At 34.2% G+C, this 94,713-nt stretch carries 79 protein-coding genes and 2 tRNA genes (1 of these 81 cut by a window edge); 28 read left to right on the top strand and 53 right to left on the bottom strand.

Annotated features, from left to right (window positions below; translation table 11 throughout):
• From GR162_RS19985 to GR162_RS20030, 10 genes are all read right to left on the bottom strand, one after another.
• A protein-coding gene (locus GR162_RS19985; protein WP_160783571.1) for a hypothetical protein crosses the window boundary here: on the bottom strand, window positions 1–1,577 show its 5' portion. 1,387 nt of this gene lie to the left of the window's left edge; the window shows 1,577 of its 2,964 coding nt (coding positions 1–1,577); its start codon is at window positions 1,575–1,577; its stop codon lies beyond the left edge, outside the window.
• The gene (locus GR162_RS19990) at window positions 1,577–3,769 is read right to left on the bottom strand and encodes a hypothetical protein (RefSeq protein WP_160783572.1); all 2,193 of its coding nucleotides are present in this window, start codon (window positions 3,767–3,769) and stop codon (window positions 1,577–1,579) included. The genes GR162_RS19985 and GR162_RS19990 overlap by 1 nt, the downstream gene beginning before the upstream one ends.
• Window positions 3,770–3,795: 26 nt before the next feature.
• Entirely contained in the window at window positions 3,796–4,296 is a 501-nt protein-coding gene (locus GR162_RS19995; RefSeq protein WP_160783573.1) for a hypothetical protein, read from the bottom strand.
• A gap of 28 nt (window positions 4,297–4,324) precedes the next feature.
• On the bottom strand, window positions 4,325–4,777 hold the full coding sequence (locus GR162_RS20000) for a CHAP domain-containing protein (RefSeq protein ID WP_160783574.1): 453 nt from the start codon (window positions 4,775–4,777) through the stop codon (window positions 4,325–4,327).
• A complete protein-coding gene (locus tag GR162_RS20005; RefSeq protein WP_035644720.1) occupies window positions 4,774–4,995 on the bottom strand; it encodes a methyl-accepting chemotaxis protein in 222 nt (73 codons plus the stop codon). Before GR162_RS20005 ends, GR162_RS20000 begins: the two co-directional genes overlap by 4 nt.
• Window positions 4,996–5,380: 385 nt before the next feature.
• The gene (locus GR162_RS20010) at window positions 5,381–5,626 is read right to left on the bottom strand and encodes a hypothetical protein (protein WP_160783575.1); all 246 of its coding nucleotides are present in this window, start codon (window positions 5,624–5,626) and stop codon (window positions 5,381–5,383) included.
• A 411-nt stretch (window positions 5,627–6,037) separates the two neighbouring features.
• Complete coding sequence (locus GR162_RS20015; protein ID WP_160783576.1) at window positions 6,038–6,238, bottom strand: hypothetical protein; 201 nt, start codon at window positions 6,236–6,238, stop codon at window positions 6,038–6,040.
• 119 nt (window positions 6,239–6,357) lie between these two features.
• On the bottom strand, window positions 6,358–7,071 hold the full coding sequence (locus GR162_RS20020; RefSeq protein WP_160783577.1) for a DUF3164 family protein: 714 nt from the start codon (window positions 7,069–7,071) through the stop codon (window positions 6,358–6,360).
• Between the two features lie 12 nt (window positions 7,072–7,083).
• Entirely contained in the window at window positions 7,084–7,359 is a 276-nt protein-coding gene (locus tag GR162_RS20025; RefSeq protein ID WP_160783578.1) for a hypothetical protein, read from the bottom strand.
• Window positions 7,352–7,489 (bottom strand): hypothetical protein, encoded by a 138-nt coding sequence (locus GR162_RS20030; RefSeq protein ID WP_160783579.1) that lies wholly within the window; start codon window positions 7,487–7,489, stop codon window positions 7,352–7,354. Before GR162_RS20030 ends, GR162_RS20025 begins: the two co-directional genes overlap by 8 nt.
• A 304-nt stretch (window positions 7,490–7,793) precedes the next feature.
• Here GR162_RS20030 and GR162_RS20035 point away from each other — a divergent pair, with 304 nt between their 5' ends.
• Window positions 7,794–8,477 carry a S24 family peptidase gene (locus GR162_RS20035; protein WP_237421407.1) on the top strand — a complete coding sequence of 228 codons (684 nt, stop codon included), beginning with the start codon at window positions 7,794–7,796 and terminating at the stop codon, window positions 8,475–8,477.
• 114 nt (window positions 8,478–8,591) lie between these two features.
• Here GR162_RS20035 and GR162_RS20040 read toward each other — a convergent pair whose 3' ends face one another.
• Entirely contained in the window at window positions 8,592–9,515 is a 924-nt protein-coding gene (locus tag GR162_RS20040) for a helix-turn-helix domain-containing GNAT family N-acetyltransferase (protein WP_160783580.1), read from the bottom strand.
• Between the two features lie 392 nt (window positions 9,516–9,907).
• Here GR162_RS20040 and GR162_RS20045 point away from each other — a divergent pair, with 392 nt between their 5' ends.
• From GR162_RS20045 to GR162_RS20065, 5 genes are all read left to right on the top strand, one after another.
• Entirely contained in the window at window positions 9,908–10,465 is a 558-nt protein-coding gene (locus GR162_RS20045) for an RNA polymerase sigma-70 factor (RefSeq protein WP_160783581.1), read from the top strand.
• Window positions 10,466–10,578: 113 nt separating this feature from the next.
• Entirely contained in the window at window positions 10,579–11,499 is a 921-nt protein-coding gene (locus GR162_RS20050) for a FecR family protein (RefSeq protein ID WP_160783582.1), read from the top strand.
• A 71-nt stretch (window positions 11,500–11,570) separates the two neighbouring features.
• Window positions 11,571–14,939 (top strand): TonB-dependent receptor, encoded by a 3,369-nt coding sequence (locus GR162_RS20055; protein WP_160783583.1) that lies wholly within the window; start codon window positions 11,571–11,573, stop codon window positions 14,937–14,939.
• A 19-nt stretch (window positions 14,940–14,958) separates the two neighbouring features.
• Window positions 14,959–16,494, top strand: a complete 1,536-nt coding sequence (locus tag GR162_RS20060; protein WP_160783584.1) for a RagB/SusD family nutrient uptake outer membrane protein — start codon at window positions 14,959–14,961, stop codon at window positions 16,492–16,494.
• Between the two features lie 368 nt (window positions 16,495–16,862).
• Entirely contained in the window at window positions 16,863–18,680 is a 1,818-nt protein-coding gene (locus GR162_RS20065; protein ID WP_160783585.1) for an alkaline phosphatase, read from the top strand.
• 192 nt (window positions 18,681–18,872) lie between these two features.
• On the opposite strand, the gene GR162_RS20070 is transcribed toward GR162_RS20065, so the two are convergent.
• Window positions 18,873–20,477, bottom strand: a complete 1,605-nt coding sequence (locus tag GR162_RS20070; protein ID WP_160783586.1) for a class I SAM-dependent methyltransferase — start codon at window positions 20,475–20,477, stop codon at window positions 18,873–18,875.
• Window positions 20,478–20,886: 409 nt separating this feature from the next.
• Between GR162_RS20070 and GR162_RS20075 the strand changes: the two genes are divergently transcribed.
• The 9 genes from GR162_RS20075 (at window position 20,887) to GR162_RS20115 (ending at window position 38,634) form a co-directional block, all read left to right on the top strand.
• A complete protein-coding gene (locus GR162_RS20075; RefSeq protein WP_160783587.1) occupies window positions 20,887–22,572 on the top strand; it encodes a phospholipase D-like domain-containing protein in 1,686 nt (561 codons plus the stop codon).
• 394 nt (window positions 22,573–22,966) lie between these two features.
• Complete coding sequence (locus GR162_RS20080) at window positions 22,967–23,977, top strand: LacI family DNA-binding transcriptional regulator (RefSeq protein ID WP_160783588.1); 1,011 nt, start codon at window positions 22,967–22,969, stop codon at window positions 23,975–23,977.
• 246 nt (window positions 23,978–24,223) lie between these two features.
• Window positions 24,224–27,316, top strand: a complete 3,093-nt coding sequence (locus tag GR162_RS20085; protein ID WP_160783589.1) for a SusC/RagA family TonB-linked outer membrane protein — start codon at window positions 24,224–24,226, stop codon at window positions 27,314–27,316.
• Between the two features lie 11 nt (window positions 27,317–27,327).
• Window positions 27,328–28,842, top strand: coding sequence for a SusD/RagB family nutrient-binding outer membrane lipoprotein (locus tag GR162_RS20090; RefSeq protein ID WP_160783590.1), 1,515 nt, complete (start codon window positions 27,328–27,330; stop codon window positions 28,840–28,842).
• Between the two features lie 432 nt (window positions 28,843–29,274).
• Window positions 29,275–31,266, top strand: a complete 1,992-nt coding sequence (locus GR162_RS20095; RefSeq protein ID WP_237421408.1) for a glycoside hydrolase family 2 protein — start codon at window positions 29,275–29,277, stop codon at window positions 31,264–31,266.
• A gap of 344 nt (window positions 31,267–31,610) precedes the next feature.
• Entirely contained in the window at window positions 31,611–33,872 is a 2,262-nt protein-coding gene (locus GR162_RS20100; RefSeq protein WP_160783591.1) for a GH92 family glycosyl hydrolase, read from the top strand.
• A 90-nt stretch (window positions 33,873–33,962) separates the two neighbouring features.
• The gene (locus GR162_RS20105) at window positions 33,963–36,242 is read left to right on the top strand and encodes a GH92 family glycosyl hydrolase (protein WP_160783592.1); all 2,280 of its coding nucleotides are present in this window, start codon (window positions 33,963–33,965) and stop codon (window positions 36,240–36,242) included.
• A 6-nt stretch (window positions 36,243–36,248) separates the two neighbouring features.
• Window positions 36,249–37,712 (top strand): glycoside hydrolase family 125 protein, encoded by a 1,464-nt coding sequence (locus tag GR162_RS20110; RefSeq protein ID WP_160783593.1) that lies wholly within the window; start codon window positions 36,249–36,251, stop codon window positions 37,710–37,712.
• A 22-nt stretch (window positions 37,713–37,734) separates the two neighbouring features.
• Complete coding sequence (locus GR162_RS20115) at window positions 37,735–38,634, top strand: ROK family protein (RefSeq protein ID WP_160783594.1); 900 nt, start codon at window positions 37,735–37,737, stop codon at window positions 38,632–38,634.
• 598 nt (window positions 38,635–39,232) lie between these two features.
• On the opposite strand, the gene GR162_RS20120 is transcribed toward GR162_RS20115, so the two are convergent.
• The 3 genes from GR162_RS20120 to GR162_RS20130 form a co-directional block, all read right to left on the bottom strand.
• A complete protein-coding gene (locus tag GR162_RS20120) occupies window positions 39,233–40,363 on the bottom strand; it encodes a hypothetical protein (protein WP_160783595.1) in 1,131 nt (376 codons plus the stop codon).
• The gene (locus tag GR162_RS20125; protein ID WP_160783596.1) at window positions 40,353–41,399 is read right to left on the bottom strand and encodes a hypothetical protein; all 1,047 of its coding nucleotides are present in this window, start codon (window positions 41,397–41,399) and stop codon (window positions 40,353–40,355) included. The genes GR162_RS20120 and GR162_RS20125 overlap by 11 nt, the downstream gene beginning before the upstream one ends.
• A 94-nt stretch (window positions 41,400–41,493) precedes the next feature.
• On the bottom strand, window positions 41,494–42,285 hold the full coding sequence (locus tag GR162_RS20130) for a hypothetical protein (RefSeq protein ID WP_160783597.1): 792 nt from the start codon (window positions 42,283–42,285) through the stop codon (window positions 41,494–41,496).
• Window positions 42,286–42,690: 405 nt separating this feature from the next.
• On the opposite strand from GR162_RS20130, the gene GR162_RS20135 reads away from it, so the two are divergent.
• On the top strand, window positions 42,691–42,939 hold the full coding sequence (locus GR162_RS20135) for a hypothetical protein (RefSeq protein WP_160783598.1): 249 nt from the start codon (window positions 42,691–42,693) through the stop codon (window positions 42,937–42,939).
• A 275-nt stretch (window positions 42,940–43,214) separates the two neighbouring features.
• On the opposite strand, the gene GR162_RS20140 is transcribed toward GR162_RS20135, so the two are convergent.
• From GR162_RS20140 to GR162_RS20235, 20 genes are all read right to left on the bottom strand, one after another.
• Window positions 43,215–43,299: transfer RNA gene (locus GR162_RS20140), tRNA-Ser, on the bottom strand.
• Between the two features lie 144 nt (window positions 43,300–43,443).
• Window positions 43,444–43,528 (bottom strand) — tRNA-Ser (locus GR162_RS20145).
• A gap of 151 nt (window positions 43,529–43,679) precedes the next feature.
• The gene (locus tag GR162_RS20150; RefSeq protein ID WP_008462012.1) at window positions 43,680–44,078 is read right to left on the bottom strand and encodes an acyl-CoA thioesterase; all 399 of its coding nucleotides are present in this window, start codon (window positions 44,076–44,078) and stop codon (window positions 43,680–43,682) included.
• Window position 44,079: 1 nt separating this feature from the next.
• The gene (gene ribB, locus GR162_RS20155) at window positions 44,080–45,213 is read right to left on the bottom strand and encodes a 3,4-dihydroxy-2-butanone-4-phosphate synthase (RefSeq protein ID WP_160783599.1); all 1,134 of its coding nucleotides are present in this window, start codon (window positions 45,211–45,213) and stop codon (window positions 44,080–44,082) included.
• A 2-nt stretch (window positions 45,214–45,215) separates the two neighbouring features.
• Window positions 45,216–46,670: an LptF/LptG family permease gene (locus tag GR162_RS20160; protein WP_160783600.1), complete on the bottom strand. Its 1,455-nt coding sequence runs from the start codon at window positions 46,668–46,670 to the stop codon at window positions 45,216–45,218.
• An 8-nt stretch (window positions 46,671–46,678) separates the two neighbouring features.
• Window positions 46,679–47,371, bottom strand: coding sequence for an outer membrane lipoprotein carrier protein LolA (locus GR162_RS20165; RefSeq protein ID WP_083219897.1), 693 nt, complete (start codon window positions 47,369–47,371; stop codon window positions 46,679–46,681).
• A 7-nt stretch (window positions 47,372–47,378) separates the two neighbouring features.
• Window positions 47,379–49,838, bottom strand: coding sequence for a DNA translocase FtsK (locus tag GR162_RS20170; protein ID WP_008462022.1), 2,460 nt, complete (start codon window positions 49,836–49,838; stop codon window positions 47,379–47,381).
• Window positions 49,839–49,856: 18 nt separating this feature from the next.
• Window positions 49,857–50,231, bottom strand: coding sequence for a diacylglycerol kinase family protein (locus tag GR162_RS20175; protein WP_008462024.1), 375 nt, complete (start codon window positions 50,229–50,231; stop codon window positions 49,857–49,859).
• A gap of 13 nt (window positions 50,232–50,244) precedes the next feature.
• The gene (gene tpx, locus GR162_RS20180; protein WP_066032495.1) at window positions 50,245–50,742 is read right to left on the bottom strand and encodes a thiol peroxidase; all 498 of its coding nucleotides are present in this window, start codon (window positions 50,740–50,742) and stop codon (window positions 50,245–50,247) included.
• Between the two features lie 702 nt (window positions 50,743–51,444).
• The gene (locus GR162_RS20185; RefSeq protein ID WP_008462029.1) at window positions 51,445–51,702 is read right to left on the bottom strand and encodes a hypothetical protein; all 258 of its coding nucleotides are present in this window, start codon (window positions 51,700–51,702) and stop codon (window positions 51,445–51,447) included.
• A 109-nt stretch (window positions 51,703–51,811) separates the two neighbouring features.
• Entirely contained in the window at window positions 51,812–52,120 is a 309-nt protein-coding gene (locus GR162_RS20190) for a co-chaperone YbbN (RefSeq protein WP_008462030.1), read from the bottom strand.
• Window positions 52,121–52,344: 224 nt separating this feature from the next.
• The gene (locus GR162_RS20195) at window positions 52,345–52,983 is read right to left on the bottom strand and encodes a peroxiredoxin (RefSeq protein WP_008462031.1); all 639 of its coding nucleotides are present in this window, start codon (window positions 52,981–52,983) and stop codon (window positions 52,345–52,347) included.
• Window positions 52,984–53,106: 123 nt separating this feature from the next.
• Window positions 53,107–54,720, bottom strand: a complete 1,614-nt coding sequence (locus tag GR162_RS20200) for a glycoside hydrolase family 3 protein (protein WP_160783601.1) — start codon at window positions 54,718–54,720, stop codon at window positions 53,107–53,109.
• A 2-nt stretch (window positions 54,721–54,722) separates the two neighbouring features.
• Window positions 54,723–55,172, bottom strand: a complete 450-nt coding sequence (locus GR162_RS20205) for a GNAT family N-acetyltransferase (RefSeq protein WP_066032493.1) — start codon at window positions 55,170–55,172, stop codon at window positions 54,723–54,725.
• A 191-nt stretch (window positions 55,173–55,363) separates the two neighbouring features.
• A complete protein-coding gene (locus GR162_RS20210; protein WP_008462036.1) occupies window positions 55,364–55,705 on the bottom strand; it encodes a hypothetical protein in 342 nt (113 codons plus the stop codon).
• Between the two features lie 21 nt (window positions 55,706–55,726).
• Window positions 55,727–57,049: an MFS transporter gene (locus GR162_RS20215; RefSeq protein ID WP_008462038.1), complete on the bottom strand. Its 1,323-nt coding sequence runs from the start codon at window positions 57,047–57,049 to the stop codon at window positions 55,727–55,729.
• Window positions 57,036–58,607 carry a glycoside hydrolase family 10 protein gene (locus GR162_RS20220; protein WP_160783602.1) on the bottom strand — a complete coding sequence of 524 codons (1,572 nt, stop codon included), beginning with the start codon at window positions 58,605–58,607 and terminating at the stop codon, window positions 57,036–57,038. The genes GR162_RS20215 and GR162_RS20220 overlap by 14 nt, the downstream gene beginning before the upstream one ends.
• A 124-nt stretch (window positions 58,608–58,731) precedes the next feature.
• Window positions 58,732–59,940: an anhydro-N-acetylmuramic acid kinase gene (locus GR162_RS20225; protein ID WP_160783603.1), complete on the bottom strand. Its 1,209-nt coding sequence runs from the start codon at window positions 59,938–59,940 to the stop codon at window positions 58,732–58,734.
• 305 nt (window positions 59,941–60,245) lie between these two features.
• Window positions 60,246–60,479, bottom strand: a complete 234-nt coding sequence (locus GR162_RS20230) for a hypothetical protein (protein WP_008462042.1) — start codon at window positions 60,477–60,479, stop codon at window positions 60,246–60,248.
• A gap of 533 nt (window positions 60,480–61,012) precedes the next feature.
• Complete coding sequence (locus GR162_RS20235) at window positions 61,013–61,825, bottom strand: mechanosensitive ion channel family protein (RefSeq protein ID WP_160783604.1); 813 nt, start codon at window positions 61,823–61,825, stop codon at window positions 61,013–61,015.
• A 200-nt stretch (window positions 61,826–62,025) separates the two neighbouring features.
• Here GR162_RS20235 and GR162_RS20240 point away from each other — a divergent pair, with 200 nt between their 5' ends.
• From GR162_RS20240 to GR162_RS20255, 4 genes are all read left to right on the top strand, one after another.
• The gene (locus GR162_RS20240; RefSeq protein ID WP_160783605.1) at window positions 62,026–64,932 is read left to right on the top strand and encodes an FAD-binding and (Fe-S)-binding domain-containing protein; all 2,907 of its coding nucleotides are present in this window, start codon (window positions 62,026–62,028) and stop codon (window positions 64,930–64,932) included.
• Window positions 64,933–64,973: 41 nt separating this feature from the next.
• Window positions 64,974–65,930, top strand: coding sequence for a YARHG domain-containing protein (locus GR162_RS20245; protein WP_160783606.1), 957 nt, complete (start codon window positions 64,974–64,976; stop codon window positions 65,928–65,930).
• A 372-nt stretch (window positions 65,931–66,302) separates the two neighbouring features.
• Complete coding sequence (locus GR162_RS20250) at window positions 66,303–68,237, top strand: amino acid permease (protein ID WP_160783607.1); 1,935 nt, start codon at window positions 66,303–66,305, stop codon at window positions 68,235–68,237.
• A gap of 304 nt (window positions 68,238–68,541) precedes the next feature.
• Window positions 68,542–69,636, top strand: coding sequence for a DUF695 domain-containing protein (locus tag GR162_RS20255; protein ID WP_160783608.1), 1,095 nt, complete (start codon window positions 68,542–68,544; stop codon window positions 69,634–69,636).
• A 174-nt stretch (window positions 69,637–69,810) separates the two neighbouring features.
• On the opposite strand, the gene GR162_RS20260 is transcribed toward GR162_RS20255, so the two are convergent.
• The gene (locus tag GR162_RS20260; protein WP_160783609.1) at window positions 69,811–71,034 is read right to left on the bottom strand and encodes an aminotransferase class I/II-fold pyridoxal phosphate-dependent enzyme; all 1,224 of its coding nucleotides are present in this window, start codon (window positions 71,032–71,034) and stop codon (window positions 69,811–69,813) included.
• Window positions 71,035–71,451: 417 nt separating this feature from the next.
• Between GR162_RS20260 and GR162_RS20265 the strand changes: the two genes are divergently transcribed.
• The 3 genes from GR162_RS20265 (at window position 71,452) to GR162_RS20275 (ending at window position 74,313) form a co-directional block, all read left to right on the top strand.
• Entirely contained in the window at window positions 71,452–71,910 is a 459-nt protein-coding gene (locus tag GR162_RS20265; protein ID WP_053471104.1) for an Lrp/AsnC family transcriptional regulator, read from the top strand.
• Window positions 71,911–72,218: 308 nt separating this feature from the next.
• Complete coding sequence (lpdA, locus tag GR162_RS20270) at window positions 72,219–73,622, top strand: dihydrolipoyl dehydrogenase (RefSeq protein WP_091131106.1); 1,404 nt, start codon at window positions 72,219–72,221, stop codon at window positions 73,620–73,622.
• 148 nt (window positions 73,623–73,770) lie between these two features.
• Window positions 73,771–74,313, top strand: coding sequence for a lipocalin family protein (locus tag GR162_RS20275; RefSeq protein WP_160783610.1), 543 nt, complete (start codon window positions 73,771–73,773; stop codon window positions 74,311–74,313).
• A 63-nt stretch (window positions 74,314–74,376) separates the two neighbouring features.
• On the opposite strand, the gene GR162_RS20280 is transcribed toward GR162_RS20275, so the two are convergent.
• A complete protein-coding gene (locus GR162_RS20280; protein WP_111377787.1) occupies window positions 74,377–74,751 on the bottom strand; it encodes a DoxX family membrane protein in 375 nt (124 codons plus the stop codon).
• A gap of 298 nt (window positions 74,752–75,049) precedes the next feature.
• Between GR162_RS20280 and GR162_RS20285 the strand changes: the two genes are divergently transcribed.
• From GR162_RS20285 to GR162_RS20295, 3 genes are all read left to right on the top strand, one after another.
• Window positions 75,050–76,336 (top strand): anthranilate synthase component I family protein, encoded by a 1,287-nt coding sequence (locus GR162_RS20285; protein ID WP_160783611.1) that lies wholly within the window; start codon window positions 75,050–75,052, stop codon window positions 76,334–76,336.
• Window positions 76,337–76,597: 261 nt separating this feature from the next.
• Window positions 76,598–77,908, top strand: a complete 1,311-nt coding sequence (tilS, locus tag GR162_RS20290; protein ID WP_160783612.1) for a tRNA lysidine(34) synthetase TilS — start codon at window positions 76,598–76,600, stop codon at window positions 77,906–77,908.
• Entirely contained in the window at window positions 77,908–79,989 is a 2,082-nt protein-coding gene (locus tag GR162_RS20295; RefSeq protein WP_160783613.1) for a thioredoxin family protein, read from the top strand. Before tilS ends, GR162_RS20295 begins: the two co-directional genes overlap by 1 nt.
• Window positions 79,990–80,216: 227 nt before the next feature.
• On the opposite strand, the gene GR162_RS20300 is transcribed toward GR162_RS20295, so the two are convergent.
• Window positions 80,217–81,533 (bottom strand): ammonium transporter, encoded by a 1,317-nt coding sequence (locus GR162_RS20300; protein ID WP_160783614.1) that lies wholly within the window; start codon window positions 81,531–81,533, stop codon window positions 80,217–80,219.
• A gap of 316 nt (window positions 81,534–81,849) precedes the next feature.
• On the opposite strand from GR162_RS20300, the gene GR162_RS20305 reads away from it, so the two are divergent.
• Complete coding sequence (locus GR162_RS20305) at window positions 81,850–82,824, top strand: Gfo/Idh/MocA family protein (protein WP_160783615.1); 975 nt, start codon at window positions 81,850–81,852, stop codon at window positions 82,822–82,824.
• Window positions 82,825–82,903: 79 nt separating this feature from the next.
• Entirely contained in the window at window positions 82,904–84,439 is a 1,536-nt protein-coding gene (locus GR162_RS20310; protein ID WP_160783616.1) for a YifB family Mg chelatase-like AAA ATPase, read from the top strand.
• Between the two features lie 48 nt (window positions 84,440–84,487).
• Here the strand turns inward: GR162_RS20310 and GR162_RS20315 are convergent, their stop codons facing one another.
• The 15 genes from GR162_RS20315 to GR162_RS20385 form a co-directional block, all read right to left on the bottom strand.
• On the bottom strand, window positions 84,488–85,357 hold the full coding sequence (locus GR162_RS20315) for an alpha/beta hydrolase (RefSeq protein ID WP_160783617.1): 870 nt from the start codon (window positions 85,355–85,357) through the stop codon (window positions 84,488–84,490).
• A gap of 95 nt (window positions 85,358–85,452) precedes the next feature.
• Window positions 85,453–85,956: an SRPBCC domain-containing protein gene (locus GR162_RS20320; RefSeq protein WP_008462096.1), complete on the bottom strand. Its 504-nt coding sequence runs from the start codon at window positions 85,954–85,956 to the stop codon at window positions 85,453–85,455.
• A 46-nt stretch (window positions 85,957–86,002) separates the two neighbouring features.
• Complete coding sequence (locus GR162_RS20325) at window positions 86,003–86,500, bottom strand: SRPBCC domain-containing protein (RefSeq protein WP_160783618.1); 498 nt, start codon at window positions 86,498–86,500, stop codon at window positions 86,003–86,005.
• Window positions 86,490–86,816 carry a helix-turn-helix transcriptional regulator gene (locus tag GR162_RS20330; protein WP_160783619.1) on the bottom strand — a complete coding sequence of 109 codons (327 nt, stop codon included), beginning with the start codon at window positions 86,814–86,816 and terminating at the stop codon, window positions 86,490–86,492. The genes GR162_RS20325 and GR162_RS20330 overlap by 11 nt, the downstream gene beginning before the upstream one ends.
• Before the next feature lie 158 nt (window positions 86,817–86,974).
• A complete protein-coding gene (locus GR162_RS20335; RefSeq protein WP_160783620.1) occupies window positions 86,975–88,162 on the bottom strand; it encodes a hypothetical protein in 1,188 nt (395 codons plus the stop codon).
• Window positions 88,163–88,269: 107 nt separating this feature from the next.
• The gene (locus GR162_RS20340) at window positions 88,270–88,980 is read right to left on the bottom strand and encodes a M949_RS01915 family surface polysaccharide biosynthesis protein (protein WP_160783621.1); all 711 of its coding nucleotides are present in this window, start codon (window positions 88,978–88,980) and stop codon (window positions 88,270–88,272) included.
• Between the two features lie 19 nt (window positions 88,981–88,999).
• Window positions 89,000–89,467: a DUF1572 domain-containing protein gene (locus GR162_RS20345; protein ID WP_160783622.1), complete on the bottom strand. Its 468-nt coding sequence runs from the start codon at window positions 89,465–89,467 to the stop codon at window positions 89,000–89,002.
• 31 nt (window positions 89,468–89,498) lie between these two features.
• Window positions 89,499–90,056 carry a hypothetical protein gene (locus GR162_RS20350; RefSeq protein ID WP_160783623.1) on the bottom strand — a complete coding sequence of 186 codons (558 nt, stop codon included), beginning with the start codon at window positions 90,054–90,056 and terminating at the stop codon, window positions 89,499–89,501.
• A gap of 237 nt (window positions 90,057–90,293) precedes the next feature.
• Window positions 90,294–90,659 (bottom strand): hypothetical protein, encoded by a 366-nt coding sequence (locus GR162_RS20355; protein ID WP_160783624.1) that lies wholly within the window; start codon window positions 90,657–90,659, stop codon window positions 90,294–90,296.
• Window positions 90,660–90,766: 107 nt separating this feature from the next.
• Window positions 90,767–91,234 (bottom strand): DinB family protein, encoded by a 468-nt coding sequence (locus GR162_RS20360; protein WP_160783625.1) that lies wholly within the window; start codon window positions 91,232–91,234, stop codon window positions 90,767–90,769.
• Between the two features lie 21 nt (window positions 91,235–91,255).
• Complete coding sequence (locus GR162_RS20365; protein ID WP_160783626.1) at window positions 91,256–92,326, bottom strand: acyltransferase; 1,071 nt, start codon at window positions 92,324–92,326, stop codon at window positions 91,256–91,258.
• 59 nt (window positions 92,327–92,385) lie between these two features.
• Window positions 92,386–92,838 carry a hypothetical protein gene (locus GR162_RS20370; protein ID WP_008462111.1) on the bottom strand — a complete coding sequence of 151 codons (453 nt, stop codon included), beginning with the start codon at window positions 92,836–92,838 and terminating at the stop codon, window positions 92,386–92,388.
• Window positions 92,839–92,915: 77 nt separating this feature from the next.
• Window positions 92,916–93,395 (bottom strand): hypothetical protein, encoded by a 480-nt coding sequence (locus GR162_RS20375; RefSeq protein ID WP_160783627.1) that lies wholly within the window; start codon window positions 93,393–93,395, stop codon window positions 92,916–92,918.
• A 123-nt stretch (window positions 93,396–93,518) separates the two neighbouring features.
• Complete coding sequence (locus tag GR162_RS20380; RefSeq protein ID WP_160783628.1) at window positions 93,519–93,914, bottom strand: helix-turn-helix domain-containing protein; 396 nt, start codon at window positions 93,912–93,914, stop codon at window positions 93,519–93,521.
• Between the two features lie 188 nt (window positions 93,915–94,102).
• The gene (locus GR162_RS20385; protein WP_160783629.1) at window positions 94,103–94,417 is read right to left on the bottom strand and encodes a GIY-YIG nuclease family protein; all 315 of its coding nucleotides are present in this window, start codon (window positions 94,415–94,417) and stop codon (window positions 94,103–94,105) included.
• Between the last annotated feature and the right edge of the window lie 296 nt (window positions 94,418–94,713).

The raw sequence follows: 94,713 nt of genomic DNA on the forward strand, positions 1-94,713 counted from the left end.
TATGTGCCATACAATGACGTATAAGTATTAGTATGAAAATTATTTTCTTTTGAAGAGTTTTCTATCGTGTAAGTTGTCTGTTTTTGATGTATTTTTATTTTTTTTCCCTCAAGATCACCTAATATGTAATCAACACCTGTTGTTCTCATATATTGATCTGTAGAGCTACTACTAGAAGCATTATAAACTAATAATGCAGGGGAAGTTTCTGGATTATAGTAAGCAGTTAAGGAACTTGAACTACCATTTTCAGTAATTAGTTTCATATAATACGACTCAGGATATATTCCAAAAACATTAGCTGGTAATGTGTAAGATGGATCAGCATATTTTGGATTGTACGTTGAAGATTTCCATATTTTATATAACAACAGAATAAATTTTTTCCTGTTGTCAGTAGTTTTTAGAAAGCCAACAACATATTCTAAAGGACCTATCGTATATCTACTAATTCTGTCATCATCAATTTTTGAATATAATATTTCGAAGAGAGTTTGTTTAGTATCAAATGTTTTTGTCTGCTTATAAGCATTTGGTACTTGGTAAATTTGTATTTGCATTAATGCGTATAGTAAATCATTCCTCTCTGCTGCAGTTACCGAATTAAAAGTGAAAGATTCTATTATTTTTAAAGCTAATTGCTCTCCATTATTACTTTCTGTCAAATATTGACTAAAACCACTTATGTTTTTTAATAATTCAATTTTATCATTTGTTGGAACAGTAGACAAAGCTTCGGCTGATAAACACCGTGCCAGCCAATAAAATTTTTCTTTGTTGGGAGCTTTTTTAATTAGAATTTGATTAGTATAGAAACCGTTATAGAAATTAGTTAAGTTTCTTAAATAGTCTTCTAAAACCACAACAGTTGGATTTGCAAAAATAGGTTGCGTGCTCCATTCAGATTTTTGACTATTTATATATTGACCAAAATCAGTGTTAGTGTCTAATTCGATTAAATTAAACATTTTTTCTATTGAGTTTATTAGAATACCAATTTTGGCAAATAAAAAAGCCTTTAATTGTTTATCGTTTGTGTCACTAAGTGGAGTTACAAATAATCCAATTTTATGATTATAAAACTGCATGGCAGTATCGCTCAATTGAACATTTACTCCTTCAATAGGATCTGGAACCACTCCGTTTGGAATTTTAATTTGCCAAGTCCCATAATCAACAATTGGAACATTTGGTTGGTATGTCCATTTATATGTTTCAATTTTACAGAAATCAATATATGGTGAAGCAACTTTTAGTTTTTTTACATTTATTTCATCGCCTGCAGTGGCAGGTTTAAAGGTATAGCGATGTTCTTTTAATTGGTAAAGTTTGTTTTTATCAGTAAGGTATTCCAAGAAGAATTGTTCTTCGTAAAACCCACCGACCACATCTTTACTTACTTGACCTACTTGATCTTCTTCTCGAAAATCAGTTACCAATGTCTCTTTGAACTTTTTGGTGACCCCATTTATAACAGTTTCAAACGAATTTAAAAAACCGTATATAGTATATTTTGGATTTATTAAACCAGTTAGTTTAACAACATTTCCAGATTTTAAAATTGCTGCCTGTTCCATTATAAAGATAAATCTAAATCTAACATTAATTCGTTTTTCGGGTTCTCTTTTACATACTCGCTATATCCTTTACTAAAATGATATCTCCTATCAATAGAATAAACAAAAACAGGATTGTCTATTTGTTCTTTCAACTCATTGTCGCCTTCAGCATTTTCAGCCACAACCCCAACTCTATATTTTTGATATTTAATATCTTCAGGAGAAATCAATTCACTTTCATCCTCAAAAAGGTCAATCAAAAACAATCGAGGATTTTTCATATCACTAGAAATCAAACCTTTTATGGTTTCATTTTCGGTTTTGGTTAATCCTAAAATAATTTTGTTGGGTGTAGAGCCATCAAGTGTTTTTAATTCTAGTCCTGTAATAGTTTGTGTACTGTCTGTAAACACTTTTAAATTGTAGTAATAAGGATCAGGCAGCTCGTATGTTTTACTTTTAGTTACTGCACCACTGGCAGAAGCTGTAGTTTTAGTGTCAGGTGTAGTGCTTCCAGTTGCAGAAACAGCATTGTTCATGACATCTATAGCTTCTGTGATATAAGTTACTCGAGCAACAGTAGGTGTTTCTTCAATTCCAGTTTCAATAATATCGTTAACTGTTACTGTTTGTGCAATAGAAATTCCCTGTTGTTTTTTATCATAAAACTCATTGATAAGATTTAGTTTTTCAGAAGTCATTCTGGAATAACTTTGATCAGTGCCTAATTTTAATAAAGGTTGTGCCTTAATTAAATTAAAAACATCATCAAAAAAGTTGGCAACACCATTTACGACTATATGATTTCCGTTTTCGTCTTCTTCTTCACGAATTTTATACGTATTCACTTTTCCCTGATAAATCAAAAGACTTAATGCGGCAATGTTTTTACCTTCAACAGCAGGAGTTGTTAATTGTACTGTAGAGGTTAACTCACTATAATTTCCTTCTTCATCAGGAGGTAATCGTAGTCCGTCAGCATTAATAAAATTGTCTTTTTGTGCATTGGCAACTTTACCAATTTGTCCATAAAAAGCAGTGTTGTTATTGTTGTCGGTTGGAAATTGTAAGTATAGATTATTTGTCGTGACCGTATTGGCCTGTTCTTGATTGTTAATTAAAACAGGCCATCCAGAAGTGCTATAAGTTACGGCTGTCATAGGGACTTCATTGGTTGCCGTATCTTTCAGCAATCCTGTTTTTAGGTTTTCAGAGCCTTCACCAATTTTATAGTTTTTGTAAAAATCGTAACTGCGTGTACGATCGCTTTGAATATAGACATACCAATTGTTTTTGGTTGAAAAATTAGTTAGCAAATCACTAAAAATAGCAGTCCCTTTTTTCTCCGTTTTTTCTCCAAATGCTGTTGCTGTAACAATTCCATTTTCAGCATGAGAGCCATAAAAAGCAGCAATATCAATAAATTGAGTGCTTTGCTCACGCACTAGTTTTTGTTTAAAGGGAGTGTCACCAGTTACTGTAATCTCTGCGAAAGGTTTGCGGGCATAGGCTAAATCGAAAGCAAACTCATGAGCATCGTCAATTTTGTAATCGCCGTAATTTAGAACAACATCAATTCCGCATACTCCTCCAGCAAAATTTCCTAATGATTTTCCAATGTCGATAAGAGGCAATTCGAAATCGTCTTTTTCGTCAAAAGTATCGCCGGCTGCAACAAATTTTGATTCTTTGAAAAAGAAGTCAGAAAGCGGGATTGCTAAGGTTCCATTAGTGGCATCATCCTCTTTTTCTTTCTCATAGCCAATAAATTTAGCGGTGAAAGGAGGAACGTCAATAGGTGTAATTGTTTCGCCTTCTTTTTTTACACGCCCTTCATGAAAAGCGTTGAAATCGATGTTTATCTTGTCAATAAAATCAGAATACGATCCTTCATTCTTCTTAACTAAAGGCTCTGCATCATCAGTAAAAAAGTCACTTTTTTGCAAACCTCTGTAAATGAAATATTTGATGTTTAGTCCAGGAAAAGGCTGGTTGTAAGGACGAAGAATTAGATTCACTTTATCAGGATTGCCAGTTTGAGGCTGAACCAAAACAACTCCTTTGCAGATCGCAAAGGCTTTTTTGGGAACGTCTAAAGTAAATCGAGAAGTGAGGTTGAAAACAGTTTCAGATTGAGGTCCAAAGTCTTGACCTGACAGCTGCGCGGGAAAACCTCCCGACTCTATAAAAAAATGGGATTTTGCGGACATATTTTAAGTATTAGTAATAAAAGTTTTTATTTAAACCATTCAGATTTATAGGTTTTGTACAAGAATCTTCCAATCAGGAAAAGCAGGATAAGTAGTAGCAATCTTCCTAACCAGATTTGGACTTTCTGCCAAAAAGTGAGATAGTTGGTAAACTTGGTAATTGTGATTGTTTTCTCTTGAACATCTTTAACCTGTTTCGATTTCCAATGGGCATAGAGTTCTTGTTCTTTGAGTTCGCAGTCTATGTTGAGTTTGTTGTTCTCAAGACGAACCTTTGGGCTTTTTAATGTACGCCCTGGTTCGGCCTGAATAACATTTTTAAGAATTACTTTTCCGTTAAGGCATTCTAATAATGCATTGTAAGAACTGCTGTCTTTTGAAATTTTAAAGATGGTATCGTGTAAAGTTTCTGTAATGGTTATGGTCTGAATTTTGTTTTCATTTTGTACCGGTTTCGGACTTCGGCATGAAATCATGATCAGGATAATGAAAAGAGAAAAAACAAGATATTTTAGTTTTTTTGTCATAATTAAAATTGGTTTTTAAGTTTTGGTTTTAGAGGCGTAAAAAGCCTTTAACGGTTTTTATGTCACGTTTTCTTCTGGCCACTTTATAGCCTTCGCGTCCGCCAGAATCATTGGTGTTTCCTTCAATGGTATAAATCGTATTTCCGACAATTTTTTCGACAAATCCGGCGTGACCAGTACCGTTATTAAAGTCTAGAATGAAAACATCCCCAGGCTGAGGTGTCTTTTTAATTAAAAGCGGTCTTGAGTTGTATTGATCCAAAACACCTCCCGTTTTCTTTAAAGGATTCTTAGCGTTCATTTGGGCAGCGGCGTTTTGTGTGCACCAATAAATAAAAGCCATGCACCAGGCGTATCCTTTACCAAGTCCGACGCTTCGTAGATAAATTTCGACTTCAGGGCCTGAATTGCTGTTTCTTGGTATTTCTTCGACACCAATCTGTGCCGTTGCGATTTCGATCGTTTTTTGAGCTAGTGTCATGAGCTTTTTCCGTTTAGTTGTTTAAATTTTTGTAGTTCGTCAACCAATTGCTGGTTGATTAGCATGAGTTCTTTATGCTGTATTTCCATTTTTTTTATGGTTTCTGTCGCAGCTGTGAGTCGTGCGGTAATATCGTCTAGAAGATCTCGGTAATATTTTACGGCGCTTACCGCATTGTCAAGTTCGGCTGCACGATCTTCTGCGAGTGATTTTCGCATCGAGAAAAGCCAGGTTATAAAAGCGGCAAAAAATGCCGTAAGAGTGGGGTATAAAAATTGTTCCATTACGTGTTATTGTAAAATTGAATATTGATTAAAGATGTTTTTAAGGAAACCGTTTTCGGGGTTGTTTTTTGCGGAAGCTTGACTAGACTTTTTTCTAGTTTTTTGATGTGGTTGTTTCCTTTTGACATTGCAAAGATTGGGTGAAAAAAGCCCTAAAAAAAATGCGTGCAAGGTTTGCGAACATTTGTATTCTAGGGCTTTACAGAGTTGTAAGGAAAGCGAACAGAAGTCGTTTTAGATGAAGTAAATCACTCATCTTTGCATCACAAAAAGGATGTTTTTGAAGATTAATTAAAGAAGAATTTTTCTTTTAAGTTGATTACGAAGACCTTCCTTGATTGATCATAAGTTCTTCGATTTTTTTTAGTTCAGAAGTGATAGGTGTACACAGAATTTCGTACAAAGTAGTTCTCGAAATCGGGTAAACCGGGTAAACGTATTTACGCCATACTACGGTAGTTGGAATGTCTTCCGTTTTATGTTTTTGATACAGCTCTTTGATAAGCTTGTAACGCATTAATTTATTTTTTTGAATTCCGAGGCTTCTGTTTGAAGATATAGGCATGAGAGATAATATTTTGAATGATAGAAAAAGAAAAAGAGTAAGAAGAACGAAGGTTGAAAAGTTAATTGTTTGAATACGAATTCGATGACATCATATTTAAGACAGCCAAAACCATTTGATCATTTAATGAATGGTTTTGCTCCTCAATGCCATTTTTATAGTAAACCTCGTTCTGAGGTCTTATTTGTTAAAGATTTTATTTAACAATCTAGGTCAGCAAACCCCGCATGACAATCCTGTTTCCAAAGCCTTTATAGGTTTGGATCCCAATAGAAAGAATGCGTTTTGGCTGTTATTTTATTAGGGCAGAAATCGCCCGTTTTTCCGGTTCCTGGTTCTCTTCAAAAAGAAGAAGAAGCAGGAACCATTTTTTTTACTTGCATGTATCGGCCGTAAGTTAGAAGGTCATTTTTAGCCTTTGTAAGTGGCTGTGGTGTGTTTTTTGAATCTTGGATTTTTAATCACAATATTTTCGTACTGATAAAAAGCCCGCCGTTCTTCGCTGGATAAATCATTAGTGAAATTCCAGTTTCCGAGTCCGTCTTTAAAGATCGTATGTTCGTTTACTTTGTAGCTTTCATGATCTGTAATTGGCTTTATTTTTACGCTCATTTAAGTATTGTTTAAAAGTTGTTTTTAATTTGAAAGAAAACCATTCTCTAAATAAAAATATTGGTTTTAAGTTGGTTGCAATTAATAAAAAAGCAAGAAGCAATGATAAATGGATGGTATTAAGCTGCATGATTTTGTTCGTTTTGGTTAAAGAAATTAAAAGCATATCCTTGTAAAAAATCAACAGAAGACATTGATAATGGAATGTTGGTTCTTACGCCATTTTCATCAATTCGGCATGCCTCAATAAACCAGCTTGAGCGAACAGGTTTAAAAGCAGAAGCAATAATTTCTACACCATCGGTAAATTCTTCATTATTAAACTCTTTTGTTAATTTTTGAAGCTCTAAAACTCTAGAACCTTTTAGATTTCCTTTGGCGTCTTTTTTTAGAAGATTGAAAACAATTTTAACCAACGAAGCAGTTTCTTTACTGGTTGAAAGAGACGAAATATAGTTTTGGACTTTTTCAATTCCAATTGTTACAGTATCATCCCAACCTTCATTAATGCGATAGCCAATTGTAATTTCTTCTTTATCATTAGAAAAGGTATGTGACATTTGTTTTTCTTTAAAACCATAAACCTGATTTTTTAAATCTAGAATAGTTTCAAATAGCCTGAATGTTTCTGTTTTGGCATTTCGCATCATTTCAGATGTTTCGTGTAATCTGGAAAGCGCTTTTGGGATCGTTTCGGCTACCAGTTTTTTGTAGGCATCTCTTTCTTCATTCTTCTTGTTTTCAACTCTCTGAAGCGCTTCTTTTAATTGTTGAGCAGAAAATTGAGTTAAGTCCATCACAGGTTTAAAATGGTTTGCAGTTGTAGTGTTCATAATAATTGGCTTTTAGTAAATTAATATTTCTTCTTTAAATGGATCGGCATAATAAGGTTTGAAATTGTGATATAAAGCAAGTTTCGAAACCTCTTTTATTTTACTTTCAATATTTGGCGAAACAGGACGTGGAGAAGCAGTTTCGTCTTCCAAAATATGCATCAGTTGAAAGCGTTCCTGATTGATGCAGATTCTTTCGCCAGCTGTAAAAGTTTTGGTTCTTTCTGAGCAATATTGAAGTGCCAGGTATAATAATGCGATGCGTTCTTCGATTTGAGTTTTATTCATGATTTTTCTTTAATTGATTTTTTAATTTATTAATGTCAGATTCGATTAAACTCCTTTCGGGGCTATTTGGATTTTCAATCAGCCAATTTTCCAGCTCCCTAATTTTTTCTTTGATTTGATTTGTTTCCATATTTTATAATTTTTGAGTGAGGATTAATGTTTTTTAGTTTTAATGATTAATATTACATTTTAATCGTAGTTTTATTCCTATTAGTCGTAGTGGCTAGTTTTTTACTTTTTTTACTACTTAAAAAGGTTGCAACTTTTTGTTAATCAATATTTTGTTTTTGTATTGTAATTTGTTGTTCGAAAACTTGATTCATTAAATTGTTAAAATTTGTATTGTTTTTAAAATTTATTTTTCTTTACTTTGCAAATATAATGTAAAATAATACATTAAAACAAATTTTTAACGTAAAAAAATACGTCTTTTTATGGGGTCAACTGAAAGAATGCGCGAATACCTTGATTATAAAGGGATAAGTAAATATAAGTTCTGTAATGATTTGGGCTTTTCTAATAAATTTTTAGATAATAGCAGTAATATGGGAACAGATAAAGCATGTAAAATTTTACACTACTATCCAGAAATAAATTCTGAATGGCTTTTAACTGGGAACGGACCTATGATTAAAGAGGATAACACGAGTGTAATGATCATGAAAAATGACAGAAAAACGGCTGATGCTATTCATGTAAACCAAGAGATTCCATTATATGATTTAGAAGCTGTTGCTGGATTAAGAGAGCTATTTAATAGTGGTGAACCTCAAAGAGTTTTGGACACTATAAAAATTCCGAATTTGCCAAAATGTGACGGTGCTATTTCGGTGACAGGAGATAGTATGTATCCTCTTTTAAAATCTGGTGATATTGTTTTGTATAAAGAAACTGAATTCGAGAATATCTTTTTCGGAGAAATGTATCTTTTAAGTGTGAAACTAAATGATTGGGAAGAATACATTACAGTAAAATACGTCCAAAAATCTGATCAAGGTTCTGAATATGTGAAATTGGTAAGTCAGAATTCGCATCATCAGCCAAAAGATATTCATATTTCTAAAATATCTGCTTTAGCGTTAATAAAAGCAAGCATTAGAATTAATACGATGATGTAAATTGCAAATAAAGTTTTTAAACTTTTTTAAAAGGTTTGAAAATAAAATAAGGCTTTAGCCAACGTAAAAGTTTGGCTAAAGCCTTTATATGTTTTTTAGAACTGTTGGTTAAATCTAATTTGAGAGCCTCAAATCATATCGCTCCTCAAAAAACGTTTTTCCCCATTCCTCAACTTCTTCCGATTTTGTCAATTCAAACCCCATCATTTTATACATTTGAAGCGCTTTATCTTGCAAGTTTGTAGTAAGCAGAAAAACGTTTTTGAATTTTTTCTGTTTACAGAAATCTATCGCTTCGGTTAAGAGTTTTTTTCCGATTCCTAATCCTCTAAAAGCAGGATCTAGGAGAAACCATCTCAATTGTGCTTCTTCATTAGGCTGATGTATAATTGCAACACATCCCACAATTTTACTATTGTATTCTGCCATCCAAATTCGATCATTTTCTGGGGAATATTTTTCTAAGAAATCGTAAAAAGTCTTGATTACATATTTTTCAAAATCAGTAGAGAAATGATACTCTTTTCCGTAAATCGCACCATGCAGATGTATAATGTAACCAATATCTCCAGGCGTAATTTCATGACGATAGGTAATATCTTCTCGTGCTATTTTATTTTCCGTAAGCAGATTTCTAACCGTGTTCATCGAATCGACTAAAATTTCTTTTTCAGAATTGTTTAGTTTTTCAATTTTACCCTCAATCTTGTTTTCAGATTTGGTGTTTAAAATAGCCAATAATTCTTTTCCTGTATTAGAAAGTTTAATATTGAAAGCGCGTTTATCTTCTTCTGAAGCAACTCTTTCTATTAAGTTTTCTTTTAAAAAGCGTTTTAAAATTCGGCTTAAATATCCTTTATCAAGATTTAAAATTTCGGTGATTTTCTGAGCTGTTATTATTTTGCTTTCACTGATTTCATATAAGATTCGTATCTCAGTTAAAGAATATTCGCTATCCAAATAATGCTGGCTTAAAATATCTAAATGCGCTGTATAAAATCGATTGAAACTTCTAATTTTTGAAGTTGTAGTATTCATGATTTGAAATTGTATTGTTGAGGTACAAATATATAAAATTAGTTGCTTTTGTCAACTAATTTGAATTTTTATTTTATTCGAAAAGAATTTTGAAGAGATTAAAAACCACTTCGAGGCATTTTCATTAAGTATTTGTTAAGCACTCTTCCGCTTCAAAATTGCTTTTTGTAAGAGAAGAATTGTTAGATGGAACAAAGTTTTTCATTTTTTACTCCAAATACTACAAAGTCTTATTCTACAGCCCAATTCCGATTTTAAATGTTAATAATATGTTTCGTTTCACAGTGGTTTTATTAATGTAAACGTAACCTAATCGACCTACCCTCAGTTTTAATTTTGGAGACATATAAGAGAACCCAATACTTTGTATATGCCAATTTTAAAACCAAATCATGTATAAGAAGTTTACAGACGAAGAACTTGTCGAATTATTAAAATCTGGCAAGGATAAAGCTTTTGATGAACTTTATTTTAGATATAGAGATCTGCTTGTGCGATTCGTGTACCTCCGAATGAAATCTATCGCCATTTCAGAAGAAATTGTGCAGGAAGTTTTTACCTCTATTTGGGAAAGACGCAAAACAATTGTGATTCAGAAAAGTTTTGCCGCCTATATCTATACTTCGGTGCGCTATATGACTTTAGACTATATCAAATCGCACGAAGTTACTGATCAATACATTCAAGAAGTTTTAGAAAAAAATACGGCTTCGCAAACCAGTTATAATGCGATCGAAGATTCTATTTATTATGATGAGTTGCAAAAAGCGGTTGACGAAGCAGCATCATTACTTCCTAAAAAATCAAAAGAGGTTTTTATTCTCAGCCGCGTAAAACAGTACACCAATAAAGAAATCGCCGAAGAATTGAATGTTTCGATCGAAACGGTAAAATATCACATTACATATGCGCTGAAATTTATGCGCACCTATTTGGGCGAATTCAATTAAAAGTAAACTTCAGATTAAGAATCCAGTTTTTTTCTTAACAGAAGCGTAACCTTTTGCGCCTACCTAAAATTACAATTCCCAAGACATACTAGTATAGACATAAAGAAATTATAATGCCTGAAAATTCAAATAACGAAATCAAAAATTTTTTAGAAGGAAAGTATTCCCCGAAAGGACAAGAGATGTGGAATAAATGGTACGACCGTACAGATGATTTTTTTGATAATATGGAAGTGGTTCAATCTGACCGCTCAAAACTGAAAAAAGAATTAAGACAAATAAAGAATACGAATAAAGTTATTTCGCTTACCTACAAAAACTGGGCTGTTGCAGCTTCTTTAGTTTTTCTTATTGGATTATCTGTGTTTTTCTATTCGACAAAAAATGCTGTAGAAAGCAAACAATTTGCAGTAAAACTAGGAGAACATGCTCATATAAAATTAAGCGACGGAACACAAATCTGGCTAAATGCAGGAAGTGTTCTTAAATATCCTACAGCATTTAAAGGAGATACAAGAGAAGTGTATTTAAGTGGTGAAGCTTTTTTTGATGTAGCCAAAGACAAAAAACACCCTTTTATTATTCATACCAATAAAATGGATACCAAAGTTCTCGGAACCAGTTTTAATGTTCAAGCTTATCCTGATCAGACCACGCAAGAAGTTTCAGTTGCAACTGGAAGAGTAAACGTGAAATCGACTGTTACAGAAGAGAATGTGTATGTAACTCCGGGACAGAAAGTGGTTTTTAAATCTCATGACAATAAACTTCAGGCTTTCAAGGATATTCCAGTAAATACCATTTCGTTATGGCGCAAAAATATTATGGTTTTTGAAGAAACGCCTCTGCCAGAAGTTGTAGCCACGATCAACCGTAATTATAATGTTGCGATTGAAGTCAAAAACAAGAATTTAAACGCTTTAAAGATTAGCGCCTATTTTAAAGAACTGCCTGCCGATCAGGTGATTGGGTTGGTGTGCAATATCATCAACGCCGAATACAAAATGGATTCTGGAGTTTACAAAATCGAATAATTTTTTAAACAATAAAAATAAAACTACGTAGCAAACTAATAAACAAAACAATTACACTAAATCTAAAAACTATGAATGAAAAACAAGTGCGGTATGCCAGCATAAGGACAATAGGAACAAAATTATTCCTGTTTATGACTTTGTTTTTTGCTGCCCTAACTGTGAAAGCAGGGAATGTTGACATTAACAAAAGAGTGACTTTAAAAGTTGATAATGAGAGTATAAAAAATATATTTCAAAAAATTGAAAATCAGGTTGATGTGCATTTTATGTATGAAAGCAGCCAAGTAAACGCCAATCAGAAATTAAGCTTAAAATTGAATAACGTAACGCTAGAACAAGCGTTGGATAAAATTTGTGGCAATGTGCTTCGATATGAGATTGTGAGCAACAATATTGTAATCAAGAAGAATCAGAAAGTTGCTTCTGTCGATCAGAATAAAATTATTGTTTCGGGAACTGTTTTTGGCGGAGATGATAATATGCCTTTGCCTGGCGTGGGAATCAAAGATAAAGGTTCTGATGCCGCAACAGCAACAGATTTTGACGGAACATTCAAATTAGAAGTAAACGCTTCAGAAGCGACGCTTATTTTTTCTTATGTGGGTTATATAACACAAGAAGTAAAAGTTACTAGTTCTCAAAATATTACGGTAAAATTAGCTGCCGATGTAAAACAGCTTCAAGAAGTGGTGGTAATGGGTTACGGAAGCGTGAAAAAGAACGAAGTTTTAGGAGCGGTTGGTTCTGTTTCTATGAAAGAAACTTCAAGCAGAACCTACAACAACGCTGCCGAATTATTGCAAGGAACAGTTGCTGGAGTTACCGTAATTAACGATGGCGGTGATCCGACTGCATCGCCAACAATCAACATTCGTGGTATTGGATCTTTAAATGCTGAAACACCTTTAATCGTTTTAGACGGAATCATTTATAGCGGATCATTAAACACTATAAATCCAAATGATATCGCTTCGATAAACGTTCTAAAAGATGCGGCTTCTGCAGCAATTTATGGTGCGAGAGCTTCTGGCGGAGTAATTTTGATCACTTCTAAAAAAGGAGTTTCAGATAAAATTAATGTGAATGTAAACTATCAAGGTGGTTTTCAGAATGTAGCTAAAAAATTAGAGGTTTTAAACGCTGCAGAATATGCTGATGCTATGAATCTTGCGAGAGATAATGCAGGTTTGCCGAGAATTCCTGCTTTTGATCCTGCATTTGAACCAACTGCAAGAACAACAAAAACTAACTGGATGGATGAAATTTTCCGTACAGGAGAAATTCAAGATTTGTCTCTTTCGGTAAACGGGAAAACAGAAAAATCTAATTTCTTTCTTTCTGGAAGTTATAGAAAAAACGAAGGTATTTTGTTAAATACTTACGGAGAACGTTACACAGTAAGAGCAAATTCTTCTTTTAAATTGGCTGATAATTTCACCATCGGAGAAAATATTTCGTACTCCTTAACTGATGGTCAGACTGCTAATACATCAAGCTCATACACAGGAGCCATTCAAGCAGCGATTTTATATCCGCCAAATGCAACGATTTACAGAGAAGATGGATCAGGCCAATTTGGTGGTGTTCCAGAAAAATATGTTGGTTCTTACGGAGACGTTATCAATCCTGTAGCGTACTTAAAAAGATTAGACAATAAAAATCCAATTTCTACCATTTTGATCAATCCGTATGCTGAATGGGAAATTGTTTCTGGATTAAAAGTAAAATCAAACTGGGGTTACACCAGAATTCAAGATAATGCAACAGATTTTACGGTAAAAGTTACCGAGCCAGGAAAGATCTTCGATTTCAACAGATTGACGTTGAAAAACATAACGACTACAGATTTATTAAGTGAGCAGACTATTTCTTATGAGAAATCATTCGGGAAACACAATTTGAAAGCTTTGGCTGGATATACGTATCAAGAAACGAAAAGAGATTTCTACACAGTTGAAGGAACTGGATTTGATAACGAAGATCCATCACAGCGTTATTTATTGAATGCAAAATTAATTCAGCAGACAGCAGCAGGAAGATCAGACGAAATTATTTCTTCTTATGTGGGAAGAATTAATTACGACTTCAATCAGAAATACTTAATCTCAGGAATTGTCCGTCGTGACGGAACTTCAAAATTATTAGAAAATAATCGCTGGAAAGTATATCCTTCAGTTTCTGCAGGTTGGTTAATTTCTCAAGAAAATTTCATGAAAGGAATGGAGCCCATCATTAGCAACTTAAAGCTTCGCGCAAGCTGGGGACAAATTGGAAACTTAGGAAACCTTGGCCCATACCAATTTAGTGTGCCTTTGGTACAAACTCAGGCTTTAATTGGAGCAGTTCCGTCCATCAATTATGGTTATGCTGAAAGCGAATTGTCAAACCCGAATTTAAAATGGGAAAGTTCTGAGCAGACCAATATCGGTTTAGATTTTACAATGTTAAATAATACTTTGGTAGGATCTGTTGATGCTTATGTAAAGAAAAACAAAGACATGTTGGTTCGTGACCAATTGCCTGGAGTTTCTGGAACGCCACAAGGAAGAATCGTTAACTCTGGAGATGTTGAAAACAAAGGAATCGAGGTGAGTTTAACGTACCAAAAAACTCGCGGAGAATTTAAATTTGATGTTACCGCAAACGCTGGATTCTTAAGCAATAGAATTGTTTCTATTAAAGATGATTTAAATTCATTAGAGCCTCTTGGTTTAAGCAGAGTTCGTAGTTTGCCATTAGCCAATATTTACCAAGTTGGAAGCCCAGTTGGAGCTTTCTACGGATATGCTACTGATGGATTATTCCAAAGCAATGATGAGGTGAAAGCCTATGTAAACAAAAATGGTGCAATGTATCAGCCGAATGCGGTCGCTGGAGATATTAAATTTAAAGATGAAAACGGCGACGGTGTAATAAATAATAGCGATAGAGTAGTTTTAGGAAGTCCTTTTCCTAAAACAACGTATAGCTTAAATGCCAATTTCAAGTACAAAGGATTTGATATGAATATCTTTTTCACTGGAGCTACAGGAAATAGCGTTTTCAATGCGGTAAAATATACAGGATTAAATGCTTCTTTCCCTGGTTACAACTTGTTGGCAGATTCTAAAGATGCTTGGTCGCCAACGAATACCAACACCAATGTTCCAATTCTTTCGTCAACAGATAATAATAACAATTTCGGTCGTATTTCTGATTTGTATATTGAAGATGCTTCTTTCTTAAGATTGAAAAACGTTTCTATCGGTTACACTGTAAAAGAAAGCTGGCTGAATGGAAAAGCAAAATTGAGATTCTTCATCTCGGGACAAAACTTATTTACGATTACCAATTATTCTGGTATGGATCCTGAAGTCGGACTTAAAAACTTCGGAATGGATTTAGGACGTTATCCGCTTTCTCGTATTTACATGACAGGTGTTAACGCAACTTTTTAAAAAATAAAAAACAATTAAAATGAAAAAAATAAGTCTTTTATTATTGAGTTTTGTGCTTTTGGTAAGCACTTCGGCTTGCGAAAGCGAACTTGATGTTGTGCCGCAAGGAGCTCCTTCGAGCGGGAATTTCTGGAAAACGCCAGCAGATGCAAAAGCAGGAGTAAATGCAATTTATGCTTTGTATTCTGATGATAATATGTACGGTCGTGGTTTCTTTTGGCTCAATAATGCCAGCGATGATATTGGAACAAAACCAAGGCAAAATGCAGAAAGAATTAAAAATTTTATTGTAGACGGATCTGAGTCGGATACTAAAGATATTTGGAGAATTCACTACGAAATTATGAAGCGTTGTAACGACGTTATTCGTAATATTCCAAATATTGCTTTGGATGAAAAAACAAGAAACGGAATGTTGGGAGAAGCTTATTTTAATCACGCTGTAATGCATTTAGAATTGGCCTATCATTACGGAGATGATCGTGCAGGAATTCCGATTCAAGACAGAGAAAACCCGACAAATGTATATGTGCCTCGCGCTAAAAACGTTGCTGAAAATTACGCTTACATTGAAGCCGATTTAATCAAAGCAGCCGATTTATTGCCTTATTTTGATCAGCTTACACCAGACAATCGCGGGCGCGCTCACAAAACTGCGGCTTGGGCATATTTAGTACGTACGTATTTGTATGCAAAAGATTGGGACAATGCCATTAAATATGCCAATATGATTGTGGCTAGCGGAAAACACAAATTATTGGACAATTTTGAAGACGTATTCAAAATCAGTAACAATTGGTCTTCAGAGTATATCTGGTCTGTAACTTCAAGTGCAGAAAATACTTCTTTAGGTTCTATTTTTCCTGGAGTTTGTTTAGAAGATAAAGGTTGGGGAGTTTACAACGGCTGGGGAAATTTTTATCCGACAAAAGAATTATTTGATGCTTATGATCCAAACGACAAAAGACGCAGTGCTACGATTTTACAAAAAGGAGACAAATTTGTTTACTTCGGAGAAACTGTAACTTTTAATGAAGGAAGTCATGTTGTAAGTTCAAGTAACAGAACGGGTTATCAGTTTAAAAAATATATGGAGCCTTTCAGTTATCCAAAAACAACTTCTGGCGGAGTGGATATTCGTTACGTAAATGCGAACGGAGACAAACCTTCAACAGCTTTAAATGTGCCTCTTTTGCGTTATGCAGATGTCATTTTGATGTTAGCGGAAGCGAAATTAATGAAAGGTCAAAATGCAGATGCAGAAATCAATATGATCCGTCACCGTGCAGGTCTTGCTGATATTTCTGGCGCAACAATGGTCGATTTGAAAAGAGAAAGGAGATGCGAACTAGCAGGCGAGTGGACAGATCGTCATTTTGACTTAGTGCGTTGGGGAGATGCAAAAGAAGCTTACGCAAAACCATTGCACCATTATAACGGAAGCGTAATATATCCTGCCCGTAATTTTAATCCTGCTATTCACCACGTTTGGCCAATTCCGCCAGATGAAATCGCAGTGAGCAAAGGAGCTTTGACACAAAACCAAGGCTGGTAATACATAATTTTGTTGTGTTTTTTTAGTTTTTTACGCTGCAGTCTTAGTCAGGAGACTGCAGTTGTAAAAAAAGTTTGTCACTCCGAGGAATGATGAGCAGCACCCAGTCACACAATCTTGTCATTTCGACGAAGGAGAAATCTTCGTAAGAAACTCGACAAAGATTGGAGATTTAGATTGTGGAGTTTCTTGTGAAGATTTCTCTCTTCGTTCGAAATGACAAGATTACTTTTTACTATGTGAATTTAAACAAGTAAAACGCCTTACGCATAAAGAAAAGCTATGTTTCTATGTGTTTTAAAAAAAAATAGCATAAACCAAATTCTGATAAAGTCACCTACAGCTTTAAAAGAATAAAATCATTTTCGATGAAAAAAATAATCACCCTTTTTTGTCTTCAATTTTGCCTATTCGCGCAAGCGCAAGAATACAGTTCGTCTAACATTCATTCTCATAACGATTACGAAAGCAAATTACCATTTTATGGTGCCTATTCTAACGAAACAGGAGTTATAGAAGCCGATGTTTTTTTAGTGAATAACGAATTGTTTGTGGCACATACTTCTAAAGAAATAGCTTCTCACAATACGCTTAAAAGCATTTATTTAGAACCTCTTTCCAACAAATTAAAAACGTTGGAAGGAAAAGCGTATCCGAGCAATAAACCTTTGATTTTAATGATTGATATTAAGTCAGATGCCGATCCGACTTTGAAAACCATTACCCAACAATTAAAGACTTTCCCAGATATCATTTCGAATAAAAACATCAAAGTGGTTATTTCTGGAAATAGACCTTTACCGTCACTATGGGCGGCATATCCAGATTTTATTTATTTTGACGGAAGGCTGAATGAAAATTATACTCTAGATCAATTAGCGAGAGTTGAGATGATCAGTGAAGATTTGCATGAAATCACAGTTTGGAACGGAAAAGGCGTTTTGACACAGCCAGATGCCGAAAAGATTCAGGCCATAATCAAAAAAGTCCATGATCAAAACAAAAAAGTAAGATTCTGGGCTACGCAAGACAACGTGAATACGTACATGACTTTGATGAATTTAAAAGTCGATTTTATCGGAACGGATAAAGTGGCCGAACTGACTCAATTTATCAATAATATCAAAACCACATTTTATCAGAATACCGAATTTCATCAAGCGTATATGCCTAAAAATAATTTCAAAAATAAACGCCCAAAAAATGTTATTCTGCTAATTGGAGACGGAATGGGATTAGCGCAAATCTATTCTGGTTACACGGCAAACAAAGGGCAGTTGAGTTTGTTTAATATTCCAACTCAAGGATTTTCGATCACAAAATCTTCAGACAGTTATATCACAGATTCTGCGGCAGGAGCAACGGCAATGGCTACAGGACATAAAACCAATAACCGTTTTATAAGTGTTGATGAAAACAGAAAACCTCTTGAATTGATTACACAGCAATTGGCAAAGAAAAACTATAAAACGGCCATTATTTCTGCTGGGAATATTACTGATGCGACGCCAGCGGCATTTTATGCGCATCAGCCAGAAAGAAGTTTAAGTGAACCTATTGCGAATGATTTCCTTTCGAGTCCATCTGATATTTTAATTGGAGGAGGACAGAAAGAATTTATTTCCAGAAAGGATGGAAAAGATTTGTCTAAAACCTTAATTGAAAAAGGCTATACTTTCTCGGATAAATTCTCGAGTTTAGATACCATTAAAAACAGCAGATTTGTAGTTTTGGAAGATGCTGCGGTGGTTTCTATGAAAAATGGGAGAGGAGATTTTTTAACGAAATCTTTTGCGAAAGCAACAAACACTTTTTCAAAAACAAAGAATCCGTTTTTTATTATGGCGGAAGGCGCTCAAATAGATTATGGCGGACACCAAAACAATGTAGAATATGTGGTGAGAGAAATGCTTGATTTTGACAAATTGGTTGGTCAAGCAATGGAATTTGCAGATAAAAATCCAGAAACTTTATTAATCGTAACCGCGGATCACGAAACAGGTGGATTATCTCTTATCGATGGAAGCATTGAAAAAGGATATGTTCACGGAAGTTTCAGCACCAACGATCATACGGCAATTCCGGTTCCGGTTTTTGCTTATGGACCAGGATCTGAAAAATTCATGGGCGTGTATCAGAATACAGCGATTTATGACAAGATTATGGAATTGATTGGAGGGAAATAATTTCTTTCTGATATAAAATTCAAATTAAAGGAGCATCTGAAAAGATTGCTCCTTTTTTATGTTTAGGCAAAATATTTCGCTCTTCGAGAGCTTGAAATGTTTCTACAAAAATCCCAGTGAGCGAAATGTATCATTTATCTAGTTCTTACATCTTACATTCCGCATTTCACATTTCACATTTCACATTTTGATCTATTTTCCTTTCAATAAATTAATGCTCACTGTTGCTGTATCTGCATCGGGAAATCTTTTGAAAATCGCTTGATCTGGAAACAATCCTGCTTCTGCCGCAATGGCATTAAAAACATCAATTTCAACAATATATTGGTCCGAAAAACCATGAGTAGCATCATAAGCAGTTGCTGGAGTTCGACCTAAATTATTAGCTGTAAGTTTCGGATTTAAGGTATGAAGTTCAATTAAAAGCAGACCAAATTTACGCACATACGGCGACCATTTTTGTAAATGTTCTAAGAGATTATCTTCAACCAAATTATTGCTAATTCTTTTCCCTCTGTAAGCAAATGCGCCAGTTGAGGTACTGACTCTGTTTGCGTTAGTATGTTTCGGATCTTGCCAAATTCTATTATGATCTAAAAAAGTCCTTACGTTGAGAAGATCTTTCAAGTCAATATTATAATTTTCTTTCAGATCATTTGCCAATAAATCAGGACGTCCGATATCGCCCCAAATTACTTTGGCCCAAATATCAGCATTGATAAGATTGGCTCTCGTGACTTTCAAAGCCGTCTGATTGTAATCGGCACCAACCAGAAATAACGGATATTCGTCGAGCATTTTTCCTCGTAAAGTCTGCCTGTCGATTACTTCAAAAATATGCTGCAGAAAAGCGCCATTTCCGCAACCCATATCTAGAATTCCTTTGGGCTGTTCTTCGATCGGAAGATTAAAAAGCTTGATCAGGATTTCGTCAACCACTTTAAAATAAGTGTCGTGCGCGCCGCCGCTTCCCCAAACATTCATTTCACGATCGACATGAAGTTCGTTTTCGCCTTCAGCTGTTCTTAAAATATCTGGATTGCCAAAAATTAATTCTTCGATTTTAGCAAAAGTGGGCAGATACGAAACGGTGACACCATAAGCACTGGCTCTTTTAGCAAAAAATAAACCTGCTTCTGTAAACTGATAATTGCCATTTTTTTCTAGAAACCAGCCCAGATGAACAAAAAAGTCCAATATTTTTTTAAATTTTTCTGGTGATTTATGAAACTCTTCGGGTCTGAAAGAAGTTTCCATAAAATATTTATGAAACATTCCGTTCATGGCCAGTCGAACAATAGTTGGTCCGATGAGGTAGCCTTCAATATGTTTTAAAATTTGCTCCTGGATACTGTTTTTCAGCGGATCATCTGAAGGTTCAATTCCGTATCTCTTTTTATATTTTTCGAAGATAATATTGAGTTTTTCAAAAGGAACATCTTCAAACAAACGCGGATGAAACTGGATAGACAATTGTAACAAACTCACCACATCTTCATAGAGATAAAACAGCGAAAAAGCGGTTTCCGTTTTCTCATTTACAGAAATGGTAATTACCTGAGTTTTATTATCGATTTCATATTCTAAAAATCCCTGAGAAGCCAAAACTCGCAACGCGACATTGAGATAACCTTCGTTAGCTTTAAAAGTAGCTGTAAGCTCAGATAAGGCAAGTTTTTTTCTGTCTAAAATAAATTCTAAAACCGATTTGTTTTTGAATGCAATCGCAACTGGAGGTGTAACTAATCCGTCAAGATGTCTGAAAATGGAACCTAAAAGCTGTGGTTTATCGTTCATAATACAAAAGAGTGAAGGTTAGTTTAAAAATAGTGATTTTTTTGATTACTCAATGCATGTCAAATTATAGTGTTGAGGTTTTGTTTAAAACAACATCTAAAAAGAGAGAGCTTTATTGGAGTTTGAAATTTAATCTAGATCATAGTGCTTTATGCTAATCTTGAAGCTGCGTTTTTTAATTTTAAAACGCTTGATATTAAATTAATGTTATTAAAAATAAAATGCGTAAAAACACTCATTATCAGTGTTTTGTTGTTTTGTAATTTAGTCCTGCTATTTTGTTTCAGCAAATATTTACTGCAAGCCTTAAATCTGTTTAGATCTTTCCTTATCGTATATGCCTCATTTATGTTTTTTATGTTAAAGTGTTGATTTATAAAAATAATGGTAACCAATAAAAATAAAAAATATGCGTAAAAGAGTAAAACAAAAAAATGGACTAGAAATAACAGCAGTAATTGGAACTTCTGCGATTCTGCTTTCTTTTGACATGGAAAAAAGTCTGACCGACGGGCTTCTAGGATTTGCTATTGAAAGAGAAGATCATACTGAGAACGAAAAATATTATCTTAAAGGTTTTAAGTATTTTGAGGAAACTGCTGGAAACACATTTGAAGGACAACTACATAGTACTTTCGAGCATCCAGTTCAATCATTTCTTTGGGAAGATTTTACTGTTAAATGTGAACATGAGTATTCTTATACAGTAACTCCCGTTTACGGAAAGCCAAAATTTTTGGAATACAGAAAACCTTGTACAATTAGGTTAAAAACACCTACAGAAGATGCGGGAGAGCATTCAATTTATTTTAATAGAGGTGTAGCGGGTAGTTTGGCTTATGCGAGAAGGTTCAAAAATAAAAGGCCTGGTTCTGAGGATATGAGTGAGGAGGAAACTGCAGAAGCGCTAAAATGGCTTTCAAGAGGTCTGGAAGAAGCTTTGTTAAAATTTATTGATAAAGCTAAAGACAGTTCTTATAAGCTTCGTGCTGCTTTTTATGAATTTGAATACTTACCAGTACTCGAAAGATTTAAAGTTGCATGTGAAGAAAAAGGGGTTGACGTAAAAATAATTTATGATTCTAGAGGGGAAGAAGAAGCGAATAATAAAGCAATAAATGAAGCTGGCTTACCTCGAAATGTTATGATTCCACGCAGCGCAGAAGCCTCAAAACGGTTTATTGCACATAATAAATTTATAATTCTGCTCAAAGATGATCGACCTATGGAGGTTTGGACTGGTTCTACAAATATAACTCCAAAAGGAATTTTTGGACAATGTAATGTAGGTCATGTTATACGAAATGAAAATATAGCGAAGCAATATTTTAACTATTGGACAGAGCTTGCTCAAGATCCTTTAAATGATGTGCTTGATAAAAAAACAATTGCTATTCAGCCTGATCTTCTGTATGATAAAATTCCTAAGAAGAGCACTAAAGTTTTTTTTAGTCCGCGTGAAAAGAAAACAATTCTACAGACATATGCAGATTATATGACAGGTTCGAAACAGCTGGTTTGCGGTATGTTTCCTTTTTCTTTTAGTTTGAAAATGAAAGAAGTGATTGTTAGAAAAACAGATAATTTGAAATATGTTATTATCGATAAAAAAGATAAAAATACTAGCCTCGTTACAACAGATTATGATAATGTAATTGTATACGGAACATATCTTAAAGATGGGCTTTATGATTGGCTAGAAGAAACTCACGCTGGTTTTCTGCTAAATTCAAAACCTTCAAATATAGGAACTAACTTTATTCATAATAAAGTGCTATTAATAGATCCACTAGGAGAAGATCCTATTGTGGTAACAGGCTCTGCAAACTTTAGCGACAATTCCATTGCTAATAATGATGAAAATACTTTGATAATAAGAGGAAATAAAGATGTTGCCGATTTATACTTTACAGAATTTGTTAGAATATTCAATCATTATTATGCGAGATATACTGCGGTTAAAATGTCTGAAAACCCTAGTGCAGAAAATCCAATTCATTTAAAAACTGACTCTGCTAAATGGGTGCCATCTTTTTATAATCCGAATGGACTTAAATATAAAAGAAAAAAAATGTTTACGGATATGAAAGTGTAAGACAGCAATTGTCTCTTTCTAGAAATATTTCAAGTAGAAACGCCTTTGGACATTTCATGTTTAGAGGCGTTTGATTTTTAACTAATTTTATTTTTTTCTACAAAAAAGACAGCACTCAATCATCATTTTTTGAACTTTTTTTCGAAAAATAAATCCTCAAAATCATTAAAAATTTCCTCAAAATCCACTTAAATCGACATAAAAACCAGAAAATTGATATTAAAAGTCAGAATGACAATAACTGATCAAAAACCAGTATTTGCTGAATATTTCATTTTATTTTGTAGAAAAAAAAGCGATTTATTGAAAAAAAATTTTACTAAAACGTTTTTGTAAGCTTCACTTGCCTATATTTGCGATGTACTAAAATATTCAACAATACATTTTTTGTCCGATGAAAAAGATTACAATTAGAGATATTGCGAAACAGGCAGAAGTTTCTATTTCTACTGTGTCTTTTGTGATCAACGGAAAGGGCGAAAAAATGGCTATTAGTCCAACGGTAATCAAAAAGGTTCAGGATGTAGCGCAAAAATTGCAATATAAGCCAAGCATGATTGCTAGTAGTTTGAGAACTGGAAAAACAAGATCAATCGGACTTATTGTAGAGGACATATCCAATCAGTTTTTTGCAGATTTGGCCAGAGTTATTGAAGACGAAGCAAAAAATATAGATTACAGAGTTTTTTATTGCAGTACAGGCGATGATAATAACCGTTCTGAAGAATTAGTGCAGAGTCTTTTGCAAGCCAATGTGGAGGGTTTTATTATTACGCCTACTCGAAATTTAGAGAAAACAATCGGACAGCTTTTAAAATTGCAAAAACCTGTTGTTTTGATTGACCGATATTTTGCCAACCAAAAAGTAAGTCACGTTCTCATGGACAATTACGAAGCATCTTATTCGGCAACTAAATTTTTAATCGGGAAAGGAAAAAAGAATATCGCAGTTGTGAATAATGAATCTGGAATGATTCAGATGAAGTTAAGAGAAAAAGGATATGTAGAAGCACTGAAGGAAGAAGGAATCTATGACGAAAAGTATACGCTGCATTTGGATTATCATTCAAGCGAGCAAAGCAGAATTGAAGCCATTGTAAATTTCTTCAAGAAAAATAAGGAGATAGATGCGGTTCTTTTTTCAGCCAACTATCTCGGGCTTGCAGGACTTCAGGCGTTTAGGATTTTGAAATGCAAAATTCCCGAAGATGTTTCCGTCATAAGTTTTGATGATCATGACAGCTTCAAATTGCATACGCCCACAATCTCGGTTATTGCGCAGCCTATTGAAGAAATTGCCGTCAAATCGATACAGCTGCTAATGAGCCAGATGACAAATTTGGAAGATTTCAAAATAGAAAAGGTTCTCAAAAAAGGAACTTTGATCATAAGAGAATCTGTTTAATCAATCCGACATCAAAATTGAAAATTAGAAATTAAAAAAGTGGGACTTTTTTTTAATCATTTCACTAAAACGATTTAGTAAGATTTTTTCTGGATTTTCTTAGACCTTAAAAAACTAAAACAGCTAAGAACTACTTTTTTATTCGAGCTGTAATATTGAAAATAGAGTGCAATTTTTTATTAATTATTTAAAAACAAACAACTTAACAACAAAACAAAATCAAAACCAATAACCAAAAAAACGCTTATGAGACGAATATTAGCAGTGTTAGGAGTGATATTGCTTAGCAGTTTGAGTGCTGCCGCGCAAAATCGATTAATAACCGGTATAGTTACAGATGCAGAGAACAAGGGAATTGTCGGTGCATCAATCGAAGTTCAGGGAAAACCATTTAGTGCTATTTCAGACGCCGAAGGCCGATTTAGAATGAATGTTCCTGAAGGTAAAGTTATCCTTAATGTATCTTCTATGGGGTTTCAGTCACAATCAGTGGCAGTTCAAGAAAAAGATACAAGAGTTGCCGTCACGTTAGTTGAAACGACGCAAGAATTAAAAGATGTTGTTGTAACTTCATTTGGAGTTAAAAAACAAAAGAAAAGTTTAGGTTACGCAGTTGGAGAACTAAAAGGCGAGGATCTGACAAAAAATAAAGAAATTAACTTAGGAAACGCGCTTCAAGGCAAGATTGCCGGAGTAAACGTTTCGGCACCAGTTACAGGGCCTTCAGGTTCAAGCCGTGTGGTAATTCGTGGAGCAACTTCTGCATCAGGACTGAATCAGCCGTTGTATGTGGTAGACGGAATTCCGATCGACAATACGCAACAAGGAAATGCCGGAATGTGGGGAGGTGCTGATAAAGGAGACGGTATGTCATCTTTCAACCCAGACGATATAGCTTCGATGTCGGTTCTTAAAGGTAGTGCCGCTTCTGCTCTTTATGGGTACAGAGGTTCAAATGGTGTTATCTTAATTACAACTAAAAAAGGTAAAAACGGAACTGGAATAGGAGTAGATTTTAGTACAAATTCTTCTTTTAATACACCTGCAAGCCTTTTGAAATGGCAGGATCAATATGGTGCTGGAGCGCCAGATGCCAACGGTGTGCCAACTAGATTTACCAATTTACAGGAACTTAGAGATTCATATTATTTTTCATGGGGAGATAAATATGACGGGACACCGTCTCTTTCTCTTGACGGTAAAACAAGACCTTATCAGCCTTACGGAAAAGATAATGTGGAGAATTTCTACAGAACTGGATATTCTTTCAGCAATACTTTAGCGATTTCTGGCGGAAACGAATCAACAAATTTCAGATTGTCTTTCGGAAATACCAAAGACGAATCGATCATGCCGGAAACTACTTTTGGAAGAAACAACGTGGCTTTAAGCTTAAATTCGGCTCCAAATAAAAGAATCAGCATAGAAAGTAACGCTCAGTACATTTCTGAGAAAAGCCACAACCGTCCTTATTTAAATGACTCGCCAAGAAATCCGTCTTTCCCGACTACTTTCATGACTACAAGTTCAGATATCAGATGGTTAAGCAATCCGTATGACGCAAACGGAGGAGAAGAAGACTTTTTAGGAGCAAACGTATACCATACCAATCCTTATTTTGCTACAAAATCTCCTTTAAATGATGATCTTAGAAAACGTTTTATCGGTTCGGCAAAAGTAAATTATAACATTACAGATAAAATTTATGCTAAAGCTGTTATTGGTATTGACGATGTTAATTATGAGTATACTGAAATTGAGCCAACTGGAATAAATTATAACCCAGGCGGATCTATCGAAAACAGAATCGAAACACGTTCTGAAGTAAACGCTTCTGGTTTCTTGGGTTACAAAGGAGATATTGCTAAAGATATTTCACTAGATGCTTTTATTGGAGCAAACCGTCAGCATAACAGATACAGCGGCATCAAAATGAAAGGAAACAATTTTATCGTTCCATTCAAATATTTCTATGGAAATACTCAGCCTGACAAAACGGAAAAATTATTCTCAGAAAGTGAAGTGAATTCTCTTTTCTATTCTGCAGATATCGGATATAAAGATTTCTTATTCTTGAGTTTAACGGGTCGTGAAGATTGGTTTTCAACACTAGATCCTGCAAACAACAGTACTTTCTATCCTTCTGTAAGTTCAAGTTTTATTTACTCTGAAGTTATCGGTCTTCCTGAATGGATGTCTTATGGTAAGGTTAGAGTAGGTTGGGGTAACGTTGGAGGAGCATTGCCAGAAGCTTATGCTCTAGCATTGACTTACACTACACCAGACGGACAGACAGATTCTTTAGGGCAGCCAATTTTGGGTGTAAACGGAGAAACAATTCCAAATAGAACTTTAAAGCCTTACAACGTAAGCACAATTGAGTTTGGTTTCGAAAACACATTCTTCAATAACAGAGTAAGTACAGATTTGACTTTCTACAGCAAAAAAACTACAAATGATATTACAGATGCTGACGTTTCTCAAGCTTCAGGTTACAGAACAACAAAAATCAATGTTGGAGAAATCTTGAACAAAGGGGTGGAGTTTGCTGTTAATGTAAAAGCGGTTAAAACACCAAGTTTTTCTTGGAACGTAGGTTATAATTTTGCTTATAATGATAGTGAAGTTTTGAATCTTTCTGATAAAATTACGACGAAAACATTAGAAGGAAACAGAGATGGAAGAGCTAATGTAGTGTTAGAAAAAGGACAGCCATTTGGAGTAATTAAAGCATACGACTATTTAAGAGATGCTAATGGAAATATAGTGCTTGGCACCGACGGAAAATTCTTAAGAGGAAATTTAATCATTGCAGGACAAGGTGTTGCGCCAATGTCTATGGGACTTTCTAATGATTTCTCATATAAGAATTTCACACTTTCTGTTTTTGTTGATGCTAAATTTGGAGGAGAGATCTACTCAGCTACAAACCAGTTAGGAACACGCTACGGATTATCTGAAATTACACTTCCAGGCCGTGAAAATGGTGTTCAAGTAAGCGGGACAGATGTTAACGGAAACCCAGTTAATACAACAGTTTCGGCATACAATTACTGGAGAAGCTACAGTGACGTAACATCAAACTTTGTTTACGATGCAGATTTTGTAAAGCTTAGAGCAATTTCATTTGCATACAATTTCCCAAAAGCATACTTGCAAAAAACACCATTCCAGTCTGTTAGTTTAGCATTTTCTGCTCATAATTTATGGACTATTTATGACAAAGTTCCAAACATCGATCCTGAGTCAAATTACTCAAACAGTAATGCTCAAGGTATGGAGAGAGCTTCTATGCCATTGACAAGAAACTATGGTTTTTCACTTAATGTCAAATTCTAATTCTTAAAAAGATGAAAAATAGATATATCAAAATATTTTGTGTCGCAATTGTTGGTGCTTTGACATTAGCTTCATGCGACAAAGGATTCGAAGAAATGAATAAGAATCCAAATGCTTTAACAGATCCAGCTGTAAAATCAATGTTTACGCTTGCTGAGATTTATGTAGACGGACAAGATTTTTCTAACACAAGAGGAAACAATTTATACGCAGCGCAAATCGTGCAGCAGTTTTCTTCGCTAGGAGGACCAGGTTCAAAATACACGTATTCTTCTGAGTATTCTGCCGCTCTTTTTGGTGAGACTTACGGAAAAGGATTAAATCAGATTTTCCAATTATTATCTGTAGTAGAAAATACGCCAGAAAATACCAATATGATTCAGGCATTAAGAATCATGAAAGTTTTCTTGTTCCAAAAATTGACAGATACTTATGGTGAAGTCCCTTATTTTGAAGCAGGAAAAGGATATAACGGAAATGTTTTTTCTCCAAAATATGATACGCAAGAAGCGATTTACAATGATCTTTTAAAAGAATTGGATGAAGCTGGAACTGCACTTGATGCAGGAAAACCATTTGTTGGAAGCGCCGATTTGTACTACCAAAGTGATGTTGCAAGATGGAAAAAACTAGCAAACTCTTTAATGCTGAGAGTTGCAATGCGTTTATCTAAAGTAAATCCGGCAAAAGCAAAAGAATTTGTAGAAAAAGCTTATGCAAAAGGAGTTTTTACTTCAAATGATGACAGTTTGGTTTTAAAACACGATGCAGGTCCTGCAGGTGTTAAAACCAATCCAATTACATCTTCTTGGGTTAGAAACGATTTGAATGGAGGAGAATCTAACATTAAATTCAGTAAAACGTTTATCGATATGTTGAAAAACACAAACGATCCTCGTTTAAGAATTTATGCAAAACTAGAAGCAACAGGAGACAACAATCCGGCAAGTCAGCAAGGTTTGGCAAATGATGCAAAAGAATTTCCAGGAGGAGACAAAAAATTGTTCTCAGACCCAAATACTTCTACAGTATTGCGTTTAGATGCCCCAACACTAATTATGTCTTATGCTGAGGTTCAGTTTATATTGGCTGAAGCGGCTGTAAAAGGGTGGAATGTTGGCGGTTCTGCTCAGACGTATTATGAAAACGGTGTAAGAGCGGCAATGAATATCTTAACCATTTTTGGAGATAAAGTGCCTGCCGTTACGCCAGCAGAATACAACACTTACATCACAACGTATCCGTTTAAATCTGCAGGAACAGAAGCGCAAAAAATCGAACAGATTATCACTCAAAAATGGATTGTATTGTTATTCAACGGTTTTGAAGCATTCTCAGAATACAGAAGAACAGGCTACCCAGTTTTAGTTCCTGTTAATGATCCAACTGGAGAAACACAAGGAACAATTCCGAGAAGATTAATTTATGATCAGTCAGAACTTATCACAAATGAGGCTAATTATAAAGAAGCAATTCAACGTCAAGGTTTAGATTTAATGACCACAAGAATCTGGTGGGATAAATAATTTTTAAATTGGTTGGTTAGTTAAAATAAGTCGGGTACTGAGCATACCCGGCTTATTTTTAAAACAATTTAATTGAGTGATCTTGGAGGAAAGAATTGAAAAAATTATTGTACAGATTTAAATGCTTTTTTTTCGCAGCAAACCAATGGGATTCTGCTGAAAAAGATGGGTTTTATTTTCTGGATTTTAAAATTTTCAAAATAGTATACTTAAAGTTTATTTCAATTATTTGAATTAAAAACAATCCACATCAAAATAAAAGAAAACATAAGGCAGTGGTAAAGAAAATATTTCTAGTTGTATTTTAGAGTTACTAACAAAGAATAAATTTTCAAGAGAAGGAATAGCGCGGTCAGTCTTTCCTTCTCTAAAACTGCCCAATTACTTGCCTTTTTTAGTAATTTTAGAAGGTATTAAAATAGTACTCTGTAAATGAATTATCAAAAACAACTTCATTGGATAATGTCCTTATTTCTGGCTGGTTTTACATCAATTGCCTTTTCGCAGAAAATTGATTTAAAAAACAATTGGAAGTATCGTGAAGAAAAAACACAAAAATGGTATTCGGCTACTGTGCCAGGAGAAATTCATACCGATTTGCTAAACAGCAAATTAATTCCAGATCCATTTTACAGAGACAATGAGAAAAAACTGCAATGGATTGAGCGCAAAAACTGGGAATACAAAACAGTTTTTCAGGTTTCGGCAAATATGTTGAAAAAGAAAAATACAGAATTAGTTTTTGACGGATTAGATACTTATGCATCGATTTATGTAAACGATAAGCTGGTTTTAAAAGCTGATAATATGTTTCGTCAATGGCGTGTTGACGTTAAAAAAGTCTTGAAATCAGGAAATAACGATTTGCGAATCGTATTTCAATCGGCACAAAATGTAGTCGATTCGCTGGCAAAAAAAGATTATCCATTTGTAATTCCAGACAATCCTCGAGCTTATGTACGCAAAGCGCAATACCATTTTGGATGGGATTGGGGACCAAAATTCACCACTTGCGGAATTTGGAAAACGCCAAGATTTGAAGCTTACGACGAAAAAGAACCTGAGAAACCTTATATTTTAAATCGAAAAATTGAATTAATACAAGACAAAGACAGTCTTGGCCGCTCTTTTTATTTTAAGATTGACGGAAAGCCGGTTTATATGAAAGGAGCCAATTATATTCCGTCAGATGCTTTTCTTTCTAGAGTGACCAAAAAAGAATATGAAAAAATAGTCTTATCTGCCAAAGAAGCCAATATGAATATGCTTCGTGTTTGGGGCGGAGGTATTTACGAAGATGATTATTTCTACGATTTATGCGATAAATATGGGATAAATGTCTGGCAGGATTTTATGTTCGCAGGCACAATGGTTCCTGGAGACGATGCTTTTTTTGATAATGTAAAAAAAGAAGTTCAATATCAGGTAAAAAGACTGCGCCATCATCCAAGCATTGTTTTATGGTGCGGAAATAATGAATCTGACGAAGCTTTTAAAAATTGGGGCTGGATGAAAAGTTTCAAAATTTCAAAACAAGATTCAATCCGTTTGTGGAAAGATTACACCCGTTTGTTTCATGACAGTATACCAAAATGGGTAAAAGAAGTTGATGGAAAACGCCCTTATTTAAGTTCTTCGCCATTATATCATTGGTCAAAAGCAAAAAGTGTAACCGAAGGAGACAGCCATTATTGGGGAATTTGGTGGGGATTGGAAGATATTGAAGCCGTTCAGAAAAAGACAGGAAGATTTGTGAGCGAATACGGAATGCTATCATTACCAAATTACGCTTCAATTGAAGGTTTTACTTCACCAGAAGACCGACATTTATATTCTGATATACTCAAAGTACATTTAAAAGCGGGTCAAGGTTTTGAAAAATTAGATTCCTATCTCGGCAGATATTTTATTGATGCTTCGAAAATAAAAAAAATGAATCTAGAAGATTATGCCTATTTGAGTCAATGTCTGCATTATTATTCCATAAAAAATATTGTTGGTATCCATCGTGCTAAATCGCCTTATAATATGGGAACTTTAGTTTGGCAGTTAAATGACTGTTGGCCTGTAGCAAGTTGGAGCATTACAGACTACAATAATCGACAGCCAAAAGCCGCTTGGTATGCTATAAAAGAAGCATACAGAGACGACATAAAACCAGAAACCGATTTTACACATCCGAAAGATTTGGCATTAGAAGACCCAAAAATCAGTTGGGAAATAAAAGGAAATATCGTAGTTGTAAAAGCTCAGAAAATGGCAAAATACGTTTGTATTTCGATGAAAGGCTATAACGGAAAATGGAGCGATAATTATTTTGATCTAAAAGCAGGAGAAGAAAAAACAATTTCGTTTGAAGGGAAAATAGCAAAACCTGAGATTAAGATTTATTCTTTGTTTGAGGTTTTAAAGAAATACGAGTAGAGGTTCAAAGGAACAAAGATGCAAAGGGATAAAGGTTTTCCGTAGAGACGTACTGTAGTGCGTCTTCTTACGAAGATGAGAGTTCATTTTTCATCATAATGTTTTATAAAGTGATCGTAGAGAAGCACTGCAGTGCGTCTAACACAAAGAATTTAAAAATAATTGAATCGCATGTTTAGACAATTTTTTTTAAGAATTAAATAAACAAAGGTTTTCTGTAGAGGCGCACTGCAGTGCGTCTCTTTACGAAGATGAGAGTTCATTATTTTTATCATAAGGTTCATAAATTGACCGTAGAGACGCACTGCAGTGCGTCTAACACACAGATTAAAAAATTAAAATATATGAGAATAGTATTTAGCGGCTTTTTGGCTTTAAGTTTACTTTTTGCCAATCCGATAATTTCACAGCAAAAAAAGACAAACCAAACCGATGTAAAATATACGCAATATGTAGATCCGCTTATTGGTTCGGCGGGACACGGTCACGTATTTGTGGGAGCAAATGTTCCTTTTGGAGCTGTACAGTTGGGACCGGTAAATATTTTTGAAGGCTGGGACTGGTGCAGCGGTTACAATTATGCCAGTAATACGATTTTGGGATTTACACACACGCATTTAAGCGGAACCGGAATTGGGGATTTAAATGATATTCTTGTTTTGCCTGTCAGCGGAAAAGTTGGTTTGACCAAAGGAACAAAAGAAGATATGGTAAAAGGTTACGGCTCGTATTTCTCTCATAAAAACGAAGTGGTAAAACCAGGATACTACAGCGTTTTATTGGATAAATATAAAATCAAAGCCGAATTAACAGCCAGCGAAAGAGTTGGTTTTCATAAATATACTTTTGAAAACACTAATGATTCGCACATTTTAATTGATCTTGCCGACGGAATCGGTTGGGACAGACCCGTAAAAACGTTCATTAAAAAAGTTAGCGAAAATAAAATTGAAGGCTATCGATATTCTGCAGGATGGGCGGCAGATCAGCGTATTTATTTTGCAATGGAATTCTCTGAGCCAATCGCAAACATGATAGTTTATGACAGTACAGCTGTCGTTAAAGGAACTGAAGGAGAAGGCTTAAAAATAAAAGCGGTTTTAGATTTTAAAACCTTAAAAAATAAACAGATTCTGGTAAAAGTCGGAATTTCTCCAGTTAGCACAGAAAATGCATCTGCTAATATAAAAGCTGAAATTCCGAATTGGGATTTTAATGCAGTTGTGAAATTAGCAGATTCAAAATGGAACAAAGAGCTAAATAAAGTTCAGATTAAAGCAGATGAAAAAACAATGAAAGTTTTCTATACTTCATTGTATCACACCATGTTTGCGCCTTCAATTTTTAATGATGCGAATGGAGATTATTTAGGAACTGATAAAAAGGTTTACGAAAAAGCCAATTTTACCAATTACACTACTTTTTCACTTTGGGATACCTACCGCGGACTGCATCCTCTTTATACAATTACACAACCAGAAAAAATCAATGATATTGTAAAATCGTTTTTAGCGATTTATCAACAGCAAGGAAGATTGCCTGTTTGGCATTTAATGGGCAACGAAACCAATACGATGAACGGAAATCATTCGATAGCGGTTATTGCAGATGCGTATTTAAAAGGATATCGAGATTACGATACAGAGTTGGCTTACGAAGCAGTTAAAAAAACGGCAATGCAAACCCGAAACGGAATGGATTATGTTCAGAAACTAGAATATATTCCTGCTGATAAATTATTAGAGTCTGTTGGAAATGCTTTAGAATATGCGATTGATGATTATTGCATCGCTTTAATGGCGAAAGCTTTAAACAAAACAGAAGATTATAATTATTTTTCCAAAAGAGCCAATTTATACAAACAGTATTTTGATAAAGAAACCACTTTTATGCGTGGTAAATTGGCAAATGGCAATTGGAGAACGCCATTTAATCCGCTTTCATCAGCGCACCGTAAAGACGATTATGTAGAAGGAAATGCGTGGCAATACACTTGGTTGGTTCCGCAAGACCCGTACGGTTTAATTGATTTGTTTGGAAGCGAAGATAAATTTATCACAAAACTGGATTCACTTTTCTTGCTGACTGACAAAGTAGAAGGCGAGGATGTTTCGCCAGATATCAGCGGTTTAATAGGCCAATACGCTCACGGAAATGAGCCAAATCATCATATTCCGTATTTGTATGCTTATGTGGGACAGCCTTGGAAAACAGCAAGATTAATTCGAGAAATCGACGAGAAATTCTACTCAACAAAGCCAGACGGATTATGCGGTAACGAAGATTTAGGACAAATGTCGGCTTGGTATGTTTTATCTTCTATGGGATTCTATTCGGTTAATCCAGCAAACGGAATTTATGTTTTAGGAAGTCCATTGGTAAATTCAGCCATTATCCATCACAAAAAAGGTATTTCATTTACAATAAGTGCAATTAATAACAGTGCTTCAAATATTTATATTCAAAAAGTAGAATATAACGGAAAACCCTATACAAAATCATATATCACGCAAGAAATGATTGTGAAAGGCGGAGAGCTGAAATTATATATGGGAAGCAAAACGTCAACGACATTTGGAGTTAAGAAAGAAGATAAACCTTTTTAGTTTTCAGTCACAGGCGCAGTTTACAGTCCTATCTTGGGTATAATATAAAACATTTCACAACTCACAATTCACCATTTACAATTCAGAAATATGAAAATAAAGAGTTTAATTTTTTTAGGAATATTGCAATCTTGCTTTTTTCTAAATGCACAGAATTTAGATCCCGTAGAATATGTAAATCCTCTAATGGGAACACAATCTTTGCATAATCTTTCAAATGGAAATACCTATCCAGCAATTTGCAGACCATGGGGAATGAATTTCTGGACGCCGCAAACGGGAAAAATGGGCGACGGATGGGCGTATACGTATACGGCAGAAAAAATAAGAGGATTTAAGCAGACACATCAGCCATCTCCTTGGATGAATGATTACGGTCAGTTTTCGATTATGCCTGTTACGGGGAAATTGGTTTTCGCTGAAGACGAACGTGCGAGTTGGTTCAGTCATAAAGCAGAAGTTTCAAAACCCTATTATTACAGCGTTTATCTGGCAGATCATGATGTTACGACTGAAATTACAACAACAGAAAGAGCGGCACATTTTCAGATCACATTTCCAGAAAATGAAAAATCTTCTATTGTAATCGATGCATTTGATAAAGGCTCTTATATCAAAATAATTCCGTCAGAGAATAAAATAATAGGTTATACAACACGCAATAGCGGAGGAGTTCCTCAAAACTTTAAGAATTATTTTGTTTTGGTGTTTGATAAAAAGTTTGAAACCAATTCAACTTGGATTGATAAGAGTTTGACTGCTGATAAATTAGAATCAGAAGGAAATCATGTAGGTGCTGTGGTTGGATTTAAAACCAAAAAAGGAGAAAAAGTAAATGTTAGAGTAGCATCTTCTTTTATAAGTCAGGAGCAAGCTGAATTGAATTTAAAAAATGAATTAGGAAAAGCAACTTTTGAAGAAACCGTTGTCCAATCTAAAGCAGAATGGAATAAAGTTTTAGAAAAAATTACTGTAGAAGATACGAATGTAGATCAATTAAAAACCTTTTATTCTTGTTTGTATCGCACCGTTTGTTTTCCTCAAAAACAATATGAAATTGATAAAGATGGGAAAATTGTGCATTACAGTCCGTACAACGGAAAAGTGCTGCAAGGATATATGTATGCAGGAACCGGATTTTGGGATACTTTTCGCGCTTTATACCCTTTATTAAATCTAGTTTATCCTTCTATAAACAAAGAAATGCAGGAAGGATTGATAAACGATTACAAAGAAGGCGGATTTCTTCCTGAATGGTCAAGTCCAGGTTTTAGAAATGTAATGGTGGGAAACAATTCGGCTTCTGTCGTTTCAGATGCTTACATGAAAGGATTGCGAGGGTATGACATTAATACTTTGTACGAAGCCTTACTGCACGGAGCTAATACCGAAGGTCCGCTAGAAGCTGTTGGAAGAAAAGGAGTTCAGTATTACAATACTTTAGGATATGTTCCGTATGATGTAAAAATCAACGAAAATGCAGCGCGAACACTAGAATATGCTTATGATGATTTTGCGATTTGGAAATTGGCAAAAGCATTAAATCGCCCGAAAAAAGAAATTAGTTTGTATGAAAAGCGAATGATGAATTATAAAAAACTTTATAATCCATCCGTAGGGTTAATGAGCGGACGAAATAAAGACGGCAGTTTTCCAGCCAATTTTAATCCGTTCAAATGGGGAGATGCCTTTACAGAAGGAAACAGCTGGCATTACAGCTGGAGCGTTTTTCACGATATTCAAGGTTTGATTGATTTAATGGGAGGAGAGAAGAATTTTACCGCAAAATTAGATGCCGTATTTACAATGCCTCCGGTTTTTGATGATAGTTACTATGGAGCTGTTATTCACGAAATTCGCGAAATGCAGATCATGAACATGGGACAATACGCGCATGGAAATCAGCCAATTCAGCACATGATTTATTTGTACAATTATGCAGGCGAACCTTGGAAAACGCAATATTGGTCAAGAGAAGTTATGAACCGTTTGTACAAACCAACCCCAGATGGTTATTGCGGAGACGAAGATAACGGACAAACTTCTGCATGGTACATTTTCTCAGCCATGGGATTTTATCCAGTTTGTCCAGGAACAGAAGAATATGTTTTGGGAGCGCCTTTGTTTAAGAAAACAACTCTACAGTTAGAAAACGGAAAACAGCTTATTATCAATGCTCCTAATAATTCAGAAACTAATAAATATGTAAACGAATTAAAATGGGATAATGCTCCTCATTCTAAAAATTACATCAACCATTTTGATGTGTTAAAAGGAGGCGAACTAAATTTTGATATGACAAGTTCTCCGAATTTAAAAAGAGGTATAACAAAAGAAGCCTACCCATATTCTTATTCAAATTCAAAATAAAAAGATATGCAGTCACGTAGAAAATTTATAAAAAACGCAGGCATTTTTTCCGCAGGATTATTGGCACTTCAAACAGAAGCTTTCGGATTTAATTCAGATACTTTTCAGTTGCCGCTAAAAGATTTTGTTTCTAAACGACCTCCAGTTGCCGAAAGAAAATTTACGAGTAAAGCCATTGAAGCCGCTATCGTACGCATTAAAAAGCAAATTGCCAATCCTGAATTGGCTTGGATATTTGAAAACTGTTTTCCAAATACATTAGATACCACAGTCGATTTTGAAATTATCGACGGAAAACCAGATACCTACGTAATTACAGGAGATATCGATGCCATGTGGCTGAGAGACAGTACAGCACAGATCTGGCCGTATATTCCGTTTGTAAAAGAAGATCCAAAATTAGCAGAATTGGTAAAAGGAGTAATTAATCGTCAAGCGAAATGTATTCTGCTGGATCCATATGCGAATGCTTTTTATAAAGATTTTACGAAGGAAAGCGAATGGAAAAATGACCTTACCAAAATGCAACCCGGAATTCATGAAAGAAAATGGGAAATTGACAGCTTGTGCTATCCAGTTCGATTAGCGCACGGATATTGGAAAGAAACGGGAGATATTAGTTTGTTTGATGGCAAATGGAAAGAAGCCATGCTTTTGATCCTGCAGACTTTTAAAGAACAGCAGCGAATGGATGGTAAAGGTGGACCGTATAGTTTTCAGCGCCAGACGGCTTGGGCGACAGATGGAGTTCCGTTAGGCGGTTACGGTTATCCAGTAAAACCTTGCGGATTAATCGTTTCGACTTTCCGACCAAGCGACGATTCTACTTTATTCGGTTACCTGATTCCGAGTAATATGTTCGCTATTGAAATATTAGGCTATCTGATTGAAATTTTCTCTCTTCCAGCTTTAAAAGATAATGATTTAGTAGCTAAAGCTACAAAATTAAGAGATGAGGTTCAAAAAGGATTAAAAGAACACGGAATTATCAATCATCCAAAATTCGGAAAAATCATTGCGTTTGAAGTAAATGGATATGGCAGTTTCCATATGATGGACGATGCTAATGTGCCTTCTTTATTATCATTGCCTTATTTAGGCGCTATTGCTCCAAATGATCCATTGTATTTGAACACAAGAAAAGTGGTATTGTCTGAAAATAATCCGTTTTTCTATAAAGGAAAAGCAGGAGAAGGTATCGGAGGTCCACATACAGGAGTTGATACCATCTGGCCGATGAGTATTGTTTTGAGAGCCATTACGAGTGTAGACGAAAATGAAATAAAAGCTTGTATCAGCAATTTGATTAAAACCAATGCAGATACTGGATTTATGCACGAATCGTTCCATAAAGACGATGTCAATAAATTTACCCGTAAATGGTTTGCTTGGGCGAATACATTATTTGGCGAAATGATTGTACATACCAGTATACATTTTCCTCAAATTCTAAAAGATAAAAATATCTAGTACTAAAGCTTAATAATTAAAAATGAATACATCACACGCCATTGGGCTAGATATAGGAGGAACGCATATTACAGCTGCGGTTATTAATAAAACAGAGATGAAAGTGCTTGACTTTTCACTCTGTAAAGAATCCTTCGATTCGAATAGGCCAGTAGACGAGGTTATGAACATTTGGAAAAAAGTAATCAGCACCTCAATTGAAAATTCTAAGATTAAAGACATTACAGGAATTGCTATTTGCATGCCTGGACCATTTGATTATAAAACCGGAATTTGCTGGATTAAAGATCAATCTAAATATGAACACTTTTACGGATTGAATATTAGAGAATTGCTTCTCGAAACTCTTGGTTTTCCTGCAGATTTTCCAGTTCTTTTTGAAAATGATGCGGTTTGCTTTGGAAAAGGAGAAGTTTTCAAACAACAAGAAAACCTTTCTAAAAAAGTAATGGCAGTTACATTAGGAACAGGATTAGGAGCTTGTTTTATTGATAAAGGAACATCTATCAGCTCAGGAAATTCTGTTCCAACTGACGGAGAAATATACAATCTGCCTTATAAAGATGGTATTGCAGAAGATTATGTTTCAGTTAGAGGTCTTTTGTCGCATTATAAATTTTTAAGCAATAAAGATCTTAATAATGGCTTAGAACTTTATAATCTAGCAAAAAACGGAGATCAGCAAGCAATTTTGGTATTTGAAAGAATGGGCGAGGATTTAGCCGAAGTTGTTGTTCCGTGGATTAAAAATTTTGCAGCAGACCATATTATTATTGGCGGAAAAATTGCCAATGCTAGCGATTTGTTTTTGTTTTCATTCAATAAAACAATACATGAATTAGACTTAAAAGTTGAGGTTTCTATTTCGAATGATAATGAAATTGCCGCCTTATTAGGAGCGGTCAGTTTTTTATGCGATTAAAAACAAAAAGGATGAGGTTTTACTCATCCTTTTTTTTATGTCTATGCTAAATATTTAAAGCTTTTAAACGGTGTCTCTATAGTTTTTAAGAGTGACAAAAGAGAAAAATTGTTGGAGATATAGAAATATAAAAAAGCCTTTAAATAAGAGTATTTAAAGGCTTTTGGTTTTTAAAAGTCTCTACTGAAACTTCATCTGGCGGAGAAAGAGGGATTCGAACAAAAATGTTGCATCCCGCTTTTATACTGCATTCCCTAATATTTTCTCGTTATTTTGCCACGATTTTGCCATGAACTTTTTGTGCATTTTTATAAATTTTGAAAAGTTCCGGAGCAAATTATCTGTTTAAATAATGTTATAATTCTTAATTGGTTGAAAGACAAAGTTAAGCATTTATGCGGCGCTCAGACAATTTTTTTTAAAGTATTTTAAATAGTTTGCAATGGAATTCAACAACAATTTATTATTGGTTTTTTAGTAGAGAAATCAATCCCAAAACTTATGTAGCTGAAAAAATAATTAATTATTTTTTAAAATCTGACTTAAGTATTTGTGGCACTTTTGAAGGCAGCTCCAGTTTCAGATTTTCAACAATCTGCTATTTAAAATATTGAATCTTTCGCTCCATTGTAGCTGTTACTTCATTTTTATTCCCTTCTAAATACATCTTACACTTAATCCAGTTTTTATGATTATCGTATTCATATTCATAATATCTGTTTGTTGGCTGATTTATTTCATCTTCACTAATAAAATTGACTTCCACTAAATCGTTATTTTCATTATAGTTGAAAACCATATCATCACTTGGGTAGGGATAAGTTTGTTGGCCTGTAATATGTATTTTTTGAATATAAGTATTGGTAGAGTCGTAAGTATAAATTGCAGTAAGGAATATTCCTAAATAATTACTCCAAGTTATCTTGGAGATTTTGCTTTTGTCATCGTAGTAACATTTAAATTTAGTGTCACAGGCATAATGAAATTTATTGTCTGAATTAGTGTCGCTATACGGGCTTGTGTTCTTTGAATCAAAATTACATTCTGTTAGGTTTCCTTTCGAATCGTATTTATATGTCTTTACTAACAGTAGTTCTTTTTCTGAAGGTGATGTAAATACTTTTTGTTCAGGTTTAGGTTTATAATAAATCTTTTCTTCAATAATTTTATTCCCTTCAGTTTTATATTGATATTGAAACTGCCTTAGATCTCTATATTGATCTTGATATTTATTTAATGCTATACTTGCGCTGTCTAGTTTGGCTATTTTATAATCTCTGTCATTTTTAAATCTAGTTTCAATAGAGAAATTAGTCTGGATTTGTAAATCCAAATCAATGGATAATGGTTTTAAAATGCTTAGATAAGGCAACAAATCTTTTTTTAAAATATAGTCTTTGTCATCATATTCATATTTATATAATTTTCCCACCGGACGATCCTCGTAACCTTTGGTTCTATTAGTAATAGCTTTTTGTGTAATATTTCCTTCTTTATTGAATTCGTAAGAATCATCATTAGCAATATCATTTTCAAATAAAACACGGTATTTTACTAGTGCTGTAATGTTTTGTTTGTAAAAGGAATAAAATGTATTTACGGTCTTCACAGGACCGTTTAAATTTAATGATCTGTTTACTTTTAATTTGTTTTCCTGAGCAATGCAAAGGCTATAGTATATCAATGCAAAACCTACAATAACTTTTTTAACATCTAATTTAATTTCCATAATATGAAATTTTTCTTTTTATACTTTTAATCACCTCGTCCTGCATTGAATTGTATCTAAGTTTACACTTTATCCAATTGTTATGACTATCATACTCATATTCGTAAAAGACTTTTTCTTGTTTATTTAAATAATCATTTACGTATTCACATGCTGTGATATCCGCTTTTTTGTTATAATAAAATTTAGCTTTTTTATATTTGCCATAGCCAAAACCATCCTCATTAAATATTTCAACCTCAGTAATGTAATTCTCGGTAGGATGATATTTATATTTCTGTTCTATATTTGGTTCTTGTTCGACCTGCGGGTTTACAGCCACCATATTAGTCACTTTAATTAAGCGATTTTTAACATCATATTCATAGAGCCATTTTTCATGCGCCCCATCTTTTTCTGTATAATAATTATCGTTCTTGTATTCACCTTCATAAAATAAGCGTTGCTGTACCAAATTGCCTTTAAGATCGTATATGTATTTTTTGGTTTGGTATAGCTGGGTTTCAATTATATTATTAGAATTATCTTTGTCTACAAAATATTCTTTTTCAGCAGTTATTTTACCGTTTTTATCGAAATTATATTTATACGCAAAATCCGAGTCTGAATATTTAAAACAGTTAGACCTCTTTAATGTAATTTTATTCACATTTTGCATATTTAAATTAACCATTCCCGTCCAATCGGGTACTCGATACACCTTTTTACCCAATTCATATTTGAAATTATTTTGAAGATCTTTTGGGGCATATACTATCGAATCGTAAAAATGTCTTGATATCAAACCATATTTGTTAAACTCATACGATTCATATGAGTTTTGGCGTAATATTACTATATCAATGATATCATCTATTTCATATGGAGTGAGATCTTCTTTGTAAAAGGTACGACCATAAATGACTGATTTAACCGAATCATTTAAATTTAAACGATACAAATCTTTATAAATTCCGTTTTGATTGTTGGTCTTCAGCTGTGAAAAACAGGATAACGAAAGGGAAAGAAATAGTAGTAGGATTTTTATTTTATGCATTTTAAGTAATATTTATATTCAAAATGGTTGGTTAATTTATGATGTATTCGGACTTCAAAATAATATTAGACATTTGTATGTATTGCTATAAGAATCAGTCTTTTTGGGTAGCTGACGCCTGTGATAATTGTGCCAAATATTCTTGAATTTTAGAGACTACAGTATTACAATTTTTAATAGCCGACAAATAATTTAGGATTCCAATCATACTGTTTGTGGCATCAACGGTAGTTTCTACTTTTTTTAGGGTATCTGTTTCGTTGCTAACAGTCGTCATTTTTGTATAGGTTTCAACTATAGACGGTTGTGTTCTTCTCAATTCAAGTATTGCGCTATCAAGCTTAGTACCCATAACATGAAATGCCAATCCCATTTTAGTGTAAATATTTTTAACTTCTTCAATATTATTTGCTTTAGCAGCAGCGTCAAATTCGGTTGCTTTCTTTTGCAACGATTGTGAAAGTAATTCAGATTTTTTGACAAAAGCAGTTCCATGAGCTATTAAAGCTTCATATTTTTCCTTTGGATACACTTCGTTAAATGGCGGTTCACTATTTACTTTAGCTTCCGATCCCAGATTTTCGGTAGTACTATTTTTATTTTTTTGAAGTTCAACTGAAATATCATTGAATACTTCAAGCAAATTTTTATCTGTGGAAGTGCTGCTAATATTACTTTCAGTTAAAGTAATACCATTTGGATTAACGTAATAATCGTCTATTATGGTTTGACAGACTTTTTCAATTGATGCTAATGTCTCTAGTTTGGATTTAGTGCTCGGTGTGGTTTTATTTTTTTTTAATGTTCCATTTTGGGCATAATTCACAGTAATACAAAGGAATAGTATGTAGGTAAGTTCTTTTTTACCAACTGGTTTTAATTTCATAAGTATTTTAGTTATCGATAGATTTTTTGGGTTTTCAATTCTATAAATATATACATTATAACATTAGTGTCGACTAGAAAAGAAAATAAGTTCTTTTAAATTATTGTAAATCTGTCTTAATAGTCGTTTTTGAGCGTGACGATTTGAAATGATTATTATGTTCGTAAATCAATATTATGAATATGAATCAGGGTAAATTACTAGACAAAATACCCATAAATGAATTATTTATAAAATCAGATTACAATAATGTCATCAACATAATATTAATCAGCTGGGAGTCGCCTGAAAAACACCGCACATCTTCCCGACGGGGAATCTGCCCGTATTTTCCCTTATGAGCTGGTATACAGAGCGTTTGTCCCGGTGCAGGATTCCGGCCTTCTTTCAAGATATCCCGCTCCAGTGGATATTTTTGAGTTCTTTCTGCAGTCTGGCCGTTTCCTTTCTGTCGGAATCCGGATCGCTTCTCTCATAGTGGGTGAGCTTTCCTTTACGGAAGAGATTTTTTCAGTGCTGGAGGCCGTTTTTGCTGACCCGAAGCTTTGTGGCGGCCAGCCGCACGCTTTTATGCTCGATGCAGGTCTTGACCGCCCAGATTTTAAATTCGGCGCTGTATTTTTTTCTGCTGCTTTTCATGCCTTCAGAAGTTAGGTGCGTTATTCTGTATGGTTCTACCAAGAATAATAACGCACATTTACCAACTTTTAAACCGCTTCAGACAGAATTCGCCTTAATTTTCTGTGGCACTTTTGGAGGGAACTCCAGGAAACCCTTGCCACGATTCTGACACGAAACTTCTGTGCGGTTTTGAAAATATTGAAAATGCACCGAAAAGAAAAAACCCTGCTGATCTCAAGATCTGCAGGGTTTTCCGTGAATTTTAGCCTTTTTTGTAAACTTTGAAAAGTCTCTTTTTAAGCTCTCAGCGGAGAAAGAGGGATTCGAACCCCCGGACCTGTTACAGTCAACAGTTTTCAAGACTGCCGCATTCGACCGCTCTGCCATTTCTCCAGTATGTCGCTATCATTTTCTGATTGCGAGTGCAAAGATAAGTTGTTTTTTGAATTGTGAAAATTTTTTTTGAACTATTTCTAAAAAAAAATACGCTATAAAAAAAGAAAAACCCTTAACAAAGTTAAGGGTTTTAAAAGTCAGCGGAGAAAGAGGGATTCGAACCCCCGGACCTGTTACAGTCAACAGTTTTCAAGACTGCCGCATTCGACCGCTCTGCCATTTCTCCAGTATGTCGCTCTCATTATCTGATTGCGGGTGCAAATATAAGACGGTTTTTCGGTTATAAAAACTTTTTTCGGACTTTTTTTTGAAGTTTTTTAAGATAATTTTCAAGTGTCTAATTATCAGTATTTCCGAAAGTGATATTTTTTAAAAAATTAATCTAAATCGTCTAAAATTGGCGTTGGTTTTTTATGTTCGTCGACGGCAACAAACGAAAAAGTTCCTGAAACTACCGTTTCTCGAAGTTCAGTATACATTTGTTCCATAAAAATATCGACATGAATTTTACAGCTGGTTCTTCCAACGCTATCCACTTTTGCTACTAATTCGATTAAAGTTCCTGCGGGAATTGCTTTTTTGAAATCAATTTGGCCTGTAGAAATCGTAACTACTTTTTTACGGCTAAAACGTGTAGCGCAGATAAAAGCAACTTCATCCATTAAATGAAGAGCAGTTCCACCAAATAAAGTATCGTAATGATTTGTTGTGCTAGGAAAAACGGCTTTAAAAATACGAGTTTCTGATTTTTGAATTCTTTCTTCTACTGTTCCCATATTAGTAATTAACGTATTCTGTAATTTCAAGTCCGTATCCAATCATACCCACTCGTTTTGTTTGCTCTGTGTTCGAAACCAATCTGATTTTAGAAATATCTATATCATGAAGAATTTGAGCTCCGATCCCGTAATCTTTACTGTCAATAATAACTTTAGGAGCTTTTAAAGTTCCGTTAGCTTGCAATGACTTTAGCTCAGAAATTCTGTTTAAAAGGTTAACAGCCGTCATATCTTGATTGATAAAGATAACAGCGCCTTTTCCGTTTTCATTAATCACTTTAAACATATCATCTAACTGCTGTTCAGCATTATTAGTTAAAGTTCCTAATAAATCGTTATTCACTTGAGAAGAGTGTATTCTGGTCAAAATTGGTTCGCCAAGATTCCAAGTTCCTTTCGTTAAAGCGATATGAATTTGTTTGTTTGTTGTTTGTTCGTAAGCTCTTAAACGAAAAGTTCCAAAACGAGTTTCGATGTCGAAATCTTCTTTTTTAACGATTAAGCTATCATGCTGCATTCTATAAGCAACCAAATCTTCAATAGAAACTAATTTCAAGTCAAATTTTTTAGCTACTTTAATCAATTCTGGCAGACGAGACATTGTTCCATCTTCGTTTAAAATTTCGCATATTACCCCTGCAGGTTTAAATCCAGCTAGACGCGCAAAATCAATTGCAGCTTCAGTATGGCCTGTTCTTCTCAAAACTCCACCTTGTTTGGCAATTAAAGGGAAAATATGACCAGGACGAGCTAAATCATGAGGTTTTGTATTTGGGTCAACTAATGACTGAACTGTTTTTGATCTATCAGCAGCAGAAATCCCAGTTGTAACGCCTTGTCCTTTCAAATCAACAGAAACCGTAAAAGCTGTTTCCATATGATCTGTATTGTTGGTTACCATTGCGCGAAGATCCAGTTCCTTGCATCGGCTTTCTGTAAGTGGTGTACAAATTAAACCGCGTCCATGGGTAGCCATAAAGTTGATCATTTCTGGAGTTACTTTTTCGGCAGCAGCCAAAAAATCACCTTCATTTTCACGATCTTCATCATCGACTACAATGATTACTTTACCTTGACGAATATCTTCTATAGCTTCTTCAATGGTATTCAGTTGTATTTTTGTTGTTGACATAATTATTTTTGCTTTTGAGCAGGTAAAAACCGCTCAGAGATTTTCTGAATTAGTTGTGAAATCGGAGTTGTAATCGCATCAAAATTAATTAAACCGTTGTCGTTTGTAGCACGATAGGTTAATAAAATTGCTAGAGGAGAGAGTATAAAAGACGACATCCACGATCCCATAAACGGAGTCATTCCGCCTTCTTGAGATAATCTTTTTCCGAATGTATTGATGAAATGGAAAGTAATAAAGATTAAAACCGCGAATACAATAGGAAGCCCAAGTCCTCCTTTTCTAATAATCGCACCAAGCGGAGCCCCAATAAAGAACATTAGGAAACAGGCAAACGCAATAACAAATTTTTCGTATAACGCATTATAATGTTTGTTGATCTCTCGCTCTTTGTCTTTTAAATCCTTCTGCGTAGTTTCGATAGAATAAATATTGCTGGTAATATTGCTTCCTGCCATTTTTAAAATATCTACTTTATCTTTATTAGAGTAAATAGACAAAACATCGTTTGGAATCGGTTTTTTCTTGATGTCTTTTTGAGAATTTTGAGGGAATTTTTTAATTCCAACTCGCTGATTGATATTTTCAGAAAAAGAAACAATTTCGTTGTCTAAATTTTTGCTCAACGAGTCCAAAGTGTAGCGTAGCTCATTAACATTTAGCATGGCATTTGTTCCTGCAATACTTTCTTTACTATCATCAACTTTGTTTAATTCAGATAAATCAATATTAATAATCTGTGTCTTAAATTTTCCTTTTATAAAAGGCATTTTAGCACGATCCTCATATTTTTTTGGAGTGACATCTTGGTAGTAGTAGCCGTCATTCAAAACTAGTTTTAATATGCTAGATTTCTCGTTACTGACTAATTCACCAGTTTTAGCTTTAATTACGGTTTTATTTTCACCCATATTATTCGCTTTCTCATGGATCGTCACACCAGTTAAATGATTGCCGTTTTCTCCAGATTTTTTGTTTACTTTAATGTTATAAGTCCCAACATCGTTAAATTGACCCTCAGCAATAGCCATAGCTGGCTTGGCTTGAGCAATGTTTTTTCTAAAGTTGACAAACTTGTATTCGGCATACGGAATCACATTGTTGGCAAACCAAAAAGCAACAATACTTAAAATGAAAATAAAAATAATCAATACTCTCATTGCTCTTTGCAAGGAGATTCCCGAAGATTTCATGGCCGCGAATTCATAGTTCTCGGCTAGATTTCCGAAAGTCATGATGGATGCTAATAGAACCGAAAGCGGTAAAACCAACGGAATAATACGCGGCATAGAAAAAAGCAGGAATTTCACGACCAAAATTAAGTCGAGATCTTTTCCTGCTAGTTCTGATATAAATAGCCATACTGTTTGCAGTATGAATATGAAAAATAAGATTACAAATACCGTGGTAAATGTAAGTAAGAATGTTTTTAATAAGTATTTGTCTAGAATTTTCAACCTTCTGATTAATCTAATTTATTGATGTAGTATTTCGGGTATTTACTCGCTACAAAGGTAAATTGATTTTTTGATAATGGCTGATTGGTTTTAAAAGAATTAACGGTTAAAGTTGTTTTTGTTCCGTTTTTTCCAGTTTCAATCAAATTGTAAATGTGTTTTGTCTGAACGTCAATACCTAACAAAATTTCTTTTCTTTGGTCTTTTCCGCTAGTTGGAACTAATTTGATATATTGAATTTTTCTTCCTTTTACATTCTGAACGATGTCCATGTTGTATTTGTAGCCAGAATTGAAGAAAGTAAGCATTTTTGAAGGAGTAATTGCATTATCATCTTTCTCGTTTACTTTAGAAATGGTAACTTCTTCGTCTTCAGGAACGATAGTGTATGTTTTTTGACCGTCAAAGATTTTAGTAACGCCCATGAAATTCAAAACATATTGATTTCCTTTCATAGTTACGTTTCCTTTACTGTCTTGATTGATATTTTCTTTGGCATTATTCAAAGAATATTTAAAATCGATAACAATATTGTCGTAGCTTTTTATTTTAGAAGTTACTTCGTTCAATAAATCTTTCGCTTTTTTATCTTGAGCCTGAATAGAAGTGAAGCTCAAAAGCAAAATAATTGCCATTTGAAAACACTTTTTAGTCATGTTTGTGATAGAATTGTTGTTGATTTCTTGAATTTTTGCTTTCATGATTGGATTAATTTTGTTCATTATTAAAAAATTGATCAAGAGCATTTAAATCTAAGATGTTCACACTACGTGCTTTACTGCCTTCAAATGGACCAACAATACCTGCTGCCTCAAGTTGATCGATCAATCGACCCGCTCTGTTGTATCCTAATTTTAATTTTCGTTGCAATAAAGAAGCAGAACCCTGCTGTGCATTGACAATAATCTCTGCCGCTTCTCTAAATAAAGTATCTCTTTCGGAAATATCTATATCAAGATTGATGCCACTTTCTTCTCCAACAAACTCTGGAAGCAAATAAGCTGTAGCGTATGCCTTTTGTCCTCCAATAAAATCTGTAATTTTTTCCACTTCAGGAGTGTCGATGAAAGCACATTGCACACGAATTACGTCGTTTCCATTGGTGTATAATAAATCTCCACGTCCAATAAGCTGATCGGCTCCCTGAGTATCTAAAATGGTTCTAGAGTCAATTTTCGAAGTTACTCTAAACGCAATTCTGGCAGGGAAATTGGCTTTAATTAAACCTGTAATAACGTTTACAGACGGTCTTTGTGTTGCGATAATCAAGTGAATACCAATAGCACGGGCTAATTGAGCCAAACGAGCAATCGGAACTTCGACTTCTTTTCCTGCAGTCATAATCAAATCGGCGAACTCATCGACAACCAAAACAATGTATGGCAAAAATCGATGTCCAGCTTCTGGATTTAATTTTCTAGACTTAAATTTTTCGTTGTATTCTTTAATATTACGAACCATCGCATCTTTTAGCAAAGAATAACGATTATCCATCTCCACGCAAAGCGAATTTAAAGTGTTCACAACTTTTGCATTATCAGTAATAATAGCATCTTCTGTGTCGGGAAGTTTGGCTAAATAATGTCTTTCAATTTTATTGAAAAGTGTAAGCTCTACTTTTTTCGGATCGACCAAAACAAATTTTACTTCTGCTGGATGCTTTTTGTATAAAAGTGAAGTTAAAACCGCATTTAGTCCGACAGATTTTCCTTGTCCAGTTGCTCCAGCCATCAGTAAGTGAGGCATTTTGGCAAGATCGACAACAAAAGTTTCGTTTGAAATGGTTTTTCCTAATGCAATTGGCAATTCCATTTCTGCTTCTTGGAACTTTGCTGCTCCAATAACACTTTTCATCGAAACCATGGTTGGGTTTTTGTTCGGAACCTCAATACCGATAGTACCTTTTCCTGGAATTGGTGCAATAATACGAATTCCTAGTGCTGATAATGATAAAGCGATATCATCTTCTAAACTCTTAATTTTAGAAATTCTGATTCCTGCTTCTGGCACAATTTCATATAAAGTAACCGATGGTCCAACGGTTGCCTTAATTTGTGCAATTTCAATTTTGTAGTTACGAAGCGTATCTACAATCCTGTTTTTATTTTCTTCTAATTCTTCCTGATTAATTGTAATTCCGCCAGTCGAATATTCTTTTAATAAATCGATGGTCGGGAATTTGTAATTTGATAAATCCAAAGTCGGATCAAATAAACCGAAATCGGCAACTAGACGAGAAGCTAAATTTTCTTCAATAATATCTTCTTCTTCAGCCTTTTCAATTACAAAAGCTTCATCGGGATTAACTAATGGCAGTTCTTGTTTTGGAGTAATTGGTTTTAAAGTTGGATTTAAGTCAATTTCCGAAGGATGAGAGATTGTCGGTTTTAAAGCTTCTTTATTAAGTTCAAATTGAGAATCGACAGTTTTGATGTGGATGTTGTCTAATTCAGGGTCGTTTTCTTCTTGTTTTTCTTCTACAATAGCAAATTCCTCCAAATTATAAGCACTTTCCGGCTGATTTACAGCTGGCTTTAAAGTGTCTAATTCCGATTTAAATTCTTTTTTAGTAGAATCAAAATACGATTGAATTTTTTCTGGAGATAATTTGATTTTGAAAATCAGATAGACGATTAAACCAAAAAGCAGTGTAAGCAAAGTACCTGTTTTCCCGATATAATCTTGAAGGAATAAATTTAATTCATAACCAATTGTTCCTCCTAATTCTGGCGCAGAAGTAGCAAAGAAACCAAATAAGATAGAAACTACTATAATAGCAAAGATATCCCAGAACCAAGTGTTTTTAAGTTTTTGAGTCGAAAGCTCTAGCGCTAAAAACATTCCGGTAAGGAAAAATAAACGTACAAAAATGAAAGAGGCAAGTCCGAAGCCTCTGTAAATAATTAAATCGGCAAGATAAGCCCCGAATTTTCCGAGCCAGTTCTCTGCAACTTCAGTGCGGTCTCCAAGTTGGTCTACAACACTTTGGTCGTTTTGCCATTGTCCATTAACATAAAAAGAAATAAATGCAACTAATAGTGCAATAGAAAAAAGAACCAAAAGACATCCTAAAACAAATTTTTGTTGTTTAGATATTTTAAAAGATCTTTTATTTCCTTCTTGTTTGTCGTTTTTTTTATCTACAGTTTCTTTTTTATTTTTTGCCATTCTTGCGTTTTCCTTTGCCTAAATAAATTTTGGAATATAAATAATCAAGCCTATTGCAATTGCAGTCATTGCGGCAAAAAATACCGCTCCGGCAGCAATATCTTTAATAAATCCGATTCGTTTGCTGTAATCAGGATGAATAAAATCGGCAATTTTTTCAACTGCTGTATTTAATCCTTCGACAGCTAAAACTAAACCGATTGCCAAGGTTTGACAAAGCCATTCGGTTTGTGAAATATGAAAATAAAAGCCTAAAATAGTCACTATGATTCCCAATGAAAATTGAACCATAATGCTGTGTTCAGTCTTAATTAATTTTACAGCGCCGTTAAAAGCATAAGTCATGCTTTTTAAACGGCCTGTAACAAATGTATTATCTTTTTGAAACTCCATTTACAGGAAAATATTATAATGCTGCTAAAGCTGCTTCGTAATTTGGTTCGTTTGCAATCTCTGCTACTTGTTCTGTGTGAACGACTTTTCCGTTAGCATCAACAACAATGATCGCTCTTGAGTGTAGACCTGCTAATGGTCCGTCAACAATCTCTAATCCATTTGCTTTACCAAAAGCACCAGTTTGGAAATCTGATAAGTTTACCACATTTTCTAAGCCTTCAGCACCGCAGAAACGTTTTTGAGCAAAAGGTAAATCTCTAGAAATACATAAAACAGTAGTGTTTTCTAATCCGCTAGCGCTTTCGTTGAATTTTCTAACAGATGCTGCACAAGTTCCTGTATCAACACTTGGGAAAATATTTAAAACTAATTTTTTACCAGCGAAATTGCTTAATGAAGCAACTGATAAATCGTTTTGTACTAATTTGAAGTCAGCTAATTGCGATCCAACAGCTGGTAATTCGCCTGATGTATGAACTGGATTTCCTCCTAATGTGATAGATGCCATGATTTTTGTTTAAAATTAATGAGGCTCAAAAGTAAGGATTAATATTTGAATCTAAAAGTATTTGTTAAGGGTTTAAGGAGAGATTAAGGATGGATTTTGGATAGCCACGAATTCATCAATTTATCTAATAATTTTAGATTTTAGAGAATAGATTTTAGATTTATTATGTCTGTAAGGCTGAGCAAAGTCAAAGTAAAGAAGTGTGTTTAAGTTGAGTATTGCAACTTTTAGTTGCCTCCAGCTTTAGCTGGAGGTTTTATAATTGACTGTAAAGGGCTTTAGCCAAATGCTTAAGTTTGGCTAAAGCCTTTTTAACGCATGTTTGCTTACCTCCAGCTAAAGCTGGAGGCAATTGATTTGTGTTTAATATCTAGATAAATCGAAACGTTTTTGAAACCTTTTATCCGCGAGAGGGATAGGAGCTGGCTACCGAAGTAGCGCGGATAGCCCGACAGCATCCCGATAAAAGGGCGTATATGCGCAAAGTGAGTTAGCCCTTTTATCGGGATGGTGGCTCGCCCAAATTATTTTAAATTTTAGAATGTAGATTTTTGATTTGCTTTACGTGGGCTTCGACTCCGCTCAGCCTGACAAAGATTGCTTGAAAACTGCGACTGAACACTGTAAACTAAAAAAAGCGTCCCTAAATTAGAAACGCTTTCTCAGCTTTGTTTTTTTATTTATTCTTGGGAAGGGGTCGATTTACTTATCGATTGAACCTAAAACACGTTTCATGAACGTATTTAAAGCTTCTTTTTTGTCTGTTCCTTGAGCAACTAATTTTTGTACTTCAAGGGCGCCATACATATTTGAAATCAATTCACCGATTACATCTAATTCTTCGTCTTTTAGAGAAGGAATTTCCGTCATCGCTTCTAGAACTTCGATCGTTTCAATGATATAATCCTGATCGTTTTCTTCGATGAATTGTGTTAAATGCTTAATTACTGGTAATTTCATAGTTTAGACTTCTTAGATTTTTAGACATTCTTAGACTTCTTAGACCTTTTTTAGTTTGTAGACAACTTCTAAGAAGTCTAAAAATCTAAGTTAGTCTAACGATCTAAAATTAAACAATTGCGTTTACAAGATCGATTAAAACTTCTTGTTTGTTAGTTTGCGTTTCGCCCACTAATTGTCCGTTTACGAAAGTTGCAAATGTTGGCAAGTTGCTCACATTAGCTAATTTTCTTGATTCAGGAGAATTTTCTGCATCAACCAAAACAAAAGTGATAGCTTCATTTTCTGTGGCTAATTTTTTGAATTTTGGTTTCATAATACGGCAATTTCCACACCATGATGCTGAATATTGCACTACTACTTTTTCGTTTTTAGCAACTAAATCTGCTAACGTATCTTCGTTTAAGTCGATTAACATAAGTTTTATTTTTAAGACACTAAGTCGCTAAGGTTCTAAGATGCTAAGTTTGCTCTCGAACCGAATAACTTGTGTGGATTTATTTTGATTTTTTTTTAAGTCATTGAGATTCTAAGATCTAAGTTTAATCTTAGAATCTCTTGACTTTTATTGTAGAATTGTATTTAAGATTCAAAAGTTAAGTTTAAAAACTTAGCAACTTAGAACCTTAGTATCTGAGCAGCTTAATTAGCGCTTAAGTATTCAGCAGTGCTTAATCTATCTGCAGTCATAGCTTCTTTACCAGCTTCCCAGTTTGCAGGACAAACTTCACCTTTAGTTTGGATGTGCGTGTAAGCGTCAACCATTCTTAAGTATTCGTTTACGTTACGTCCTAATGGCATATCGTTTACGCTTTCGTGGAAAATTTTTCCAGTCTCGTCAATTAGGTAAGTAGCTCTGTAAGTTACGTTTGAACCTTCGATGATAACTGAATCTGTATCTTCGCTGTAGCTTGTAGATTCGATATCAAGAATACCTAAAATGTTAGCTAAGTTACGGTTTGTATCAGCTAAGATTGGGTAAGTAACACCTTCGATTCCACCATTGTTTTTTGGAGTATTTAACCAAGCAAAGTGAACTTCGTTTGTGTCGCAAGAAGCACCAATTACGATAGTATTTCTTTTTTCGAATTCTGGTAATGCAGCTTGAAAGGCGTGTAATTCAGTTGGACATACAAAAGTAAAATCTTTTGGGTACCAAAATAAAAGTACTTTTTTATTGTTGTTTACTGCTTCTTCAAAAATGTTGATTTTTAAGTTGTCACCCATTTCTGAGATAGCATCTACTGCAATACTTGGGAATTTTTTTCCTACTAAAGACATAATATTCGTTTTACGTTAAAAATTTATTTGGTGCAAAAGTAGGGCATAAGTACAGGTTCTTACAATAAGATGTGATTATAAATATTTATAAGTTGATAAATTTTGACTATTTAATATTTTAACTTATTGAATGTCAATATTTACTGGTAAAACGCCGTTGGAAATATTTTTTTCTAAAAATTGAACTCCTGCTGTTTTTTGAAATTCTTCAAAATCCTGATATGCCTGAATTAATCCTAAAGCTTTTTTCAAGTTAGGAATTAAAGGCAATGCGTATGGATTTCCGAAAACAAAAACAATGCATTTTTTGGTCTGTAATAATTCAGAAAGCAATTCAAAAACTTCATTATTAACTTCGAAATTGTGCAATGGTTTTGCTTTTGGAACAAACAATGAAATTAAAATGGTATCAAAATTTTCTAATTCTTTTTTGATTGTCGAAATATCCGAAGTTTCTAAATTTTCAAAAGCAAATTCTGGTGAAGGTAATTTTGCATTTAAAGTTTTGAAAAATGTGTTCTCGGTATTTTTATATAAGCTCAGTTTGGCTAATTTGCTGTTTTTCTGAGCTTCAAAAGCTAAATCAGAAATTCCGTTATCGATGATTTTAGTAATAGCATTTTGAGCAATTTCAAAATTTAAATTTGATGTTTTTTCGAAGTTCAAGTCGCCTGAAACAGCCGTGTTTCCAGAAAGAATTCCGGCTTTTTCTTTGGCTTTCATAATTCTGTTGTAGCTTTCAAAAATACGGTCTGGCGAAGCATTTTTATAAATCGCTTCAATTCCTTCAGGAACATTTTCGGCGAAACATAAAATATCATTTCCAGCATTAAAAGCTTCCCATTCTAATTGACCTTTGGTTTCATACAATTTAGAAACGCTGTGCATGTTTAAAGCATCAGAAATTACTAAACCATCATAACCTAATTTATCACGTAAGAGACCCTGAATGATTGCTTTTGACAAAGTTGCTGAGATATCTTTTCCGTCATTTAAACTCGGAACCGATAAATGTCCGATCATGATCGAATCGACATTGTTTTCAATTCCTTTAATGAATGGATATAATTCGTTATCTAATAATTCTTCCAAAGTTTGTTTTAAAACAGGCAATCCTAAATGCGAATCGACATTAGTATTTCCGTGTCCAGGGAAGTGTTTTAGACAGCCTAAAACGCCAACTTCTGACATTCCTTTTAAATATTCGATAGCAAAATCGGCTACTTTTTCTTTGTTTTCACCAAAAGAGCGATAACCAATAACGGGATTATTTGGATTATTGTTGATGTCTGCCAAAGGCGATAAATTATACTGAATTCCGGCTGCTTTTAAATCTAAACCGATTTGTTTTCCAACTTCGTATACCAAATTGGCTTTGTTTTCTGGCAAAGCGCCAAGCGTAATCGCATACGGATATTGCGGTGTTTTTTCAATTCGCATGGCCAATCCCCATTCCGCATCAATACTGATTAAAAGTGGAGTAGAAGCGGCTTTTTGATAACGTACGATCAAAGCTTTGATTTTATCATAGCTGTCATCATTAAAAACTACTTTTTTCTTGCTTTCGTAATTGGTTGCAGCACTCGCACGGCTGTGAAAAAAAGTCAGTCCGCCAATATTATGTTCTTTTATAAGGCGTTCGGTTTCTTGAATATTTTCTTCAGTATCATTGATGAATACTGCTGGAAAGAAAAATTGTCCTATTTTTTGTCGTAATGCTTCGGCGGTAATTTTCATTATTATAAAGTCTTTTTCATGCAAACACTATTATCCATTTTCTCGTATGGAGGATAATTAGGAATTATGCTATAATTTAATTTTTGATATAAGTTGATGGCTTCCGGTTGGTTTTTTCCGGTTTCTAAAATCGTATAAGTATAACCGACTTCTTTTGCCCAGATTTCAAGTGCTGCTAAAATGGCAGAAGCGATTCCTTTTTTTCTATGATCTGGACGAACGTACATTCGTTTAATTTCTGTCGTATCTGGTTCTTTTTCGCGAAAAGCGCCGCAGCCAACAGGAATTCCATTTTCATAATACACGATTGTATGTTTTATTTTGTCGGTTTTATTAAACTGATTATAAAACGCATGATCTTCGCCATCTCGAATCGCTAAATCTTGATCTAACAAAACAACCAGATTTATAAAATCGGTATCGTCTGAATTAGTGCGTTTTAAAGTAACCATGTCAAATAAATTTAGGTATCTTGTTTTTTACATTAAGGCATTAAGTTCATAAAGCTATGGCTTAAATTGCTTAACCTATTCGAGGTAAAAGAAAATTAAGCTTAGCGTCTTAGTTTTACTTTATTTTATTCTTTTCAACAAGAAAGTTCATAAAGCTTGGGTTAAATTACTTAATGTCTTAATGGTAAAAATTATTTCAACTTTGCCTTCTTTTGTTTAGCCAATTGTTTTTTAGTTTCAAGCGCTTTTTCCAATCGGTTTTTAAAACGGAAAAGTTTTGGCAATCCTTCCAATCGGTCTTCAATTGTGATGATTTCGTAAACCACAATTGCTTTTTCTAAAACGCGGATTTCATTGTCCAGATCGTTTTCGTTTTTGTAGATTGTTGCTAATCGATCGTAAGGATGATTTCCTTTAAAGCCTTCTGCAACATTTTCTTCATACAACTCAATCGCTTTTTCAAGATTTCCGTTTTTTTCGAACTCTGATCCTTTCAGATTTCGTTCGTTCTGCAAATTCTCATTGATTTCCATAGGTTAAAGTTTGATTTGGGATTAAACTTCTTCTGATTTCTTCCCAAAATCTTTTGGGAATATTAAAAAACGTGATAAAATAAGACCTGGAATTGTAGCTATTAAAACCCATACAAAGAAGTTTTGATAGCCTAAAAATTTCTGAATATAACCGCTTAACATTCCCGGAAGCATCATTCCTAATGCCATAAAACCAGTTGCAAGTGCATAATGTGCTGTTTTTGATTCTCCTTCTGCAACATGTATTAAATACATCATAAAACCTGTAAATCCAAAACCATAACCAAATTGTTCAAGAACAACCGTTATGCAAGTATAAAGATTTAATGGGGAATTTATTTCGAAAAAATATAAATTTATATGAAGATGAAAAAGCTCTTGTGGCTGAAAATGAGCTAAACCAATAAAACCAAGTATAGGAAGGTGCATCGCCAAAAACATTGGAAGCATCCATTTCGTAAGACCGTGTTTAGAGATTGCAATACCTCCTAAAATTCCCCCAACGGTAAGAGCAAAAATTCCCAAAGTGCCATAAATAATTCCAACAGCTTCGGTGTCTAATCCCATTCCGCCCAATTCTCTTTTATCAAGCAAAAACGGACTTAACATTTTTAGCAATTGTGATTCTCCTAATCTGAAAACCAAGATAAAAGTCAGAATTAATCCGATTTGTTTTTTCTTAAAGAAACTGATAAATATAGTTCCGAAGTTTTGATGAGGAGTTTCTTTTTCGGTTTTAACGGCATTGATTTCATTTTTTGGTGTAAAAATGAAATTGTAAGCGGTAATAAATGTCATCAATAAACCAACACAAATCATCGTATAAGACCAAGCTTTTGTATTGTCGCCATATTTATGTTCCAAATATCCTGCAAAAAGTACTACCAAACCATTTCCTGCGAGCATAGAAAGTCTGTAGAAAGTGCTTCTGATTCCGATAAAGAAAGATTGTTTGTCTTCTGGCAAAACCAATAAATAGAAACCGTCAGTCGCAATATCATTCGAAGCCGATGCAAAGGCAGCAACCCAAAATATAGCTAATGACATCATGAAGAAACCGTTTGTGGGAATCGTTAATCCGACCAATAAAAAGGCAATTGAAATTATTAACTGCATCCATAAAAACCATTTTCTCTTGGTTCCGATTAATTCAATAAGCGGGCTCCAAAGCGGTTTTACCACCCAAGGAAGATATAATAAACTGGTATAAACTCCGATGTCTTCATTTGAAATTCCTAAATTTTTGTACATAATTACCGAAACCGAAATAATTATGGCATACGGTAATCCAGATGCAAAATTAAGAAGCGGAATCCAGAACCAAGGTTTGTTATCTGTTTTCATTAGGCTGATTTGGTGTATAGTTTTTAAATGGTTTTTTGAGGTCTATAGCTGTTGGTGTGCTTTCGTTGGCATAATAATCAATAAAAGTTACCGCACAGGCTTTGTAAAGATTTAGTTTGCCGGCGGCAATAGCAAAATTGATTTTGCCGTCAACTTCTTTTATGGTTACTTTTTCAATGATTTTTGTAGCATCGTTAATATCGATTTTCGAAACATGTTCGCCTCCATAAACCACCATATAGCGAACCTTTGTATTTAGCGGACTTTGGAATGTGAAATTATATTTAATGCTGTCTTTACTATATTCCAAAACTTTTGGAGTATCGATAATAACATGTTTTAAATTTGGAACCGCTGCAGGAAGTGCAGGATATTTATATTGATTTTCTTCTAAATGGCGAACCACATCAAAGTTTTTGCCCATAAACCATTTTGAACTGAAATAAGCACTTCCAGAAACATTTTTAAAGGTTCTTAAAAAATCAATCTGATTTGGAATTTCAGTCATATAATTCCAGTTTTTATCGCCGTCAGCTCTAATTTTATATGTAGCATGCCCGATGTAAATGGCTGTGTTATTAGCATTTTCCGACCACCATTTTACCAATTTAGAATAAGAAGCTCTAGTATTGTTCATGCTCCAATACAATTGCGGCAGAATATAATCGATCCATTTTTGATCCATCCAAAGCATCGGATCGGCGTACAAATCATCATAATTTGAAGTAGATTGCGTTTCAGAACCTCTTGGATCTTGATATTTGTTTCGCCAAACCCCAAACGGACTAATTCCGAATTGAACCCAAGGTTTGCTTTCTTTGATTGTATTGGAAATCGCATGCACAAAGTTGCTCACATTCGCACGACGCCAATCGGAGAGGCTTAAACCTGCTCCATATTTTTTGTAAGATGCAGAATCGTTAAAAACTTTTCCTGGAACAGCGTACGGATAAAAATAATCGTCAAAATGAATCGCGTCGATATCATATTTATCAACGACTTCTTTCACCACTTTTGTTAAATGTGCCTGAACTTCAGGCAAAGCAGGATCATAATAATATTTTCCGCCGTATTCAATCATCCATTCTGGATGCTTAAAAAGATCATGATTTGGACTTAGAAGATTTTTATTTAAGTCGAAAGTGGCACGATACGGATTTAACCAAGCGTGAAATTCAAATCCGCGGTTGTGCGCCTGCTCAATCATCCAAGCTAAAGTATCGTAATACGGATTTGGGGCCAAACCTTCTTTTCCAGTCAAGAAGCGTGACCAAGGAGCAAATTCAGATGGATAGATAGCATCACCCACACTTCGAACCTGAACAATTACAGCGTTATAATTTAGTTTTTTGTAGGCTTCTAAAATTTCAAGATAATCAGCTTTTTCTTTTTCTACGTTGTCTGTTGCTGTTTTTGGCCAATCGATATTTACAACCGTTGCAATCCAGACACCTCTAAATTCATTTTTTGGATGCATTGTTTTTTCCTGAGAAACAGATTTCCATCCAAAGAAAAATAAAAATATAATAGAGTATAATAAGTGCTGATTTTTATGCATTTCAATCTTTTTAAACAAAAACCAAAAATAGGCTTAATTTTTTTTCTGCCACAAATTCACGAATTTTATTTTACGCAAAGTATTTAAAAAATAATTCGTGAATTCGTGGCTATTTTTTTTATTTTCAATCTGGGAAAGAAATTTTCCCCATTGTTACTGACGGAATTCCTTTTTGTGAACCAAAATTATAATTGCCGCCAGCAACAGTTTCATTGGCCAAAACGGCAAACAAAACTGCTTCTTTGGCATCGCCTGAAATTCCGAGAATGTCGCTTTTTTCAAATTTACAAGATAATAATTCCTGCAACCACTTCACCATTAACGGATTTCGAGCGCCGCCGCCAGACATATAAACTGTAAACTCTTCGATTGGAGTTTTAGTATTTTCTACAACAAACAAAACCGCTTCGGCAATCGTTTCTGCGCTCAGACGTGTTAAAGTGGCCAGCAAATCTGGTGCCGAAATATTCTGTAATCCTAATTTTACCAAAGCCGAATTCACAAAATCATGATTAAATAATTCCTGACCAATAGTTTTTGGAAAGCTTTTCTGGAAGAAAGCATCGCTTTTTAATTCGTTTAAAAGTTCCTGATTTACAGTGCCGCTTTTTGCGATTTCTGCATCTTTATCGAAGCTTTTTTCAGGGAAAAATTGTTTCGTGAAAATATCAATTAAAGTATTTGCTGTTCCGGTATCGGTTACAAAAACTTCCTCGGCATTTTGTGAAGCGGGCAAATAAGTAAAATTGGCAATTCCGCCCATGTTGAGCATGATTCGGTTTGCTCCTTTTTTGCTGAATAACAAATAATCTCCGTAAACCGCCAAAGGAGCGCCTTCGCCACCCGCAGCAACGTGTTTTTGTCTGAAATCAGAAAGTGTAATAATTCCTGTTTTTACCGCAATATGATCGCCGTCGCCAATTTGCAAAGTAGCATTTGGAAATTTTTCCTGCTGATGTAAAAATTTAGGAGCATGAAGAACTGTTTGTCCGTGCGAAGCAATCAAATCGACTTCTGTTGCGGGAATATTCCATTTAGCAAGACAATCATTAATCATTCCTGCGTGAAGGTTTGCAATCCATTCATTTAATAAAACCAAATGCTGAAAATCGATTGTTTTCTGCGCAAATACTTTTCTGATTTCGGTTTTAATATCGTCGTTGTAATCGATGGTTTCAAATTGTTGTATTTTGACAACCGTATTTCCACCTTCGCCCGAAATTTCGCAAAGAGCCAAATCGAGTCCGTCAAGAGAAGTTCCCGACATTAAACCTAGTATTTTTCGAGTCTCTTTTTGAGCAATTTCATAGAGAGCTTTTATATTTTTATTCATTTCAACTAATCTTAAAAACGCAATTAATTTGGAAACGCTAAAATGGGATTTATTTGCGTATAAATTTAGAAAAAAGAGATTTTATTGTTTCTAATTGGAATAATTAACAAAAAATCAAAAGAGATGGAATATTAATGTTTAAATATGTCGCTCCACTGGAGCTTTTGTGACGACGAATCAAAATGGCTATAAATATTTCGCTTCTCCGAAGCTAGTTTGAAATAACTCGAAAGACCATTACAATTGTTATCTTAATTAATGAAAAAAAACTCGACTTAAGAAATCGAGTTTTTTCTTTTTAAATTCTACTCCAACTCCAAATAAGGATTTAAAGTTTCTGCTAATTCATTGAGCCAATAAAAACTGTCTCTTAATTTGATGATTTCGCTTTGAAATGTTTCATGTTCGCTCAAAACACATAAAGCGAGCGTAAAATTTACCTGCCTTAATGTTTTAGCCATTTCAACAGGATCGATTCTGTCGTTGAAAAAATTCAAAAGCTTGATTTCGGTTTGTTTTGAAATTGTGTTGGTACTCATAATCTTTGTGTTTAGGAAAAGAACCCGCACAGCTAAGGTGTCCTACGCCACAAAGTGCGTTGCAGTTGTTTCCAATACCGCCACCATACCGCACGGGCAAAAGTTTTTTTGATATCATATTTCTTTGTGTTTAGGATTGTAAAGATATCAAAAAATATTTTAAGTAAGAAAAAGATTATATTTTTAAAATGCTTTATTGCACTAAATCATCTCTCCGCAGTAAATATAAAACGATATTTTGAGAAAAGGTAAACTCAGTGAGATTTCCATACAGTTTGTCATTTCGAAGAACGAGAAATCTTCGCAAGTAACCGCAACAGTACGTGCTCAGCATACGAAGATTTCTCCTTCCGTCGAAATGACAAGATTGGGGAAATTTGTTATGTCAATTTTTTGTTTCCATAAGCCTTCGACTCCGCTACAATCGTTTTTTATGTTTTTATGAGCCTTTTTCGATGGATATAAGATCACTCAAGATGACAATTTATTTAGAGAGAAACCTTTGTCACTTTGCAACTTTGGGTCTTTGTACCTTATTTCAACACAAACCCATTCTCCTTCAATTTCTTCAAAACCGCTGCAATAATCTTAGAACGGCATTCAGAATTTTGAATCGTTGATGCAGTTTTAACCCAATAGCGAACATTCAACTGAATAACACCCGCAGCGGCGACATCGGTAATTACGGCGGCATTTTCGTGGTCTTTTTCGGTTACTTCTTCGCTGTTGCCTAGAACTTCTTTTACGAGTTCGATGGCGCGTGTATAATCAGAACCATATTCTAGTCCGACTGTGAAAGTCTGAAGTAGAAAACCTTCGCTGTTGTAATTAATTAAAGTGTTTTTTATAAGAAGGGCGTTCGGAATATAAATGATCTTAGAATCGCTTTTTACTTCGGTATCACGCAGGTTGAGGTTGATTACTTCACCTTTTACGCCGTTACTTTCGATAATATCTCCAATAGAAAACGGACGTTTGAAAGCGAGCAGAATTCCCGCAAGGAAATTTTCTCCAATATCTTTCAGCGCAAAACCAATAACGAAAGCTGAGATTCCAGCGCCAGCAAGCATACTTTGTGCAACGCCTTCGAGACCAATGATTCGGAAAATAAACAAGATTCCGATAATAATTAAAACCGATTTAATTAATCGGGCGATAAAAACTGCCAAAAGGCGATCGTGCATTTTGGCTTTGAGTCGGTTTCCAGCAAAAAGGCCAACACGGCTCGCAATAAACCATGAAATTAAAACGACCAGAATCGCCAGAATAAATTTTGGCGTAAGATCGACAATGCTGTAATAATAGTTTTCTAAGTGTTTAAAGACGTCCTGAACGAAATTTTCCATGATAATAAAGCCGTAAAATGTAAATTCTTAAAATTACGATTTCGATATTGGGAGCGTTTATAGAATTCGACTTTAATTTTATAAAAATGCGAGGCTGAGGTTTAGATAAATTCCCATTTTGTACATTTTAAACTGCTATATCTTTATATTTGTTGTCTCAATTTTTGAGGAATTATTTTAAAGAAAAAGCACCATTTAATATGTTGACCCAATCTCATTTAGAGCAATTAGCCAGCGAACTCGAAGGCACACTTTTATACGATGATCTTCATAAAACACTTTATTCGACAGATGCATCGGTGTATCGGATTCGGCCAAATGCGGTGGCTTTGCCTAAATCTACAGCAGATATCAGCAGGTTAATTCGCTTTGCGGCAGAACATAATATTTCGATTACGCCAAGAACTGCTGGAACTTCATTGGCAGGACAAGCTGTTGGCGACGGACTTGTGGTTGATGTTTCGAAACATTTTACCAAAATATTGGGTTATGATGCCAAGAAAAAAACAGTTACCGTTCAGCCAGGTGTTATTCGCGATGAATTGAATTTATATTTAAAACCTTACGGCGTTTTCTTTGCACCAATTACATCAACATCAAACCGCGCAATGATTGGCGGAATGGTGGGAAATAATTCATCTGGAACAACTTCGATTCGATACGGCGTTACGCGTGACAAAATTGCTGAGGTAAAAGCGATTTTGAGCGACGGAACCGAAGTGGCTTTTGGCGAATTGACTTCAGCGGAATTTATCGAGAAAACCAAAGGCGATTCTTTAGAAAATAAAATTTACAAAAGCGTTTACGACGAACTTTCGGTAAAAGAAAATCAGGAAGAAATTATAAGAGAGTTTCCGAAACCGGAAATTCACAGACGAAATACAGGTTACGCGGTTGATATTCTGCTAAGATCAGAATTGTTTGGCGGAACTGAACCTACAATAAACCTTGGAAAACTGCTTTGCGGAAGCGAAGGTACTTTAGCCTTTACAACCGAAGTAACTTTAAAAGTGGACGATTTACCGCCACCTCACAGTATTATGGTTGTGGCGCATTATCATACGATTCAGGAATCTTTGGAATCTGTTGTCGTGGCAATGAAGCATCATTTGTACACTTGCGAAATGATCGACGACACGATTTTGGATTGTACCAAAACAAATCGCGAACATATTAAAAACCGTTTCTTTTTGGTTGGAGAACCAAAAGCGATTATGCTGTTTGAAGTAGCATCTGATACATTGGAAGATGCCGAAAATCAGGCAAATGCTTTAATTGCCGATTTAGAAAAAAACAATTTTGGTTATGCGCTCGTAAAGATTTATGGTCCCGATATTGAAAAAGCAAACGAATTGCGAAAAGCGGGTCTCGGACTTTTAGGAAGTATTGTGGGCGACGATAAAGCAGCCGATTCTATTGAAGATACAGCGGTAGAATTAAGCGATTTGCCAGCGTATATTGCAGAGTTTTCGGCAATGATGTTGCGCCACGGACAGGAAGCGATTTATTACGCGCATGCTGGTGCGGGAGAATTGCACTTGCGTCCTGTTTTGAATTTGAAGAAAACATCTGACTTAAAATTATTCAGAACCATTGCGACAGAAGTAGCGCATTTGGTGAAAAAATATAGAGGTTCGTTAAGCGGTGAGCACGGCGACGGAATTGTGCGAGGAGAGTTTATTCCGTTTATGATTGGCGATAAAAATTACGAATTGCTGAAAAGGTTAAAATTGGCATTTGACCCGAATTCGGTTTTAAATATCGGGAAGATTGTCAACGCCTTGAAAATGGATGAAAATCATCGTGTAGTTTCGGGTAGAGTAGAACCCGACATTAAAACGTTTCAAGATTTCTCAGACAGTTTGGGAATTTTGCGAGCTGCCGAAAAGTGTAACGGTTCTGGCGATTGTAGAAAAATGCCATCGGCAGGAGGAGCAATGTGTCCGAGTTATCGTGCAACTCGAAATGAAAAAGAAACGACTCGAGCAAGAGCAAATGCATTACGTGAATATTTGACGTATTCTGAAAAAGAAAATAAATTCGACCAGAAAGAATTATACGAAGTTTTTGAGTTATGCGTAAGCTGTAAAGCCTGTGCTAGTGAATGTCCGAGCAATGTTGACGTTGCCACTCTAAAAGCGGAATTTTTATACCAATACCAAAAAGCAAACGGATTTTCGACTAGAAACAAGATTTTTGCTAACAACGCCAAATTGAATAAAATGGGAAGTAAATTCCCGTCGATTACAAATTTTATTTCTAATCAATCTTTGGTTAAAAAAACAATGGGAATTGCACCTGAAAGACAAGTTCCGTTATTAGCGAAAAAGACTTTTAGAAAATGGTATCAAAACAATAAACCTGCAACAACTGATTTTCCTAATGGAAGATTGTATCTGTTTGTAGATGAATTTACCAATTATTACGACGTAAATATTGGAATTGATGCTTTCGAATTATTAACGAAACTGGGTTATCAGGTTTTGGTTGTCGATCATGAAGAAAGTGGAAGAACCTATCTTTCAAAAGGATTTTTAGAAGAAGCGAAAAAGATTGCGAATCATAATGTAAATGTTTTTAAAGATTTGGTTTTAGCCAACGCGCCTTTAATCGGAATTGAACCTTCGGCTATCTTGACTTTTAGAGATGAATATCTTCGTTTGGCCGATGATAAAGAAGCTGCAGAAAAACTATCTAGAAATGCATTTACAATCGAAGAATTTTTCAAAAAAGAAATTATAGACGGTAAAATCACAGCCGATTCTTTTTCAAAAGAAACTAAAGAGATTAAAATTCACGGACATTGCCACCAGAAATCGTTGAGTTCTGTTGAAGCGACTTTTGCCATGTTGAATCTTCCAAAAAATAATACAGTTACGATTTACAATTCCGGCTGTTGCGGTATGGCGGGTTCTTTTGGTTATGAAAAAGAGCATTACCAAGTGAGCATGCAAATGGGTGAGGATACATTATTTCCAAAAGTGCGTGCCACGGCTGAAAATGTAAAAATCGCCGCTGCAGGAACAAGCTGTCGTCATCAAATTTATGATGGTACAAGTCGTGAGGCGCAGCATCCGGTAACTATTTTGAGAAATTGTTTGTTATAATTTTTTTTATAGCATATTTCAAACTACTTAATTAATTAAAAATGAAGTTTTATTTCTATGTAATACTATTTGCTGCTATTTCAGTTAGTGCACAAAATAAATTAGATTGTTCTAAATGTTCTTCTGAAATTATTGATGAAAGCAAACTGAAAAGTGAGGATATTTTTTCTTTAAAATTATTGAAAAATGAGATTTATGCTAGAAAAGGCTATGTGTTTTCTAGTCCAGAATATGCAGAGGTTTTTAAAAAATATAATTGGTACAAACCAGTAAACGATAACAGCAGTATTGTTTTTTCTGATATTGAAGCAAAAAATATTGCTATTCTTAGCCGAAGAATTAGCGAAATGTCAGAATATCTAATCAATGAAAAGAATAGCAAGTACAAAACTTTATCAGCAGAAAAGATTAATCAAAGTTTCACAAAAGAAAAACGTAAAGAACTCGGAATTAATTTTGTTATTTGGAAGGTTTATGATTACAAAGACAAAACAGGCAGCTATTATTTAGTTTTAACAGAAGATAAATATAAAGAAACAGTTAACGGCAATAATTTCAATAATGCGGTGAAAGCATTTAATTTTAAGATTGAAGATGGCCGTTGGATTAAAACTTTTGAAACCAATGACTTTAAGGATAGCCATGAAGACAGTATATGGTTTTGGTCGAAATACATTTATGTAGAAGATTTTGATTCTGATGGAATTATTGATCCAATTATAATTTATGGCACCAGCGGACCTAATTTGTATGATGATGGAAGAATTAAAATTCTCTTGTATTATAAAGGAAAAAAAATAGGAATTCGAATTCAGAATGGAATTCTTGATGACGAGAGGAACTTTACTGTAGACGCTGATTTTTATGCTTTACCAAAGAAAATACAAGAAAAAATTACAGAGCAAATGTCTATGATGGTCGAAAATAACCATTCGATTTTACCTTACGGGTGGCAAAAAAAGATGGCAAAAAAAATGACTTTCATTTCTGAGCAGTAATTAAGAAGGTACAGGAAAGACCTTTTTCTCTCGCTGATTGAGCCAATTTATATTGTTTCACGCAGATTTTGCTGATTTGAGCAGATTCTGCAGATTATTTTTTAAAAATCTAGACAAATTTTTTTATAGCAATCAAAATCTGCATTATATATTATCTGGGAGAAAAAAAATATAGATATAGATTAAAAATCTGTGTTAACCGTGCAATCTGTGGCAAAAAAAAGTTAGTGTCTTAGCGTCTTCGCGGCAAGAAAAAAAATCACAGAAAAACAAAATCGTTTTATATATTTGAAATCAGGATATTTTTTGCATTATTTGCAAAATAAAACCTGAACAACTGAATTAAATTAATTTATAATAGCAAAAACATATATGGCATTTTCAAGTTTATTCCGAAAAAAAACCGTGCAGGATATTCTGAAACAAGTTGCGAAAAATGAGGCAGATGGACATGAAGCCTTAGGGAAGCATCTTACAACCAGAGATTTAACTGCTTTCGGAATCGCTGCAATTGTCGGTGCGGGTATTTTTAGCACTATCGGAAAAGCCAGTGCAGATGGAGGACCAGCCGTAATATTTTTGTTTCTTTTTACCGCTCTTGCCTGTAGCTTTGCAGCTTTTGCTTACGCAGAATTTGCATCTATGGTTCCAGTTTCAGGAAGCGCGTACACTTATTCGTATGTGGCTTTTGGAGAATTAATTGCCTGGATTATCGGTTGGGCTTTGATTATGGAATATGCCGTTGGAAATATAACTGTCGCCATATCGTGGAGTGATTATTTTACCGGGCTTCTCCAGAGTGGCGGAATTCATTTGCCGCAATGGATTCAGATGGATTACTTAACCGCTTCAAACGGATTTAAAGATGCTGAGGCTTTAATGCGAGGCGGGAAAACATTCGAAAACTTAAGTACAGCGTTACAGCAAGCACACACGGCTTGGAAAACAGCGCCAACCATAGGATCGTTTCATTTTGTGACTGATATACCAGCTTTATTCATTATTATTTTGATCACCGCTTTGGTTTATAGAGGAATGAAGGAATCTCGTAACGCCAGTAACTTAATGGTTGTGGTAAAACTTTGCGTAGTGCTTTTGGTTATCGCAGTTGGAATATTTTATGTAGATACAGCAAATTGGAGTCCGTTTGCGCCAAATGGAGTTAGCGGAGTTTTAAAAGGAGTTTCAGCAGTATTCTTCGCTTACATTGGTTTTGATGCGATTTCGACAACAGCAGAAGAATGTAAAAATCCGCAAAGAGATTTACCGCGCGGAATGATGTGGGCTATTATCATTTGTACACTTTTATACATTGCCATTGCTTTGGTTTTGACTGGAATGGTACAATATCACGAATTGAATGTTGGAGATCCTTTAGCATTTGTTTTCGATAAATTAGACTTAAAATGGATGTCGGGAATTATTGCGGTTAGTGCAGTAGTTGCTATGGCGAGCGTTTTATTGGTTTTTCAAATGGGACAGCCTCGTATTTGGATGAGTATGAGCCGTGATGGTTTATTGCCAAAGAAATTCTCAACCGTTCACCCAAAATTCAAAACACCTTCATTTGCTACAATCGTAACAGGATTTGTTGTGGCGATTCCAGCATTATTCTTAAACCTGACAATGGTAACCGATTTATGTAGTATTGGGACTTTGTTTGCTTTTGTATTGGTGTGTGCGGGAGTTTTAGTACTGCAAAACAAACCTGAAATTCCAAGAGGAAAATTCAAAACGCCATATATCAATTCAAAATATATTTTGCCAGTTTTAATGATTGCAGGATTGTATTATGCTTTTGCCTTCAATAATAAAGCGACAATGGCATTTATCAATAACGAGCCGCAGATTTACGACGCAACTTCAATTGTCACTTCTTTAGATAAATCAGAATCTGAGCAGGTTTTTAAATATTTAGAAAGTATTGAGGTAAACAATAAAACTGCCGAAACATCCGATTTAGAACATTTGTTGGGACAATATCAAGACGATGAAGCCAAATATGCTGAGGTGGTAAAAGGTCTTCCAATTGCTGATTCTGCAAAATACGAATCTGGTTTTGGTTTATTCAAACACAAAATTCCAATGTGGATATTCTTATTTGTTTTAGTTGGATTAGCGGTTTGGGCTTTCAGAAAAAATCTGTCTTTAATTCCGCTTTTAGGATTAATCTGCTGTCTGTACATGATGGCTGAATTAAGCGTGTGGAACTGGATTTATTTTACAATCTGGTTGATCATCGGATTACTGATTTACTTTACTTACAGTAGAAAAAATAGTAAGCTGAACTTCGTGGAGAAGTTGTAAGTTAAGAGTTATAAATTATAAGTGAGCCGTTCTGAAATTATTCAAACGGCTTTTTTTATGGAAAAATTATTTGCAAGCAGATTTTAAATGATTGTAGCAGATTTAGTTTTGGATTTTTATCATAAAAAAATCGATATAAATCTGCCTTAATCTCTTTAAATCTGCGTGAAATAAAATTTAAAGTTTAACTCATTCGCAATGAGAACGTTTAAAAATATTCTAATTTTTATACAAATATTCTTAAATTTTAAAAGGACTTTTCCTTAAGTTTGTTTCTCGCAAAATTTAAATTATTTTTTAGTACATGAGTTTTCTCGATAAAATATTGGGCAGAAAAGAAGCTCCAATACAATCTTATAATGATTTCTGGAATTGGTTTTCAGCAAATGAAAAAGCGTTTTTTAAAACCGTTCAAAACGGAGAAAATATACATCAAGGTTTTTTTGATAAACTAGCTCCAAAACTGGATGAAATACACGAGGGAATTTATTTCCTTACGGGAATGTTTGACGATCAGACCGCCGAATTAGTTTTGACGCCAGATGGGGCAATTAGAAACATTTACGCAATTGAAGAATTAGTTGCTGCCGCTCCTAAAATTGACGGCTGGAAATTTACAGCTCTAAAACCAGCTTCAGATATCAATAATATTGGTATTACTTATCAGGATTTTGAATTTAGTAAGGAAAACCTAAAATTTTACCCTCGTGTTCACGAAGATTATCCAGACGAAATAGATTTGGTAATTGTTTATGATCATTTTGTTGAAGAGAAAAAATCTAATATAGCCAATGGAGTTTATATTTTTCTTGATAATTATTTGGGCGAACTGCATTCTGTTACCTTAATTGATAATTTGGTTGTTGCAGGACCAGAACAAACTTCTGAGAAGCTCATACCAATCGAAAAATTAAAAGATTATTTAATTTGGAGAGAAAAAGAATTTGTTGAGAAATACGAAGGAACTCGACATAATACGGAGAATGATAGTTATGCCAATTTTGAGGGTAAAAAGCAAGATGGTTCAATCGTTTTGGCCTTGATTAATACCACAATTATTGAATGGGATAAAAAAGCATCTCATCCTTGGGTTTTTATACTTGGAATTTCTTTTGATGACTGTGACAATGGTGGACTTCCTGATGAAAAAACATACAAGCTGTTAGAGGAAATCGAAGAAGAAATTATCTATAGTTTACCCGATTCTGAAGGCTATTTAAATGTGGGAAGAGAAACGGCAAACCATAAAAGGGAAATCTTTTTTACTTGCAAAGACTTTAGAAAACCATCTAAAAATGCCGATGAATTAATTAAAAAATACAGCGGTGTTTTTGAAATAGGCTACGAAATCTACAAAGATAAATACTGGCAGTCGTTTAGACATTTTGAGGCTAAATAAATTACAAAAATCCGTTTTGAAGTATTTTCAGAACGGATTTTTAATTTTAAAAAAAAATCCGCTTAAAGAAAGATCTCCAGCGGATTCAAACAATCTAATAAAAAATGTGCAAATTTATTTATAGAGTGATGTTTCTTAAATAAAAAAAACTTAGTCCCAATAGTTATCAGGATATCAACTCAGAACTTTAGAATCTTTTAAAACCCCAAGTTCAACCATACAGGCTTTCATCATTTCGTATGTGCGCTGAATATCATTATCCAATCCAATAGAAAAACGAATCAAACCATCTGTTAATCCCATTTCTTTCTGTTCTTCAAGAGGAATTTCACTAGAAGTTGAAGTCCCAGGAGCGCTGAATAATGTTTTGTAAAAACCTAAACTTACTGCCAAATAGCCTAAATTTCTTTCCTGCATTAATTCCATTAGTTCATTGGCTTTTTCCAAAGAACCTACATCAATGGTCAGCATTCCGCCAAAACCATATTCAGGATTAATCATGGTTTTGTACAATTCGTGGCTTGGATGGCTTTTTAATCCTGGATAAACCGTTTTTAAACCGTCTTTCTCAAATTGATCGGCCAAATAATGTGCATTGTGGCTGTGCTGCTTGATTCGGATATGAAGTGTTCGAAGATTTTTCATCACACTTGCAGAACGAAGGCTATCCATTGTTGGGCCTAAAAGCATGCTCGCGCCAGAATTTACATTTTTAAGCGAATTAATAAATTCTTTCGAAGCACAAGTTACACCACCAACTGTATCACTGCTTCCGTTAATGTATTTGGTCAAACTGTGAATCACAATATCAGCACCCAATTTTGCAGGAGAAACTGATAAAGGTGAAAACGTATTGTCAACAACCAATTTTAAATTGTATTTTTTAGCAATTGTAGCCAAACCGCGAATGTCAGCCACTTCCAAAAGCGGATTACTAACCGTTTCACAATACAAAACTTTAGTTTTAGTTGTAATCGCCGCTTCTACAACATCCAATTTTGTAATGTCAACAAAGCTTGTTTCAATTCCGAATCTTGGCGTGAAGTTTTTTAAGAAAGCATAAGTTCCGCCATAAATCGTTCGGCTTGACACGATATGATCGCCCGCACCGCACAATTGCAATATAGTAGGCGTGATCGCTCCCATTCCCGAAGCAGAAACATTGGCTGTTTCTGTTCCTTCCATCGCTGCCAAAGCTTGATCTAAGTATAAATTACTAGGAGATGAATGGCGTGAATACAAATAACAGCCTTCTATATTGCCTTCAAAAGTATCAAACATGGTTTTAGCCGAAAGAAAAGTATAAGTCGAGGAATCAGAAATCGATGGGTTTACACCGCCAAATTCGCCAAAATATTGCAAATCCTGAATTTTATCTGCTGGGTTGAAGTTTTTCATTTTTATGTCATTGCGAGGAACGAAGCGATCTCATCCCTCAAGATTAATTGTTTAAAATTTTATATGCTTCAAGTTTCAGGTTTCAAGTTTTTGGAACGTGAAATTTGGAACGTGAAACTATTTTTTAGGAGCTATTTCCTGCTATCCGTTCCAATCTTTTGTGTCTCGTTAAAAACGAGACACAAAAGGATTTCCACTTCTATCAGGGCTAGGCACTCATTTTCAAAATAAATTCTCGTCAAAGGAAAAAGGAATTAGATAATTAATCAATTACATGTGTGTAAAATAGATTTTAAAACTATAAAAGTGTATTAATTATGATTTTTAATCTAAATTTGAAGCGAAAAACAATATATAATAGATTTTCTTTCAGGCTCAAATAAACCATCAACAATCAACCACAAACTGTTAACTAAAATGACACTAGACGAAATAGATAAAAAACTCCTAGTTTTACTTCAAACCGATAGTAAAAAGACTAACAAAGAATTGTCTTTAAAATTGAATCTTTCAGTAACCGCAGTTTACGAACGAATCAAAAAACTGGAACGTGAAGGCATCATAAAAAACTACGCTGCTTTAGTCGATAAATCCAAAATTGAAAAAGGATTTGTAGTTTTCTGCCATTTAAAATTGATTCAGCATACCAAAGAATTCCTAACTAAATTTGAAAGCGAAGTCATCAAACTCAATGAAGTTTTAGAATGCCATCATGTAAGCGGCGATTACGATTATATTTTAAAAGTTCTGGTAAAAGATATGGAAGCATATCGAGAGTTTTTGGTAACCAAACTGACTTCACTGCAGCATATTGGCAGTACGCAAAGTATGTTTATGATTAGCGAAGTGAAGAATTCTACGGTGATTTCGTTCTGAGATGCTAAGTTGCTAAGGTTCTGAGATTCTAAGGTTTTTTTTATCTCGCAAAGGCGCTAAGTCTCAAAGATTATTATTTAATATTAGACCTTGGATCTCTAGCTAAAGCTGGAGGCAATTCAAAATACTTTGCGACTCTGCGTCTTTGCGAGATAAAAAAAAGAAAACTTTGCGAACCTTTGCGTAAATCTTAGCGCTCTTTGCGGTAAAACTTCGCTACAAAATTTCACACAAAAAACATTGAAAATTAAACTTCAAACAAAACTTTATTCCTTAATTTTGTAACCGCTAAAATAAAAACAAATACTATGAGTTCATTTGACGTAGTCATTATAGGTTCAGGTCCTGGAGGATATGTATCAGCAATTCGTTGCGCACAATTAGGTTTTAAAACTGCAATTGTAGAAAAATATAATTCATTAGGAGGGACTTGCCTTAACGTAGGTTGTATTCCTTCAAAAGCATTATTATCTTCTTCTCATCATTATTCAGAAATTGCTCATTTTGCAGATCACGGAATCGAAGTTTCTGGCGATGTAAAAATCAATTTAGAGAAAATGATCGCGCGCAAGCAAGCTGTTGTAGATCAAACCGTAGGTGGAATCAACTACCTTATGGATAAAAATAAAATTACTGTTTTCAATGGTTTAGGTTCTTTCGTAGATGCAACACACATTGCTATTGCAAAAGCTGATGGAACATCTGAAACTATCGAAGCAAAATATACTGTAATCGCTACAGGTTCAAAACCTTCTTCTTTACCATTCATCAAAATTGATAAAGAAAGAATCATTACTTCTACTGAAGCTTTGGCTTTAAAAGAAGTTCCAAAACACTTAGTTATCATCGGTGGTGGAGTTATCGGAATCGAGCTTGGACAAGTTTATCTTCGTTTAGGTGCTCAGGTTTCTGTGGTTGAATTCATGGATAGAATCATTCCAGGAATGGACGGAGCTCTTTCTAAAGAATTGACAAAAGTGTTGAAAAAACAAGGAATGAAATTCTACGTTTCTCACAAAGTAAAATCAGTTGAAAGAAACGGCGATGCTGTTGTAGTTCAAGCTGAAAACGCAAAAGGAGAAACTATTACTCTTGAAGGAGATTATTCATTAGTTTCTGTTGGTCGTCGTCCTTACACAGACGGCTTAAATGCTGACAAAGCAGGAGTTAAAATTTCAGAAAGAGGACAAGTTGAAGTAAACGATCATTTGCAAACGAATGTTCCAAATATCTATGCAATTGGGGACGTTGTTCGTGGAGCAATGTTAGCGCACAAAGCAGAGGAAGAAGGAGTGATGGTTGCTGAAATTTTAGCTGGTCAAAAACCTCATATCGATTATAACTTGATTCCTGGTGTAGTATACACTTGGCCGGAAGTTGCTGCAGTTGGACAAACTGAGGAGCAATTGAAAGCAGCTGGCGTGAAGTATAAATCAGGAAGTTTCCCATTCAAAGCTTTAGGACGTGCAAGAGCAAGTGCTGACTTAGACGGATTCGTAAAAATCTTGGCTGATGAGAAAACAGATGAGGTTTTAGGAGTTCACATGATTGGTGCCCGTACAGCAGATTTAATTGCTGAAGCGGTTACTGCAATGGAATTCAAAGCTTCTGCTGAAGATATTTCAAGAATGAGCCACGCGCACCCAACTTTTGCTGAAGCAGTGAAAGAAGCTGCATTAGCAGCCACAGAAAATAGAGCTTTACACGTATAATTTACGTTTAAAAATATTTTAAAACCGTCCCGTCAGTTTTGACGGGACGGTTTTTTTGTGATTCATATAATATAATAATCAAAAATAATTTTGTAAATTAGATGTGGATTTTCGATGCTATCTTTATGATTATTAAAAAGATAGGATCATGAAGACTAAATATATAGTTCCAATTTTAATTGGGGCAGGAATTGGATTTGCACTCTACTCTTGTGGAGGCGGAATTCCAAAAAATGCGCAAGCTGTTACAAACTTTGACAGCAATAAATATCTCGGAAAATGGTACGAAATTGCCAGATTGGATTACAAATGGGAAAGAGATCTGGATAATGTAACTGCCGAGTATTCTTTAAATGACGATAAAACAATAAAAGTCGATAATAAGGGCTATAATGTCAAAAAAGACAAGTGGGAACAAAGTGTCGGGAAAGCTAGATTTGTCAAAAAAGACAACATTGGTATGCTGAAAGTCTCATTTTTTGGTCCTTTTTATTCAGGTTACAATGTCGTAGCAATCGATTCTGATTACAAATACGCACTTGTGGCTGGAGAAAGTTTAAAATATATGTGGATACTTTCTAGAGAAAAAACAATTCCAGAAAGTATAAAAGCAGATTTTCTTATCAAAGCTCAGGAAATTGGGTATAATGTTACCGATTTGGTGTGGGTAAAACACGATAAGGCAAATTAAAAATAAAAGTCCGTCAGTATAGTATAATGCTGACGGACTTTTTTATTTCGATTTGAAAAATACTTATGCAGTAAAAACACTTTTGTAATTATCCCAATATCTGTAAATCAAGAATAAGTTTCCTAGGAAAAGAAGCGCTGCAATTGGCAGTCCATCTGGAGTAAGGAAATAATTGATAAACAAAATATTTACCGTAATCGGTAAGATCAAGATGTTTGCTAAAGTTACATAACGCCCAGATACAAATGCAATACCACACAATAACTCGATAGATTTTGCCATTGGCATCAAATACGTCGAGGCCATTAAACCTACATTAAATGCTTTAAAATTTCCTGTAGTTTCAGGCTCAGGCATTAGATGGAAAAAATAACTGATAGAGGCGAACAGCAGCAAAAGGCCAATTAAAACGCGGACAATAATTGTGGCAATTTTCATAATGCTTAGGATTTTTTAAGGTTAAAAAAATTAATTAAGTTATTGGAAGAAATGCAATCTAAAAGCCAAAAGAGAATCATAAAATAATTTTTTTTAAGGCTCTTTTTTAAGGATTCTACAATCAAATTAATACTGTTTTTAGATTAATCTAATTGTATATCAAATATAACGAATTTTTTCTTATAAAATGAATGTCTTTTTAACAGTTTTACAATGTAATTCAAAACATTTGATTATTTTTTTGTTTTCTTCTCATGAAATAATTTTGTCGTAATTTTGACCTTTAAAATTACCATTTTTGAGAGTTTCCATCCATAAAAATATTGCCAATCCGAAACTGTTTAAGGAACAGCTTTTAAGTTGGGCGCAGCAATTTCGCGAAGTCGTTTTTTTAGACAGTAATTCTTATCCGCAGCAATATTCTAGTTTTGACTGTATGTTGGCAGTTGACGCTTTTACGTCTTTAAAAACAGATTATTACAACGCTTTTGAAGATTTAAAACAATATCAGCAAAACACAAAAGACTGGCTTTTTGGATATCTTTCTTATGATTTGAAGAATGATATCGAAAACCTTAAGTCCAATAATTTTGACGGTTTGAACTTTCCCGATTTGTTTTTCTTTCAGCCTAAAAAGGTTTTTATCCTTAAAGGAAATGAACTCGAAATTCAGTATTTAATGCTGTGCGATGATGAGCTTGAAGAAGATTTTAATGAAATAGTTAAAAGTCAAAAGTCGAAAGTCGGAAGTCAGGAAGCGATAATCATACAGCAACGCATTTCGAAAGATTTGTACATTCAAAAAGTAAATAAAATGCTCGAACATATCCATATTGGTGATATGTACGAAGCAAATTTCTGCATGGAATTTTACGCTGAAAATGCTGTTATAAACCCGTTAGAAAAATTCCAAAAACTGAATGGAATCTCTCAGGCGCCTTTTTCTGTCTTCTTTAAAAATTACAAACATTATTTGCTTTCAGCTTCACCAGAACGTTATTTGAAAAAAGAGGGAGATAAGATAATTTCTCAACCCATAAAAGGAACTTCAAAACGTTTTGCTGATTTAGCTGAAGACGAAAAATCAAAAAATATTCTAGCTACTGATGCCAAAGAACGCGCTGAGAATATCATGATAACCGATTTAGTCCGAAACGATTTGTCTCATACTGCACAAAAAGGTTCTGTTGAGGTTGAAGAACTTTGCGGAATCTATTCGTTTCTACAAGTGCATCAGATGATTTCTACGGTAACGTCAAAATTAGATCCTAAATTTTCTGCAGTAGATGTCTTGAAAACAACTTTTCCAATGGGGAGCATGACCGGAGCGCCCAAAATTTCGGTAATGGAAATTGTAGAGAATCTAGAAGAAACCAAAAGAGGATTGTACAGCGGTGCAGTTGGTTATTTCACTCCTGAAGGTGATTTTGATTTTAATGTCGTTATTAGAAGTATTTTATACAATCAGGAAAATAAATATGTTTCTTTTTCGGTTGGAAGCGCCATAACCTCGCTTTCAATTCCAGAAAAAGAATATGAAGAATGTTTGTTGAAGGCAAAGGCAATGCATGAAGTTTTGCAATAAAAAGGTTGCCACGAATTACATAAATTCGCACTAATTTTTTAGCCACAGATTAAAATGATTCTCACAGATTTTAATCCTTTTTAATCCTTTAATCTGTGGCTATTAGTTGAAGAAAATAATTTGTGGGAATTTGCGTAATTTGTGGCAAAAGAAAATATGCCTCATCAGCATAAAAAAATAATTCGTGAATTTGTGGCAGAAAAAAAATGGCTTAACATTTCATTTAAAAATAGATCGAATTTAATTTTTTACTTTTATCAGATGTTTTCAAAATTTCAAAATCATATCGTTTCAAGATTTCCTTTTTTAGCCGAAAAGAAGCTTTTTCTGGCTGTAAGTGGCGGGTTAGACAGTATGGTTTTGTTGCATTTGCTGCATCAATTGCCTTATGAAATTGCTGTTTTGCATTGCAATTTTCAGCTTCGCGGACTAGAAAGTTTTGAAGATCAGGAATTTATTCAGAATTATTGCAATCAAAATAATATTCCAATTTTTACTACTCATTTTGATACAGAAGCTTTCGCTAAAGATTATAAGCTATCAACGCAAGTTGCGGCGAGAGAATTGCGTTACAGCTGGTTTTATGAACTTTTAGATGAAAAAAACTTCGATTACATTCTAACTGCTCATCATGCCGATGATAATTTGGAGACTTTTATCATCAACTTAACCCGAGGAACCGGTTTGGAAGGTTTAACTGGAATTCCCGAACAAAATGATAGAATTATCCGCCCGTTGCTGCCTTTTTCAAGAGAGGAAATCTTGAAATATGCAGAGGAAAATGAAATAGAATGGAGAGAAGACAGCAGTAATGCTTCAACTAAATATCTGCGAAATAAAATCCGCCATAATTTAGTTCCGATTTTAAAAGAAATAAATCCGAGTTTTTTGGATGCCTTTCAGAAAACGCAATCTTTTCTTCACGAATCAAAAGAAATGGTTGAAGATGCATCGATTATTGTTTATCAGCAGGTGGCAAAAGAAGAAGGAGAAGATATTCATTTTGATCTAAATCAGCTAAAAAAACTTCCAAATTATAGATCATATTTGTACCAATGGCTGAAAGAATTTGGTTTTTCGGCGTGGAATGATATTTATGATTTGGTTGAAGGGCAATCTGGCAAACAAGTTCTTTCAGAAGAATTTAGATTGTTAAAAAACAGAGAAACGCTCATTTTAAGTCCGTTTTCTGGAATATCAGAAAAAGACGAATATGAAATTAGTGAAAATGATACAGAAGTTAATTTTCCCTTAAAAATGAGTTTTTGTAACGTAGGTCACACAACATTCGGCTCAAATAAAGTTATATTTGTCGACTCTGATAAAATCCGTTATCCTTTGATTTTGCGTAAATGGAGAGAAGGTGACGTTTTTCAGCCATTTGGGATGCACGGAAAGTCAAAAAAGGTGAGCAAGCTTTTTAAAGATGAAAAGCTTTCTTTGATCGAAAAGGAAAAAACTTGGATTTTATGCTCAGAAAATGAAATAGTCTGGGTAGTCGGAATGAGACAAGACGAACGTTTTAAAATAGAAAAAGCCACAAATAAAATACTAAAAATAGAATTAATATAATGAACTTTACACAAGCCCATCAGTCGATAACTTCGAAAAGTATCTGGAATAAAATAACTGTTTTTTTACTCTTTTTCTTTTTTACATTATCAAGTAACGCTCAAATTTTAGAACCAGTAAAATGGACTTCTAAAATAGAGAAAAAAGGAGATAAGGTTATTCTAATTTTTGATGGAACGATCGAAAAAGACTGGCATATGTATTCTCAGTTTACTCCAGACGGCGGACCGCTTGCTTTGGAAATTTCATTTAAAAATCAAAAAGGAAATTACGAGTTGGTTGGAAAAGCCAAAGAAGGTAAAACAAGAACAGCTTTTAATGATGTTTTTGGTGTAGATGAAACTTTCTTTGAAGGCAAGGCACATATTGAACAAGAAATAAAAATCATAAACCCAAATTTAAAAACGGTTGATGTAGATTTTGATTTTCAGGTTTGTAAAGAAGTTTGCATCAATTCGAGCAAAAAATTCTCGATTGCTGTTCCTTCAACTTTTAAAATGGATGAAGTTCCAGTTGTAGCTGAGGCTAAATTGGACGAAACAAAAGTTACTGGTTTGGCGGTAGATACCGTTAAAAAAGAAGAAGCTGTACAGCCAAAAGCAGAGAAAACAGCAGAAACGACTGCGGCAGAAATTCCAGCACCAGCTCCTTCAAGAAGTTTATGGTCTATCTTTTTTATTGCGTTCTTATCAGGATTTGCAGCATTATTAACACCTTGTGTTTTCCCAATGATTCCAATGACGGTAAGCTTCTTTACCAAACAAAGTAAAAGCCGCGCAAAAGGAATTAGAAATGCCATTATTTATGGACTTTCGATTATTGCTATTTATGTAATTTTAGGCCTTATTGTAACTAAAATATTTGGTGCAGATGCCTTAAATGCATTATCTACAGATGTTTGGTTTAACCTGATTTTCTTTGTGATTTTGGTCATTTTTGCTACTTCATTTTTGGGTGCTTTCGAAATTATGCTTCCAAATTCATGGGCAAACAAAGCCGATCAGCAGGCAGATAAAGGTGGATTAATCGGAATATTGTTTATGGCTTTAGCCTTAGCAATTGTATCATTCTCTTGTACAGGACCAATTGTTGGAACTTTATTGGTTGAGGCGGCTTCAAATGGAGGAATTGCTCCAATTGTCGGAATGTTAGGGTTCTCGTTGGCATTAGCGCTTCCGTTTATGTTATTTGCCATGTTCCCTGGATGGTTAAACTCTTTGCCAAAATCTGGAGGATGGCTAAATACTGTAAAAGTGGTTTTAGGATTTTTAGAATTAGCATTGGCATTCAAATTCTTGTCAAATGCAGATTTGGTTTTACAGTTGCATTTCTTAGAAAGAGAAGTTTTCATCGCCATCTGGATTGCTATTTTTGGAGCTTTAACTTTATATTTATTCGGAAAAATTACATTGCCTCACGATAGTCCAACGAATCATATTTCTGTTGGAAGATTGTATTTAGGTTTATTGACTTTTGTCTTTACAATGTATTTAATTCCTGGACTTTGGGGAGCGCCTTTAAAATTAATCAGTGCATTCCCGCCGCCTCCACAGTATAGCGAAAGTCCGTTTGGTGTTGGAGGTTCAGGAAACGGAGCTGTTTCTGCAGAATCTATAAAAGGTATGCCGCAAGGAGCTGAATTAGGCCCGCATGGAATTATGGTTTTTCATGATTACGAAGATGGATTAGCGTATGCAAAAGAAATCAATAAACCCATTATGCTTGATTTTACAGGTTATGCTTGCGTGAACTGCAGAAAAATGGAAAACAATGTTTGGTCAGATCCTTCAGTTTTGCCAATTCTTAAAAATGATGTAGTTTTAATTTCGCTTTATGTTGATGATAAACGTGAATTGCCAAAAGAAGAGCAATTTACAACCGAAGCAGGAGACAAAATCATCACAGCTGGAGATAAGTGGACAGATTTTATGATTTCTAAATATAAAACAAATACACAGCCTTTGTATGTTATTACCGATTTAAAAGGAAACAATTTAAACAGCACTAAACCAACAATCAGTTATGTGAGTACAGAAGAATATTTGCAATGGCTGAAAGAAGGAATTTCTAATTTTAAGTAAAGAGAGAATAGAATAAAGAGAATAGAGCAAAGAACAAAGAGAATAGATTAGAGTATAGATTATAGAAAATAGATTGGTAATTCAGAAATCTTAATCTGGATCTATTCTCTATATTCTTTTTTCTATAATCTAAAATATAAAAGGGATTTAATTCAAAAGGCAAAAAGCACTCTAAGTCAAATTTAGAGTGCTTTTTTATTTATCAAGCGAAAGTGAAAATTAATTTATTATAAGAATTCTCCGTGTTGAGAGATGTCTAATCCTAGTTCTTCTTTTTCTTCTGTAACTCTTAGTGGAGTGATTTTATTTACGATGAAGAATAAAGCGTAAGAAGCTACAAAAGCAAAGATTGAAACGATAACCAAAGCAGTTAATTGGTTGATGAATAATGTAGGAGTTCCGAAGATTAAACCTTGATTATCTCCAACAGCAGGGTTGATAGCTTTTGAAGCGAAAACACCAGTTAAAAGCATACCTACCATACCACCAACACCGTGACAAGCAAATACGTCAAGAGCATCATCGATTTTTCCTTTAGGGAATTTGCTTACTACAACGTTACTTACAATTGCAGAGAATAAACCAATGAAGATTGCGTGAGGGATACTTACGAAACCAGCAGCAGGAGTAATAGCAACAAGACCTACAACAGCGCCAATACAAGCTCCAAGAGCAGATAATTTATGTCCTAAGATTTTATCAAGGAAAACCCAAGCCATTGCAGCAGCGGCAGCAGCAACAGTAGTGGTTCCTAAAGCTTGAGCAGCAAGACCATTAGCTCCTAAAGCAGATCCAGCGTTGAAACCAAACCATCCGAACCAAAGTAAACCAGTTCCTAACAAGACATAAGTAATTCTAGCAGGATTCACTTTTTGAACTTTTCTTTTTCCTAAGAAGATAGCTCCAGCCAATGCAGCCCATCCAGCGCTCATATGCACTACTGTTCCTCCAGCGAAGTCAAGAACTCCCATTTTAAAGAAAACTCCGTCAGGATGCCATGTCATGTGACATAATGGAGCATATATAAGGATTATGAATAAAACCATGAATAACAAATAAGCCCAGAAACGAATACGTTCTGCAAAAGCACCTGTTATTAAAGCAGGAGTAATGATAGCGAATTTTGCCTGAAATAATGCGAATAAAATAAATGGAATTGTTGGTGCAAGGCTCCAAGCTGTGTTGGTTCCAACTCCTGCAAAGAACAAATTCTCAGATGGGTTTCCGATAATTCCTCCTATTGTTGGTCCAAATGCCAATCCAAAAGCAACAACGGTCCAAAGGATAGTAACAATTACCATTGCCATAAAACTTTGAAGCATAGTACTAATTACGTTCTTCTTACCTACCATACCTCCGTAGAAAAATCCTAATCCAGGTGTCATTAACAATACAAAAGCAGTTGCAACGATCATCCAGGCAGTATCTCCCGTATCAAACTTTACTGCTTCTGCAGGAATTGGGTTGTCTGCAATAATAAAGTTAGAAATAAAGGTTAGTACCAAAATCGTGATAAGAATCACACTTAAAATAATTTTTCGCATAGTTATTTAGTTTTAAAATTTTTTATAAAAGTATAAAATCATTTTATACCCCCTAAAAAAATAGGGTTTAAAGCTTTATTTTTGTTAAATTTAAAATTTAACCCCTATGATTTTGCATGAATTTCTTAAAACAAACTTAAAATTTACAATTTGACAACATTTTTTTTTCACTTATCATCCTTTTTGATAATTTTTAGGGTAATTGATTGCTATTTTTTGTAGGATAATAGATATTTGTTGTTTAAAAAACATCTGTTGCATGTTGTGGTGGATATTTTTTAATCTTTTTAACAATTTTGATGATTATAATATAAGAATGGGAAATAGAAGTATTAAGTGGGGGATAGTAGGATTAGGAAACATTGCAAGCCAATTTGCGTCAGATCTGCTATTGATTGAAAACGCTGAACTGACGGCAGTTGCTTCAAGGGATCTTACTAAAGCTGAGGAATTTGGAGGAAAATTTAATGCTTTAAGAATGTACAATTCATATGATTTGCTTTTTGAAGATTCAGAAGTTGAGATTATTTACATCGCCACTCCTCATAATTCGCATGCCGAATTGTCTATAAAAGCATTAGAAAATGGTAAACATGTACTTTGCGAAAAGCCTATGTCTTTGTCTTATAAAGATGCAGAAAGAATGATAGCGGCATCAAAAAAGCATAATGTGTTTTTTATGGAAGCTTTTTGGACAAGATTTATTCCTTCTGTTCAAGATCTTCTTCAGAAAATTGGCAACGGAATAATTGGAGACGTAAATTATATAAAAGCCGATTTTGCCTTTCACGGAAGTGAAACCGAAAACAAAAGGCTTTTTAATAAAGAACTAGGCGGAGGAGCTTTGTTTGATATTGGAGTTTATCCGTTATTCCTATCTTATATAGTATTAGGAAAACCAAAAGAGATTTTAGCAAAGGCAATCAAACATAAAAACGATATTGATCTGCAGACTTCTATGATATTGCAATACGAAACAGCTCAATCTATTTTGCACGCTTCTATAGTTTCCGAATCTGACATGAAAGCTATTATTTCGGGAACAAAGGGACGAATAGAATTAAATGCTCCGTGGTATGTTGCTGACGGTTATTCCTTATTTATTAATGAAGAAAAAGAAGTTACTTTTACTTTGCCAACTTTAGGAAAAGGATATTCTCATGAAATTATTGAATGCCAGAATTGCATTTTGAATAATGAAATTGAAAGCAAACTTTGGTCGCATCAGAATTGTTTGGATTTGAGCAAAATAGTAGAGGAGATTAAAATTCAAGTTCAGCTGTCTTTTTAGAATTAAATTATTTTGTAATAAAATATTTACATTTAATTATTTTTCATTAGTTTTAAAAACTATTAATGAAAGGATAATTATGTTAGTAAAAGTTTACGGAAGTGCCGTTTTTGGAGTCGAGGCCACAACGATTACAGTTGAGGTACATATGGACAAAGGAATTGGTTATCATTTAGTTGGGCTTCCAGATAATGCAATTAAAGAAAGCAGTTTTAGAATCGCTGCTGCTTTAAAAAATAACGGATTTAGTTTTCCGGGAAAGAAAATTACAGTTAATATGGCGCCTGCCGACCTTCGAAAAGAAGGTTCTTCATACGATTTGACATTAGCTATGGGAATTCTGGTTGGTTCAGATCAGATAAAAGCTCCAGAAATTGAATGCTATATTATTATGGGCGAGCTTTCTCTCGATGGAAGTTTACAGCCTATTCGTGGAGCATTGCCCATAGCAATCAAAGCCAAAGAAGAAGGTTATAAAGGATTTTTTCTTCCTATTCAAAATGTAAAAGAAGCAGCTATTGTGGCGGGTCTGGATGTATACGGAGTTGAAAATTTAAAAGAAATTGTTGATTTTTTTGCTGGCAAAGGAACACTAGAACCCACAGTTATTGATACAAGAGCAGAATTTTATAAAACACTAGATTTTCCAGAGCATGATTTTTCAGACGTGCGCGGACAAGAAAGCATTAAGCGTTGCATGGAAATCGCTGCAGCGGGCGGGCACAATATTATTTTAATTGGTCCGCCAGGAGCTGGTAAAACCATGCTGGCAAAACGAGTTCCGAGTATTTTGCCGCCAATGACTTTGCGAGAAGCTTTGGAAACTACCAAAATTCATAGCGTTGCAGGAAAATTAAAAGAAGTCGGATTAATGAATCAAAGACCATTTAGGAGCCCGCATCATACTATTTCTAATGTGGCTTTGGTTGGTGGCGGAAGTTATCCTCAGCCAGGCGAAATCTCGATGGCGCATAACGGTGTTTTATTTTTAGATGAATTGCCAGAATTTAAACGTGATGTTTTAGAAGTAATGCGTCAGCCTTTAGAAGATCGAGAAGTAACTATTTCTCGTGCTAAGTTTACCATAACCTATCCATCGTCTTTTATGCTGGTGGCAAGTATGAATCCAAGCCCAAGCGGATTTTTTAATGATCCTAGCATGCCGAATACTTCTTCGCCACACGAAATGCAGCGTTATATGAGTAAAATTTCAGGTCCGTTATTAGATAGAATCGATATTCATATAGAAGTTACTCCCGTTCCGTTTGAGAAATTATCAGATGAGCGAAAAGCAGAAAGCAGTGTCGAAATTCGTAAACGAGTTACAGCAGCGCGAGAAATCCAAACCAAACGATTTGAAACCGTTGAAAATGTTCATTACAACGCACAAATGAGCAGTAAGCTGATTCGTGAATTTTGTGTTTTGGACGAACCTTCAAAAGAATTGCTTAAAACAGCTATGGAAAGATTAAATCTTTCTGCCAGAGCTTATGATCGAATTTTGAAAGTTTCTAGAACCATAGCCGATTTAGATCATTCTGAAAATATTGTTTCATCGCACATTGCAGAAGCAATTCAATATAGAAGTTTGGATCGAGAAGGATGGCTGGGGTAAATTATCAATTATCAATTGTCAATTGACAATTGATAATTGTAAAAAATATTATTCTTTACTTTTCGGGTAAAAGAATTTAAAAGAATTAAAAACAGCTGTATGCAGAATCGAACCGTGGTTTTCTTCTGGGAAATAATCAAAATACGTTTTTACGTTTTTGCTTTTAGATCCTTTTAGTTTTTCTGCCAGTAAATTGGCGTCAACTTCCATAACATGCGGAATTGCTGTTGGAGCTAGTCCTTCTTTGCCAACAGCAATATAGATTTCGATTTGCTGATTGAAATTTTCTTTTAGCATTTCAGAATCTAAATCTAGAAGAGAGCCATTGTTCCACCATAAACTCGGACTTACAATAACATATTTATTAAAAAGAGTCGGCTTTTTAAGCAGGATTTCGGTTCCTAATAATCCGCCAAGAGATTGGCCGATGATGGTTTTAGAATCATTTGTTTTGTATTTTTTCTCAATAAAAGGCTGTAATTCTTTTTCAATAAAAGCAATAAACTGATCAGAATGCCCTGTGGTTGGAAAACGAGTTTTGTCTTTTTCAATTGTAGTTGGAAAAGTAAAATCTCTTTTTCTATCAACAGTTGCAATTCCCACCACAATTGATTTTGGAACCTGATTGATCCATTCAAAACTATTAAACTGAACTAGCCCAGAAATATGAATAAAATCTTCATCGGCAGAACCGTCCAATAAGTAAATGACGGGATATTTTGTGTCTTCTGCTGGATTATAACCTTCAGGAAGATAAATGTTTAAAATTCTTTTTTCGTTTAGTTCTTTGGATTGAATTTCATCAATAACTCCCAATACAAAAGGCTTTGAAGTTTCTATGTTTTTGGCTTTATTCTTTTGGCTGAATGCGAAAGTAGAAGAAAAAAGTAAAAAGACCAGAGCAAAAAATTTGTTCATCGATAGTAAAGTAAAAATGTTTTTATAAAACGAAAATACAACTTTAATATCAGTAAATTCTTCTTTTGTTTTGGCCTTTTATATACAATTGAAAATTATTTTGCTTTTTCAGCAAAAATAGCATCTAGACCTTCCATTGCAATGGTAAAACCTTCTTTGAATCCCATTTGAATAATCATTTCCAAGTCAGATAGTTTTTCATGTTTGATGACAACATCTACAAAAGTAGATCCGTCTTTTTCAGAGAAAGTCACATTCCAGTCAGAGCGTGGAAATTCCTTGTTTAAATTGCCTTCGCTGTCGCTAAAAGCATCTAGATATTTAAAATTAGTTTTCGGACTAATTGAAGTAAAATCTGCAATGGCCCAATGTTCTTCGCCTTCTGGCCCGAGCATGGCATACAATCTACGTCCGCCTTCTTTAAAATCCATGCTTTTGGTTTTAGATTTCCACGGAGCAGGAGCCCACCACAAATCCAGAATTTGAGGCTCTGTCCACGCAGACCAAACTTGAGGCAGCGAAGCATTAAATTCGCGTTTTACATTGACAGTATTATTTTCTTTATCAACAGTAAAATTCATTAAAAGATTTGATTTCATTTTTTTTAGATTTTAATTCGTTAATAATAATTCGGTTGAAATAATTTTATTTTTCTGCTAAGATTTTATCCAAACCTTCCATCGCTGATGTAAATCCTTGTTTGAATCCCATTTCGATTATTTTTTCAAGTTCTTCAAAACTGTCTCTTGTAATTACAATATCAACAATGGTAGAATCTCCCTGCTTAGAGAATGAAACATCCCAAAAAGAACTTCCAAAAGCAGAATTTGGATTTCCGTCAGCATCGCAAAAAGTAGAAGTGTATTTAAAATTTGTTTTAGGAGAAATCGAAGTATAATCAAAAGTACTCCAGCCTTGAACACCTTCAGCACCAACCATTGCGTACAATCTTCGTCCGCCTTCTTTAAACTCCATGCTTTTGGTTTCAGATTTTAGCGGAGCTGGAGCCCACCACAAATCCAGAATTTCAGGTTCTGTCCATGCAGACCAAACATTTGATAACGGCGCGTTGAATTCCCGTTTTACATTCACTCTTTTATTTTCCTTGTCTACAGAAAAAATCATTAATAAATCAGTCTTCATTTTCTTTAGATTTTAAGTTTAGTAATACTTGATCCAATTGGCTAAAACGCTGTTCCCAAATTGCTTTAAATTGTTCCAGCCATTGATCAACTTCTTTCATTTTTTCAATTTTGAGCTGATAATAAATTTCTCTGCCCAATTTCTTTTCTTCCAATAAATCACATTCATTTAAGATTTTAATGTGTTTAGAGACGGCCTGTCTTGTAGTTTGAAACTGCTCTGCAATTGCATTTGGTGTTAATGCAGTAGAGGAAATCAAAACTAATATTGCTCTTCTCGTCGGATCGGCAATAGCTTGAAAAATATCTCTTTTCATTTTTCTAAATATAAATTAGCAACTAATCAGTTGCAAATATACGCAACTTTTTGGTTGCGCAATAAAAAAACGCGATTTTTTTTTTAAATGGGTAAGAACCTAAACAAAAAAAGACGCATCAAAAATGCGTCTTTTTCTTTATAAATCCTGTTATATAATTATCGTCTAAATTTATTCTTTACAATGATGTCTTTTAACTTGGCTTTCAAGTCTTCGCCAGTATCATAAACCATTTGTTCGTTGTTCGGAAACGCAACAGCGCGTTTGTCAAAATATGCTAGATAATTATCATCACAAGCACCTCTGTTTCCTTTGTATGTAGAATAAATATTTTCAAAAACGTATTCGCTGCTTATCGGGAAAGTCTGCACCAGCTGATTACTTTTTAAATCTATATAATCGACTTTTGCTGTTACGAGGCAAGACTTAAACTGTCTAAATTCGTAAACCGTGGCACGAAGCGTTTTATAATTATCTACTTTAATTTCTTTACCTAAACTATCTTTTACGGGTCTTCCGCGGCTGTCCAAAAGTGTTTTTACGCCGTCTTTAACTTGTCTTTCCTTCACAAATTCTTTCTCTTTAATTTGTTCTGGCGAAATTGCAATTTGTCTGAAACTCAAAATTAAACTATAATCATAATTCACATTTTTTTGTCTAGTGCTATGATAAACCGTCCATTTATCGTTTAATCCGTAAGTTTTAAAATCCAATAAATCGTCCTGAAGCATTTTTGGAATGACCATTTCGGTTTCGTTTTTAGCGTAAACATCCACAAAATCAGTTCCTTTAAACTGCGCATCATCCATCAGCTTTTTGGTGTTTTTGTAATTTGGATTAATGCTTTCCAGGTACGCAAAATCGTCGTATGCTTTTCTGAAATCTAATTTGTTATTCGATTTTAAAAGCGTAGAAGCGTTTTCATATAAATATTTCGAAAGTGCATTTTTACTGTTTACAATCTCATTCGAGTAATTATCAAACGGAAAATAAGCATTTTTTCCCTGCTTCAATAAAGGCAGAGGCAATAATGGACGAATTTTTTCCTGACGATTATTTAGCTGTAAATAAGTATTATAAATGCGTTCTGTATTGGCAGGATTGTTTTCTTTGTTCAGCATTTCCAAATTTCGAAGATCACGATCTTTGGCTTTTGCAAAAGCTTCTTCCAATAAATAAACATAATCTTGTTTTCCTTTAGAATCTTTTTTGGTGCGAAGCGCTTCAACAGCGCGGTCAATTGCGCCATCATAATTTCCATCGCTAAGCATTAATTGTGTTGTTTTTACTCCGCAAGATGAGAAAGCTAAAAACAATATAGAAAATAGAAAAGTAATTTTTTGCATAGTGTGTTTTTTGAAGGTGTAAATATATCTTTTTTAACTTTCAACAACTATGCCTTTTTCTAATTTATTTGAGGAGCAGGATGGAGATTTTGATGTGTAAGAAAAAATTAATTTTCCCAAGTTTCAATTACATTATCACTCCATAATTTCAGAGCAAAATCTTTAAAGATTTTTGGGCCTTTTTTAAAGTTTTCATCCAGTTTATATTCACCGCCTTCAAATTGTTTTTTGCCGTTGTCATCAATGCCAACTGCGACTTTATTTTCGCCACGCATGGCATATTTTGTATTCCCTTCATACATAATAATCTTCATGTCAGAAGGGCTTACATCGCCATGGCAAACGGTTTTATACATGAGCCAAGTTTCGGCAATTCCATTTTTGTCTAAATCTGTAACTTGAAAAGTGTTTTTGACAAATGAAGCAACAATGTCAACTGGACAATCTGAAATGTAATCGTAAACTTTCCAAGTTTGCTTCACTTCATTGCCTGAAACTATAAAATGATACCCAAATAATTCAGCATCTGAGCCTTCTGTTTCGTGCGTAAATTTTTTGTTGATGTGATAACCAGTTTCTGTAGTAATTACAATATTATCGCCCAATTTATCTTTCCATCTAACAGCATTTTTTACAAAACCTTCGTATTTAATTGAAGCAGGAAATTGAGTTGAATCGATTTTTTCAACCGTTAAGACAAAAGGTTCTTCAGTTGAAGGTTTTCCATTTGAAACGGCAGTTTTTACGTCATCTTTTTTCTCTGGTTTGCAATTTGAAAACAGAACAATAAACAGTAATAAGATCGTGATTTTTTTCATAAAGGGCTTATGTGCAATTTTAATGTGTGAGTTGTTTTTTGATTAATACAATTTGTCCTAAATGATAATAACTATGTTCAATCATAGCTTCGATGTTTCTTTTGTAAGTTCCGTATTTAACATCTACCAAACCTTCATCGAGTTTTTCATCAGACATTTGTTCTACTAGCAAAGCAAATTCTTCTGCATCATTCCAAAATTTAGTTAGAAAATTGTTCCATTGTTCTTGCGAACAAATAGGAGGAAAGTCAAAACTAAATTGATCTTTTATGTCCAATGTTCCGCCTTTAAAAACCTGATTGATTCCATTAATGTAATAATGAACATGCTGAGCCAGAGCTGCAATCGTATTTAAATCCTGAATCGGACTAACTGCAATTTTCCAATCCAGATTTTCAAGCTGATCTTTAAAATTGGTGTTTGCAATCCAAGTTCCGTTTAAAACAACTTCTCTAAAACGATTGGCAATTTCTTCTGTACTTTTCATATTCAAGAATTTAGGAGTTACTATTAAGAGTTTATTCCTGCTGAATCCACTCGTATTTTCCGTTTTTCAGATAAATAATACCGCCTCCGCAGCTTTCTTCGGCGTGAATAAAGATTCCGTCATTTGGCAGTTTTATTTTGTCTTCTTCTGCAACTTGTTCTTCGCCAATAATATCGCCATTTTCATTTACATTGTTAAAGAAAACCTCATTTTTAGGCGCTTTTTCAAATATTCCTGCCCAATCAATTTCGTCAAAACCTTGTCCTAAAATATCATTTCCAAAACCTAAATAATCAGTTCTTTTTCCGTTTCCGTAAGTGATTTTGAAACCGCTTTTTTGGTTGTTTGTGCTTCTAAAGATTTCTACAGTTTCGTCTAGATTATCTCCGTCAAGATCGCATAAAATTTTATTGGTTTTATGTTTTGTGGAAAGTACAATTGTATCTGTTTTTTGTGTTTCTGGCTCTTTCTTTTCATTTACTTCCAATGAATCTTTTGAAGCAATTTTAGGAGTTTCTAATTCTGTTTTTGTTTCTTTTTTACAAGAAATGGCAAGTACAGATAAAAGGAGTAGAGTTCTAATTTTCATATTAGGCTTAGATAAAATTTAAAATGCTAATATAAAAAATTACGTACGAAAATATATAGCTTTATGAATTGTTGAATATTATCCTTTTAAATTATTTTATGAATTGCCTCCAGCTTTAGCTGGAGGTGTTGTGTGTTGAAAAGAAAAGGGCTTTAGCCAAATCAATAAATTTTGGCTAAAGCCCTTTTGAGACTTTTATGACTTTCCAGCTAAAGCTGGAGGCAATTGAAAATATATTTATTTAGATTTTCTGATCTTAACTTGATACACAATCTCCCAAAAAATAATTGAGAAAATAGCATTAGCAAAAATGGCAGTTTTAACCTGATAAGGATCATAATTGACAAACAAATGTAAATTGGTAAACTGTAAAGCCAGAAACATTGCTAAAGCAGCAATTCCGACCGCGCAATGTACATTAAGCAAAGGTTTCCATTTTAAGGCAGTAAAGGCGTAAATAAGATTCAAAATGCCAAAACCAGCTCCTAAAGTTACAAATGCATCTCCTTTAAACTTTTCGTTTAATTCAAGCAAGAGCTGTGTAGAAGTAAGGTATAAAAAGAAAAGAATTGAATAAATGAGGATTCGTACTTGCGGTTTCATTTTGATATTTTTAGGATGATTTTTTTTATACGCGAAGATACTACTAAATGATGAATGCCAGATGAAGTCTATGAACTTCATAGATTAAGATTAACAAACTTTTTTGATTATTTAGTATCAAGTTCAATTTTGAATTTTTCAATTTGTCTTCTATGACGTAAGATATGTACAATTGCATGTTCCATCATTTGTTCAATATCATAAACTTGTCCCCAAGAAGTCGTTATTTTCTTCTCGTTGTTGCATTCTTCCAATTGATTATCGCTAAAATTTTTAAGAACATTTTCAGTGAAAATGAAAAATGCAGTTAGGTCATTTTGATATTCTGAAACAGTCTTTCTATATACAAGATCTGGAATACTATTTTGCTCTCCCAACAATTTTTGAATGTACATGGCATACGCATATCCAGAACGAACTACATGCGCAAGTATCGATTGGACTGATACATCACTGATTGTTGCCGTAATTGCTGTGTCATTAAAAGATGAGATTGTTTTACTTAAATCTAAAATCGCTTTTTCGTATTCATCAAGTAAAGCGCCAATGGCGCCTTGTCTGTATGTTTTGGTCATGTTTTGCAGCGTTATCCAAGTTTATTTTATGGCAAAAGCGTTTCTATTTTGGTTTCCGATTTTTCTTTTAATAAAATTTCTCATAGGTTTTTCAATATATAGATAACTTATTGCCGAAATTAATATTAAAGCTAAAAGGCGCAACATAAAAATGCTGGTATAATCTAAATCTTTATCTAAATGAAGGTATTTTTTCATTCTATAGTCTGAAAAAATAATCCAAACAAAATTTTGATACAAATAAATGCCAAAACTTATTTCTCCTAAAAAAAGAAAGCCTTTGTTGCAAAAAACTTTTGTGATTTTGTCAGTACTTGATGATATGAGTAAGATTAAAGGAATAAAAATTACTGCCATTAGACCATTATGATAATTTAGTCCTATTGGAAATTTTAGAAGAAGTAATAACGCAAGTAAAAAAATGATAATAAATATCAGATAATTTTTTCTGTAAAATTGAAATCTATCAATAAAAAACAAGCCTGCAAGATTGCCTACAAGGAATTCGTTTAAATGCATTATAGGATGATAAAGGATGTCTGAAGTACTATAAATCTTTGGTGATATGATTCCAAACATTATGAAATGAAATAATATTTGACTTATTATCCAAAATGATACAATCCATATAAAATTGAATTTTAGTTTTGTTTTTGAATACAGGTTATTCAGGAGAAAAGGGAAAAGTATATAAAAAAATATTTCAACAGATAATGACCATCCAACATAATTTACAGTAAGAGCTCTTTCAGGAAACCATGATTGTAACATTATTATATTAAGTAATAAGTCTATTATGTCAAATAGTTCGTATTTAAGAGGAATTAAAAGTACTATCGCCAGAAAGTAAATGGGGTAAATTCTTGCAAGTCTATTTTTTAAATAATCAATAGCATCAATATTTTTATTTCCATATGCAATTATCATTACAAATCCAGAAAGGATGAAAAAATAGCTAACTCCAATATTTGCCCGTTCAAAAATAAATGAAACATACTCATTATTAAATAAGAAACTTTTTTTTCCGTAATGGAAAATTACTATAGATATAGCTGCTACAAATCTTGTAAATGTTAGTTGTTCAATTCTCACAATTGTTTTTTTAAGATTATTTATGGAAAGTATAAAGCGTTTTTTATTGAATTGATTTTTTATGGCAAAAGCGTTTCTATTTTGGTTTCCGATTTTTCTTTTAACGGACTATCTGCCTTCAAACTCCAAATGATTAAAAATTTTCCTTTTACAACATATTCTTCCGGATGCTCATCGGTTGGTTCGCCTGCTTTTCCCCAAAGCAAACCTTGCAAGAAACGGTCGCCCTTAAAAACATGATCAAATTCAAAATACATAATAGAGCCGCGATCTGCTTTGCTTTTAAAACTTTGTATGGCTTTACTTTTTACAGTTCCAACAATGTTACTGTAGGTTTCAATATCATTATAAAAGCTACAGGCTTGTGGCGTAATGCAAACATTCCCGTCGCTTACCATATAACCGCCTTTCGGAATTTCTTTTGGTTTTAGTTTTAAATCAGCTAGGGTTTGGCTGAATGAATTGGTTGTGAATAGTAGAAGTAGAGTTGATAGGGTAATTGTAATTTTCATTGATTTGGGGATTGATTTGGTAAAGCTAAAATAGTATTTTAATTTGATTTTACGATAGAAAAGGGTGTTTTGGAAGACTATACTTTTGATGTGTTTTTATTTGTTTTATGCTTTATTATAATATAGCAAATCAAAGCAGGCGTAAGCATAAATATGAATAAAGTGCTAATCCAATAATCTCTCATTTCGTAGGAGAAAGCATTATTAAGTATATCGTTTTGTCTTCTGTACAGAATTACGTTTTTAGCAATTTTGATTCTCCAGATAGGAATTTTATTTTGACCAAAAAAGGCTCTTTCTTCTACAATGCTTTTTGATATAGAAATTCCTGTTTGTAATTTATCTGATTCGCAAAAACCATAAAATATCCAAGAAGTTTTGTTACTGCCAATAGACGATGGTGGAATTTCCTTATTTATATGCAAAACATCTTTATAATAATATTTATGAGGATTTAGAGAGGCGTAAAACGTCTTGGTTTTTTCAAAATCATTTATAATTTCAATTCCGGTTATTGCTAATCCTAGAAATATCAATATCAAGCAAAATGTTCTCATAGTTTTTTCTGTTCAAAAGCTTACGCGCTTATTGTGGTAGTTTTTTTATTTTTAATTTGGTTTATAAAAAAAGCACAAAATCAAATGATATTTGTGCTTTTGTAAATTTATATTGTTGAAGGACTATTTTCCTTTTAATAATTTTTCTAAATATTCAACTTTGTCTTTTTCAGCTTGAACCAAACGTTCGTAAAGTTCTACAACTTTATCAAGTGGATTGAAAGTGCAATTATTATTAATTCCTTGTGCACCACTAATAGAACTATTGTCGTAAAAGTTATTGAAAAAATTGAAAACCGCTTCTTCTGAAAAATTTTCAATCGCTTCTACCGTAACGCCAAGTGCTTTTGCAATATTAGCAAGTCTTTCTTGATCAACAGTTTCACTGTTTTCAATAATAGAAATTGCTTGTTGGTTTGAGCCAATTGCCTGCGCAAGCGCTTCCTGTTTCATACCTTTAAGCTCTCTAATTCGACTGATATTTCTACCGATATGTCTTGGTTTTGTTATTGTGCTCATATTTCAAAGGTAACTTTTTTGAATGAAATACTGTTGTTATTTTTTGAATAACAAATATATGTTTTTTCAGACAGAATTAATCTTTTGGTTTTAATTTAGATAAAAGTTTTAAGTTCTAATTATACCCAATATTGTCATTTCGACGTAAGGAGAAATCTTCGCAAGTAGCTCTACAAAGATTGGAAATGTTATTCAAATAAATAATTAAGAAAATCCAAATCAGGATTAATAGTTTTTATTAATTCGATTTTCTTTTCTCTGCGCCAGTCTTTAATTTCTTTTTCTCGAACAATTGCTTCTTGAATCCAAGCAAACTTTTCGAAATATAGTAAGAATGTAGCATTGTATTTTGCTGTAAATGTTTTCTTTCCGTTTGTATTGTTGTCTTTGTGCTGACTTAAACGGATTTTTAAGTTATTTGTAACTCCTGTGTAGAATACGGTTTTGTATTTGTTTGTTAGGATGTATATGTAGTATGTGTGATAGCCTTCTTGATGTAGCATTTTTTTGATGCTAAAGATAGATAATTATTTAAGATTTTTCTTTCTTTTTATATTTGGGTTTTTTGATATGCTTTGTGGAGCTACTTGCGAAGATTTCTCCTTCGTCGAAATGACAAACTGAGCGGAAAGGCTGTAAGTGGATGACAGTTAGGTTCAATTGAATAAATAATCTTTACGGAGTTACTTGCGAAGATTCCTCCTCCCTCCTTTAGATTTGTTTTTTGAAATTTAAGTAGATTTATGAGTGAGAAAGGAAGCCAAAGTAAACTGTTCGTTCCTCTGAGCTAGAGACTCCT

The sequence above is a fragment of the Flavobacterium sp. HBTb2-11-1 genome, from assembly GCF_009826975.1.
Taxonomy (GTDB): domain Bacteria; phylum Bacteroidota; class Bacteroidia; order Flavobacteriales; family Flavobacteriaceae; genus Flavobacterium.

Coding starts and splice junctions, on each gene's coding strand:
- GR162_RS20070 (WP_160783586.1), bottom strand. CDS start 20,477: ATGAACGATAAACCACAGCTTTTAGGTTCCATTTTCAGACATCTTGAC.
- GR162_RS20230 (WP_008462042.1), bottom strand. CDS start 60,479: ATGAGTACCAACACAATTTCAAAACAAACCGAAATCAAGCTTTTGAAT.
- GR162_RS20040 (WP_160783580.1), bottom strand. CDS start 9,515: ATGAATACTACAACTTCAAAAATTAGAAGTTTCAATCGATTTTATACA.
- GR162_RS20255 (WP_160783608.1), top strand. CDS start 68,542: ATGAGTTTTCTCGATAAAATATTGGGCAGAAAAGAAGCTCCAATACAA.
- GR162_RS20370 (WP_008462111.1), bottom strand. CDS start 92,838: ATGAAAATTACAATTACCCTATCAACTCTACTTCTACTATTCACAACC.
- GR162_RS20035 (WP_237421407.1), top strand. CDS start 7,794: ATGGGGTCAACTGAAAGAATGCGCGAATACCTTGATTATAAAGGGATA.
- GR162_RS20340 (WP_160783621.1), bottom strand. CDS start 88,980: ATGAAAAAAATCACGATCTTATTACTGTTTATTGTTCTGTTTTCAAAT.
- GR162_RS20305 (WP_160783615.1), top strand. CDS start 81,850: ATGGGAAATAGAAGTATTAAGTGGGGGATAGTAGGATTAGGAAACATT.
- GR162_RS20050 (WP_160783582.1), top strand. CDS start 10,579: ATGCCTGAAAATTCAAATAACGAAATCAAAAATTTTTTAGAAGGAAAG.
- GR162_RS20175 (WP_008462024.1), bottom strand. CDS start 50,231: ATGGAGTTTCAAAAAGATAATACATTTGTTACAGGCCGTTTAAAAAGC.
- GR162_RS19995 (WP_160783573.1), bottom strand. CDS start 4,296: ATGACAAAAAAACTAAAATATCTTGTTTTTTCTCTTTTCATTATCCTG.
- GR162_RS20045 (WP_160783581.1), top strand. CDS start 9,908: ATGTATAAGAAGTTTACAGACGAAGAACTTGTCGAATTATTAAAATCT.
- GR162_RS20300 (WP_160783614.1), bottom strand. CDS start 81,533: ATGCGAAAAATTATTTTAAGTGTGATTCTTATCACGATTTTGGTACTA.
- GR162_RS20275 (WP_160783610.1), top strand. CDS start 73,771: ATGAAGACTAAATATATAGTTCCAATTTTAATTGGGGCAGGAATTGGA.
- GR162_RS20210 (WP_008462036.1), bottom strand. CDS start 55,705: ATGGAAATCAATGAGAATTTGCAGAACGAACGAAATCTGAAAGGATCA.
- GR162_RS20190 (WP_008462030.1), bottom strand. CDS start 52,120: ATGTTAATCGACTTAAACGAAGATACGTTAGCAGATTTAGTTGCTAAA.
- GR162_RS20260 (WP_160783609.1), bottom strand. CDS start 71,034: ATGAAAAACTTCAACCCAGCAGATAAAATTCAGGATTTGCAATATTTT.
- GR162_RS20320 (WP_008462096.1), bottom strand. CDS start 85,956: ATGAAATCAAATCTTTTAATGAATTTTACTGTTGATAAAGAAAATAAT.
- GR162_RS20000 (WP_160783574.1), bottom strand. CDS start 4,777: ATGACACTAGCTCAAAAAACGATCGAAATCGCAACGGCACAGATTGGT.
- GR162_RS20065 (WP_160783585.1), top strand. CDS start 16,863: ATGAAAAAAATAATCACCCTTTTTTGTCTTCAATTTTGCCTATTCGCG.
- GR162_RS20090 (WP_160783590.1), top strand. CDS start 27,328: ATGAAAAATAGATATATCAAAATATTTTGTGTCGCAATTGTTGGTGCT.
- GR162_RS20380 (WP_160783628.1), bottom strand. CDS start 93,914: ATGAGCACAATAACAAAACCAAGACATATCGGTAGAAATATCAGTCGA.
- tpx (WP_066032495.1), bottom strand. CDS start 50,742: ATGGCATCTATCACATTAGGAGGAAATCCAGTTCATACATCAGGCGAA.
- GR162_RS20005 (WP_035644720.1), bottom strand. CDS start 4,995: ATGCGAAAATCACTCGCAGAAGATCGTGCAGCCGAACTTGACAATGCG.
- GR162_RS20095 (WP_237421408.1), top strand. CDS start 29,275: ATGAATTATCAAAAACAACTTCATTGGATAATGTCCTTATTTCTGGCT.
- GR162_RS20165 (WP_083219897.1), bottom strand. CDS start 47,371: ATGAAAGCAAAAATTCAAGAAATCAACAACAATTCTATCACAAACATG.
- GR162_RS20335 (WP_160783620.1), bottom strand. CDS start 88,162: ATGCAAAAAATTACTTTTCTATTTTCTATATTGTTTTTAGCTTTCTCA.
- ribB (WP_160783599.1), bottom strand. CDS start 45,213: ATGTCAACAACAAAAATACAACTGAATACCATTGAAGAAGCTATAGAA.
- GR162_RS20085 (WP_160783589.1), top strand. CDS start 24,224: ATGAGACGAATATTAGCAGTGTTAGGAGTGATATTGCTTAGCAGTTTG.
- GR162_RS20020 (WP_160783577.1), bottom strand. CDS start 7,071: ATGAACACTACAACTGCAAACCATTTTAAACCTGTGATGGACTTAACT.
- GR162_RS20200 (WP_160783601.1), bottom strand. CDS start 54,720: ATGAAAATTACCGCCGAAGCATTACGACAAAAAATAGGACAATTTTTC.
- GR162_RS20010 (WP_160783575.1), bottom strand. CDS start 5,626: ATGCCTATATCTTCAAACAGAAGCCTCGGAATTCAAAAAAATAAATTA.
- GR162_RS20355 (WP_160783624.1), bottom strand. CDS start 90,659: ATGAAACCGCAAGTACGAATCCTCATTTATTCAATTCTTTTCTTTTTA.
- GR162_RS20105 (WP_160783592.1), top strand. CDS start 33,963: ATGAAAATAAAGAGTTTAATTTTTTTAGGAATATTGCAATCTTGCTTT.
- GR162_RS20075 (WP_160783587.1), top strand. CDS start 20,887: ATGCGTAAAAGAGTAAAACAAAAAAATGGACTAGAAATAACAGCAGTA.
- GR162_RS20080 (WP_160783588.1), top strand. CDS start 22,967: ATGAAAAAGATTACAATTAGAGATATTGCGAAACAGGCAGAAGTTTCT.
- GR162_RS20025 (WP_160783578.1), bottom strand. CDS start 7,359: ATGAATAAAACTCAAATCGAAGAACGCATCGCATTATTATACCTGGCA.
- GR162_RS20345 (WP_160783622.1), bottom strand. CDS start 89,467: ATGAAAAGTACAGAAGAAATTGCCAATCGTTTTAGAGAAGTTGTTTTA.
- GR162_RS20245 (WP_160783606.1), top strand. CDS start 64,974: ATGAAGTTTTATTTCTATGTAATACTATTTGCTGCTATTTCAGTTAGT.
- GR162_RS20360 (WP_160783625.1), bottom strand. CDS start 91,234: ATGACCAAAACATACAGACAAGGCGCCATTGGCGCTTTACTTGATGAA.
- GR162_RS20055 (WP_160783583.1), top strand. CDS start 11,571: ATGAATGAAAAACAAGTGCGGTATGCCAGCATAAGGACAATAGGAACA.
- GR162_RS20295 (WP_160783613.1), top strand. CDS start 77,908: ATGAACTTTACACAAGCCCATCAGTCGATAACTTCGAAAAGTATCTGG.
- GR162_RS20060 (WP_160783584.1), top strand. CDS start 14,959: ATGAAAAAAATAAGTCTTTTATTATTGAGTTTTGTGCTTTTGGTAAGC.
- GR162_RS20385 (WP_160783629.1), bottom strand. CDS start 94,417: ATGCTACATCAAGAAGGCTATCACACATACTACATATACATCCTAACA.
- GR162_RS20280 (WP_111377787.1), bottom strand. CDS start 74,751: ATGAAAATTGCCACAATTATTGTCCGCGTTTTAATTGGCCTTTTGCTG.
- GR162_RS20375 (WP_160783627.1), bottom strand. CDS start 93,395: ATGAGAACATTTTGCTTGATATTGATATTTCTAGGATTAGCAATAACC.
- GR162_RS20170 (WP_008462022.1), bottom strand. CDS start 49,838: ATGGCAAAAAATAAAAAAGAAACTGTAGATAAAAAAAACGACAAACAA.
- GR162_RS20205 (WP_066032493.1), bottom strand. CDS start 55,172: ATGGTTACTTTAAAACGCACTAATTCAGACGATACCGATTTTATAAAT.
- GR162_RS19990 (WP_160783572.1), bottom strand. CDS start 3,769: ATGTCCGCAAAATCCCATTTTTTTATAGAGTCGGGAGGTTTTCCCGCG.
- GR162_RS20195 (WP_008462031.1), bottom strand. CDS start 52,983: ATGTCTTTAGTAGGAAAAAAATTCCCAAGTATTGCAGTAGATGCTATC.
- GR162_RS20250 (WP_160783607.1), top strand. CDS start 66,303: ATGGCATTTTCAAGTTTATTCCGAAAAAAAACCGTGCAGGATATTCTG.
- GR162_RS20325 (WP_160783618.1), bottom strand. CDS start 86,500: ATGAAGACTGATTTATTAATGATTTTTTCTGTAGACAAGGAAAATAAA.
- GR162_RS20130 (WP_160783597.1), bottom strand. CDS start 42,285: ATGAAATTAAAACCAGTTGGTAAAAAAGAACTTACCTACATACTATTC.
- GR162_RS20100 (WP_160783591.1), top strand. CDS start 31,611: ATGAGAATAGTATTTAGCGGCTTTTTGGCTTTAAGTTTACTTTTTGCC.
- GR162_RS20120 (WP_160783595.1), bottom strand. CDS start 40,363: ATGGAAATTAAATTAGATGTTAAAAAAGTTATTGTAGGTTTTGCATTG.
- GR162_RS20220 (WP_160783602.1), bottom strand. CDS start 58,607: ATGCATAAAAATCAGCACTTATTATACTCTATTATATTTTTATTTTTC.
- GR162_RS20315 (WP_160783617.1), bottom strand. CDS start 85,357: ATGAACAAATTTTTTGCTCTGGTCTTTTTACTTTTTTCTTCTACTTTC.
- GR162_RS20115 (WP_160783594.1), top strand. CDS start 37,735: ATGAATACATCACACGCCATTGGGCTAGATATAGGAGGAACGCATATT.
- GR162_RS20030 (WP_160783579.1), bottom strand. CDS start 7,489: ATGGAAACAAATCAAATCAAAGAAAAAATTAGGGAGCTGGAAAATTGG.
- GR162_RS20185 (WP_008462029.1), bottom strand. CDS start 51,702: ATGAAATTACCAGTAATTAAGCATTTAACACAATTCATCGAAGAAAAC.
- GR162_RS20150 (WP_008462012.1), bottom strand. CDS start 44,078: ATGGGAACAGTAGAAGAAAGAATTCAAAAATCAGAAACTCGTATTTTT.
- GR162_RS20350 (WP_160783623.1), bottom strand. CDS start 90,056: ATGAAAATTAGAACTCTACTCCTTTTATCTGTACTTGCCATTTCTTGT.
- GR162_RS20215 (WP_008462038.1), bottom strand. CDS start 57,049: ATGAAAACAGATAACAAACCTTGGTTCTGGATTCCGCTTCTTAATTTT.
- tilS (WP_160783612.1), top strand. CDS start 76,598: ATGTTTTCAAAATTTCAAAATCATATCGTTTCAAGATTTCCTTTTTTA.
- GR162_RS20310 (WP_160783616.1), top strand. CDS start 82,904: ATGTTAGTAAAAGTTTACGGAAGTGCCGTTTTTGGAGTCGAGGCCACA.
- lpdA (WP_091131106.1), top strand. CDS start 72,219: ATGAGTTCATTTGACGTAGTCATTATAGGTTCAGGTCCTGGAGGATAT.
- GR162_RS20235 (WP_160783604.1), bottom strand. CDS start 61,825: ATGGAAAATTTCGTTCAGGACGTCTTTAAACACTTAGAAAACTATTAT.
- GR162_RS20330 (WP_160783619.1), bottom strand. CDS start 86,816: ATGAAAAGAGATATTTTTCAAGCTATTGCCGATCCGACGAGAAGAGCA.
- GR162_RS20125 (WP_160783596.1), bottom strand. CDS start 41,399: ATGCATAAAATAAAAATCCTACTACTATTTCTTTCCCTTTCGTTATCC.
- GR162_RS20240 (WP_160783605.1), top strand. CDS start 62,026: ATGTTGACCCAATCTCATTTAGAGCAATTAGCCAGCGAACTCGAAGGC.
- GR162_RS20225 (WP_160783603.1), bottom strand. CDS start 59,940: ATGAATAAAAATATAAAAGCTCTCTATGAAATTGCTCAAAAAGAGACT.
- GR162_RS20265 (WP_053471104.1), top strand. CDS start 71,452: ATGACACTAGACGAAATAGATAAAAAACTCCTAGTTTTACTTCAAACC.
- GR162_RS20015 (WP_160783576.1), bottom strand. CDS start 6,238: ATGAGCGTAAAAATAAAGCCAATTACAGATCATGAAAGCTACAAAGTA.
- GR162_RS20110 (WP_160783593.1), top strand. CDS start 36,249: ATGCAGTCACGTAGAAAATTTATAAAAAACGCAGGCATTTTTTCCGCA.